The organism is Mycobacterium sp. IDUB_1, from assembly GCF_055419625.1.
In genome coordinates, this window is sequence record NZ_JBVAYA010000004.1 from 241,458 (window position 1) to 354,033 (window position 112,576).

Consider the following 112,576-nt stretch of genomic DNA (forward strand, 5'->3'; position numbering starts at 1 on the left):
CGCGCGTTACGTCACCGGCGTCGCGCTGCCCGTCGACGCCGGGTTCGTCAACAAGCGATGACCGGCGGCAATCCCGCCGCGCAGACGGCGTTCGGCCCGATGGTGCTCTCGGCGATCGAGCAGAACGAGCCGCCGCAGCGGCGGCTCGTCGACGACGATCTGGCAGAGGCGTTCCTGCCCGCTCGGCTGCGCGCGGTGGCGGCGGCAACTCGCGTGGCGCCGGTGCGCCATGCCGCGATGGCGGCCGTGCAGCGCAGTGGACCGGGCCTGTGGTCGAGCATCGCGTGCCGTAAGCGGCTCATCGACGAGCGACTCTCCGATCCCCTCAACGAAACCGATGCCGTCGTCGTCCTCGGCGCCGGCCTCGACACCCGCGGATGCCGCATCGCCCGGCACAGCGACCTGCCGGTGTACGAGGTCGACCAGGCGGTGAACATCGAGCGCAAAGCCGCCGTCCTGCAGCGAGTGCTGGGCGGCACGCCCGCCTCGGTGCACCTGGTGGCCGCCGATCTCGAAAGCGACGACCTTCTCGCTGCACTGCGCTCGGCCGGATACGACGCGTCGCGGCGCACGTTCTTCATCGTCGAAGGGGTGACCCAGTACCTCTCCCCCGATGCCGTGCGCACCACGTTCGCCGCGCTCGGGACGGCGGGTCCGGGCAGTCGGCTCGTGTTCAGCTACATACGGCAGGACTTCCTCGACGGGACCAACCTCTACGGCGCAGCGTCTCTGCATCGGCGGTTCTGCGGGCGACGTCCGGTGTGGCGCACCGGGTTGGTCCCCGAACAGGTCGGCGAATGGTTGGCCGAGCTGGGGTGGCAGCTGGTCGAGCAGGCGGGCCCCAGCTACTACCGCGACCTCTACATCCGCCCCACCGGCCGCGCGCTGGCGGCGTCCCCGATCGAGTGGACAGCGGTCGCCCAGCGCTGACCGGCCGTCCACTCCGACTGCGGGGCCGGTGTTTCCGGGTACCTTCGTGCGGTGAGCCTTGTGGCAGTTGAGCAGATGAGCTGCGGAGTCGGCGATGGCTGAGCCTGTCGCGCGGGTGGAATCGACGGGCGATGCGATCGCTCACGCGTTGCGCGAGGAGATTCTGGCCGGGCGTCTCGTCGGGGGCGAGCGTCTGGTCGAAGAGGCAATCGCGAAGCGCTACGGCGTGTCTCGTGTTCCGGTGCGCGAGGCACTGAGCCGCTTGCAGTCCGAGGGCTTCGTCACCATCGTGCGCTATCGCGGCGCGGCGGTGTCCGAGACACTGATCCAAGACAGCCGCGAGCTGCTGCAGATTCGCCGCGGACTCGAAGTGCTGTCGGCACAGTTGGCCGCGGGGAACCAGGGAGGCGAGGTTGCCGACCAGTTGGCCGCCATTGCCGAGGAGCGCTCCCAGGAACCACAGACCGATGGACCGCCGTTCCACCAGTTGGTGGCGGCAGCGTCGGGAAACCGGCAGCTCGAGGAGATGCTGGCCAACATCAACCGTCGCGTCCAGTGGGGTCTGGGCCACAACCCTCATACATCGGTCAGCGACCACCGAGTGCTGGCCGTGGCGATCCTGGACGGCTCCATCGTGCAGGCGGGCTACCTGATGGACGAGCATCTCCGCCGCGACGAGCAGTATTTCGCGGAGAAGTTCAGCCACGAGTAGCCAGGCGCAGGCGCTGCGCACAGGTCGGATTGTATTACGATTCGAGCGGAGTTTTCTTCGCTGTAATCGATATGGCCTGTTCAGAAATGGTGACGTAACATCTGTCGTATACAAACTGATCAGCACGGCTTCAGTCAGGGACGACGCGGAGTCGGCTCACCCGCACGATCAGTGCCGGTGCCGACGAACCCTTCCGGAGCCCGCCATGTCCCTTGCCCGTACCGACGCCACCACTGGCGTCACCACGTCCGACCCCGCAGCATCGCCGGGGTTGACCGCTGCGCTGGATCGCATCGGCTTCGGCCGCGTCCAAGCTGCGCTGATCTTGCTGCTGATGGCAGGGCTGTTCTTCGACTCCCTGGAACAGAACTCCACCGGCGCGATGGGACCCTTGCTGAAGGAGACTTTCGGGATCGGCAACGCCGAACTCACGATGATCAACACCGCCACCGTGCTCGGCGGACTGGCCGGTCGGCTGATCGGTGGATACCTGGCCGACCGATGGGGTCGGCGCACCGCCCTGAGCCTGAACCTGCTCGTGTACACCCTCGGCGGCCTGATCAGCGCCGTTGCGGTGAACTACGAGATGCTTTTGGCGAGCCGCTTCATCGTCGGCATCGGACTGGGCGGCGAATTCACCGTCGGCCTGGCGATGCTCGCCGAGATCGTCGCCACCCGGCACCGCGGCTCCCTGCTCGCGACGCTCAACATCTCCTCGGGGGGTATCGGCAACATCGCCTCGTTCGGCTTCTTCTGGCTGGTCCTCGGCCCGCTCAACGGCGTACTCGGTGGCAACGACACATCATGGCGGTGGACGTACGTGATCCTCGCCGTCCCAGCGGTGCTCGTGGTCTTTTTCCGGCGCTACCTACCCGAGTCGCCCCGGTTCCTGCTGTCCAAGGGCCGCGTCGACGAGGCGAACCAGAGCCTCACGCGGCTGGCCAGCGGAAGCGTCGCCGCACTCCGAAAGCCGGGCCGCACACAACAATTCGTCACCGAAACCGACATCCCGGCAACGGTGAAGAGCAGCTACGCCGAGGTGTTCAAAGGGCAGAACCTGCGGCGTACCGCTGCGATCGGGGCGGCCTCGTGGATGTCGTTCGGGGCTCAGGTGACACTGTTGTTCCTGATGCCCATCCTGCTGGTGTCCCGCGGATACTCATTGGCGGATTCGCTGGCGTTCACCATGATCATGAACATCGGGTCGCTGTTCGGCGCCTGCGCTGCCTCGTATCTGGCCGGCAAGGCACCGCGACGGCTCACCGTCACCGTCGCCGCCGTTCTCGGATGCATCTCGGCCATCTGCTTCGCATCCTTCGCCCATTCGACCGCGCTGATCCTGGTGCTCGGCATGATCTTTCAGTTCTTCACGATGATGCTCAACACCATGCTCTCGGTCTGGTCGCCGGAGCTGTTCCCCACGTCGGTACGGGCCATGGGCACATCGGTCGTGAATGGTATCGGCAACGTCGCCGGGGCAGTCATGCCCTTCGCAGCGTTGTTCTTCTTCGACCGCGCCGGCGTGGCCGGGGTGTTCGCGATGATCGCCGTCATGTACGCGCTGCTGGTCGCTGCAGCGCGCTTCGGTCCGGAAACGTTCGGCCAGCCACTGGAAGCCGTCACCGAAAAGCCTGTACTCGCGCACGCTGCCTGAAAACACGAGGCTCGAGTTCTCCTTCCGTCACCACCAGAAAGAACGAAACATGCTGACACTGAACATTTCCGCGACCGCCCACGGACTGAACTATCTTCCGCAGTACTACGCAGAGCGCATCGGATTGTTCGCCGATCACGGTCTCGCCGTCACCGCGACAGCGAAGGATCCGTGGACCGGCGTACTCGACGATCTCGACAGTGGCGCTGCGGACATCGCACTCGGCGGTCTCTGGGTACCGGCGATGTACGTGGGCACCTCCCGCGAGCTGTCGGTTTTCGCCCAGGTCAACCACCAGTTCCCGAAAGCTCTGGTGACGCGAGCACCCCGGCCGGAGTTCGCCTGGTCCGACTTGATCGGGCACACCGTGCTCGCACCAGGCATCGGCGGCAGCGCGCCCTACGCGTTCACTGCCGGCCTCATTCGCGAAGCGGGCGTCGATCCCGCCTCGATCACGTTTCTGCGCGATCTGTCGACACCGATGTTCGTCGAGCTGTTCGAAGCCGGACTCGGCGAGGCCATCGTGCTGGACCACACCAATGCAGAAGCATTGCAGCACAGAGGAACCGGGTTCATCGCTGACGACTACGTCGCCAAGGGCGGATTGGGCCCCAACAGCGTGTACTACTGCCGCTCGGAGCGGATGGAGGAACTCGCCGACCGATTGGTGCTCTTCACCTCCGCTCTGAGCCAGTCGATGCAACTGCTGAAGTCCGTGACCGTCGACGATCTTGCGCCACTGCTGCGCGAGCACTGGCCGTCCGCACCGTCGGAGGTCCTGGAGCGTGCATGTGGCCGGATGCTTCACTCTGCGACCTGGGCCACCACCCGCATCGACCGGTCGGCTACTGAACGGTGGTTGCGTATCCTGTTCCAGGAGAGCATGGTTCGCTCGATACCTGCGTTCGACGACGTCGTCGACACCCGCATCGTCGACGCGGTCGACTTTCTTGCGGTCACAGCCTGATTCGCCGTGGTCCTCGTCCTGACGCACTCCGACATCGCCGACCTGCTCGACCGGAACGACATTCGCGACGCCGTGGAGAGCGCCCACGGAGCGCTGTCCCGCGGTCAGTGGGAGAACCCGGCGCCGCGATCTCTGCACCTCCCCGAGCGGGGGTCGGCGGTTCCGATGGTCACGGCCAGCACGGCTTCGGTCTCGGTCAAGGTGCTGTGCGATCTGCCGGGCAACGTGACCCGCGGACTGCCCGGTCAACGCTCCACGATCGTGATCAGCTCGGCACTCACCGGCGAGTGCATCGCCCTGCTCGACGGCCGCGCGATCACGGCCATCCGCACGGCGGCAACCAGCGCGGTGGCCACCGCGCACCTGGCGACTGACTCTGCATCTGTGCTCGGGCTCGTCGGCGCAGGCAACCTCGCCGTCGAACACGCCCACGCCATCGCCGCGATCAGGGACATCGAGAGGATCGTCGTGTGGAGCCGCAGCGGCACCACGGTAGATGCGTTCCTCGCCGCGACCGGCGACCTCGGCATCCCCGTCACCAGGACAGCGTCAGCCCAGACGGTCGTGGCCGAGGCCGACATAGTCTGCACCCTGACACCCTCGCGTGAGCCCATCGTCTTCGGAGAGTGGCTGCGGTCCGGGCAGCACGTCAACGCGGTCGGCGCACCGCCCCGACCGGATCATCGCGAAGTGGATTCACGCGCCATGGCGCGGTCGCGCCTCGTCGTCGACAGCCACGCCAACGTGATGTCGAAGTCCGGCGGGGTTCTCCTCGCCCTTGCCGACGGCGCCATCACCGCCGACGACGCCCGCACAGAGCTCGGTGACGTCATCACCGGGGCCGCCCTCGGCCGAACGTCACCCGAGGACATCACGCTGTTCGAGTCGGTCGGCATGGGGTTGCAGGACCTTGCCACTGCCGAACTCGTCGTCGCCCGCGCCCGCGAGCTCGGCCGCGGTACGTGCATCGACTTGGCGTCGTAGCTCGGGCTGCAGGCCCGCTAGACCTCGATGACGGTCGGCACGATCATCGGCTGGCGACGGTAGGTCTCACCCACCCACTTGCCCACGATGCGTCGCACCGCCTGGGCGATGCGCGCCGGATCGGTGACGTGCTGCCCGGCAAGGTTCTCCAGCTCCGCCTGCACGCGACGGGCGACGGGCTCGAGCGCTTTGGGATCTTCGGAGAAACCGCGCGAGGACAGGTGGGCAGGCCCCACCGCCTGACCGGTGCCGCGGCGCACCACGACCGTCACCGCGATGAAGCCGGACGACAGGATGAGCCGCTCGCCCAGGGTCGCGTCGCCGACATCGCCGGTGACGAGACCGTCGACGAACATCTTGCCGACCGCGACGGCGCCGGCGATTGCGACGCGGCCCGCCGACAGGTCGACGCTGACCCCGTTTTCGGCGATGACGATGTTCTCCTCGTCGACGCCGGTGCTCGCTGCCAGCGCGGCGTTGGCGCGCAGCATCCGCCACGTGCCGTGCACGGGCATCACGTTTCGCGGGCGCACCCCGTTGTAGAGAAACAACAGCTCGCCGGCGTAGGCGTGGCCCGAAACGTGCACGCGGGCTTGACGATTCGTGACCACGCGGGCCCCGATCTTGGCCAGCGAGTCGATCACCCCGTACACCGCCTCCTCGTTGCCGGGGATCAGCGACGAGGACAGGATCACCAGGTCGCCGGCGGTCAGCGTGATGCTGCGATGCTCGCCGCGCGACATGCGCGACAGCGCCGCCATCGGCTCCCCCTGGGTGCCGGTGGTGATCAGCACGACACGGTCGGCCGGCATCATCTCCGCGGCACCGATGTCGAGGACGTCGTCGTCGGCGACGGTGAGGTAGCCGAGGTCGCGGGCGATGCCCATGTTGCGCACCATCGACCGGCCGACGAACGAGACTTTCCGGCCGAGGGAGACCGCGGCATCGATGATCTGCTGCACGCGGTCGACGTTGGAGGCGAAGCACGCGACGATGACACGCCCGTCCGCACCGCGGATGAGGCGGTGCAGCGCCGGCCCGATCTCACTTTCGGACGGTCCCACTCCGGGGATCTCGGCGTTGGTGGAGTCGCACAGGAACAGGTCGACGCCGGCGTCGCCGAGACGGGACATGCCGGGCAGGTCTGTCGGGCGGCCGTCGAGCGGGAGCTGATCGAGCTTGATGTCACCGGTGTGCAGCACCGTGCCCGCGCCGGTGTGGATGGCCACGGCCAGACACCCGGGAACGGAGTGATTGACGGCGAAGTACTGACATTCGAAGACGCCGTGGGTGGAACGCTGCCCTTCGGCGACCTCGACCAGCTTGGGCGACAGCCGGTGCTCGCGGCACTTCTCGGCCACCAGCGCGAGGGTGAACTTCGAGCCGACGATCGGGATGTCGGCGCGCATCTTCAGCAAGTACGGAATCGCGCCGATGTGGTCCTCGTGACCGTGGGTGACGACGAGCGCCTCGACGTCGTCGAGCCGGCCGCCGACGAGCCGCAGATCCGGCAGGATGAGGTCGACACCCGGTTCGTCATGGGTGGGGAACAGCACGCCGCAGTCCACGATCAACAGCCGACCGAGATGCTCGAACGTGGTCATGTTGCGGCCGATTTCGTTGATGCCGCCCAGTGCGGTCACCCGCAGGGCACCAGCGGTCAACGGGCCCGGTGCGACGAGTTCGGATTCCACCGGCGGGCCCGCTACCGGAGCACCGCGGCGGCCCGCAGGTCCGCAGCCAGTGCCTCGAGTTGGTCGGCGGTGGCCGGCACCTGCGGCAGTCGCGGGTCACCGACGTCGAAGCCCTGCAGCTGCAGCGCCGCCTTCGACAGCGTGACGCCGCCGAGCCGGTGTTGCGCAGCCGACAGCGGCGCCAGCGACCCGTTGATCTTGCGTGCGGTCGCCACATCACCGGAAGCGAAGGCGGACAACATGTCTCGCAGCTGCCCTGCGGCGACATGGCCCCACACGCTGATGAAGCCGACGGCCCCCATCGCCAGCCAGGGCAGGTTCAGTGCATCGTCACCGGAGTAGTAGGCCAGCCCGGTCTCGGCGATGATCTGAGCGCCGCCGGGCAGGTCGCCCTTGGCGTCCTTGATCGCGACGATGTTCGGATGCTCGCCCAGGGCCCGGATGGTGTCCCACTCGATCGGCACGACCGACCGCGGCGGAATGTCGTAGAGGATGACCGGCAGGTCCGTCGCGTCGGCGACGGTGCGGAAGTGCGCGAGCAGCCCCTCCTGCGGTGGGCGCGAGTAGTACGGGGTGACGACGAGCAGTCCGTGTGCGCCTTCGGCGGCCGAAGCCTTGGCGAGCCCGACGCTGTGGGCGGTGTCGTAGGTGCCCGCTCCGGCGACGACGCGGGCGCGGTCGCCGACGGACTCGAGCACGGCCCCCAGCAACGCGATCTTCTCGGCGTCGGTGGTGGTCGGCGATTCGCCGGTGGTTCCGGAGACGACGAGGCCGTCGCAGCCGGCGTCGACGAGGTGGATGGCCAGGCGCTTCGCGGTCTCGACATCCAGCGAGCCGTCGGGCTTGAACGGAGTGACCATGGCCGTCAACAGGGTGCCCAACCGGGCGGTGACGTCGAAGGCGCTGGTGCTCACGGGCACCAAGATTACCCTCCTCGCCTCAGCCCTCCGTGGCCAACGGGCTGGTCGCGACCTCACTGCCGTCGGCGAGCACGGTGATATCGAAGTCGGCGAACACCGCGGGCGCCGTGTCGGCGAGCTGGCGCAGGCACTCCACGGCCAGGCGCCGGATCTCGACGTCGGCGTGTTCGCTGGCGCGCATCGCGATGAAATGCCGCCACGCCCGGTAGTTGCCGGTGACGACGATGCGGGTCTCGGTCGCGTTGGGCAGCACGGCACGGGCGGCCTGGCGGGCCTGCTTGCGCCGCAGCGTGGCGTTCGGCACGTCGGCGAATCTCTCCTCGAGCCGGGCGAGCAGCTCGACGTAGGCGGCCCGGCTGGCATCGGCGGCCTCGGCGACGATCCGGGTCAGCTCGGGGTCGCCGTCGACACCGGGGGGCGCCACCACCGCGACGTCGCCTTCGGGCACGTAGCGCTGGGAAAGCTGCGAGTAGGAGAAGTGCCGGTGGCGGATCAGCTCGTGGGTGCACGAGCGGGAGATCCCGGTGATGTAGAAGGACACCGAGGCGTGTTCGAGCACCGAGAAGTGTCCGACGTCGATGATGTGCTGCACGTACGCGGCGTTGGTCGCGGTCTTCGGGTTGGGCTTGGACCAGCTCTGGTAGCAGGCCCGGCCGGCGAACTCGACCAGTGCCGCACCGCCGTCGGCGTCGGTGCTCCAGTCGACGTCGGGCGGCGCGGTGAATTCCGTCTTGGCGATCAGCTGCACGCGCAGCGGCGCGATCTCGGCCACCGGCGCAGCCTATCGGCTCTCACTCGGTGGGCACGCCGGCGCGGCGCATCGCGGTCATGATGTGCCCGAAGTCGATCGTGCCGTGGGCGCGAGCCAACGCGTCGGCGTCATCGGCGCGGCCGTCGGTGATCGCGGCGACGATGAGTTCGTGCTCGTGGAGCGCCCGCTCCTCGACGGCGCGCATGGTGTCGGGTTCACCCCACAGGTGGGCGGGTGCTCCGATGCTCACCCGCGCCTTGAGGTCGTTGAGCACGCCCGCGAGCACGTCGTTGTGCGCCGCGTCCGAGATCGCCGCGTGCAGACGGCTGTCCGCCTGCTGGGCTTCCAACCCCGTCTGCGCGGTGCGGTACTCCTCGAGTCGCCTCGCCAGCACGGCGATGTCGGCGTCGGTGCGGGATTCGGCAGCAGCCCGGCACACCGCGCCCTGGAGGCGGCACACCGCGTCGCAGTGCACACGCAGGTCGTCGAGACGGCCCGCCAACGTGCGCCCGACGGCCTCGGTGGACGACTCCGGCCACTGCTGGCGGACGAACGATCCGCCGCCCCGCCCGCGGCGCGTCTCGAGCAGCCCGCGATCGACCAGCCGGGCCAGCGCCGCGCGCACGGTCATCCGACCGGCGCCCAGGTATGCCGCCAGATCGCGTTCGCCGGGCAGCCGCGCACCAGGAAGGTACTCGCCGATCGCGATCGCGGTGATCAGTCGGTCGGCAACCTCGTCGACGCGCGACGAAGAGTCCAGTTGTCGGTGCAGCACGCCGGCCGGCGCCTCACCCGCGGGTGATCCGTTGTGCCCCATCAGCGGAATCCCCTTCTCGTCACCGACATGTTAAATCGTCAGATTGGTCTTGCGGCGAGACCTTTGCAAGGTTCATGCTGATGCGATGCAGCGCGACACCCGTCTGGTCCCGTTCCGCGACTACCAGACCTGGGTGAAGATCACCACACCGGACACCGTGACACCCGGTGCCCTACCGCTTTTCGTCCTCCACGGTGGACCGGGCATGGCGCACAACTACGTGGCCAACATCGCCGGGCTCGCCGACGAGACCGGCCGGGTGGTCATCCACTACGACCAGGTGGGGTGCGGTAATTCCACGCACCTGCCGGACGCGCCCCGCGAATTCTGGACGCCGGCACTGTTCGTCGACGAATTCCACACCGTGGCAAGCGCTCTCGGGATCGAGCGCTACCATCTGCTCGGCCAGTCCTGGGGCGGCATGCTCGGCGCCGAGATCGCGGTACGCCGCCCCGCCGGCCTGGCCTCGCTGGCGATCTGCAATTCCCCTGCGTCGATGGAACTCTGGGTGCAGGGCGCGACAGAACTGCGGGCGCAGCTGCCGCCGCAGACCCAGGAAGCTCTCGACCGGCACGAAGCGGCCGGCACGGTCACCGACCCGGAGTACCTGGCCGCGACGATGGAGTTCTATCGCCGCCACGTCTGCCGGACGGAGCCATTCCCCCAGGACTTCCTCGACAGCGAGGCGCAGATGGAGGCCGAACCCACCGTCTATCACACGATGAACGGGCCCAACGAGTTTCACGTCGTCGGCACCCTGCGGGACTGGACGATCGTCGACCGCCTGCCCGACATCGAGGTGCCGACGCTGGTGGTCGCCGGGGAGTTCGACGAGGCCACACCGGCCACCTGGCAGCCCTACGTCGATCACATCCCCGATGCGCGCGGTCACGTCTTCGCCGAATGCAGCCATTGCAGCCATCTGGAAAAACCCGAGGAGTTCCGCGCCGTGGTCGCGGCCTTCCTCGCCGAGCACGAGGACACCCCATGACCGAGACCGAACCCGCCGCACAGCGCACGCTGGAATCCTTCGGCTACAAGCAGGAACTGCACCGTTCGGTGTCGACGTTCGACCTGCTGGTCTACGGGCTGGTGTTCATGGTGCCGATCGCGCCGTGGGCGATCTTCGGCACCGTCTACAACAGCTCCTCGGGCATGGTGCCGCTGGTGTACGTCATCGGACTGGTCGCGATGATCTTCACCGCGATCGCCTACGCGCAGATGGCCAAGTCGTTCCCGCTGGCCGGGTCGGTGTTCTCCTACGTCGGCCGCGGAATCCATCCCGGCGCAGGGTTTTTCGCAGGCTGGGCGATGCTGCTCGACTACCTGCTGGTGCCGACGCTGCTGTACGTGTTCGCCGCGGAGTCGATGATCGGGTTGTTCCCCGACACCCCGCGGTGGATGTGGGCGATCCTGTTCGTGCTCGTCAACACCGCGATCAACCTGCTGGGTGTCGACTCTTTGAAGATGGCCAACCGGGTGTTCCTCGCCATCGAGCTCGTGTTCGTGGTGGTGTTCGTCGTGATCGCGGTACGCGCGATCAGCGGCGGAAGCCTGCCCGACGTCGGCTGGAGCACCAGCCCCATCTGGAACCCGGAGACCGTCAGCGCGCCGCTACTGGCCGCGGCGCTGTCCATCGCGGTGCTCAGTTTCCTCGGCTTCGACGGGATCTCGACCCTGGCCGAGGAGTCCACGGGCACCCGCAATCCGGCCGGTAAGGCAATGGTCGGCGCGCTGTTCATCGTGGCGTTCCTGTTCATCGTGCAGACGTGGCTGGCCAGCCTGCTCGCCGGCGGCCGCGAGGCGTTCCCCGATGACGAGGTCGGAAACGCCTTCTTCAACCTGGTGCAGGCGGCGTCGTCGACCGGCTGGATGAACGCGTTCTTCGTCGTCAACGTGCTCGCCGTCGGCTTCGCCAACGCGATGGCGGCCCAAGCCGCCACCAGCCGGCTGCTGTTCTCGATGAGCCGCGACCGGCAACTCCCCCACTTCCTGTCGAAGATCAGCTCGCGGCAGGTGCCGATCGCGGCCATCCTGACGGTCAGCGCGCTGTCGATCGTGCTGGTGCTGTTCTTCGTCGGCCAGATCGCGCTGATCTCGTCTCTGGTCAACTTCGGCGCGCTGTTCGCGTTCTGTCTGCTGCACATCTCGGTGGCGTGGTACTACCTGGGCCGCAAGAAGTCGAAGAACTACCTGCTGCACCTCGTCGTGCCGGCGCTGGGTTTCGTGATCATCGCCTACGTGCTGTTCAACGCCGACTCGCTGGCCAAGATCGGCGGCGTCGTGTGGTTGGCGATCGGCGCGGTGGTCTACGTGGTGAACAGGATGCGCGGCGTCAGCACAGGGCCGTCCGAGGATCACGCGGCCGAGGCGCCCGCGGCGACGCGTTGACCTGGGCCAGGCCGGCCAGCATCGCCAGGGTGTCCGCCGATGCCGATCCCGGTGCCGCTGTGACGATGCACACCGACTGTCCCTCCGACCGTGCGAGCACCAGGTTGTGCTGCGTCACGGTCAACGAGCCCAGCAGGGGATGCCGGAGCTCGTAGGAGTCTGCTTCGCAGGGCTTCACGCGGTGATCGCGCCACAGGGTCACGAAATCGGGACTCTTCATCGACAGCTCACCGATCAGCGCGGCCAGGGCGGGATCGTCGGGATGACGGCCGGCGGCAAGCCGGAGGGCGCCCACCACGGCGCGCGCCTTGCGGGGCCAGTCGACGTAGAGCTCGCGGGTGTGGCCGTCGAGGAACAGCAGCCTGGCCAGGTTCGGCCGGTCCGCGGGACGGTCGACGGATGCGCGGTCGATGTGGCCGGCGAGCAGCGCGTGCGCCAGCGGGTTCCACGCCAGCACGTCCAGGCGCGTCCCCACCACCAGCGCGGGCACGGCGTCGAGGGAGCGCAGCAGGTCGAGCGTCAGCGGGTCCACGCGCTCACTGGCGGGTCGGCTCGCGCGGCGCGGACGCACCTTCGCCAGGGTGTGCAGGTGGCGGGATTCGTGCTCGTCGAGCCGAAGGGCCCTGGCGATCGCGTCGAGCACCGCGTCCGAGGCGTTGACGGACTGGCCCTGTTCGAGCCGGGTGTAGTACGACACGCTGACCCCCGCCAGCTGCGCCAGTTCCTCACGGCGTAGCCCCGCGACGCGGCGACGTCCGCCCACCATCGTCACGCCGGCCTCGCGTGGATCCAGTTGCGCGCGTTTGGCCCGCAGGAACTCACCGAGGGTCGAGCTACTCATGTCTCCATCTTGCGCTTTGTTCCGGCGACGTCGCCTGACCCTGCCAGTGGTAGGCATGATCCGGTCTGGCGGCCCGGGTGACGGCCGGCCGACGCTGCAAGGGTGAACGAAATTAGCTTGGGTGACGTCACGGTCACCCGTGTCATGGAGTACTTCGGATCGGTCGAACTGTCTCCGGACGTCTTCTTCCCGGACAGCCGGCCACAGGACTGGGTCGACCATCGGGAGTTGCTGACGCCCGACTTCTACGATCCCGGTTCGAACATGTGCGTCAACGCATTGCAGACCTGGGTGCTGCGCAGCGACGGCAAGACGGTGCTGATCGACACCGGAGCGGGCAACGGGAGAGAACGCCCCGGGTCGGTCTGGCACCACAGGCACACCCAGTACCTGACCAATCTCGAGCGGGCCGGCGTACGGCCCGAGGATGTCGACGTGGTCGTCAACACCCACCTGCACAACGATCACGTGGGCTGGAACACCCGGCTGGACAACGACGAATGGGTACCGACCTTCCCCAACGCCACCTACCTGATGTCGCGTGCCGACTTCGACTTCTGGAATCCGGTCAACGGCAACACGTCTCGCCTCAGTGATGTCGCGCGCCTCGTGTTCGAGGACAGTGTGGCGCCGGTCGACCGCGCCGGCCTCGTCGAGCTCTGGGACGGTCACCTCGACATCGACGCCAATCTCCGCCTGGACCTGGCTCCGGGCCACACCCCGGGCTCATCACTGCTGACGCTGAGTTCCGGTTCTGACAGGGCGGTATTCGTCGGCGATCTGCTGCACAACCCGCTGCAGTTCCTCCATCCCGACGTCAACAGCTGCTTCTGCGAGGACCCGCAGCAGGCCAGGGCCACCCGTCGCAGGGTGCTCGGTCACGCGGCCGATACGGCGACGCTGGTGTTCCCCGCCCATCTCGGAGGTCATGGCGCGGCCGAGATACGCCATCGGGGAACCGGATTCGAGATCGTAGAGTGGGCGGCATTCCCGCGAGTCACCGATGTGTGAGACCCTCGTCGACACCGCGTCCGGCATCGTCCGGGGCCGACGCGGGCCGAGCGGCTCGGTGTTCCTCGGTGTCCCCTTCGCCGCAGCGCCCGTCGGGCCCGCACGGTTCGCCGCGCCTGCGCCACATGCCGGCTGGACCGGGGTGCGTGACGCGCTCGACCACGGACCGGCGGCACCGCAGAAGCCGCGCGACGGCTTCGGTTCCCTCGACATGTCGCCGTTTTTCGGTGAGGTCCGAACAGGTGACCCCGAGTACCTGACGGTGAACATCTGGGCGCCGCCGGATGCCGACGGGTGCCCGGTGATGGTGTTCGTGCACGGCGGCGGGTTCGTGTCCGGCTGCACGCGTTCGCCGCTGTACGACGGCGCCGCCTTCGCGCGCGACGGCGTGGTGCTGGTGACCGTCACGTATCGGCTCGGCGTCATCGGATTCCTCGACATTCCGGGGGCACCCCGCAACCGCGGACTTCTGGACGTGCTGGCGGCCCTGCAGTGGGTGAGAGTCAACATCGCGGCGTTCGGCGGGGATGCGGAGAACGTGACCCTGTTCGGCCAGTCGGCGGGTGCCACGCTCGTCGGCGCGCTACTCACCATCGGCGACACCGCGACGCTGATTCGGCGGGCGATCATGCAGAGCGGCAACGGAACTGGAGCTTTCACCTCGGACCAGGCCGCCCGCGTCACCCATCGCGCCGGCCCATGTCTGGGTGCGCCTGCGAGTCTGGGCACTCTCGCCGCACTGTCCGATCGCGACCTCGCAGATCTCACGGTCGCGCTGACCGGAGTCGACCTGCGCACTCCCGAACACCTCGACCCGCTGCTGGGGCTCAGCCCGTGCAGCGTCGTCCTCGACCGCCAACCCGCGGACTCGCTGGCCGACGGACACGGCTCCGCGATCCCGCTTCTCATCGGCACCAACGCCGAGGAAGGCAACCTGTATCTGGCGCCGGAGGGAGCACTCGACGACTCGACCGAGCAGGACCTCATAGCGCTGGCCGCGCGCTGCCAGGCGGACCCCGGCGGTGCGGTCGCGCGCTACCGGAGCCATCACCCTGACGCGGGGTGGGGCACACTCCGAGCGATCATGATGGGTGACGCGCTCTTCGTCGACGGAAGCGCCCGACTGGCCGAGGCACACGAGAGCCGGAGAGAGGCGTCCCTGCATCGGTATCGATTCGCCTGGCGCTCCGGGGCGCTCGACGGTCGCCTCGGTGCCGCTCACACGGTCGAGCTGCCTTTCGTGTTCGACCACACCGACGAGCCGGTGCTGCACGGGGTCGCCGGCCTCCTCGGGCCCGCCGCTGCGCCGTCGGCTCTCGCCGCCGAGATGCACGGCGCCTGGGTTCGGTACGCGTCCTCTGGCACACCGGGGTGGACATCGTGGGCGACCCATGAGTTCACCGGGTGATCCCGCCCGCGTCGGGCCACCGTCCTCAGCTTCGCGGGTCCTGTCCGCGCCCCGGCGCGGTGAGCTCCCGGTGCTCGACGCGATCACCCCCGGCCCGTTTGGCCTGATACATGGCGGCATCGGCGGTGGCGATCATCCGGTCGAGGAACTCTGGGTCGGTGGCGCCGTGATCGTCGACGTGGTCGTCGAGCAGCGCCGTGCAGGTGCCGAGGCTCGCGGTGATGTCGAACGGCAGCGCTGCGATGCTCCTGCGGACCGCGTTCGTGGTCTCCGCGTGCCCCGACGGCGCGGCCGTGTCGGCGACGACGAATTCCTCCCCGCCGAGACGGCAGAGGACGGCCTCCTCACCGCAGATTCGCCTGAGCACGTCGCCCACCTCGGCGAGTGCTCGATCTCCCGCCGCGTGGCCGCGGGAGTCGTTGAGGCCTTTGAAGTCGTCGAGGTCGATCATCGTGACGTTCACCGCCGTGCCGCTCTGTATGCCGCCGCGATCCCCCGCGATCAGCTCTCGGAGAGCCTGGTAGAACGAGCGCCGGTTCAGCAGACCTGTGAGCGAGTCGCGGCCGGACTCCGCCAGGTCGGCGTGCAGGGAGTGGACCAGCGAATAGATGCCGAACGGCACGCCGACGTTGAGTGCCACCACGGTGACCGTCGCGGCGATGGTCACCGCGACGTCGCCGCTGTCGAGCACGAGCCGGGTCGCGGTGATCACGACGCAGACGGCCGCGACGGCGCTGTTGCCCAGCACATCGGCCAGCCGGTGGAAGTACGCGAGGAATCCGCCGAGCACGGCGAACATCACACATCCCATGAGACCCGCGTATGCGTACGACATCGACACCGAACCCACGGCGATGCAGGCACAACACACCATGTTGTAGATCAAGGACCGCGTGCGGCTGGGCCAGCCGGGCAGCCACACCGTGGAGACGACGATCGCGCTGACGCCGGCGGCGATCGACGCGGCCCTCGCGACCGGCGTCGACGGGCCGACGGGGCTGGTGAGAAGAATCAGCGGCAACACGCCCAGCATGCAAGTGAATGCGAAAACAGCTATCCGCCAGCGCTTTTCAAGGCCATGACCGCGCAAGTACGCGCTGAACGCGTCGAATCGGCCAACTTGGTGCCACCACCCAGGCATGCATGGGTCCCGTCAGGTTCGCTAGTCGTGCTACAGATGTATTCTGCCTGCTCCCAGCCGGGTCGTGCGCATCAAATGCTGACCGGTGCACCGAGGCGCTCGCCGCGGCGAGCGAACCCGCCGCAGCGACGTTAGGGTTTTCCATGTCTTTCACGCCCGAGGGCACGGCCACCACCATCGCCTCACGCCTGCTCGACGTCATCGACACCGACATCCTCCCGTTGACCGAACGCGGAGTTTCCGGCGGCAACAAGGTCTTCGGCGCTGCGCTCCTGCGGAAATCGGACCTGTCCGTGGTGATCGCGGGCACCAACGACGAGACGGCCAACCCGTTGTGGCACGGCGAGATCAACACCCTGCGCCAGTTCTACGAGCGCACCGACCGGCCGTCGACGAAAGACCTGATCTTCCTCACCACGCACGAACCGTGCACGCTGTGCATGTCGGCGATCACGTGGGCGGGCTTCGACAACTACTACTACTTCTACAGCCACGAGGATTCCCGCGACAGTTTCGCGATCCCCCACGATCTGACGATCCTCAAAGAGGTGTTCGGCCTGGACCCGGGCGGGTACCGCCGCACCAATGCGTTCTGGACGGCGTACGCGATCGTCGACCTGATCGAGGCCGAAGCCGAGCCGCTTCGCTCGACGCTGCTGGCCCGGCGGGACAGTATCCGCGCCCGCTACGACTCACTGTCGACGCAATATCAGGACACCAAGAGCGGCAACGACATTCCGCTGAACTAGCCGGGGCCGGTCCGACGCCGTCGACTACAGCAAGGCGGTGCGCAGGTGCGGGACCAAATCGCCGCGCTCGCCGACTGCGACATCGGAGAGGCCGAGCCAACCCGCCATCTGCTGCAGCTCTACGGCGAGCTCGCCGGCCACATGCGCCTGGTCGTGGCCCTCCTCGGTGAAGGCGCCGACGACCTGCAGGGCGCCGGCGGCCCGATCGGCCTTGAGGTCGACACGTCCGACCAGCCGTCCGTCGAGCAGGAACGGCCACACGTAGTAGCCGAACTGGCGTTTGGGAGCCGGGGTGTAGATCTCGATGCGGTAGTGGAAGCCGAACAGCCGCTCGACGCGGGGGCGGAAAAAGATCAGCGGGTCGAACGGGCAGAGCAACGCCGTGCCGCGGTCGCGTCGCGGCACGATCTGACCGGCGCGCAGATACGTCGGCGCCGCCCACCCCTCGACCTCGACGGGCTCCAGTTCCCCGTCGGCCACCAGCGCCGCGATGGCCGGTTTGACCTGCCGGGCGCTGAGCCGGAAGTAGTCACGGATATCGGCCTCGGTCGCGATGCCCAGCGCGGTGGCTGCGCGCAGCGCGAGCTCGCGCACCGCTTCCGGCTCACTCACCTGCCGGGCCACGACGTCGGGCGGAAGGACCCGCTCGGTCAGGTCGTAGTGCCGGGCGAATCCGATCCGCGTTGCGGTGGTCAGCACACCGGAGGCCCACAGCGCTTCGGCGACCCACTTCGTGTCGCTGCGGTCCCACCACGGGCCTTTGCGTCCCCGCGGCTCGGATTCCAGATGGGCCTCGATCTGCCCGGCGGTGGCCGGCCCGAGCTCGGTGATCGCGGCGACGACGTCCTCGGCGAGCCTGGCGTTGCGCTTGACGATCTCCACACCCCAGCGGCCGTGCTCGTACTCGGCCATCCGCCAGCGCATCAACGGCCAGTCGTCGACGGCCATCAGTGCGGCCTCGTGAGCCCAGTACTCGACGAGCAACCGCGGCAAGCGGGCCGAATGACTCCACGCCGCGCGGTCCACCAGGTCACGGTCGTAGGGGCCGAGGCGGCTGAACACCGGCGCGTAATGGGCCCGCACCGCCACCGAGACCGAGTCCAGCTGCAGCACCTGGATCCGGGCGATCAGCCGCTTGAGGTGGGCGCGGGTGACCGGACCGGCCGGCCTGGCCTCGCCGAACCCCTGCGCCGCGACGGCCACCCTGCGCGCCTGCGCAGCGGTGATCATGCCCGCAGGTAGGTGGCGAACCGGTAGCGCAGGCCCGACGAACTGTCCTGCCAGCTGCCCACCGTGCCCACCCAGCGTTCGTCGAGCACCGGCGCGAGCGCGTCCTCGTCCTCCCGCCGCAGATCGATGTCGATCTCGGTGACCTCACACCGCGTCGCCCGCGGAAGCGTCAACCCGTAGACCTCCGACCCGCCGATCACCCATGCGTCCTCGAGCGCAATCCCGTCGAGCTCCGTCACCGTCTCTGCCCCGTCAGCCACGTAGTCAGCATGCCGGGTGAGTACGACATTTCTGCGCCCCGGCAACGGCCGGAACCTCTCCGGCAGGGATTCCCACGTCCGGCGGCCCATGATCACGGTGTGGCCCATGGTGAGGTCTTTGAAGCGGGCCATGTCTTCGGGTAGCTGCCAAGGGATGCCGTTGTCCCGGCCGATCACCCCGGAGCTCGATTGCGCCCAGATCAGGCTCAGGCCCACTAGACAGCCACCGGCGCCTTGATCGCCGGATGCGGATCGTAGTTCTTGACGACCACATCCTCATAGGTGTAGTCGAAGATCGAATCACGATGCGCCAGAATGAGTTCGGGGTACGGACGCGGCTCGCGAGACAGCTGCTCGGTGACCTGGTCGACGTGGTTGTCGTAGATGTGGCAGTCGCCGCCGGTCCAGATGAAGTCGCCGACGTCCAAGCCTGCCTGAGCGGCCATCATGTGGGTCAGAAGCGCATAGCTGGCGATGTTGAACGGCACGCCGAGGAACAGGTCCGCGCTGCGCTGATACAGCTGGCAGCTGAGCCTGCCGTCGGCGACGTAGAACTGGAAGAACGCGTGGCACGGCGGCAGCGCCATCTGCGGGATCTCCCCGACGTTCCATGCCGAGACGATGTTGCGACGGCTGTCCGGATCTGTGCGAAGCAGGTCCAGCGCCGCGCTGATCTGGTCGATGTGATCACCGGACGGAGTGGGCCACGATCGCCACTGAACGCCGTAGACGGGACCGAGATCCCCTGTCGGCGAGGCCCATTCGTCCCAGATGGTGACACCGTGGTCCTGCAGCCAGCGCACGTTGGAATCGCCGCGCAGGAACCACAGCAACTCGTAGACGATCGACTTGGTGTGCACCTTCTTGGTGGTGATCAAAGGGAAGCCGGCGCCCAGGTCGTACCGCAGCTGATGACCGAACACGCTGCGGGTGCCGGTGCCGGTGCGATCGGATTTCGCGGTTCCCTGCTCGAGCACCAGACGCAGGAGGTCCTCGTACGGCGTCGGGATCGGCACGGCCCATAGCTTACGGGCCGCGGTCGGGAGTACAACGGAACCCATGCCGAGGATCACCGACACTGTCACCACCGCTGATGGCTCCTGCCCGGTCAGCCTGCACACGCCCGACGGGGACGGGCCGTGGCCGGGCATCATCATGTACCCCGATGCCGGCGGCACCCGGGCGACGTTCCGGGCGATGGCGGACAAGCTGGCCGGGCACGGCTACGCGGTCCTGGTGCCCGACGTGTACTACCGCGACGGCGAGTGGGCGCCGTTCTCGATGGCCACCGTGTTCGACGACGAGGCGGAACGCACCCGACTCTTCGCGATGATGGGCAAGGTCACGCCGGAGGTCATGGCGTCTGACGCCACCGCGTTCTTCGATTACCTGGCCGCCCGTCCAGAGGTGCGCGGCGATGCATTCGGGACGACGGGTTACTGCATGGGTGGGCGGACCTCGCTGACCGTGGCAGGCCTGGTGCCCGAGCGGGTGGCTGCGGCGATGTCCTTCCACGGTGGCGGCCTGGTCACCGACGAGCCGAACAGCCCGCACCGGCTCGCCGAACGGATGCGGGCCGCGATCTATGTCGGCGCCGCCAAGAACGACCGGTCGTTCACGGTCGACGACGGTGAAGCCCTGGACAAGGCGCTCACCGCCGCTGGGATCGAGCACACCGTCGAGTTCTACGACGCCTTTCACGGCTTCGCCGTCCCCGACAACGGCCCCTACGACGAGCCGGCCGCACGCCGGCACTGGGAGGCGATGCGGTCGTTTTACGGCGCTCACCTAGGGTGATCGGCGTGTATGACCAGACCTTCAGTGAATCGGTGTTCGGCGAACACGGCACCCGGATAGATCCGGTGCTCGCGCGCAGCTGGCTGCTCGTCAACGGCGCGCAGTACGAGCGGTTCGCACCCGCCGAGGAATCGCGGGCCGACATCGTGGTGCTCGACATCGAAGACGCCGTCGCTCCGAAGGACAAGGTCAGGGCTCGCGACAACGTGACGCGCTGGCTGGCCGACGGACATTCCGACTGGGTGCGGGTGAACGGCTTCGGCACCGAATGGTGGGCCGGTGACCTCGACATGCTCGCAGGCACCTCGGTCGGCGGCGTGATGCTGGCAATGGTCGAGTCGGTCGATCACGTCACCGAGACCGCCAAGCGACTGCCGAACGTGCCGGTCGTTGCGCTCGTCGAAACGGCTCGGGGACTGGAACGCATCACCGAGATCGCTTCGGCCAAGGGCACTTTCCGGTTGGCGTTCGGTATCGGAGACTTCCGGCGCGACACTGGTTTCGGCGACAACCCGACCACGTTGGCCTACGCCCGGTCGCGCTTCACGATCGCTGCCAAGGCCGCCCACCTTCCGGGCGCCATCGACGGGCCCACAGTCGGTTCTTCTGCCCTCCGACTCAGCGAGGCGACAGCAGTGTCGGCGGAGTTCGGCATGACCGGCAAGATCTGCCTGACCCCGGACCAGTGCCCCACGGTCAACGAGGGGTTGTCCCCGTCACTCGAGGAGATCAGCTGGGCCAAGGAATTCCTCCTCGAGTTCGAACGCGACGGCGGTGAGATCCGCAACGGCTCAGACCTTCCGAGGATCGCGCGGGCGAACAAGATCCTCGATCTGGCGCGCGCCTACGGAATCGAGCCCTCGGATTTCGACGACGTCGACGATCCCGTGCACATCCCGGCTCCGTCGGACACCTACCACTACTGACGGCGTCCTACTACTGAGATCTGCGGCGCTTGTTGAGGAATGTCGCCAGCCCGCGCAGGATGCCGCGGGCGGCGTAGACGCCTGCGAGGATCGACAGCACGATCATCACCACGAACATGAGCACCCAGTTCGTCCGTGAGTGGTCGACGTTCCACCACACGATCGTGAAGAGCACCGCGCAGATGAAGACGACGATGTCGCGCCAGTTGCCTTCGTAGGACGCGGCGAGCTGACGGAGTTCGCGGTTCTTGTCGACGGCGGCGATCAGATCATCGATACGTATGTCGATGACACGCTGGAGTTCCGCTCGCCGCTCCACCTGCTCGGCGGGGATCCGATCGAGAAGGTCCATGTCCTTGGCGATCAACGCGCGCACGTCCGGCGGGCGCAGGTTGCCGGCGGCGACACCGAGCAGAGCACCACCGGCGATCGGGGCGCCGGCGAGCGCGATTTCGGCGAGACCAGGCATAGGTGCTCCTCTCCATCGGGCGCAGCATACCGACGGTCAATCCATCAGCGAAGCAGCAAGTGTCGCGCCGAGATTCCAGCACGCCTCGAGGTCGTCCTTGGTGGGTTTGCCTGAGACGACGACGAATTCCGCGGCCTTGACCCATCCCAATCCAGCGGTGATCGCATCCACCGCTCGCTCGGCCCCCTCGGTGCCTTCGTTGCCGTGCAGCCAGAACCCGAACGGCCGCCCCCGACCTGAGTCCAGTAGGGGGTAGTAGCTCTGGTCGAAGGCGTGCTTGAGCGCACCGGAGATGTAGCCGAGATTCGCGGGGCTGCCGAGGAGATACCCGTCGGCCTCGAGCATCTCGGCCGGCGACACTGTCAGTGCCGGCCGTCGGATGACGTCGACGCCCTCGATGGCCGGGTCGGTCGCGCCGGCCAGCACCGCCTCGAACATCTCCTGGCAGTGCGGCGACGGCACGTGATGCACGATGAGCAGCGTCTTGCTCACCGCTTGCTCACCGTGCCGCCTCTTCCATCTGCATCGCCTTCTTCATCGTTTCGCGGGCGCGACTGCGGTCCCCGGCGTAGTCGTAGGCGCGGGCCAACCGGTACCAGCGGCGCCAGTCGTCGGGCTGCGCTTCGACTTCGTCTCGGACAGTGGCGAACAACGCGTCGGCGGCGTCGCGTTGGATGCGACCCGACTGCCTACGGGGCAGGTCGCTGATGTCGAGTTCCATGCCCTGTTCGCGGGCGAGCCGAGCCAACCGTTGATGCGCGAGACCCGCGCGCAGAGTGGCGATAAGCGCCCAGGCGCCGACGACGGGCAGGATCAGGATGGCGACGCCCAGTCCGATGGGGGCTGCTTCACCGGACCTGATCAGGATGATCGCGGCCCGGCCGAGCAGCACGAAGTACACCACGAGCGCCACGCTCATGAAGCCGATGAGCAGCTGGGTGCGCAGCGCGCGCTTGCCGGCGTTCATGCCAGGTCGAGCAGCGGTTCCAGGCCGACGGTCAGGCCGGGATGGTCGCGGATCTTCCGAACGGCGAGCAGGACGCCGGGGACGAACGAGGTGCGGTCGATGCTGTCGTGCCGGATGGTGAGGGTCTCCCCCTGGGTGCCGAAGAGGACTTCCTGGTGGGCGACCAGTCCGGCGAGCCGGATGGAGTGCACCGGGATGCCGTCGACGTCGGCACCGCGGGCGCCGTCGAGGCCGGTGCTGGTGGCATCGGGGTTGGGCGGCATGCCTTTTCGCGCTTCGGCGATGAGCTTGGCGGTGCGGGCCGCCGTGCCTGACGGCGCGTCGGCCTTGTGAGGATGGTGCAGTTCGATCACCTCGACGGACTCGAAGTACTTCGCAGCCTGCTGGGCGAAGTGCATCGACAACACGGCGCCGATCGCGAAGTTCGGGGCGATCAGGACTGACGCGCCGGGCTTCTCGTCGAGCCAGGCGCGCACCTGGTCCAGGCGCTCGTCGGTGAACCCGGTGGTGCCGACAACGGCGTGAATCCCGTTGTCGATGAGGAACTTCAGGTTGTCCATGACGACGCTGGGGTGGGTGAAGTCGATGACGACCTCGGTGTCGGTGTCGGTGAGCGACGAGAGTGAGTCTCCCGCGTCGACACCGACGGTGAACGTGAGATCGTCAGCGGCCTCGACGCCTGCCACCATCGCGGCGCCGACCTTGCCCTTTGCGCCCAGCACTCCGACTCGCATGCGCCGAGCCTAACGTGTCGGCGGGCGACCCAGTTTTTGTCGGTGAGTCGAACTAGTGTTCGAATTATGGATGTGGTTGCCGACGCGATAGGGGTGGTGCGGGGTCAGTTGGCGATCCTGCAGGACGCCTGCGACGCGTTGTCGCATCGCGAGCTGGTGGCCTTGATGGCCGAGGTGACGACGTTCGTGCGATCGATGCCGGCGTTGGAGCATCAGATCCTGGCCCGGTTGGTGGCCGAGACGGAGCCGCGGCGGTTGGGTGAGGCGTCGTGGAAGAAGGTGCTGACCACCGCGCTGCGGGTCTCCGAACGCGACGCCAAACGCCGCCTCGCCGAGGCCGCAGCGTTGGGTCCGCGGCAGGCGTTGACTGGGGAGGCGTTGGCGCCGGTGTGGGAGGCCACCGCGGCCGCGCAGGCCGCGGGCGCCCTGGATGCCGATCATGTCGCAGTCATCAGCAAGTTCCATGATGGGTTGCCGGTGTGGGTCGATGTGGACACCCGCACGGCCGCCGACCGGCAGTTGGCGTCGCTCGCCGCGGATCGGTTGGCGGCGATGATCGACGCCGACGGTCCCGAACCCGCCGACGCCGACCGCGCCCGCCGGCGCGGCATCCAGTTGGGTGCCCAGCAGCCTGACGGGATGAGCCGGCTCACCGGCTGGATCACCCCGGAGTTCCGGGCGCACTACGAGGCGATCCAGGTCAAACTCGCCGCACCGGGCATGTGCAACCCCGACGACGAAACCCCCTGCGTCGACGGCGAACCCGATGAGGAGCAAGCCCGCACTGACTCCAGGAGCGCGGCGCAGCGCAAACACGATGCGTGGCTCGCGGTCGGACGGATGGCACTGTCGTCCGGAGACCTCGGTTCGCACAACGGGTTACCGGTCACCGTCATCGTCTCGACCACGCTGCAAGAACTGGAGAAGGGTGCGGGGGTGGCGGTCACCGGCGGCGGGTCGCTGCTCCCGATGGCCGATCTGATCCGCCTGGCCTCCCACGCGCACCACTACCTATCAGTGTTCGATCAGCACACCAACCAGCCGCTGTATCTGGGGCGTACCAAGAGATTGGCGAGCCCGGCGCAGCGGATCATGCTGCACTCCTCGGCCCGCGGCTGCACGAGACCCGGTTGTACGGTGCCCGGCTACTGGTCCCAGGTCCACCACATCGACGACTGGAAGGCCGGCGGGCCGACTGACATCACCAACCTCACCCTCGCGTGCGGGCCCGACAACCGGATGGTCGAGCAGACCGGCTGGACCACCCGCATCAACCAGCGAGGCCAAGTCGAATGGCTCCCCCCACCCGACCTCGACACCGGCGGGCGCCGCAGTGCGCGGCCAGTCAATGGCTACCACCACCCCCAACGCCACCTCCTGCCCGAAGACGACCACGGACCGTAGCGGCGGGGTTACTGTCGACCGCATGAAGGTCGCCATCACCGCCGGCATCGTCGCCGCGGGGTTCGTTCTGGCCGCGCCCGCGGGCGCCGTTCCGAGCTACGGCAGCAACGGTGTCTTCGGCGTGACCACCCAACCGCGCGACGGCTGGTCGACGGCATTCATCCCGCCGGGCCGCTACCGGGTCGACCAATCGCCCAGCATGCAGCCCTACCAGAGTCCGCCGGGGTTCTGGTTCCGCTGTCGCGACTTCCCGTGCATCGGCGGCAACATCATCGGAACCGGAGACGCGCTCCGCGACGCCCCGACGTTCGTCGACATCCTGCCGACCGACGTGGCGATTTCTCTGCACAACGTAACCCTCACTCCCGCTTGACATCACAGCGGCGAGGCGCCGCGCAGGTGCTCGAAGATCAGCGACGTCTGCGTGCCCGCCACGTCCGCGTCGGCATTGAGGTTCTCCACCACGAACTTTCGCAAGTCGTCGGTGTCGCGGGCAGCGACGTGCAGGAGGAAGTCGTCGGCGCCGGCGAGGAAGTACACATCCATCACCTGGGGCTTGCGCCGGATCTGACCAATGAAATTGCGGATCTTGCCGCGCGCATTCGCTTGCAGACTCACCGAGATCATCGCCTGCAGCGTCAACCCGATCGCGGCGGGGTCGATGTCGGCGTAGAAGCCGCGGATGACGCCGAGTTCGGACAACCGGCGCACCCGCCCGTGACACGTGGACGGCGCGATGCCGACGAGGTCGGCCAGTGCGCTGTTGGGCAGCCGGGCGTCGGAGTGCAGGGCGGTCAGGATGCGTCGGTCGACGTCGTCGATGATCGGCCGAACATCCTTCGATGAGGCCTGCGGTGAAGCAGGCGTGCCCGATGATTCTTCATCCATAGCGGAACCATACCGAATCTTCATCATAAATCTTGTGCTGATACCGAGCTTTCTTCACACTTGAGAGAACTTTCCCCGAGTTCAGGAGTCGAAAATGCGTGTCGGTGTGCCGACCGAGATCAAGAACAACGAGTACCGGGTCGCGATCACGCCCGCCGGCGTGGCAGAGCTGACCCAGCGCGGGCACGACGTGCTCGTGCAGGCGGGAGCCGGGGAGGGATCGGCGATCACCGACGGCGACTTCAAGGCCGCCGGCGCGCAGATCGTCGCCGACGCCGACACGGTGTGGGGCGAAGCGGACCTGCTCCTCAAGGTGAAGGAACCCATCGAACCGGAGTACGCGAAGATGCGGGCCGGCCAGACACTGTTCACCTACCTGCACCTGGCCGCCTCCAAGCCGTGCACCGACGCGCTCATCGCATCCGGCACCACCTCCATCGCGTACGAGACCGTGCAGACCGCCGACGGGGCGCTGCCGCTTTTGGCTCCGATGAGCGAGGTCGCGGGCCGGCTCTCGGCACAGGTCGGCGCCTACCACTTGATGCGCACCCAGGGCGGGCGCGGCGTTCTGATGGGCGGCGTTCCCGGTGTGGCTCCGGCCAAGGTCGTCGTGATCGGTGGCGGCATGGCCGGTGACAACGCCGCAGCCGTGGCCTGGGGCATGGGCGCCCACGTGACGGTGTTCGACCTGAACATCAACACCCTGCGCAAGATCGACGCCGAATACGGCGGCGCCATCGAGACCCGCTACTCGTCCAGCCTGGATCTCGAGGCCGCGGTCACCGAGGCCGATCTGGTGATCGGCGCGGTGCTGATCCCGGGCGCGAAGGCCCCCAAACTCGTCACGAATGCGACTGTCGCAGCGATGAAGTCGGGCGCGGTGCTGGTCGATATCGCGATCGATCAGGGCGGCTGCTTCGAGGACTCGCGACCCACCACGCACGACGATCCCACCTTCGCCGTGCACGACACGGTGTTCTACTGCGTGGCCAACATGCCCGGCGCGGTGCCGCGCACCTCGACCTATGCCCTGACCAACGCGACCATGCCGTACGTCCTCAAGCTCGCGGGTAAGGGCTGGCGCGACGCGTGCCGGGCCGATGCCGCCCTAGCCAAGGGTCTCTCGACGCACGACGGGGCGCTGCTCTCCGAGCAGGTCGCCAACGACCTCGGTCTGCCGTTCACCGATCCGGCCGGCCTGCTGGCCTGACGCCGCTTCAGAACATCTGTCCGTCGACGTAGAACCAGCGACGGGCTCTCACAGCGAACCGGGACCGCTCATGCAGCGTCCCGGTTCGTTGGCTTTCCGGGTCGGTGAACGTCGCCCGGAACTCGACGGTGCTCTCGTCGACGTGGAGGACGTCGAGCCCGGTCCACCGCACCTCGGGGTCGATCGACACCTGCTCGGGACGGGTCCGCGGGTGCCACGTACGCCACAGGTAGTCGGTATCGCCGACGGCGAACGCGGTGTAGCGCGAGCGCATCAACTCCTCGGCTGTCCGCGCCTGCTGCTCCCCTCGCAGCAGAGGCAGGCAGCACTGCTCTGCAGCCACACCGCGGCCACACCGGCACAGAGAATCCGACATGCCTGCAGTCTGCCCCATTTGACAGGTGTCAAGTAGGCTATGGGCATGTCTGTGCCTACCCAGCTGCCCACCGACTTGCTGACCGATGTTCTCCCGGGCGCCCCGACCACCACGGCCGACGCGTTAGCGCTGTTCGACTCCCTGCCCGCCGTCGAGACCGAGGTCATGCTCGGCACCTGGCACGGCGCCGAGGTCCCCACCGGCCACCCTCTCGACGGCATGCTCGAGGCCAGCGGCTGGTGGGGCAAGCAATACACCGACAGCGAGACAGTGCACCCGCTGCTGTTCCCCACCCGCGACAGCTCAGGGCTGTGGCCGCTGAACCCGCTGCCCGCGTTCGCCGGCCTCGGCATCGCCACCAAGATTCCGGCGCTCAAGCAGCGCAACCTCTCCGGTGTCATCGCCGCGCTGCGGCCCGTCCTCGCGGCCCGCGGGCCCAAGGCCCGGCTACGCACGACCCGCTACCGCGGCGTGGACACCGCGACGATGATCTACGACCAGCTGCCCATCAACGACGTGTTCCGTCGCCTCGGCGAGCAGACCGTGCTCGGTGCGATGGATCTTCGGGGTATTCGGAAGCCGTACTTCTTCGTGCTGCACCGCGACAATTCACGACGGCTGGGATAGTTCAGGCGCCACCGCGGCAGCGATCTCACCGATCAGCGGCCGCATGCTGTCAGCGTCGGGATCATCGGTCGTCGAGCAGGTCAGGATCGACACCAGCCATCGCTGGCCCTGCGGGCCGTAGGCAATACCGACGTCGTTCGTGGTGCCGTATCCCCCGCTGCCGGTCTTGTCCGCAGTCGCCCATCCACCCGGCAATCCCGAGCGCATGCTCGACGTCTGGTTGGCGCGCATCCAGTCCTCGAGCATCTGGCGGTGCACCGTGTCGAGAACTTCACCGGTCAGCACCGTCCGGAAACCCACACCCAACGCCCTCGGCGTACTCGTATCGCGCGGATCGCCTGGCACTGCGGTGTTGAGCTCGGTCTCCCACCGGTCCAACCGCGTGCGATCGTCGCCGACGCTGCGGGCGAATTCGGTGATCGCCGGCGGCCCACCCAGGGTGCGCAGCAGCAGATTGCCTGCGGCGTTGTCACTCTGCTGCAGCGCCGCCTGACACAGTTCCGCCAGCGTCATCGTCGACCCCACCCGCGGCTCGGTCACCGGCGAATGGGGACGAAGGTCGCCGCGCTGCACAGCGATCGCATCGGTCAGCGCCAACCGGCCATGCTGGGCGCGCTGCAGCACCGCCGCCGACGCGTAGGCCTTGAACGTCGAGCACATCGCGAACGTGTCGTCGGCGCCGACCGCCACACTGCGATCCGACGCGAGGTCGGCGGCGTACACCCCGATACGGGCGTTGTGCCGAATTGCCAGCGCGGCGAGCCGATCTCCGATCGGTGGCAGTGGCTCGGCGGGGTCCGCGGACACCGTCGAGCGCGAGCACGCAGCCAGACCGGCCAGCGACAACCCGCCGATCAGCAGTCCGCGCCGCGAGAAGCTCATCCGGCGATCGTCTGCAACGGCCGCGGCAACGACCGGCGCCCCCGCACCGGACCCAACACGGCCGCCCCGAACGGACGGGTGAGGAGTTCTCGCGCAACAGCATTCACGTCGTCCAGGGTGACCTCGTCGATGCGGGCCAGGGTCTCGGCGATGGTGCGGTGCTGACCGTAGTTCAGCTCGCTGCGACCCAGCCGATTCATCCGAGAACCCGAATCTTCCAGTCCCAGAACCAGACCGCCTCGCAGCGAACCCTTCGCGATCCGGCACTCGTCGGCGGTGAGACCGTCGCGTGCGACCTCGGCCAGCACGTCGGTGGTCACGCGCACCACTTCGTCGAACCGCTCGGGCAGACAGCCCGCGTAGATCGACAGCGCACCACTGTCGGCGAACGTGTCCACCGTCGAATACACCGAGTACGCCAAGCCGCGAGTCTCCCGGATCTGTTGGAACAGACGGGAACTGAGCCCGCCGCCGAGCGCGGTGTTGAGCACCGACAACGCCCAGCGCTGATCCCAGTGCCGACCCGGCGTGCGCACCCCCAGGGACAGGTGGGTCTGTTCGGCGTCGCGCTTGACCACCTGCAGCGTCGGCCTGCCGCTGACCCGTCCCGCGCCCTTGCGGGGCGCAACCGGGGTGCGGCCGCGCACCAGCCGGTCACCGAAATGCTCACGCACCAGCGCGACGACCTCGCGGTGGTCGATGTTGCCGGCCACCGCCACCACCATGCGATCAGGGGTGTAGCGGCGTTGATGGAAGGAGTGCAGCTGCGCGCGCGTCATCGTCGAGATCGATTCCACGCTGCCGATCACGGGTCGTCCCACCGGATGATCACCGAACATGGCCGACAGGAACACATCCCCGAGGGTGTCCTCGGGGTCGTCGTCACGCATCGCGATCTCTTCGAGCACGACATCGCGTTCGACCTCCACGTCGGCGGCGAAGCACTGCCCCCGCAGCACGACGTCGGCTACCAGATCGACGGCCAGGGCGAGGTCGGTGTCGAGCACGTGGGCGTAGTAGCAGGTGTGCTCGCGCGAGGTGAACGCGTTGAGTTCACCGCCGACGGCGTCGACGGCCTGCGCGATCTGCACGGCGGTGCGGGTCGGGGTCGCCTTGAACAGGAGGTGTTCGAGGAAGTGCGCAGCACCGGCCACAGTGCGGCCCTCGTCGCGCGATCCGACGTTGACCCACACCCCGACCGACGCCGAGTGCACGTGCGGAATGTGCTCGGTGACCACACGCAGGCCACCGGGCAGATCCGTGCGGCGGATCGCGGTCGACTTCTCGGCCGCGTCGCCGCCCCCGCGCACTCGGCGCAGTGCTGCCGCGCTAGCTGCTGGCGGTCGCGGCATCAGCGGGTGCGGGCGCTTCCGTACCGGCGGCTTCGGCGGTCTGCTCGGCGGCTGCGGGGGTCTCCTCGGCCACCAGGACCAGCGAGATCTTGCCGCGGTTGTCGATGTCGGCGATCTCCACGCGCAGCTTGTCGCCGACCTTGACGACGTCCTCGACCTTGTTGATCCGCTTGCCGCGGCCCAGCTTGCTGATGTGGACCAGCCCGTCACGACCCGGCAGCAGCGACACGAAGGCGCCGAAGTCGGTGGTCTTGACGACGGTTCCGAGGAACCGCTCGCCGATCTTGGGCAGCTGCGGGTTGGCGATGGCGTTGATCAAGTCGATCGCCGCTTGAGCCGCCTCGCCGTTGGACGCGCCGACGAACACGGTGCCGTCGTCCTCGATCGAGATCGAGGCTCCGGTCTGCTCGGTGATCGAATTGATCATCTTGCCCTTGGGCCCGATGACCTCGCCGATCTTGTCGACGGGCACCTTGATCGTCGTGATGCGCGGCGCGTACGGGCTCATCTCGTCGGGGGCGTCGATGGCCTCGGCCATCACCTCGAGGATCGTGATGCGGGCGTCCTTGGCCTGCGCGAGCGCACCGGCCAGCACCTGCGACGGGATGCCGTCGAGCTTGGTGTCCAGCTGCAGCGCGGTGACGAAGTCCTTGGTGCCTGCACACTTGAAGTCCATGTCGCCGAAGGCATCCTCGGCGCCCAGGATGTCGGTCAGCGTGACGAAGCGACGCTCGGTCTTGCCGTCCACCTCGACGTCGTCGGACACCAGGCCCATCGCGATGCCCGCGACCGGAGCTTTCAGCGGCACACCAGCGTTGAGCAGCGACAGGGTCGAGGCACACACCGAGCCCATCGAGGTGGATCCGTTGGAGCCCAACGCCTCCGACACCTGGCGGATCGCATACGGGAACTCCTCGACGCTCGGCAGCACCGGGACCAGGGCGCGCTCGGCCAGCGCGCCGTGGCCGATCTCGCGCCGCTTGGGCGAGCCGACCCGGCCGGTCTCACCGGTCGAGAACGGCGGGAAGTTGTAGTGGTGCATGTAGCGCTTGGAGGTCTCCGGTCCCAGCGAGTCGATCTGCTGGGCCATCTTGACCATGTCCAGGGTGGTGACACCCATGATCTGGGTCTCGCCACGCTCGAACAGGGCGCTGCCGTGGGCGCGCGGGATCACCGCGACCTCGGCCGAGAGCGCGCGAATGTCGGTGACACCGCGGCCGTCGATGCGGAAGTGATCGGTCAGGATGCGCTGGCGCACAAGCTTTTTGGTCAGCGAGCGGAACGCGGCGCCGATTTCTTTCTCACGCCCGGCGTACTGTTCGGCCAGCCGCTGCAGGACCTCGACCTTGATCTCGTCGGTGCGGTCGTTGCGCTCGTTCTTGCCCGCGATGGTCAGCGCCTCGGAGAGCGCGTCGGTGGCCACCGAGGCGACCGAGTAGTACACGTCGTCGCCGTACTCGGGGAACAGCGGGTACTCGGCGGTCTCCTTGCCGGCCGACGAGGCCAGTTCGGCCTGGGCGTCGCACAGCGCCGCGATGAACGGCTTGGCCGCCTCGAGGCCCTCGGCCACGACCGTCTCGGTCGGTGCGCCCGCGCCACCGGCGACGAGGTCGATGACGTTCTCGGTCGCTTCGGCCTCGACCATCATGATCGCGACATCGCCTTCGACCTTGCGGCCGGCGACCACCATGTCGAACACGGCACGCTCGAGCTGCTCCACGGTCGGGAACGCCACCCACTGGCCGTCGATCAGAGCGACGCGCACGCCGCCGACCGGGCCGGAGAACGGCAGGCCGGAGATCTGCGTCGACGCCGAGGCGGCGTTGATCGCGAGGACGTCGTACAGGTCCTTGGGATCGAGGCTCAGCACGGTGACGACGACCTGGATCTCGTTGCGCAGACCGCTGACGAACGACGGGCGCAGCGGCCGGTCGATCAGGCGGCAGGTCAGGATCGCATCGGTCGAGGGACGGCCCTCGCGGCGGAAGAACGAGCCGGGGATGCGGCCCGCGGCGTACATCCGCTCCTCGACATCGATGGTGAGCGGGAAGAAGTCGAAGTGCTCCTTGGGCGCCTTGCTGGCGGTGGTGGCACTCAGCAGCATGGTCTCGTCGTCGAGGTAGGCGACGACGGCGCCGGCGGCCTGCTGAGCCAACCGGCCGGTCTCGAAACGGATGGTGCGGGTGCCGAAGCTCCCGTTGTCGATCACGGCGGTGGATTCGAACACGCCGTCTTCAATTTCAACTACAGACATGGACGTCCGTAAGGCCTCTCTGGGTCAATTCACTGTTTCGCGTCGTCACAGCGCGTCAACCACCGCTTTCGATGCGGCTACGGCCATCGATCGAAGCTGCCGGCATTCGTATCCGGCAGCCACTACCGAAGACCGCGCGATCGAGCGGGTCGGCGAAGCGACGTGCGGGAACGGCACTCGCGGGTCTGCGACGACCGCACCCATCGCCCGACTCGATGAAACCTGGAGCCGAACCAGGCCATCGTACTCTGCGGCACGGGTCCGGAGAAAAAGGGCGGTCAGGCGCGTCGGCCCCAACCCCCGACGATCGTCGGCATGGTCCAGACCGCGCCACGGTCCGCGATCGCCGTAGCGAGACGCTCGTCCAGCGTCGCGACATCCAACTCTTCGGCTGTCACGACGCCGGAGGCGACGATCGCGTCTTCGAGGGCCCGCACCACGCCGACGACATAACCGGCCGCCTCACGGGCCTGCGGCGGGAAATACACCTGCAGGCCCAGCGTGCCGACATCGGCATATCCGGCCTGGTCGAACAGGACGGGAAACCGCATGCCGACGGTGGCGTCGGCCCTGGCATGAACGAATCCCGCCTGTATCCAGGCACCCACACGGGTGAAGAGGTCGACCTCGGGCAGCGCGCGGGAGCCGGCCATGTCGTAGTCGACGGCGACGAACACCCCACCGGGCCGCAGGTTCCGCTGATGGTGGGCCAGCACGTCGACGGCGTCGGGCAGGTGCATCAGCAGCAACCGGCAGACCACCGCATCGAACGGCGCGTCGCTGACGAAGGTGCGGGCGTCGCCCTGGGCGAACGCCACGTTGCCCAGGCCGAGCCGATCACGGCGTGCCTCGGCGACAGCGAGCTGCGCGGGATCCTGTTCTAGACCGAGCACCGATCCGCCGTCGCCGACGATGCCGGCGACGAGAAACGAGACATCCCCTGGACCGCTGCCCAGATCGAGCACACGCATGCCGGCCTCGAGCCCGCCGCGCCGGAACAGCACGTCGGTCGGTTCGGCGATGATCGCTGCCTGACCCTGCAGGCGTTCTATCTCGGCGTCGTCGCTGCCGAGGACGTAATCGGGTGTCGCCACCCGTGTGACGTTAGCGCGTCAGCGGCGCAGGCCGAGACGCTCGATCAGCGAGCGGTAGCGCGCGACGTCGACCTGGGCGACGTACTTGAGCAGCCGGCGGCGCCGGCCGACCAGCAGCAGCAGGCCGCGGCGCGAGTGGTGATCGTGCTTGTGCTGCTTGAGGTGTTCGGTGAGATCCGAGATCCGCTTGGTCAGCAGAGCAACCTGGGCTTCCGGCGACCCCGTGTCGGTGTCGTGCAGGCCGTACTGGCCCAGGATTTCTTTCTTCTGTTCGGCAGTGAGCGCCACGAAACAACTCCATCGATTCGGTCCGCGAGTGAGAATTCAAAACGGCGCGGCCACCGCGAACTGCAGCGCGCGCCAGGTCGGCGAGGAGTCTAGCAGCGCGGGTGAGCCGGCCGCGAATCCGCTCAGCGGGCGGACAGGATCGTGCGGGCGCGGTCGGTGTCGGCGTTCATCGCGGTGATCAGATCGTCCACCGAATCGAATTTCTCCTGCCCCCGCAGCCGCGCGACGAAATCGACAGCGACGTGCTGGCCGTAGAGATCCGCGCTGGTGTCGAGCACATAGGCCTCGACGGTGCGGGTGCGCCCGGAGAACGTCGGGTTGGTGCCCACCGACACCGCCGCCTGGTAGCGCTCCCCCGGTGCCACCGAGCCCACAACCGGTCCGTGGCCCAGAACCGTGAACCAGGCGGCGTAGACGCCGTCGGCGGGGATGGCCGAATACATCGGCGGGGCGACGTTGGCGGTCGGGAAGCCGAGTCCCCGGCCCCGCCCGTCGCCGCGAACCACCACGCCTTCGACGCGGTGCGGGCGGCCCAGCGCTTCAGCGGCGGCCACCATGTCGCCGGCGTCCACGCAGGACCGGATGTAGGTGGAGGAGAAGGTGACGGTCTCGTCGCGGTGATGTTCGGCGACCAGGCTCAGCGAGTCCACCGCGAACCCGAAACGCTCACCGGCTTTGCGCAGCAGATCGACGTTGCCTGCAGCCTTCTTGCCGAACGTGAAGTTCTCCCCCACCACGACCTCGACCACGTGCAGCCGCTCGACCAGCAGTTCGTGGATGTAGCGCTCGGGCGTGAGCTTCATGAAATCGGCGGTGAACGGCACGACGAGGAACACGTCGATACCCATCTCCTCGACGAGCTCGGCACGCCGGGTCAGCGTGGTGAGCTGGGCGGGATGGCTACCCGGGAACACGACCTCCATCGGGTGCGGGTCGAAGGTCATCAGCACCGTGGGCACTCCGCGGGCGCGGCCGGCTTTCACCGCGCCGTTGATCAACTCCTGATGACCACGGTGGACGCCGTCGAACACCCCGATGGTGACGACGCATCGGCCCCAATCGGTGGGGATGTCGTCTTGACCCCGCCAGCGCTGCACGCCGCAAGCCTACGACGTACCGGCAACGCGAGCTCGAACAGTGGCGAAGCGACGTCACCGGATCACGTGTCGTTTGCCTAAACTCTTGGACTTATGAGTCCTGACGCCAAACCACCGGAGCTGACCACGGTGGCCCAGGACTATCTGAAGACCATCTGGACAGCCCAGGAGTGGTCCGAGGACAAAGTCAGCACCAAGCTGCTCGCCGAACGCATCGGCGTCTCGGCGAGCACCGCCTCGGAATCGATCCGCAAGCTCGCCGATCAGGGCCTGGTCGATCACGAAAAGTACGGCGCGGTGACCCTCACCGATGCGGGGCGGCGCGCGGCCCTGGCCATGGTGCGCCGCCACCGGTTGATGGAGACGTTCCTGGTGCGAGAACTGGGCTACGGCTGGGACGAGGTGCACGACGAGGCCGAGGTGCTCGAACACGCGGTGTCCGACCGGATGCTCGACCGCATCGACGCCAAACTCGGCTACCCGACCCGCGACCCGCACGGCGACCCGATACCCGCCGCGGACGGCCGGGTGCCGACCCCGCCGGCCCGTCAGCTCTCGGCGTGCCAAAACGGGGAGGCCGGCACGGTCGCGCGGATTTCCGACGCCGACCCAGAGATGCTGCGCTACTTCGACTCCGTGGGTATCAGCCTGGATTCGCGCGTCCGGGTGGTGGCGCGTCGCGATTTCGCCGGAATGATCTCGGTCGCCGTGCACAATGCTGACGATGGCGACGGACCCGAAGAGACGACCGTCGACCTGGGAAGCCCGGCCGCGGACGCGATCTGGGTCGTCGCATAGTCGTTGCAAGTACATAGTCGTTGCTGAGGAGCGCACACCAGATGGCCAAACTCGAACTGTCCCGGTCCTTGCCGATGTCGGCCGAGGACGCGTGGGAGCACGTGTCCGATCTGTCCACACTCGGGGACTGGATGGTCCTGCATCAGGGCTGGCGCTCGGATCTGCCCGACGAGCTGGCCGTCGGCACGACGATCGTGGGGGTCGCAGGCGCGAAGGGCATGCGTAACCGGGTGACGTGGACGATCCGCGAGTTCGATCCGCCGAAGACGCTGTCGATCAGCGGCGAGGGCGTGGGCGGGACCCGGTACAAGCTGTCGATGAACGTCGCCGACACCAAGGACGGGTGCGCGTTCACCGTCCGGATGGATCTCGGGGGTGCGCCCCTGTTCGGACCGATCGGCGCCGCGGCTTCTCGTGCGGTCAAAGGCGACCTGGACGCATCGATCAAGAAGTTCGAGAAGCTCTACGCGTGAGAAGGCCCTTCAACCTGGGACGAGTTCACACCATGCCGCGCAGCACGCGAACCACGTTGGCGACCAACGGGTCCGGACCGGGATTGCGGTAGGCGACGACCAGGTCGATGAACGCCGGGTCGACCAGCGGGCGGTAGCACACCCCAGCCACGTCGAGCCCCGACGTCGGCTCCGGCACGATCGCCACCCCCAGGCCCGCGGCCACCAGCGTCACCAACGTCGAGGTCTCCTCCGCCTCGTGGCGAACGGTCGGGACGAACCCCGCTGCGGCGCACAGTGCCGTCAGCTCGGTCTGCATGCGCGAGCGACCCCGCCCGGCGTGGCTGATGAAATCCTCGTCTGCGAGATCGGCGACATCGATCGACTCGCGGCCGGCGAACCGGTGGTCGGTCGGCAGCGCCACCAGCAGCCGCTCGCGGCGGAGGGTCTCGACCGCGATGTCGGGATGGCGCACCGGCGGCCGCAGCAAGCCGAGATCGATCTCCCCGGCGCGCAGTGCGTCGACCTGCGCCGGAGCGAGCATCTCGCCCTGGACATTGACGTCGACCTCCGGCAGGGTGCGCCGGAGCTCACGAACCAGCTCCGGCAACAGGGAGTAGGTGGCCGACCCCACGCACCCGATCATCAGCCTGCCCTCCACACCCTGTTCCGTACGGCGGGCCTGGTCGGCGGCCGCGTCGACGGCGTCGAGTATCTCGACGGCCCGGCTGAGGTAGATCCGTCCCGCCGCGGTCAGCTCGACACTGCGAGTGGAGCGAGTCAGCAGGGTCACCTGAAGTTCACGTTCGAGCTGGCGGATCTGCTGGGACAGCGGCGGCTGGGCGATGTGCAGACGCTCCGCCGCGCGGCCGAAGTGCAGTTCCTCGGCGACCGCCCGGAAGTAACGCAGATGCCGCAGTTCCACGCCTACCTCCTTTTGATATGCAGAACATATCAATAGCCGTCATTTGTGTATTTCAGAATATCGTTGCCGAGACCTACCGTGGCAGACATGGACGTCGTCATCTGCTCCCCGCTCCGCACACCGGTCGGCCGGATGGGCGGCGCGCTGTCGACGAGAACCGCCGCCGACCTGGCCACCGCCACCCTGCGCGCACTCGTGGATCGCACGGGCCTCGGCGAGGGCGACGTCGACGACGTGGTCCTCGGGCACGGCTACCCCAGCGGAGAGGCACCGGCGATCGGACGCATCGCCGCGCTCGACGCAGGCCTGGGCACCGGGGTGCCCGGCGTGCAGATCGACCGCCGCTGCGGCTCCGGTCTGCAGGCGGTGCTGTACGCCGCGGGCCAGATCGCCACGGGTGCTGCGAATCTCGTCATCGCCGGCGGCGCCGAATCCATGTCGAACGTCGAGCACTACGCGCTCGGCCTGCGGACCGGCGTCCGCCCGGGCGGCGTCACCCTGGTCGACCGGCTCGACCGGGCCCGCGAAACAGCCGGCGGTGCAACGCATCCGATCAGCGGCGGCATGATCGAGACAGCGGAAAACCTACGCCGCCTCTACGGCCTGACCCGCCGCGAGCAGGACGACATGGCCGCCCGGTCACACCAGCGGGCGGTCGCCGCCCACGAGGCCGGTCACTTCGCCGACGAGATCGTGCCCGTGACGATTCCCGGCACCCGAGGCCGACCCGACGTCGTCGTCGACCGCGACGAGCATCCGCGCGCCGACGTCGACGCCGACTCGCTCGCCGAATTGCGCACTGTCCGTGGACGACTCGATCCCGAGTCGACAGTCACCGCTGGCAACGCGTCCGGACAGAACGACGGCGCCGCGATGTGCGTGGTCACCACGCGCGCCGAGGCGGAGCGGCGCGGGCTCGACCAGCTCCTGCTCCTGCGGTCATGGGCGGTGACCGGCTGCGCACCCGAGACGATGGGACTCGGCCCCGTCGCGGCCAGCGCGGCCGCGCTGGACCGGGCCGGTCTCACACTCGACGACGTCGATCTGATCGAGCTCAACGAAGCATTCGCCGCTCAGGTGCTCGCCGTCCTCGCCGAATGGAAGGTCGATCCACTCGACGACCGGCTGAACCCGAACGGGTCCGGCATCTCACTCGGCCACCCGGTCGGCGCCACCGGGGCGCGTATCCTCGCCACCGCGGCGTACGAGGCCCGCCGGCGCCGGGCCCGCACCGTGCTGGAGACCATGTGCATCGGCGGCGGCCAGGGTCTCGCAGCAGTGTTCGAGGCGATCTCGTGACCGCCGTCCAGGTACACGCGGTCGTCACGGGTCCGCAGACCGCGCCGACGGTCGTGCTGTCGAACTCTCTCGGCTCCACCCACCGGATGTGGGACGCCCAGATCTCGGTGCTGGAAGAGCACTTTCGGGTGGTTCGCTACGACACCCGCGGCCACGGAGATTCGCCGGTACCGACCGGCCCGTACTGCGTGGACGATCTGGCCGACGATCTCGTCGCGCTGTTGGACCGTCTCGGCATCGAGCGCGCCCACCTGGTCGGCTTGTCACTCGGCGGCATGACGGTGATGCGCGTCGCCCAGCGCACCCCCGAGCGCGTCGACCGGCTCGCACTGCTGTGCACAGGCGCTGCGCTGCCCCCGGCAGCGGCATGGACCGAGCGTGCCGCGCTGGTGCGTGCGCACGGCACTCGAGCGGTGGCCGCCCCCGTGGTCGAGCGGTGGTTCACCGCCGACTACCTGCACGGCAACCCCGATGCGCGCCGCGGCTACGAAGACATGGTCGCTGCCACCCCGGCCGAAGGGTACGCCGCGTGCTGCGACGCGATCGCCGAATGTGATCTGCACGAACAGCTTTCGGCCATCACTGCGCCGACGCTGACGATCGCAGGCGCCGACGACCCGGCGACTCCGCCGCAGAAGCTCGCCGACATCGCGGCCGCCATCGCCGGCGCGCGGTCTCTGGTCGTCGACCACGCCGCCCACCTCGCCAACGCCGAACAGCCCGCGGTCGTCACGGCCGCCCTCATCGAACACCTGGAGCAGCAATGACATCGAGCAGGAGACTCGACAAGGTGGTGGCCACACCACACGACGCCGTCGCCGACATCCCCGACGGGGCAAGCCTGGCGGTCGGCGGATTCGGACTGGCCGGCATCCCGTGGTTCCTCATCGAGGCGCTGCTCGCCCAGGGCGCAGCCGATCTGACGATCGTGAGCAACAACTGCGGTGTCGACGGCGGTGGCCTCGGCCTGCTGCTGGAAGCCCGGCGCATCTCCCGCGTGATCGCGTCCTACGTCGGCGAGAACAAGGAGTTCGCCCGCCAGTACCTGGCCGGTGAGCTCACCGTCGAACTCACTCCGCAGGGCACGCTGGCCGAACGCCTGCGGGCCGGGGGCAGCGGCATCGGGGCGTTCTTCACCCCCACCGGCGTGGGGACCCTGGTGGCCGATGGCGGCCTGCCGTGGCGCTATCACCCCGACGGGAGTGTGGCTCTGGCGTCGCCGCCGAAGGAGGTGCGCACGTTCGGCGGGCGGCAGATGCTGCTCGAGGAGTCGATCGTCACCGACTACGCGCTGGTGCGCGCCGCAGTCGCCGACAGGGCAGGCAACTGCGTGTTCCACGCCGCCGCCCGCAACTTCAACCCGCCGGCCGCGATGGCCGGACGTATCACCGTCGTCGAAGCCGAAACCGTCGTCGAGGTCGGCGAGCTGCACCCCGACGAGGTCCACCTGCCCGGCATCTTCGTCCAGCGGGTGGTCGCACTGACCCCGGATCAGGCCGCCCGCAAGGGAATCGAGAAACGCACCACCCGCCCCCGACCCGACCAGCAGGAGGTCACGGCATGAGCTGGACACGTGAGCAGATGGCGGCCCGCGCCGCGCGGGAGTTGCGCGACGGCGACTACGTGAACCTCGGCATCGGGTTGCCGACCCTGATCCCCGATCACCTCCCGGAAGGGTCGGCGGTGACCCTGCACGCCGAGAACGGGATTCTCGGCGTCGGGCCGTTCCCCTATGACGACGAGGTCGATCCCGACCTGGTCAACGCCGGCAAGCAGACCGTGTCGGTGGTCGACGGCGCGTCGTTCTTCGACTCTGCCACCAGTTTCGCGATGATCCGCGGCGGTCACGTCGACGTCGCCGTGCTGGGCGGCATGCAGGTGGCCGCCAACGGCGACCTCGCCAACTGGATGGTGCCCGGCTCGATGGTCAAGGGCATGGGCGGTGCGATGGATCTCGTCAGCGGCGCCGAACGGGTGATCGTACTGATGGACCACGTGTCGAAATCTGGTGCCGCCAAGCTGGTCCTGACGTGCGACCTTCCCCTCACCGGTAAGGCCGTGGTGAGTCGGGTCATCACCGACCTCGGCGTCTTCGATGTGACCGGGACCGGCTTCGCGGTCGTCGAGCTGGCACCGGAAGTGTGCTTCGACCAGGTGGTCGCGGCCACCGGCGCACCGGTCACCGACGCCCGACAGCGCCGCAGCGCCGCCAGCTCCGACCGGGAGCGGACGCCGAGCTTGGCGTAGACGCGGGTCAGGTGGATTACCCCGGCTTCGCGAATGCTCGTCACAGTTCTCTCTACAGCGTCGCCGGGCGGATCACGACGACCGAGGTGGTTTTCGACCCGGCGTCGCGTAGCAGCGCCATCACCCGGCCGTCGGGCGCCGTCGCCGCATAGATGCCGTCGACGCCGGCAGCCGCCAGCGCGCGCCCGTGGCCGGTGTCGATCGTCTCGGCGTCGGTCAGGTCGCGGCGCGGAAACGCCTGCAGACAGGCGTCGTCGAGGCTGTAACTGAGCGTCGGCGCCTCCGCGAGTTCCTCGAGCGTGCGCGCATGGTCGAGGCCGAACCGGCCCACCCGGGTGCGCCGCAGCGCGGTGAGATGACCCCCCACCCCGAGCGCGGACCCCACGTCGCGCGCCAGTGCCCGGATGTAGGTTCCGCTCGAACAGTCCACCGTCACATCGACATCGATGACATCGACGACATCGGAAACATCGCCCCCGCGGCGCACGGCTAAGACGTCGAAGCGGTCGATGCGCACCGGGCGGGCCGCCAATTCGACCGACTCCCCGTCGCGCACCATCTGGTAGGCCCGCTTGCCAGCCACCTTGATCGCGCTGACCGCCGACGGGATCTGCTCGATGGCCCCTCGCAACGGGGCGATCGCCGCCTCGATCTGGTCGTCGGTCACCTCCGCCGCCGACACGGTCTGCAAGACCTCGCCCTCGGCATCCTCGGTGGTGGTCGTCTGCCCCAGCCGGATCGTCGCGTCGTAGGACTTGTCGGTCGCGGTGAGCAGGCCCAGGATCTTGGTGGCTCGATCGATTCCGACCACGAGCACGCCGGTCGCCATCGGATCGAGCGTCCCGGCATGGCCCACCTTGCGGGTGCCGAACAGCCTGCGACACCGGCCCACCACGTCGTGGCTGGTCATCCCTGCCGGCTTGTCGACGATGACCAGACCCGGCGCACTCACAGCACGATCGCGGTCAGCGTGATGCCGCCCCGCACCGCCCACCGACCGGTCAGCGATGTCAGCGGCGGACCGGACAGCGCCTCGGGATCGATCAGGATCTCGGAGGTGAACGTGCCCGCCTGACCGGATCCGTCGACGTCGAAGGTGATGTGGGCGTCCTCGAAACCCAGCCACCGCCGCGTCAGCGGGAACCAGGCCTTGTACGTTGCCTCCTTGGCGCAGAACAAGACTCGGTCCCAATGCACGCCTGGCGGCAGCGCGGTCAGTTCCGAACGCTCGGCCGGGATGCTGATCGCATCGAAGACACCATCGGGCAGCACGCCGTTGGGCTCGGCATCGATGCCCACCGAGCGGACGTGCTCGCGGCGACCGACCGCCGCGCCGCGGAACCCCTCGCAATGGGTCAGGCTGCCGACGAACCCGTCCGGCCAGCACGGTTCGCCCTTGTCTCCCTTGAGGATCGGGGCGGGTTCTGAGCCGAGCTCGACGAGTGCCTGCCGCGCGCAGTAGCGCGCGCTGATGAACTCGTTGCGGCGCTTGGGCACCGACTTGGCGATCAGCGGCTCCTCCTCGGGCAGCGGCGCCAATTCCTTGGGATCGGAATACAGTTCGGCCGCGGCGAGACCGTCGAGGTCACCGGGCAGCACACCGGCCAGCAGGGTCGCAGCGATCATGCCCGATCCCTGATGCGCTGCTGCATCTTCTCCGCGTGCTCCCGCATCTCCTGGGTGATCTGGAAGTGGCCGCCGAACTCGTTGAGGTAGCCGGGGCTGTACTGCGGGTCGGGCAGGATCTGGCGCAACCACCGGTAGGGCCGCCGGCGCCGCCACTCGCGCGGGTATCCGACCGAGACCTCTTCGAACCGCACCCCGTCGTACCAGGTGGTGCGCGGGATGTGCAGGTGGCCGTAGACCGAGCACACCGCGTTGTAGCGGGTGTGCCAGTCGGCGGTCGCGGTGGTTCCGCACCACATCGCGAACTCGGGGTAGAACAGCGCGTCGCAGGGCTCGCGCACCATCGGGAAGTGGTTGACCTGAACCGTCTGGTCCATCCAGTCCAGTTCTTCGAGGCGCTTGCGGGTGTAGGCGACCCGCTCCCGGCACCAGGCGTCGCGCGTCGAGTACGGCTCGGCCGACAGCAGGTACTCGTCGGTGGCCACGACGTTGCGATCCTTGGCGATCGCCAGCCCCTCGGCCTTGGTGCCCGCGCCCTGCGGCAGGAAGGAGTAGTCGTAGAGCAGGAACATCGGCACGATCGTCGCCGGACCGCCCTCGTCGGTCCACACCGGGAAAGGATGCTCGGGGGTGATCACGCCCATCTCGTCGCACATGTTGACGAGGTAGTCGTAGCGGGCGCGGCCGAAAATCTGCATCGGATCGCGGGAGGTGGTCCACAGCTCGTGGTTGCCCGGCACCCAGATCACCTTCGCGAACCGCTTGCGCAGCAGATCCAGCGCCCACCTGATCTCGTCGGTGCGCTCGGCCACGTCGCCGGCGACGATCAGCCAGTCATCCGGGCTGGCGGGGTGCAGGGACTCGGTGACCGGCTTGTTCCCGGTGTGCCCGGTGTGAAGATCGCTGACCGCCCACAGCGTCGGGCGGCGATCCTCGGAGTTCACAACCTGGGAGCCTACTGGTGCGCCGCCCACCCCCGCTTCCGGGCAACTAGAACAGGTTCTAAGGTCTTGCCGTGAAGCCGGTCGTCGGCCGTTACACTCCGGGCAGGGACGGGGCCGGATCGGGATTTGAGGGGTGCGATGCTCGCGAAGGCGCGATTGCTGTCGGCACTGGGTGCTCTCGTCGCCGCCGTCGTGGTGGTGTGCCAGGCGCAGCCGGCTCCGGTGGCCGGCCCGGACGCAGTTCAGCTGCGGTCCACCGACATCCCGATGACCACGATCAAATGGCCTGTGATCGAGACCGTCAATCCTGATCCGTTCGATCCGTGCCGGGACATCCCCCTCGACGTCGTCGCGCGTATCGGGCTGGCGTACACGCCGCCGGCGCCGGAAGACGGGCTGCGCTGCCACTACGACGCAGGCAACTATCAGATGGCGGTCGAGGCGTTCGTCTGGCGCACCTACGAGCAGACGCTGCCGCCCGACGCGGTCGAGCTCGACATCGACGGCCACCGGGCCGCGCAGTACTGGATCATGAAGCCCACCGACTGGAACAACCGGTGGTGGATCACCTGCATGATCGCGTTCAAGACCAGCTACGGCGTGCTGCAGCAATCGCTGTTCTACTCGCCGATCTACTCCGAGCCCGACCCGGACTGCATGCAGACCAACCTGCAGCGCGCCCACGAACTGGCCCCGTTCTACAAGTTCTGAGCGGTCCTCCTAGCCTGGCGCAGGTGAGCGTCAAGCATGCCGTGACGAGCCGGCTGAGCAGTCTTCTCCACCTTCCACCGCCGAGCACCGAGGTCGACGTCGACCGCGGGCTGCGGGTGCCGATGCGCGATGGGGTCGATCTCGTCGCCGACCACTACGCCCCGCGCAGCGGCACGCCCGCGGGCACCCTGCTGGTGCGCGGTCCGTACGGGCGTGCGTGGCCGTTCGCCGCGCTGTACGGCCAGGTCTACGCTGCGCGCGGTTACCACGTGCTGCTGCAGAGTGTGCGCGGGACCTTCGGCTCCGGCGGCGAGTTCGACCCGTTCGTCCGCGAGGTCGACGACGGCGCCGACACGGTCGCGTGGCTGCGCGAACAACCCTGGTTCACCGGCACGTTCGGCACCATCGGGCTGTCCTATCTGGGCTGGACCCAGTGGGCGCTGCTGGCCGACCCGCCGCCCGAATTCAAAGCCGCCGTGATCACCGTCGGCCCGCACGACGTCACCGGGCCGCGCTGGGGCACCGGGTCGTTCGCGCTGAACGACTTCCTGGGCTGGAGCGATCTGGTCGGCCGCCAAGAGGACGGGCACCGGCTGCGCCAGCTGCTCCGGCAGGCCCGCGCGCAGCAGCTGGTCACCGCCGCGTCGCTGGGCGTTCCGCTCGGCGAGTCCAGCAGGGCGCTGCTCGGTGACGGGGCGAGCTGGTTCGAGTCCTGGCTCGACCACCCCGAGAGCACGGACCCGTTCTGGACGGGCTTGCACCTCGGCGACGCGCTGGAGCGCACCGACGTCCCGGTGCTGCTGCTCAGCGGGTGGCAGGACCTCTTTCTCGAGCAGACGCTCGAGCAATACCGGCGTCTGAGCTCCCGCGGCGTGCCGACGGGTCTGACGGTGGGCCCCTGGACGCACTCGCACATGATGACCAGCGCCGCGCCGACCGCACTGCGTGAATCACTGGACTGGCTTGGTGCGCACCTGTCCGGCATCCCCCTACGCCGGGCCTCACCGGTGCGCGTCCACGTCGCCGGGGCGGGCTGGCGCGACCTGCCGGACTGGCCGCCGGCGTCGACCGACCGGGTGCTGCATCTGCATCCGGCCCGCCACCTGGCCGAGCGCAAGCCCGAGTCGACCGGCACGGCCTCGTTCGTCTACAACCCGGCCGACCCCACCCCGACGATCGGCGGGCGGCTGCTCTCCCCCGCCTCCGGTTACCGCGACGACACCGCATTGGCCCGCCGTGCCGACGTCCTCACCTTCACCAGCACGCCACTGGCCGCGGACCTCTGCGTCATCGGCGAGCCGTTCGTCGAACTCGCGCACACGTGCGAGAACCCCTTCAACGACCTCTTCGTCCGCATCAGCGAGGTGGACGCGCAGGGCAACTCCCGCAACGTCAGCGACGGCTACCTCGCATCGGTGCCCGACGCGGACAGCGTCCGGATCGACCTCGACGCGACGGCCCATGTGTTCCCGGCCGGGTCACGTATCCGGGTGCTGATCGCCGGCGGATCGCATCCCCGGTTCGTCCGGAACCTGGGCACCGGTGAAACCCTCTCCACCGCAACGTCATTGGCGACGGCCAAGCACACGGTGGCACTGGACGGCAGGTCGCGGCTGGTGTTGCCGTCAGCCGACTGAGCCGCGCACGCGCGCCGCGATCTGGCGCAGGGCCGCGTCGTCGTGCACCGGCGCACCCCACTGCGGCGTGACCGGCAGGCTCACCCAGCTGGTGCAGCCGCGGTAGTCGGGAGTGCGGGGCAGCGTCGCGGGCTCGATCAGGGCTGCGGCCGAGACCACGAGCACCGTCAAGCGGTGCCGGGGACGGAAGTCCAGCCGATCCTCCTGAATCGAGTCAGCTGTCCAAATGTGTTCGGAGGCAATGTCATCGATCCTCTCCGGGCGGGCGACCTCGATCGCGTCGATCACACGGGCACCGGCACGCACCACGATCTGATCCTCAGTGCTGTCGGCTGCAGCGGGCTCGAGAAGGTCCCGATGCTCGGGCCGCACCCGGTCGAGGTGGCTGTGCGCGACGGTCGGGAACAGCAGGAAGCGCGGGGCGGCCACCTCGAAGCGCTTCTCGTGGATTCCGCCCTTGCGCAGCAGCACGGTCTGCCTGCCGTCCAGCAGGGCGTGCACCGCCGCGCTCCACTCCTTGAGCCCGGGGCTGGTCAGCGTCGCTGTCATCGTTGCGCGAGCCGGGCCCGCACCTCGGGACGGCGAAGGGGCGGAATGGTTTTCGGTGGTTGGCGGCGCGGCGCCAGACCATCCAGCAGACGCCGGGTGGTCGCGGTCACCTCGGCCACCGCGGTCTCGAAAGCCTCGACGTTGGGGCCGGACGGGCGGGTGATCCCGCTGACCTTGCGGACGTACTGGCGTGCGGCGGCTTCGACCTCCTCGTCGGTCGCCGCTGGCTCCAGGCCGCGCAATTCGGTGATGTTTCGGCACATGACCTCCACGATAGGCGCGGGTCGCCAGGTCGATACGGTGAGCGGATGACCAACGCCTCCGACGTCCTGCTCATCGACACGCGCGACCGGATCCGCACGCTGACGCTCAACCGCCCCGATGCGCGAAACGCGCTCTCGGCGGCGCTGCGCAGCCAGTTCTACGCGGCGCTGCGGGCGGCGGAGGACGACGACAGCGTCGACGTCGTCATCGTCACCGGCGCCGACCCGGTGTTCTGCGCCGGCCTCGATCTCAAGGAGCTGGGCAACACCACGGAGTTGCCCGACATCTCACCCAAGTGGCCGCCGATGTCCAAGCCCGTGATCGGCGCGATCAACGGCGCGGCGGTCACCGGTGGCCTCGAGATCGCGCTGTACTGCGACATCCTGATCGCGTCGGAGAACGCGCGCTTCGCCGACACCCATGCGCGGGTCGGTCTGCTTCCGACGTGGGGGCTGTCGGTCCGGCTGCCGCAGAAGGTGGGTGTCGGGATGGCGCGCCGGATGAGCATGACCGGGGATTACCTGTCGGCCGACGAGGCGTTGCGCACCGGCCTGGTCACGCAGGTCGTGCCGCACGATCAGCTTCTCGACACCGCGCGCCAGGTCGCGACGTCGATCGTCGGCAACAACCAGAAGGCCGTGCGCGCCCTGATGCGCTCGTACCACCTGATCGACGACACGCAGACCAGCGGTCCGCTGTGGCTCGAGGCGGCGTCGGCGCGGGAGTGGATGAAGAGCGCCTCCGGCGACGACATCGCGGCGAGCCGCGCGACGGTCATCGAGCGCGGCCGCAGCCAAGTGCGCTGACCGGTTGTTCGGCGAGCGCGCGGGTCTGCACGCCGACACGCCGGCCTGGGCGGCAGTCCGCGTGCGCTCGGCGGCGACGAGCGCACGCAGATGTACAGGACCGGCGGCGCGCCGCTGTACAAACCCGCGCGCTCGCCGAAGGGCTGGTCAACCCGGGACCAGCCAGCGACCCGACAGCGTGCGCCAGCCGACGAACACCAGCCGCAGCACCATGAACGTGCTCAGCCCCGACCAGATGCCGAGCAGACCCCACCCGAACACCAGCGACAGCCAGATCAGCGGCAGGAACCCCAGCAGCGCGCTGACCAGCGTCGCCGTCCGCATGAACCGGGCATCGCCGGCGCCGAGCAGCACGCCGTCGAGCGCGAACACCACTCCGGCGACCGGCAGCTGCGCGACCAGGAACCACCACGGCACGCTGATCTGGTCGAGCACCGTGCGATCGTCGGTGAACACGGCCGGCACCACCGAGGCGCCGAGCGCGAACAGCGCCGCCAGCACGCTCGCCGCCACCGCAGAGAACACCGTCACCCGCCAGGCCACCGACTGGGCGTGCCGCAGCTTGCCCGCACCCAGCGCGGCGCCCACCAGCGACTGTGCCGCGATCGCCAACGAATCCAGCACCAGCGCAAGGAAACTCCACAGCTGCAGCACCACCTGGTGGGCGGCCACAGCCGCTGCCCCGAACCGCGCCGCCACCGCACCCGCCGAGATGAAGCACGCTTGGAACGCCATCGTCCGGATCACCAGGTCGCGGCCCATCACCATCTGCGCGCGCAACACTGCCGGGCGCGGGCGAATCGGCACCCGCTCGACACGCAGCGCGTGCAGGAACAGGACCGCCGCGATCCACTGACCGATGACGTTCGCGACCGCCGACCCGGCGAGGCCCAGGGCCGGCGCTCCGAACCAGCCGTACACGAGCGTCGGGCACAGGACCGCCGCGATGGCGAAGCCGATCACCACGTAGCGCAGGGGCCGGGCGGTGTCCTGCACGCCACGCATCCACCCGTTGCCCGCGGCGGCCACCAGAATCGCCGGGACCGCCAGACTGGCGATGCGCACCCACGGCAGCGCCGCGGCGGCGATGTCTCCGCCCGCGGCCAGCGCCGTGACGAGCGGGACCGCGAAGATCTGCACGGCGACCACGACCACCGTGCCGATCGCCGCGGCCAACCACGTCGCCTGAACGCCCTCGGCAACCGCTGCCGCGCGGTCATCGCGGCCGTAGAAGCGCGCCGCACGCGCCGTCGTGCCGTAGGACAGGAACGTCAACTGCGAGCTCAGCACGCCCATGATCAGCGCGCCGATCGCCAGCCCCGCCAGACTCAGCGCACCGAGGCGCCCCACCACGGCGAGGTCGAACAGGAGGTAGAGAGGTTCGGCGGCGAGCACACCGAGCGCTGGGAACGCCAGTGCGGCGATGCGCCGGCTGGTGGCGGGCGCCAGGGCCCCGTCGGCGTCAGCCAAGAACCCTGCACAGAGCTGAAACGACGTCCTCGGCGCTGCCCGTCGCGGAGAATCCCGAGGCCAACCGGTGACCGCCCCCGCCGAACGTGGCGGCGACCGCAGCGACGTCGAGTGCCTTGGACCGCATCGACACCGACCACTGCGCCGGCCGGATCTCTTTGAACACCGCGGCCACCTCGGCCTCCTGGGTGGTGCGCACGATGTCGACGATGCTCTCCACCTCTTCGGGCCGGGCATCGAGCCATTCCTGGTGTGAGACCACGGCGTAGACGAAGCCTCGCCCGTCACACGCCCCGCGAATCAGCTGCGCTGTGCCCAGCACCCGCGACAGCATCGGCAGCCACGCGAACGGGTGCGTGTCCATCAGCGTGCGGCTCACGACGGCATTGTGGACGCCGAGCTCGATCAGGCGCGCAGCCAGCCGCAGCCCCCGCGCACTAGCCCAGCGGAACGATCCGGTGTCGGTGGTCAGGCCCGCGTAGACGCAGTGCGCGACGGCCTCGTCGATCGGCTCGCCCCACGCGTCGAGGAGGTCCGCGATCATCATCGTCGTCGAATCGGCCGTCGCGTCGACGAAGTTGGCGGTGCCGAACATCTGGTTGCTGTGGTGATGGTCGATGACGAGGACCGGCCGGTCGGCGGTCACCAGGTCCGACAGCCCGCCGAGTCGATTGATGCTGGGTACGTCGACCGTGACGACCAGGTCGACATCTCGGCGCAGATCATCGGGGGCCACCAGCAGCCGACCGCCCGGCAGCGACTGCAGGGAATCGGGCAGCTCAGCCGGCTCTGCGTACGTGACCTGCACGCTGGTGCCGATCCGGTCGAGAACCAGGGCCAGAGCCAGACCCGCACCCACGGTGTCGGCGTCAGGGTGGACGTGGCAGAGCACGCTGACCGACCCCGCTGAGGCCAGCAACTCGGCGGCGCCCCTGGCGTCGACCCGGGCACCCGTCAAGGCGTCAGCGGTCGTGTCGGTCATGGAGCGTGTCGGAGTCACCGGTGTCCTCAGCGTTCGCCTCGTCTGGCCCGTGGTCTTCGTCCTCCGCCCCGATTACACGGTACGGGTCCGGCTCGCCAGCGTGCTTGGCACCTTCGCGAACTCTCGCCAAATCCTCATCGGCCGCGCGCGCCCTGGCCAGCAGCTCCTCCATCCGGTGGGCCGCGTCGGGGACGGTGTCGCGTTCGAAGGCCAGCGTCGGGGTGAAGCGCACCCCGAGCGAGGCCCCGACCTTGGTGCGGAGGACGCCTGTGGCTTTCTCCAGCCCGACGGCGGCGCCTTCGTAGTCCGGTTCCTCGTCGAGGGACCGGCCCAGCACCGTGTAGAACAGCGTCGCGTCGTGCAGGTCGTTGGTGACCTTGGCATCCGTGATCGTCACGCCGGCGAGCCGAGGATCTTTGATCTCGTACTCGATTGCCGACGCGACAATCGTGGATATCCGCTTGGCCATCCGCTTCGCGCGTGCAGGATCAGCCATGAGCGTGTCCGATCATGAACGTCCGGTCATCAGGTGCGCGCCTTCTCGACCAGCTCGTACGCCTCGATGACGTCACCCTCCTTGATGTCGGAATAGGTGAGCGTCAAACCGCACTCGTACCCGTCCCGCACCTCGGTGGCGTCATCCTTTTCGCGCTTGAGCGACGAAATGGTGACCGACTCCGCAACGACGACGTTGTCACGGAGCAGACGTGCCTTGGCGTTACGACGCATGATGCCCGAGGTGACGAGGCAACCGGCGATGTTGCCGACCTTGGACGACCGGAAGATCGCCCGGATCTCGGCACGGCCGAGCTCCTTCTCCTCGTAGATCGGCTTGAGCATGCCCTTGAGCGCGCTCTGGATCTCGTCGATCGCCTGGTAGATCACCGAGTAGTACCGGATGTCGACGCCCTCGCGGTTCGCGAGCTCGGTGGCCTTGCCCTCGGCACGCACGTTGAACCCGATGATGATCGCGTCCGATGCCGATGCCAGGTTGACGTTGGTCTCGGTGACACCACCGACACCGCGGTCGATGACCCGCAGCTCCACCTCGTCGTCGATCTCGATCCCCAGCAGGGCCTCCTCCAGCGCCTCGACGGTGCCGGAGTTGTCGCCCTTGAGGATCAGGTTCAGCTGCGAAGTCTCCTTCAACGCTGCATCGAGATCGTCGAGGCTGATGCGCTTGCGCGTCCGTGCGGCCAGCGCGTTGCGCTTACGTGCACTTCGGCGATCAGCGATCTGCCGGGCGATCCGGTCCTCGTCGACGACGAGCAGGTTGTCACCTGCACCGGGCACCGAGGTGAAGCCGATGACCTGGACCGGTCGCGACGGCAGCGCCTCCGCGACGTCCTCGCCGTGCTCGTCGACCATGCGGCGCACGCGGCCGTAGGCATCGCCGGCCACGATCGAGTCTCCGACGCGCAGCGTGCCGCGCTGGATGAGCACGGTGGCCACCGGGCCGCGACCACGGTCCAGATGGGCCTCGATCGCGACGCCCTGGGCCTCCATGTCCGGGTTGGCCCGCAGGTCCAGCGCGGCGTCAGCTGTCAGGATGACCGCTTCGAGCAGGGCGTCGATATTGGTGCCCTGCTTGGCCGAGATGTCGACGAACATGGTGTCGCCACCGAAGTCCTCGGCGACCAGCCCGTATTCGGTGAGCTGGCCACGGATCTTGGCCGGGTCCGCGCCCTCCTTGTCGATCTTGTTGACCGCCACGACGATCGGCACGTCGGCCGCCTGCGCGTGGTTGATGGCCTCCACCGTCTGTGGCATGACGCCGTCGTCAGCCGCGACCACGAGGATCGCGATGTCGGTGGCCTTCGCGCCGCGGGCACGCATGGCGGTGAACGCTTCGTGGCCCGGCGTGTCGATGAAGGTGACCAGTCGCTCGTTGCCGTCCAGTTCGGTAAGGACCTGGTAAGCGCCGATGTGCTGGGTGATGCCGCCGGCCTCGCCCTCGCGGACGGTGGCGTTACGGATCGTGTCGAGCAGTCGGGTCTTGCCGTGGTCGACGTGACCCATGACGGTGACCACAGGGGGACGGAACTCGAGATCGTCCTCGTCGCCCTCGTCCTCGCCGTAGGTGAGGTCGAACGACGACAGCAGCTCGCGGTCTTCGTCCTCCGGGGACACGACCTGCACGACGTAATTCATCTCGCTGCCGAGCAGCTCGAGCGTCGAATCGTCTACCGACTGGGTCGCAGTGACCATCTCACCGAGGTTGAACAGCGCCTGGACCAGCGAGGCCGGGTTGGCGTTGATCTTGTCGGCGAAGTCGACCAGCGACGCGCCGCGTGGCAGCCGGATGGTCTCGCCGTTGCCGTGCGGCAACCGCACGCCACCGACCACCGGGGCCTGCATGTTCTCGTACTCGGCGCGTTTCGCCCGCTTCGACTTGCGACCTCGGCGGACTGCGCCGCCGGGACGACCGAACGCACCTGCCGCGCCTCCGCGCTGGCCGGGGCGTCCACCGCCACCGCCGCCGGGACGACCGCGGAAACCGCCGCCTGCGGGCGCACCGCCGCCGCCGCCGGCACCGCCGCCGCGGTAGTTACCGCCGCCACCGCCGCCGCCACCGGGACGACCGGCGCCACCGGGAGCCGGCCGAGGACCGCCGCCGGGACGCGGACCGCCACCGGGGCGAGGACCGCCACCGGGACGGGCTCCCTGCGGACGGGGAGGCATGTTGCCGGGCGAGGCGCCGGGCCGCGGGCCGCCGCCGGGGCGGGGTCCGCCTGCGCCGGGAGCTGGGCGGGGACCGCCGGGCCCGGCCTGGGGCCGGGGTGCGGGCCGTTCCACCGGCTGTTGCGACGAGAACGGATTGTTGCCGACGCGCGGGGTTCGCCCGGCGGGCTTGGGGGCCCCGGGGCGGGGGCCGCCGGGACCGGGCCGAGGGCCCGGTGTGGGGCCGGGTGCCGGACCCGGGCGCGGCGCCGCGGACGGCGCGGACGGCGCTGACGGCGCGGAAGCGGCCGCGGGCGGAGCCTGAGCCGGTTGCGGCGCGGCGGGCGGTGCGCTCGGGGTGGGGGCCGCAGGTGCCGCGGGGGCGGCGGGGGCCGGCGCGGCAGGCTGCTGAGCCGCCGGCGCGGACGGTCGGGGGCCGGGCCGCGGGCCGGGCTTGACCGGTGCTGCCTGGGCGGAGCCGTTGCTGCTGCTCGCAGAACCAGAGGGCTTGGAGCCGCCGAACGACTCCCTCAATCGGCGGGCGACGGGCGCCTCCACCGTGGACGACGCCGACTTGACGAACTCACCTTGTTCGCTCAGTCGCGCCAGAACTTGCTTACTTGTGACACCGAGTTCCTTAGCCAACTCGTGCACGCGGGCCTTACCTGCCACTACATCTCCTGTCTGAGAGGCGACAGCGGTGGTAGGCGCCGCGCCTCGGGTTAGCTATGACGCATGGTCATCGGGACTTCACGGTGTGCTCATGTTCTTTTCGCTACCTGTTCTCTTGCCCGGGTGCCTCAAGCGTTTCGTATTCCGCGAAACGCTCGACCACCGCGGTGATGTCCGGTGAACCGGTGATCCGGAGCGCTCGGCCGAAGGCTCGCCGGCGAACCGCCTCGTTTAGACACCCTGGATCGGGATGCAGCCATGCACCCCGCCCCGGAAGCCTCTTCGCCTCGTCAACGGTCACGACCCTGGTGTCATTCCCAGGACCCTGCCCGCCGTCGACGGCGACGACCCGAAGCAGATCGGCGGCCAGCTCTCGTCGTCGACATCCGATGCAGGTCCGCACCGGGCCCCCGGAGGGGTTGTCGCTGCTTTTCTGCGTCCGAGCCGATCTCTCGCGCTGGATCACAGCTGAGTCTACCGTCACGATGTCGTCCAAAAGGAAATCGGTCCGCGGCATGGGTCTACGGCAGAACCGGGGCGCGACTCGTTACTGCTCGCCCGCCGCGCCGCGGGCCGCGTCGGACCGCCGCCCGCCGCGACCGGTGTCCGACGCCGCGTCATCGCTGCGGATGTCGATGCGCCAGCCGGTGAGCCGCGCCGCCAGCCGCGCGTTCTGCCCTTCCTTGCCGATGGCCAGCGAGAGCTGGAAGTCCGGGACGATGACACGCGCCGCCTTGGCCACCTCATCGATCACCGTCACGGACACGACCTTGGCCGGGGACAACGCGTTGGCGACGAACTTCGCCGGGTCCTCGTCGAAGTCGATGATGTCGATCTTCTCCCCGGACAGCTCGCTCATCACGTTGCGCACCCGCTGGCCCATCGGCCCGATGCACGCCCCTTTGGCGTTGAGTCCCGGCGCGCGCGAGGCCACCGCGATCTTGCTGCGGTGCCCGGCCTCGCGGGCGACGGCGACGATGTCCACCGAGCCGTCGGCGATCTCGGGGACCTCCAGGGAGAAGAGTTTGCGGACCAGATTCGGGTGCGTGCGGGACAACGTGATCAGGGGTTCGCGCGCCCCACGGGACACACCGACGACGTAGCACCGCAGCCGATCGCCGTGTTCGTAGCTCTCCCCCGGTACCTGCTCGGCCGCCGGGATCACCCCCTCGGAGCCCTTCGTCTCGCTGCCCATGCGGACGACGACGAGGCCGCGGGCATTGGCGCGGGCGTCACGCTGGATCACGCCGGCCACGATGTCGCCCTCACGGGCGGAGAACTCTCCGTAGTTCTTCTCGTTCTCCGCGTCCCGCAGCCGTTGCAAGATCACCTGACGGGCTGTGGTCGCCGCGATCCGGCCGAACCCTTCCGGGGTGTCGTCCCACTCGTGCAACACGTTGCCGTCGACGTCGGTCTGCCGCGCCATCACCTTCACGACACCGGTCTTGCGGTCGACGTCGATGCGGGCGTCGGCCTCATGCCCTTCGGTGTGCTTGTAGGCCGTCAGCAGGGCCGACTTGATGGTCTCGACGACCACATCGACCGAGATTCCCTTGTCGGCCTCGATCGCGTGCAGCGCGGCCATGTCGATGTTCATGATCCACCGTGCCTTCCGGTTTGGCCCGCGAGCTCCAGCTCTTGCGGACTCGGTGGTGAGAATTCCACCTGGACAACAGCTTTGGCGATTTCCTCCCGCGCGACCGCACGCACGGACAGAGCGCGTCGTGGCCTGTCGCGCACCACGACGTCCACGGTGGAGTCGTGCAGTTCACCCAGCCGGCCGGTCAGCGTGGAGCCGTCGGCCAACGTGAGTTCCACCAGCCGCCCCTGGGCGCGGCGGAAATGCGTGTCGGTGCTCAGTGGTCGGTCCACCCCGGGCGAGGTGACCTCCAGCGTGTAGGCCTGCGAGTCGAGATCGTCGAGGAGGGCCGAGGCGGTCCGGGACAGTTCGGCGATCGTGTCGAGGTCGAGACCCTTGTCACCGTCGGCGATCACCGTCACCCGGGGCGGGCGCGCCGCCGCGTCGATCACGACGTCTTCGATGTCGTACCCGGCGCGCGCGAACTCCTCGGCGAGCAAATCGATCACCTGTCGCTGCGACGGCAATCCCGCATACCGCTCCGCCACGGTGAACTCCTCGTCTTGAGTTGTCTCTCGAACTGGTCGAACGGGACCCTACGATACGCCAGGCAGACGGTCCGAAGAACGAAAGTGCCACCTCCGCGGGCCTGTGCGGGAGACGTCGGGCTCGTCGCCACAGGGCGCAATGGCAGGATGTGGCACGTGCCGAGCCGCCCGCCGACCCTGCGCCGCCGTCAGGTGCTGGCCGGGCTCGCCCTCCTGCCCGCCGTCGCGGCCGCCGCATGTGGCGCTCCGCCACCCCCGCCGGATCTCGACGACCTCACCACCGCACTCGACCGGGCCCGCGCCGACAGTCGGCTCGCCGGCCAGGCGGCCGCCGCGCTGCGCGGCCGCGCCGCGGCAACCCTGACCGAGATCGCGCACTTGCGCACCGCTCACGAACAGGCCCTCTCCGACGAGATCGTCCGGCTGACCGGCGCGGCCGCGCCGAGTACCGGCGTGACGGTGACGACGTCGGCGAGCCCGGCGGCGGGCACCCCCGAGCCACCGCCGCCGAACGCCGACGACATCGTCGGGTCGTTGCGCGCGTCGGCCGACAGCGCATCGCACTCCGCGGCGACGCTGTCGGGCTACCGCGCCGGATTGCTCGCCTCGATCGCCGCGGCCTGCACGGCCGCCTACACCGTGGCACTGGCCTCCCCCGGCGGTGCCGGGTGACATCTCCGACGCCGAGTCCTACTCAGGGCCCGACCACACGTCCCGCCGACCCCGCTCTGGGCGCGCTGTTCGACGCGGTCGCCGTCGAACACGCGACGATCTACGGATACGGGTTGGTGTCGGCGCACTCCACCCCGGAGGACAACAGTCTGGTCGCCGGCGCGATGGCCGAACACCGGGCTCGGCGCGAGGCCGCGATCAAGTTGCTCGAGGACACCGGGGGCGCCGTGCCGCTGCCAGCGGCGGGCTACTCGATGCCCTCGGAAGTCGACACCCCCACCCAGGCAGCCTCGCTCGCAGTACGCATGGAAGACGACGCCGCGACCGCGTGGCGGGCGGTCGTCGAGCAGGCGACCGACGAGAAAGTGCGCGCGTTCGGTGTGGCCGCGATGCTCGAAACCGCGGTCACCGCCGCGCGATGGCGCGGTGTCGTCGGGACGACACCTGTCACGGTGCCGTTCCCCGGCGGTACCGAGTAGCAGCTAGCGGATCGCTGCGAGGATCTCCTCGGACGCCGAGCCCGCGGGGACATCGCGCTTGTCACCGCTGAACCGGTCCCGCAGTTCCACGACGCCGTCGGCCCAGCCGCGACCGACCACGACGATCCACGGCACACCGAGCAGTTCGGCGTCCTTGAACTTGACCCCCGGTGACGCGGTCCGGTCGTCGAGCAGTACGTCGACGCCGCGGAGGTCCAGATCGGCGGCCAATTCCGTTGCCCCGGCGCGCGCCTCGGCGTCTTTGTTCGCGATCACCACGTGCACGTCGAACGGCGACACCGACGACGGCCACCGCAACCCCAGTTCGTCGTGTTGCTGCTCGGCGATCACCGCCACCAGCCGGGACACCCCGATCCCGTAGCTGCCCATCGTCAGGCGCACCGGTTTGCCGTCCTCGCCGAGCACGTCGGCAGTGAATGCGTCGGCGTACTTGCGGCCGAGCTGGAACACGTGGCCGATCTCGATCCCGCGGGCGGCCACCAGCGGGCCCGCCCCGTCCGGCGACGGATCCCCCTCCCTCACCTCGGCGGCCTCGATCGTGCCGTCGGCGACGAAATCGCGCCCCGCGACCAGGTCGACGACGTGCTTGCCGACCTCGTCGGCGCCGGTGATCCACGCGGTGCCGTCCACCACACGGGGATCGACCAGATAGCGAACCCCGTTGGCCAGCAACCCTTTCGGACCGATGTACCCCTTCTTCAGGAACGGGTACTTCGCGAAGTCCGCGTCGTCGAGCATCGCGAACTCGGCCGGCTCCAGTGCCGCGCCGAGGCGCTTCTCGTCGACCTCGCGGTCCCCGGGCACGCCGACGGCCAGCAACTCCCAGTCACCGCCGGGCACACGGATTTTCATCAGGACGTTCTTCAGGGTGTCGGCCGCCGTGACGGTGCGCCCCAGGTCGGCGGAGTTGGCCCAGTCGACCAGTGTCGCGATCGTCGGGGTGTTTCCGGTCTCGTACACCGTCGCCTCGGGAAGCCCGTCGAAGGGGATCGACTCGGGAACCGCCGTGACGACGGCCTCGACGTTGGCCGCGTAGCCGGACTCGACACACCGCACGTAGGTGTCCTCACCGACCTCGCTCTCGGCGAGGAATTCCTCAGAGGCGCTGCCGCCCATCGCCCCGGACACCGCGGACACGATCACGTAGCGGACCGCGAGGCGGGCGAAGATCCGCTGATATGCCTCTCGGTGCGCGTGGTAGGCCTTTTTCAGACCGTCTTCGTCGATGTCGAACGAGTACGAGTCCTTCATCAGGAACTCGCGGCCCCGCAGGATGCCGGCGCGGGGACGCGCCTCGTCGCGGTACTTGTTCTGGATCTGGTAGAGCCGCAGCGGAAAGTCCTTGTACGACGAGTACTCACCCTTGACGGTCAGGGTGAACATCTCCTCGTGGGTGGGGCCCAGCAGGTAGTCGTTGTCGCGCCGGTCCTGCAATCGGAACAACGTGTCGCCGTACTCGGTCCAGCGGTTGGTGGTCTCGTAGGGCGCGCGCGGCAGCAGCGCCGGGAACAGGATCTCCTGTCCGCCAATGGCGTTCATCTCGTCGCGGACGATCGCCTCGATCCTGCGAAGCACCTTGAGCCCGAGGGGCAGCCAGCTGTAGAGCCCGGGACCGACCGGCCGGACGTAGCCGGCCCTGATCAGCAGCTTGTGGCTCGGCACTTCGGCGTCGGCCGGGTCGTCGCGCAGTGTGCGCAGGAACAGCTCGGACATGCGGGTGATCACAGCCGACCACCTTAGGCCACTTTTGCGACGGCCTGCCTAGAGCTCCCCCGCCTCCACGGCTTCCCTGGTCTCTCGGGCCCGGGCGATGTCGCGCGCCGGGTAGCCGATGAACAGCGCCGCGACGCCGACGAGGATCGCGATCGCAGCCACCCACAGCAGCGCGTAGGTGTACCCGTGACCAAGGGCGTCGAGCTGCGCGGGTGTCATGGCCGTGACCGAGCCGGTGGTGCCTCCCAGGTACAGCGTGCGGGAGACCTGCACGGCCTGGACCACCACGAGGACCAGCGGACCGCCGAGGTTGAACACCATCAACGTGACCGACGACAGCGAGCCGATCCGACGGGCGGGAACGTTGGCCAGCAGACACAGCGGCAGGATCACCGAGATCACGCCGATGCCGAGCCCGCCCACCACGACGGGCACGAACAGGTCGGGGAAGTAGGGCACGAATCGGTCCAGCGTCGAGCCGTAGAGCATGGCCAGCAGCACCAGCACGCCTCCGCCGAGGATCACCCAGCGCGGCGCGATCCGGGGTGCGACATAGGTCGCGATCACGTTGCCGACGACGAAAGCGGCCGCGAACGGCAGGAAGCTGATGCCGGCCCGCAGCGGCGAGTACCCGAGGACATCCTGGACGAGCAGGCCGATCATCACCGACAACGTGAGCATGACGCCGCCGGCCAGGAAGTACGCCACGAACGACGCGATGCGGTGCCGGCTGTCGAAGATCGACAGCGGCACGAGCGGATTGTCCGCACCGCGCTCGTCGAGCACGAACGCGACGAGAAAGACGACGGCGGCCACCGCGGCGCCGATCACCCACGGATCGCCCCAACCCAGCGCCGGGCCCTGGGTGAAGACCAGCACCGCCGATGTACAGGCCAGCGTGGCCAGCAGCGCACCGGTGATGTCGAGCTTGATGCGCTCGAGGTGGGTCTCGGTCAGCCGGAACACCGCGATCGCAATGATCGCCACCCCGATCGGCACGTTGACCAGGAACGCCAGCCGCCACGAGATGCCCGTGACGGCGCCCCCGAGCACCAGCCCCAGGACAGAGCCGAGGCCCTGCATGGCCGCGGAGACGGCGAGCGCGCGGTTGCGTGGCTCTCCGACGGCGTAGGTCGTCGCGATGAGCGCCAGACCCGTCGGGGCGGCCACCGCCGCGCCGATGCCCTGCACCGCGCGGGCGATGACGAGCGTGGCCTCGTCGTTGGCCAGCCCGCAGATCAGCGATGCGATCGTGAACACGCCGACTCCGGACAGGAACGCCCGCTTGTGGCCGATGGCGTCACCGATGCGCCCGCCGAGCAGCAGCAGACCACCGAAGGCCAGCACGTAAGCGGTGATCACCCAGCTCTTGCCCGCATCGGAGAGGCCGAGGTCGGCCTGCATGCGCGGCAGAGCGACGATCACGATGGTCCCGTCGAGGGTGGCCATCAGCTGCATGCCGGTGATCGCGACGATCGCGATGCCCAACGAGGACGCCAGCGGGGCCCGGGAGGACATGGTTCGCCACCCTACCGGTGCGACTTCGGCGTGTTGGTCGTCGCTGTGCGACGGTCAGCACGCCGTAATCGCGCTGGAGCTAAAGCTCTCCGGCGTCGATCGCGTCCTTGACTTCCTGCGCGTGCGCCACCTGCTCGGCGGTGTACCCGATGAACAGCGCCACCGCGCCGACGATCACCGCGACTGCGGCCACCCACAGCAGACCGTAGGTGTAGCCCTGGTCGAGAGCGTGCAGCTGCACGGCGTTCATGTCCTTGACCGGGCCGTTGGTGCCGCCCAGGTACAGCGTGCGGGACGTGATGACCGCCTGGATGATCGCGAGCACGACCGGCCCGCCGAGGCTCTGCAGCATCAGTGCGATCGCCGATACCGGACCGATCTGATCGAACCCGACGCCGGCGATCGCCGACACCGTCAGCGGCACCACGATCATGCCGATCCCGAAGCCGCCGATCGTGATGGGCAGCACCAGGTTCGGGAAGTAGGGAATGTTGGCGTCCAGCGTCGAGCCGTAGAGCATCGCCGCCAGCACCAGGATGCCGCCGCCGATGACCAGCACGCGGGGCGGGAACTTCGACACCAGCGCCGACGACACGCCGAGTCCGATGCCCAGGGCGATGACGAACGGGATGAACCCGACGCCCGCCTTCAGCGCGCTGTAGCCCATGATGTCCTGCACGTAGAGCCCGATCAGCACGGTCAGCGTGAACATCACGCCGCCGGCGAGGAAGATCGCCGCGAAGGTCGACAGCCGGTTGCGGTCGCGGAACAGCTCGAACGGCACGACGGGGTTCTCGGCGGTGCGCTCCACCCACAGGAAGGTCAGGCCGCAGGCCATCGCCACGACACCGGAGCCGATGGTGATCGGCGAGACCCAGCCGGCCTCCGGACCCATCGAGAACGCGAACACCGCGGCGGTGCAGCCCATCGTGGCCAGAAGTGCCCCGGTGGCGTCGAGCTTGAGCCGTTCACGGTGGGTCTCGCGCAGTGTGGTGCGGGCCAGGTGGATCATGACCAGGCCGATCGGGACGTTGATCAGGAACGCCCAGCGCCACGACACCTCGGTCAGCGCGCCACCGACGATCAGCCCCATCACAGAGCCGACGCCGGTCATCGCCGCGAAGATCGCCGTGGCGGCGTTGCGCGCCGGACCCTTCGGGAACGTGGTCGCGATCAATGCCAGTGCCGTCGGGGAGGCGATCGCCGCCCCGACGCCCTGCAGCAGCCGGGCGATCACCAGGGTCGCTTCGTTCCAAGCCAGCCCGCACAGGATGGAGGCGATGGTGAACAGAGCGACGCCGACGACGAAGGTCCGCTTGCGCCCGATCACGTCACCGAGGCGGCCACCGAGGAGCATCAGGCCGCCGAAGGTCAACACGTAGGCGGTGATCACCCAGCTGCGTCCTGCGTCGGAGAGGCTCAGCTCGTCCTGGATCTTGGGAAGCGCGACGATCGCGACCGTGCTGTCCATCGTCGCGAGAAGCTGCATGCCGCCGATGGCGATGACCGCGGCGATGAAGCGCCGCGACGGCAGCCAGGCCGGCGTCTTGGGGGATCGTGAGCCACCGGCTCCGTCCGCAGCCGCGCTGATGCGGGCCGGTACGGCCTTGTTGGCGCCCCGCCCCTTGCCTTCAGCATCTCGAGAGATGGCGGCACGCTCTGCGTCATTGAGAGCCGTCATAACGAGTTACCTTACAGTACTCTTAATATCTCTTTAGGCCGCGAAGGCCGCCACGGCACCGATCACGATGATCGCGGGGGGCCGAATTCCTTCGGATCGGATGCGTTCCGGTGCGTCCGCGAGGGTCGCCCGCAAACTTCTCTGTGCCGACGTCGTTCCATGCTGCACCACGAGCACCGGCGTATCCGCAGGTCGTCCGCCGTCGAGCAGGACTTTGGCGAAAAGCTCGATCCGTTCGACGGCCATCAGCAAAACAATCGTGCCGTGGAGAGCGGCGAGCGCATCCCAATTGACTAACGATTCGGGGTGGTCGGGCGCAACGTGGCCGCTGACCACCACGAACTCGTGCGTCATCGCCCGGTGAGTCACCGGGACACCAGCCAACGCGGGCACCGCTATGGCACTGGTCACACCCGGCACGATCGTCACCGGAATGCCGGCATCGGCGCACGCGATCACCTCTTCGTAACCGCGTGCGAACACGAACGGATCGCCGCCCTTGAGGCGGACCACGAACTTGCCCTGTTTGGCGCGATCGATGAGGACCTCGTTGATGGCCTCCTGCGCCATCGCGCGGCCGTAGGGGATCTTGGCGGCGTCGATGACCTCGACGTCCGGGGACAGCTCGGCGAGCAGATCCTGCGGCGCGAGCCGGTCGGCCACGACGACGTCGGCGTGGGCGAGCAACCGGCGGCCGCGCACGGTGATCAGCTCCGGGTCACCGGGACCTCCCCCGACCAGTGCGACTCCGCCGGCGACCACGCCGGGCGCGTCGGCCGCGATCACGCCCTGCTGCAGCGCCTCGTGGATCGCCGAGCGGATGGCCGCCGAGCGGCGGTGCTCTCCACCGGCCAGCACGCCCACCGACAGGCCTTCGTACTCGAACGTGGCCGGGGTGACGGCGGTACCTTCCACGGCGATGTCGGCCCGGACGCAGAACACGCGGCGGCTCTCCGCCTCGGCGACGATGGCGGCATTGACATCGGGATCGTCGGTGGCCGCGATCACATACCAGGCGTCTTCCAGATCTCCGTCACGAAAAGGCCGCAGCGTCAGCGTGATTCCCTCGATCGCCTCGACCGCGGGGGTGGCAGCGACGGTGATGACGTGCACGTCGGCCTCGGAGGCCACCAGCAGGGGCAGGCGTCGCTGGGCGACCGTGCCGCCTCCCACCACGACGACCTTCTTGCCGGCCAGGCGCAGGCCCACCAGATAGGCGTTGTCGGTCACCCGGCGAGCTTAGAGCGTGCCGCCGCACGGACGAAGCGGGCGATGGCTTCTGGATGGGCAGCCGGATGGATGTGCAGATACCCCGCGTGCACACCCGCCCGGACCGCACCGTCGTCGACCATCGCGCCCGTCCGGCCCCGGTAGCGCCAGGCGGGCTGCCGGCCTGGCGCGTAATGCATTGCGGTGCGGTGGAATTCGTGCCCGACGGCGCGATCGCCGATGCGGTGCAGCGACGAGTCGGTGACAGCCACGGCGTCTCGGTATCCCAGGGTCAGCGATGGCGTGAACGACGCCGAGCCGTTGATCACACCGCACATGGGATGCCCGTCGAGATCGTCGGCCAGGTAGGTCAGGCCGGCGCACTCGGCGTGGATCGGGGCGCCCGAATCGGCCAGCGCGGCGATCTGTTCACGCGCCGCATGATTCGCGGAGAGCTCCGGGCCGAACTCCTCCGGGAAGCCGCCGGGGATGACGAGTGCCGCCGTGTTCGGAGGCAGCGGCTCGGTGAGGGGGTCGAAGGCGACGACGTCTGCGCCTGCCGCGCTGAGCAGTTCGGTGTGCTCTGCGTAGGTGAACGTGAACGCGCGACCTGCGGCCAGCGCAACGGTGACCGGTGGTCCCGCGGGTTCGCAGACGTGCGGGGTCCACGGGTCATCGGGGACATCGCTGCGGGCAGCCGCGACGACGGCGGCGAGATCGACGTGCCGGGCGATCAGCTCCGCCATCGCGTCGACCGCGGCCCCCGCCTGCCGGCCGTGCTCGATCGCGGTCACCAACCCGAGGTGGCGCGACGGGACCGCGAGCTCGTCGGTCCGCGGGACGGCGCCCAACACGGCGATGCCGGCCTGCTCGCATCCCTGGCGTAGCACCGCCTCGTGGCGGTCAGAGCCCACGCGGTTGAGGATCACGCCGACGAGGCGCACCGAATTGTCGAAGGTGGCGAAGCCGTGCACCAGCGCGCCCACGCTGTGGCTCTGTCCGCGGGCGTCGACGACGAGGATCACGGGGGTGCCGAGCAGTCCCGCCACATGGGCGGTGGAGCCGCGCGCAGCCCCGGCCGCCGGCGCGTCGCTGATGCGCCCGTCGAAGAGGCCCATCACGCCTTCGACGACGGCGATGTCGGAGTCGGCACTGCCGTGTCGGTAGAGCGGCCCGATGAGGTGGTCACCGACGAGCACGGGATCGAGGTTGCGGCCGGGCCGACCTGCGGCCAGCCCGTGATAGCCCGGGTCGATGAAATCGGGGCCGACCTTGAACGGGGCGACGCGATGCCCGGCCCGCCTCAGTGCGCCGATGAGCCCGGTCGCGATCGTGGTCTTGCCGCTGCCGGACGCCGGCGCGGCGATGACGATCCCCGGGGTACTCACCACTCGGAACCCCGTCTGTCGTGGTTCGCTGCGCTCACCACTCGGAACCCCGTCTGTGGTGGTTCGCTGCGCTCACCACTCGGAACCCCCGTCTGTCGTGGTTCGCTGCGCTCACCACTCGATTCCTCGCTGGCCCTTGCGGCCCGCGTCCATCGGATGCTTGACCTTGGCCATCTCGGTGACCAGATCGGCGGCATCGAGCAGTGCGGCCGGGGCGTCGCGCCCGGTGATCACCACATGCTGCGTGCCGGGCCGCGACGCCAGCACGTCGACGACCTCGGCCACGTCGACCCACCCCCACTTCAGCGGATAGGTAAACTCGTCGAGCACATAGAAGTCGTGGCGCTCCTCGGCGAGCCGCCGTACGATCTCGGCCCAGCCCTCGGCAGCCGCGGCGGCGTGGTCCTCCTCGGAGCCGGCCTTACGCGACCACGACCAGCCCGCACCCATCTTGTGCCACTCGACGGGTCCGCCGACTCCACGTTCTGCATGCACCCGCCCGAGCTCGCACAGCGCCGTTTCCTCCCCCACCTTCCACTTGGCGCTCTTGACGAACTGGAACACCGCCACGTCGAAGCCCTGGTTCCAGGCCCGAAGCGCCATCCCGAACGCCGCGGTGGACTTGCCCTTGCCCGCACCGGTGTGCACTGCGAGCAGCGGCGCGTGGCGGCGGGCCCGCGTGGTCAATCCGTCGCGGGGTACAGCCACGGGCTGACCCTGAGGCATCGCATTCCCTTCTCAGGCCGCGGCCTGTGTCTTGACCACAGCGGTCAATGCGTCGGCGCGCAACTGATCCAGCCGCACCGCCGGCGCCAGCAGCCGCCGCGCCAGATCTTCGGCCAAACCCAAACGAACGTAGGAGGTTTCGCAGTCCACCACGACGGCAGACGCGCCCTCGGCCACCAATCGTGCTGCTGCTGTGGCCGTACGGCCCAGCGGATCGGGACCGCCGGTCGCCCGCCCGTCGGTGAGTACCACCACCAGGCTGCGGCGCGCCCGGTCCCGCGTCCGTTCCCGGACCACCATGTCGCGCGCGGCGAGCAACCCCTGCGCCAGCGGCGTCCGCCCCCCGGTGTCGAATCGCGCGAGCCGCGTGCTGGCCACGTAGACCGACGACGTCGGCGGCAGCAGCACCCGGGCATCCTGGCCGCGGAACGTGATGACGGCGACCTTGTCACGACGCTGGTAGGCGTCACGCAGCAGCGACAGCGTGGCGCCGCTGACCGCCGACATCCTGTCGCGCGCGGCCATCGAGCCCGACGCGTCGACGACGAAGATCACCAGGTTGCCCTCGCGGCCCTCACGCACCGCGCGCCGCAGATCGTCGGGGCCGGGTCGCAGCCGGCCCTGCCCGCGGTGGCGACCGGCGGCCGCGAGCAGCGTGCCGAACACGTGCATACCGTGGCCGGCTTGCGGGTCGGTGGTCGCGGCGACGACCGTTCCGGTGCGGTTGCGGGCCCGCGAACGACGCCCGGGCGCACCGTCACCGACACCGGGAACCACCAGTGCCTTGGTCCGGAACGCTGCCGAGGGCGCCGCGCTGGGCCGGGTCGGTGGCGGTGAACCCGCTTGCGGCGCAGCGTCTTCGGCGCCGTCGGACGACGAGTTCTGCCCGCCGCCGGGCGGGTCGGGATCCGGCTCGGGTCGGGACTCCGCGGCGGCCTCGCCGGCCTGAGCCATCGCGTCGTCGAGCCGACCCTCGTCGAGCCCGGGGTCGTCGAACGGATCGCGACGGCGGCGATGCGGCAGCGCCAGTTCCGCCGCCACGCGCACGTCCTGCTCGGCGACCTCGGCCGCGCCGCGCCACGCGGCGTGGGCCACCGCGGTGCGCGCCACCACCAGGTCGGCGCGCATCCCGTCGACGTCGAATGCCGCGCAGAGTGCGGCGATGCGCCGTAGTTCGCTGTCGGGCAACACCACATCGCCCACTCGGGTCCGCGCGTCGGCGATGTGGCGGGCCAGCTCGGTGTCGGCGTCGGCGTAGCGCGCGGCGAAGGAGGCGGGGTCGGCTTCGTAGGCCAGCCGCTGACGGATCACCTCTGCGCGGACGTCGACGTCGCGGGAGGCCATGACGTCGACGGTCAGCCCGAACCGGTCGAGCAGCTGCGGGCGCAGTTCTCCCTCTTCGGGATTCATCGTGCCGATCAACACGAAGCGCGCCTCGTGGCTGTGGGAGACCCCGTCGCGTTCGACATGCACCCGGCCCATCGCGGCCGCGTCGAGCAGGACGTCGACGAGGTGATCGTGCAGCAGGTTGACCTCGTCGACGTAGAGCACACCACGGTGCGCCCGGGCCAGCAGTCCCGGCGAGAAGGCGTGCTCACCGTCGCGCAGCACCTTCTGCAGGTCCAGCGACCCCACCACCCGGTCTTCGGTCGCCCCGATCGGCAGCTCGACGAGATGTCCACCCGGATGGGCACTGTCGCCGCCCGCGGCGCGGAATGACTGCGTCAGCACCTGCGCCAGACCCCGCACCGCAGTCGATTTCGCGGTGCCCTTCTCGCCGCGGATCAGCACGCCGCCGATGTCGGGGCGTACCGCGCACAACACCAGCGCCAGCTTCAGGCGATCGTGGCCGACCAGTGCGCTGAACGGGTAGAGCTGTTCTGTCACGGCTTGACCATCGGAACGTGGGGAATCCCGTCGTCGAGGAATTCGTCTCCGTCGCGGACGAATCCGTGCCTGCCGTACATCTCCTCCAGATACGTCTGGGCGTTGATGTGACAGGGATAGTCGCCGACCTCGGCCAGCGCTGCGGTCAGCAACCGCGCAGTGTGCCCGTGTCCGCGATCGGAGCGTTTGGTGCACACCCGCCCGATGCGGAAGGCCTTGTGCCCGGCCGGATGTTCCTCCATCAGGCGCAACGTCGAAATCACTTGCCCCTCGGTGTTTTCCAACCAAAAATGGCGCGTCTCGCTGAGCAAGTCACGGCCGTCGAGCTCGGGATAGGGCGTCGCCTGCTCCACGACGAACACCTCCACCCGCAGCTTGAGGAGCTCGTAGAGCGTGGCGGCGTCGAGATCCTTGGCCCAGCTCCGTCGCAACGCCGCGGTCATCGGCACCGGACCGTCACACGGTCGCCGCGGTCGGGGAATGCTCGGTACCCGCCGACGACACATCGGGTGCGGTCTCGGGCAGTGCACCCGCGGGCTTGTCGAGCTTGAGCACCTTGGTGCCGCGCGCCCAGATCTCTTCGAACAGCTTGGGTTCGGTGGACAGTTGGGTGCCCAGCGACGGGACCATGGCCTTGATCGTGGGCAGCCATGCCTGGTAGCGGTCGCCGAAGCACCGCGACATCACCTCGAGCATCGCGGGCACCGCAGTGGACGCCCCCGGCGACGCGCCGAGCAAGCCGGCGATGCTGCCGTCGGCCGCCGAGAGCACGGTGGTGCCGAACTCGAGCACCCCGCCCTTGCCCTTGGCCTTGCGGATCACCTGCACCCGCTGTCCCGCGATGTCGAGTTCCCAGTCCGAATTCTTGGCGCTCGGCGCGAACTCCCGCAGTGCGTCGACACGTGCCGATTCGCTGAGCAGCAGCTGACCGATCAGGTAGCGCAGCAAGCCCATCTCGGTGAGCCCGACCCCGAGCATCGAGACCAGGTTGTCCGGTTTGACCGACAGCGGCAGATCTGTGATCTTGCCCTGCTTGAGGAACTTCGGGGACCAGCCGGCGAACGGCCCGAACAGCAGCCATGAGCGGCCGTTGATCACCCGGGTGTCCAAGTGCGGCACCGACATCGGCGGTGCACCCAGAGGCGGCAGTCCGTACACCTTGGCCTGGTGGCGCGCGGTGAGGTCGGCGTTGCCGCTGCGCAGCCACTGACCGCCGACCGGGAATCCGCCGAAGCCCTTGGCCTCCTTGATGCCCGCCTTCTGCAGCAGCGGCAACGCGCCACCGCCGGCGCCGACGAACACGAAGCCCGCGTTGAACTTCCGCTTCTGGCCGGTGCGGCGGTTGACGACCTTGACCGTCCACCGCCCGTCCGAGCCCTGGTCGAGGTCGGTGACGCTGTGGCCGAACAGCGTCGACATGCCCTTCTTGGCGCCGAAGCCGATCAGCTGCCGAGACAGCGAGCCGAAGTCGACGTCGGTACCGTCCTGGGTCCAGTTCAGGCCGACGGGCTCGGAGAAGTCGCGCCGCTCGGCCATCAACGGCAGCCTGCGCACGAACTCGTCGCGGTCGTCGATGAACTCCATCGTCGAGAACAGCGGGTTGCTCACCAGTGCGTCGTGCCGGGCCTTCAGGTACTTCACGTTGTCCTCGCCCTGCACGAAGCTGACGTGCGGGATGGGATTGAGGAAGCTGCGCACGTCGGGGATCACGCCGTTCTCGACGGCGTAGGTCCAGAACTGGCGCGACACCTGGAACTGCTCGTTGACGTTGACGGCCTTGCTGATGTCGATGCTGCCGTCCGGACGCGCCGGGGTGTAGTTCAACTCACACAGCGCAGAGTGGCCGGTACCGGCGTTGTTCCACGGGTCGCTGCTCTCGGCCGCCGCGCCGTCGAGGCGCTCGACGAGCGTGATCGACCAATTCGGTTCCACCAACCGCAGCAGCGCCGACAGGGTCGCGCTCATGATCCCTGCTCCAACCAGCAGGACGTCGGTCTTCTCCGCTTCAGACACCAACTCGATCGGCCCTTCGTGGTCGCGTCCCCGTTGCTCACGGCTTACCTGCGTTCAGGTTATCCCGCCGCGCGCAGCCGCAACCCTCCGACCACCTCGCCCACTATGGTGGCTGTCGTGTCCGGATGGCAGCCCGACGTTCTGTCCGGGTACTGGCAGACCACCTTCGCGCTGGGTCCCGACCCCGACGGAGAGGGCGATCTGGAAGCCACCCTGGTACGCCGAGGTGCCGCCGATCCGGCGGCACGCCAGGCCGTGCTGATGGTGCACGGTTTCACCGACTACTTCTTCAACACCGAGTTCGCCGACCACCTGGCCGCCCGCAGCATCGCGTTCTATGCCATCGACCTGCACAAATGTGGCCGCTCGCACCGGCAGGGCCAGACCCCGCACTTCACCACCGACCTCGCCCGCTACGACACCGAGCTCGAGCGTGCACTGACCACGATCGTCGACGAGACCTCGGCCACCGTTCTGATCTCCGGCCATTCGGCCGGTGGGCTGGTGGTCTCGCTGTGGCTCGACCGGCGCCGCCGCCGTGGCGCGCCGCCGGTCGTCTCGGGGCTGCTGCTCAACAGCCCCTGGTTCGACCTTCAGGGACCCGCGATCCTGCGCTCTCCTCCGACCACGGCAGCACTTCGCACGTTGGGACGATGGCGCACGCGAACCGTGGTCCGGCGCCCCACCGAGGGCGGCTACGGGACCACGCTGCACCGCGACTATGCCGGCGACTTCGACTACGACCTGACGTGGAAACCCGTCGGCGGATTCCCGGTGACTCTCGGCTGGATTCGAGCGATCCGCCGCGGACAGGCACAGCTGCACCGCGGACTCGACGTCGGCGTGCCCAACCTGATCCTGCGGTCGGACCGCAGCGTGCGCGAGGTTCCCGACACCGAGCTCATCCAACGCGGCGACGCGGTGCTCGACGTCGCCCAGATCGCCCGCTGGGCCGGCTGTGTCGGCAACCGCAGCACGGTGGTGCCGATCGCCGACGCCAAGCACGACGTGTTCCTGTCGCTGCCCGAACCCCGGCGCGTGGCCTATCGCGAGTTGGATCGCTGGCTCGACTGGCACTCAGAAGAGGGAGAAACCCATGGCTGACTTCGACATCGCGATCATCGGCACCGGCTCGGGCAACAGCATCATCGACGACCGCTACGTCGACAAGAAGGTTGCGATCTGCGAGCAGAACATGTTCGGCGGAACCTGCCTCAATGTCGGCTGCATTCCCACCAAGATGTTCGTCTACGCCGCCGAGGTGGCCGAACAGATCAAGCAGGCATCGACATTCGGCATCGACGCACACGTGGAGGGGGTGCGCTGGCCCGACATCGTCTCCCGTGTGTTCGGCCGCATCGATCCGTTGTCGGCCGGCGGCGAGCAGTACCGGCGGTCGTCCCCGAACGTCGAGGTGTTCAGCAGCCACACCCGATTCGCCGAATCCACAGGCGGCCGCACCGATCCCGATGGCTATCGGCTGCGCACCGACGACGGTGACGAGTTCACCGCCGAGCAGGTGGTGATCGCCGCGGGCGCCCGGGCCACCGTGCCACCGGCGATCACCGAGTGCGGGGTGGCCTACCACACCAGCGACACCATCATGCGGATCTCCGAGCTGCCCGAACACATCGTGATCGTCGGAGGCGGTTATGTCGCAGCCGAATTCGCGCACATCTTCTCATCGCTGGGGTCGCGGGTGACGATCGTGCTGCGCGGCACGACGATGCTGACGCACTGCGACGACACGATCTGTGAGCGGTTCACCGATCTCGCGGGAAAGAAGTGGGAGATCCGCAGCCGCCGCAACATCGCGCACGGATCCTCGGACGACTCCGGGGTGACGCTGACGCTCGACGACGGCGCCACGGTGCACGCGGACACCCTGCTGATCGCGACGGGCCGGGTGCCCAACGGCGACCTCCTCGACGCGCATCACGCCGGTGTGGACGTGGTCGACGGGCGCGTCACCGTCGATGAGTACCAGCGCACCACCGCCCGCAACATCTTCGCCCTCGGCGACGTGAGCTCGCCGTTCCAGCTCAAGCACGTCGCCAACCACGAGGCCAGGGTGGTGAAGCACAACCTGCTGCAGGACTGGGACGACACCGAGAACCTGATGCCGGTCAATCACCGCAACGTGCCGTCTGCGGTGTTCACCGATCCCCAGATCGCCAGCGTCGGATTGACCGAAAACGAGGCGCGCGCAGCGGGTTACCGCATCCGATCCAAGGTGCAGGACTACGGTGACGTCGCCTACGGCTGGGCGATGGAGGACTCCACCGGCTTCGCGAAGCTCATCGTCGACGACGACAGCGGACTGTTGCTCGGTGCACACATCATGGGACACCAGGCGTCCTCGATCATCCAGCCGATCATCGGCGCGATGGCCTTCGACCTGCCGGCCCAGGACGTGGCTCGCAGCCAGTACTGGATTCACCCGGGGTTGCCCGAGGTGATCGAGAACGCGCTGCTAGCCCTGTGCGGTGAGCCGCCGTGGCCGCCGTCGAGGAGACACTAGCCAGCTCACGCGGCTGCACGCAGGTATCCGCGATCGGCTGCGACGTCGACGAGCAGCCGGCGCAGTGTGTTGCGCCCCCGGTACACCCGCGACATCACCGTGCCCACCGGGATGTCGAGGATCTCGGCGATCTCCCGGTGCGGCAGCCCCTCCACGTCGGCGTAATACACGGCCAACCGCTGGTCTTCGCGGAGCTGACCGAGTGCGTGGCGTACCTCGTCGTCGCCGAGCGCCGTCAGGGCCGCGAGTTCGGCTGACGGCAACCCCGTCGACGAGTGGGCCGCCTGCGCTGCGACCTGCGCGTCGGTGACGCTCTCGGAGAGCAGCTCCGCCGGCCGGCTCTGCGCCCTGCGATAGGACGAGATCCAGGTGTTGGTGAGGATGCGCAGCAACCAGGCGCGGATGTTGGTGCCGTCCTGATAGTGGTGAAACGCCGCGTAGGCCTTCAGCATCGTCTCCTGAACCAGGTCTTCGGCGTCGGCGGTGGTGGCGGTGTGACGGCGAGCCGCCCGGTAGAGGGTGTCGAGCAGGGGCAGAGCGTCGCGCTCGAAGCGCTCAAGGTGCGGGTCTGTCGTCATCACCGTGGTCCTCCACATCGATTGCCGGCCAGATGATTCCGGCCTCCTGATGTCCAATCTAGGAGCCGCCCGCCGTACCGCCAGGTGTTCATAGCGAACACACAACATGTGTATCGGGTATGAAAGACGCTCTGACAGATCAGCTTTCGGACGACACGCGACGCTGCTGCACCGTCAGCGCGCCGGGTCCGGTGGCGACGAAGAGCAGGAAGATGAAGCAGTACAGCACCGCCGTCTCTCCGCCGTTGACCAACGGCCAGAAGGCGTCGGGGAAGTGCATCCAGAAGTACGCGACCGCCATCATCCCCGAAGCGACGAATGCCGCAGCGCGGGTGAACAACCCGAGTGCGATGAGGCTGCCGAGCACCACTTCCAGAACGCCGGCCCACCACGCCGGCCAGGTACCCAGCGGAACGGGTTGGCCTTGTGGCCATCCGAACAGCTTCGCCACGCCGTGCATGGCGAACAGGAGCGCGACGACGATTCGAAAGGCCCCGAAGGCCACCGCGGACTGGTTGGTGATCCGGGTTTCGAGCGTGTTGGTGCTCATGGTGATGAAGTCCTCCCCTGTGATTGGGCGCGATTGCATGACTCGGCCGGCGACCATTGGCGGCCACTGTCATCGTCAACGCCCCGGCGGACCGCGGCACCGGACTCATAGGCGATTCATAGGTGGCGAGGAAGTTATGAGGACTCTATGAACCGTGATGCCTTCCGTCGGATTCCCGCGACAATGGACCGATGACGTCTGCACCGCTCGAGGGCAGCGGGCCGCGCCGCGCGATCCTGGGCAAGCTGCCGCGCTTGTCGCGCCCCGACGGGTCCCCGATCCGCGTGCTGCTCGTCGACGATGAGCGCGCCCTGACCAATCTGGTCCGTATGGCTCTGAAGTACGAAGGCTGGGACATCGAGGTGGCTCACGACGCCGCGGAGGCGGTGGAGAAGTTCCGCACCCAGTCCCCCGACCTCCTGGTGCTCGACATCATGCTGCCCGACATGGACGGGGTCAGCGTGCTCGGCGAGCTGCGCAGCAGCGGGCCCTACATCCCCACACTGTTTTTGACCGCCCGCGACTCGGTGCACGATCGGGTCACCGGTCTGACCGCCGGCGGCGACGACTACATGACCAAGCCGTTCTCGCTCGAGGAGCTCGTCGCGCGCCTGCGCGGCCTGCTGCGCCGCTCGGCCCACCTCGCGCCACCGGACGACGAGATCCTGACGGTCGGCGATCTGACCCTCGACGCCGCCAGCCGCGAGGTGACCCGCGCCGGCGAGCCGGTGAGCTTGACCTCCACCGAGTTCGAACTGCTGCGGCTGCTGATGCGCAACCAACGCAAAGCTTTGTCCCGCAGCGACATTCTGCGACAGGTGTGGAACTACGACTTCGGCGGCCGCTCGAGCATCGTCGACCTCTACGTCTCCTATCTGCGCAAGAAGATCGATGCAGACCACGAACCCATGATCCACACCGTGCGCGGCGTCGGCTATCTGCTGCGGCCCGCCTCGTGAGGAATGCCTGGCGACGTTGGAGTCTGCTGCGACAGCTCACGGTCGGGGTGTCCGTCGTGGTGATGGCCGTGCTGGTCGCGGTGGGCACGGCATCGGTGGTGAGCCTGCGGGGGTCGGTGCTGGGCATCATCGACGCGCAGCTGGCCGGGGCCGCCAACGCCTCTGTGCAATCGGTCGAGAAGTACCGCAGCACCGTGGGGCCCGACGGTGAACTCCCGCCCCCCGGGTCGATGAAGCCGCTGACCCGCCTGATCGGCCAGGCCCCCGGCAACGTCGTCGCGCTGCTTCGGGGCGGCGCCGTCGTCGACTCGGCGTTGTTCGGTGACGGTGACGCGCAGCCCGCACCACCTGAGGCCACCGCAGCAATTGCCAACCTCTCGTGGAGCGATCCAGCGCCCCGCACCGTCGAGCTGCCCGGACTGGGCTGGTACCGGATGACCGGTCAACCGGGTGGGGCCGGCGAAATCCTGGTGACCGGCGTCTCGCGCGCGCCGGCCTGGGACGCGATGATCCAGGAGTCGGCGGTGGTGTCCGGGATGGTCGCCCTCGCCGTGCTGGTCACCGCGCTGTGCACGATCGCCATCGTGCGCTTCGCGCTGCGCCCGCTGCGCCGGGTCGCGGCAACCGCGGCCGCGGTGGCCGAATTGCCCCTCGACGGTGACAACCACACGATCACGCCGCGCGTCGAGGTCGGCGACACCGATCCGCGAACCGAGGTCGGGATGGTCGGGGTGACCCTGAACCGTCTCCTCGACCACGTCGAGCGCTCCCTCGGCGACGTCGCCGCGTCCAATCGGCGGATGCGCCAGTTCATCACCGATGCCAGCCACGAGCTCCGCACCCCGCTCGCGGCGATCCACGGCTACGCCGAGCTGACCCGCCAAGACAGTGAGGTCCTGCCGGAGACCACGGAGTACTCGCTGGCCCGCATCGAATCCGAGGCGGGGCGAATGAGCGATCTGGTGAGCGATCTGCTGCTGCTGGCTCGCCTGGACGAAGGGCAGGATCTCCAGATCACCGATATCGACCTGACCGAGCTCGTGGTCGACGCGGTCAACGATGCCGCGGTGTCAGCTCCGGCGCACCACTGGCTGACCAGGGTGCCCGACGATCCGGTCTGGGTGCGGGCCGACCGCGCCCAGCTGCACCAGGCGCTGGCCAACCTGCTGTCCAACGCCCGAGTTCACACGCCGGCAGGCACCACCGTGACCACGTCGATCGGACCCGGGATCGGCGACGCGGGTGAACCCTTCGTCGAGTTGACGGTCGTCGACGACGGGCCCGGCATCGACGCCGCCCTGCTGCCGCATCTGTTCGGCCGGTTCGTCCGCGCCGACACGTCCCGGTCTCGGGAGACCGGCAGCTTCGGGTTGGGTTTGTCGATCGCCGCATCCATCGTCGAATCCCACGGCGGCAGCATCAAAGCCGAATCCGGTTCTGAGACAACGACCTTTTCGGTTCGTCTGCCGACAGCCGTGCCGCTCAGTTCGCCAGACCCTGCGCCTGCGTCGTCGCGGCGGTGAACCGCCGCTGCACGTCGGCCCAGTTGACCACGTTCCAGAAGGCCTTCACGTAGTCGGCTTTGACGTTGCGGTACTGCAGATAGTAGGCGTGCTCCCACATGTCGACCTGCAGCAGTGGGACCACACCCAGCGGCACATTGCCCTGCTGGTCGAACAGCTGAAACGTCAGCAGCCTGCTACCCAGCGTGTCGTAGCCCAGCACAGCCCATCCCGAGCCCTGTAACCCGTTGGCCGCCGCGGTGAACTGGGCGCGGAACGCGTCGAAGGAGCCGAACTGGTCGTCGAGTGCCGCGGCCAACTCTCCGACCGGCTTGTCTCCGCCGTCCGGCGACAGGTTCTTCCACCAGATCGTGTGGTTGACATGCCCTCCGAGGTGGAACGCGAGGTTCTTCTCGTGGAGAAAGATCGCACTGTGGTCGCCGGCGCCACGCGCCTCCTCGAGTGCCGCGATCGCGTCGTTGACGCCCTTGACATAGGTCGCGTGGTGCTTGCTGTGGTGAATCTCGTTGATCTGCCCGGAGATATGGGGTTCGAGCGCGCCGTAGTCGTAGCCCAGGTCGGGCAGCGTGTAGTCAGCCATGCACATCCTCTCGTCGGTTACGGACCTCGACTATATCTGTCCACCTGTTCAGATGAGCACTTTTGTGTTATCGTTGCAGTGCGGGCCCGGCCGCGGCAGTCGTCGATGCAGCACATCACCGCATTGCCGCGGCAGGCCCGCGCCATACATGGCGAAAACTGTTGATCGAGAACAGGTTCAAAGAGTCTGAACGGTTCACGGAGTGTGAACGGCTCACGGAGTGTGAACGGCGAAGCCCCAGGGCAGTTCGAGTCGATGCGCCGCGAGCAGTGCAGTGTCGGAGAGCACCTCGCCGATCGGTCCGTCGGCCACCACCGAGCCGTGGTCCATGATCACCGCGCGGGTGCACAACTGCGCGGCATAGGGCAGATCGTGGGTGACGATCATCATCGTGGCCTCGAGCCCGGCCAGTGTCTCGGCCAACTCACGTCGAGCCACCGGGTCGAGATTCGCAGAGGGCTCGTCGAGGACCAAAACTTCTGGCTCGCAAGCCAATACGGTCGCCAATGCGGCCCGTCGGCGCTGCCCACCGGACATGTGGGCCGGGCTGCGGGCGGCCAGTTCGGACATCGAGACGGCCTCCAGTGCGCTGGCCACCCGTGCCTCGAGCTCGGCGCCGCGCAGGCCGAAGTTCGCCGGACCGAACGCGACGTCCTGGGCAAGCGTCGGCATGAACAGCTGGTCGTCGGGGTCCTGGAACACCAACCCCACGCGACGTCTGATCTCGCGCAACGTGCTGCGCACCACCGGTGTTCCACCGATATCGACGCGGCCCTGCGATGCGCTGAGCACCCCGTTGAGGTGCAGCATCAGCGTGGTCTTGCCCGCCCCGTTGGGTCCGAGGAGGGCGATCCTCTCCCCCGGCGCGACATCGAGGTCGACACCGGCCAGCGCGGCGTGTCCATCGGGATAGGTGTAGTGCAGGTCCTCGACGTGGACCGCAGCGGTGCTCATCGAATTCGAGCTCACCGGATCACCCACGCTGACATGGCGACCAGCACCGCGACCGAGGCGGGCAGCAGCGCGAGCACCCACTGCCGAGACGACGCGGCGGCGGGACAGCCTGCGCCGAGAGCCAGCGGCGGTACCCGCCCGTCGAAGCCACGCGACAGCATGGCCAGATACACCCGCTCACCACGCTCATAGGACCGCAGGAACAACGCTCCGACGCCGGCAGCGGTCGCGCCGATCTGGTGCAGCATGCGCGGCGAGTCCCCCCGCGACACCCGGGCCAGCCGCATCCGCCGGATCTCGGCGGCGAGCACGTCGATGTAGCGAATCATCAGCGTCAGCATCGAGACGATCACCGCGGGCACCCGCAGCCGGCTCAACGCGACCGGCAACTCGCGCGCCGTCGTGGTGGCGGCCACGGTCAACGAGGCGGCCACCCCCAGCGTGCCTTTGATCACGATGCCCCACGCCGCGTACAGACCCGGCACCGACAGAGACAGTCCGCCAATGGTGACCTGCTCACCGCCCTCGGCGAACGGAAGCAACACTGCCAGCACGACGAACGGCGCCTCGATGAGCATCCGCGGCAACACCCACCGCAGCGGGATCCTGGCGACCGACCAGACCACGAGCACGATCAGCGCGTAGATACCGAAGGGCCAGAACATCTCTCGCGGGGTGGCGACGACCGCGAGCACGAACGCCATCAGCGCGACGATCTTCACTTCGGCGGGAAGCCGATGCAGCGGCGAGTCACCGTCGCGATACAGCGGATGCGCGTGGCCGGCCCCCATGGTGTCAGTCTCGCTGTCAGTCTTCGGAGGCGGGCGCTGAGACCCGGCGCGAGCGCGCGATCATCCAGAAGGCGCCGGAGGCGACGAGCACCGTCACGGCCACACCGGCCACGCCGGCCAGCCCGCCCGTCCCGTCGCGTCCGCCGATGGAATAGTCCGCCAGCGGGGAGTGCGCGAGCCCGTGCTCGCCGGCGTGCTGGGCGATGCAGTCACCCTGCAGCTGTTCACCATCGGGGGTCTGGACGAGTTGGCAGCCCTGCATGGTGACCGAGTCGAGCCCGTCGGGGCTCGAGCTCGCCAGGTAGGAGAGCCCGCCGGCGATCAGCAGTGTCGCCACAGCGAAGGCGGCCCAGAAGCGCCAGCGGCGCGCGCCGCTCATGCCGCCACCGCGGCAGGTGTGCGGGTGGAGCGCAGGAGGTAGACCAGGTCCGGCCGGGCGCGCACCACGGCGACCACCGTCAGGGCGGTGATGATGCCCTCCCCGATGCCGATCAGGACGTGGGTGCCGAACATGTAGCTCGCCACCGTGGTCAGTGAGGACGATCCCGCGCCGCCCAGTGCGTACTCCAGCACGAAGCCCATCGCGGCGCACACGGTGCCCACGACCGCCGAGACGAACGCGACTCCACCCACGACCGGCACCGACACCTCGCCGCGCATCCGCCGCACGAGGCGGTAGGTCAGCACGGCGGTGCCGTAGCCCGCGGCAACCCCGATCAGCGCCATGTTGGTGATGTTCGTGCCCAATGCCGTGACGCCACCGTCGGCGAACAGCAGACTCTGCACGACGAGCACGATCGCCACACACAGCGCGCCGGTGAACGGTCCCACCAGGATGGCCGCCAGCGCGCCACCGAGCAGGTGTCCGCTCACGCCGGGCAGGATCGGGAAGTTGACCATCTGGACGGCGAAGATGAACGCGGCGACCAGGCCGGCCAGCGGCACGGTGCGCTCGTCGAGCTCCTCCCGGGCCCGCCACGCGCAGATGCCGAGGGCCACCAGGGCGAGGACCCCGAACAGTACGGAGACCGGGGCGTTGACGATGCCGTCGCTCATGTGCATCGCCTCGTAGTGGACAGTCACATCGGCGAGCGTATGACCCATCTGATCATCTGTCTAGCTGATCAGATGAGCAGGCTTTCGGGCTCGTCGACCTACCCGTCCGGGTAGGTGTTTCAGCCTCGGATCCGTTCGCCGGCGGGGTCGTAGAGCGGTCGCAACGACACCGAGATCGGATACCGGCGGGCCCCGACGCTGATCTCGTAGTCCCCGGAGCGCACCCAGTCGGCGTCGATCACGGAGCCGCCCCCGGCGCGCAGGTACGCCAGCCCCACGCAGGCGCCGGTCGTCTCACCCCACGCCGCCGAGGTGGCCTGCCCGGCGACCACACCGTTGCGCAGGATCAGCTCACCACCCCACAGCATCGGTTCGGCCGAGTCGACGCGGAATCCGGCGAGTTTGCGCGCCGGCCCCCGTCGGCGCGCGTTCTCCACTGCCGCACGGCCCAGGAAGTTGATGTCGGTGCCGAGCTTGCAGGCGAACAGCAGGCCGGCCTCCACGGGGTTCTCGCTGGGCGAGAGCTCCCGGCCGAAGGCCCGGTACCCCTTCTCCAGGCGGAGTGACTCGAGGGCGTAGTAGCCACCGCGCGCGACCCCGGGGTCGGCGCGCATCAGGTCCTCATAGACACCGACGGCGAACTCGGCAGGCACGTACAGCTCCCAGCCGAGCTCGCCGACGTAGGTGATGCGGGTCGCGCGCACGGTCGCATACCCCAGCGACAGCAGGCGGCTCGTCCCGAATCCGAAGGCGGCGTCGGACAGGTCGGCGTCGGTGAGCTGTGCCAACAGCTCGCGTGAGCGCGGACCCATGACGCCGAACACCGCGTAGGCCGAGGTGACGTCGACGATGTGAGCGTCCATCCGCGCGTCCGGCAGATTCCTGCGCACGTGGTCTTTGTCCCGCTCGGTGCTCGCGGCGCCGCTGACGACGAGGAATTCCTCGGCGCCGGTGCGGGTGACCGTGACGTCGGCCTCGTAGGTGCCGCGCGCGTTGAGCATGCCGGTGTAGACCGACCTGCCGACCGGCACTCCCACATCGGCGGTACACAGCCACTGCAGGGCGGCTTCTGCGTCTCGGCCGACGACGAGGTACTTGGAGAACGACGTCTGGTCGAACACCGTCACCGCGCTTCGGGTGCTGCGCTGTTCGGCCGCCGACCAGGCCAGCCAGTTCGGCTTGCCCCAGGTGTACTCGATCTCCGGGGCCTGCCCCTCCGGGGCGAAGAAGTTGGCGCGCTCCCACCCCATCTTGCTGCCGAAGTTCGCGCCCGCCGCGTCGAGCAGATGATGCACCGGGGACCGCCGGAAGGGTCGGGCTGTCGTCATTTCCCTATTGGGCCAGGGGATTTCGTAGTGAATGCCCAGCACCTCGGCGACCCTGTCGTGCAACCATCGGTTGTTGCCGTTGAACGGGGCGAACCGGCGGATGTCCACGCCGGTGAGATCGGTGGTCGGGGCGCCCTCGACGATCCATTCCGCGAGTGCACGCCCGGCGCCGCCCGCCGTCGCGATGCCGACGGAGTTGAAGCCGGCGCCGACGAAGAAGTTTCGACACTGCGGCGCTTCGCCGAGGATGAACTGATTGTCCGGGGTGAAGCTCTCCGGCCCGTTGTAGAACTTCTTGATGCCGGTGGTCTCGAGCGCCGGGATGCGCAGCAGCGCGCTGTTCATCAGGATCTCGAAGTGCTCCCAATCCTCGTCCAGCAGCTGGAATTCGAATGGATACGGGATCGCATCGGGGGACACCCACGGTTTTGCCTCGGGCTCGAACCCACCGATGACCAGTCCACCGACCTCTTCCTTGAAATAGGTGTAGCCGTCCGGGTCGCGCAGGATCGGCAGGTCCGGATGCACCCCGGCGATCGGTTCTGACACGACATAGAAATGCTCGGCCGAATGCAGCGGCACGTTGGCGCCCACCATCGCGGCGACCTGTTTGGCCCACTGGCCGGCGCAGTTGATGACGATCTCGGCCTCGACGTCGCCGGCGTCGGTGCGCACCCCCGTCACCGCGCCGTCTGCGGTCGTCACACCGATCACCCGGGTCTTCTCGACGATCCGGGCGCCGCGCATCCGCGCCCCCTTGGCTAGCGCGAACGTCAGGTCGGTCGGGTTAGCCTTCCCGTCGGCGGGCAGCCAGATCGCACCGACCAGATCGTCGGTACGCATGACCGGGTAGTACTCCGCGGCTTCTGCGGGAGTGAGGAGCCGGCAGTCGAGGTCGAAGGCCGCGGCGTTGGCGGCGGTACGGCGCAGCTGCTCCATCCGGTCCTCGGTGCGCGCGACCGTGACGCCACCGCATTGCTTGTAGCCCGCCGACAGACCCGTCTCGGCCTCGAGCTCGCCGTAGAGCGCCGTCGAGTACTGCACGAGCCGCGTCATCCCCTCCGAGGCGCGCAGCTGACCCACCAAACCTGCTGCGTGCCAGGTAGTTCCACTGGAGAGCTGACCCTGTTCGATCAGCACGACGTCAGTCATGCCCAGCTTCGTCAGGTGGTAGGCCACGCTCGTACCGATCACTCCCCCACCGATGATCACGGCGTGGGCGCGCGCGGGCAAGGACTTCGCGGAGGTCATGTCATCCTCGTCGGTCGTCGGCTGCTACCTGGTCGAGCAGCTCGTGGTAGCCGGGATTACGGAACTCGGCGACGGCCGCCTCATAGCGCTCCATCGCCCACTCCCAGAAGTCGAATTCGAGTGAACTGGAACCATTTTGGATGCACCCCCACAGCGTCCAGCCGTACTTGGCCACGATCCCCTGCAGGTGGGCCCGCGCCGTCTTCTCGGGTCGCGGACACCCGTAGTACGCGGTGACGAGCTCGTCGAGCTGGTCGAGGGACAGACCGCACTCGCTCCAGATGTTGCCCAATTCGAAGCACGGGTCGTTGTTGCCCGAGTACTCGTAGTCGATCAGGTGAATCCGGTCGCCGTCCTCGATGAAGTTGCCGGCCAGCAGATCGTTGTTGCACGGCACCAGCGTGGTGTCCGCGGTAAGCACCTTCCGTGCTGCGGCGAGTGCGCCGGCGTGGTCGTGGTAGTCGGCGGGGATGGCGAACCCGAGCCGATGGGTGGTCGCCAGATACGCCGGCTGGCGTTCGAACATGTCGAACCGGTTGACGAAGCGGGGCCCCTCGTGCAGTGTGCGCACCGCCCGCGCCGCCTTCACGATCACTCCGGGGCGTTGGAAGTCGTTGTTGGACAGCGTCTTACCCTCGACATAACCGAGGAGGAGCACACCGAGGTCCGGCCGGTAGTCCAGCACCGGCGCCCCCACCCCGGCGCGGTGCGCGGCCACGCTGTTGGCGTGCTCGCAGTCCCGGTCGATCTCGAGCAGGTTGCGCGTGGTGTCCACGCAGCGCGCGACGTAGATCCCGTCGGCGGTGGTGATCTTCACGTTGCGGTTGGTCAGGCCGCCGGAGAGGTCTTCGGTTGTCCGCTCCCGGCCCGCGAGCACCGGAAGCTGCTCGAGCAGCCCGTCCAGGTGATCGTCGGACAAGGGTGACGACATCGCTTCACTGTACGGGGTCGCCCTTCAAAGGTCTAGACTTAAACCGTCTCAGGTGGTGTCGGCGCGCGACCGGACGCGGATGGTGGTGCGGTCCGAGCGGTGGTAGTCACGCGAATACTCGACCGCAACACCGTTGTCGGAGAACGACGTTCGCACGATGAGCAGCAGCGGGCTGGTCGGCTCGACCCCGAGGATCGCGGCCTGCTCCGGAGTAGCCGACGTCGCCTCGATCCGCTCGTCGGCCGACGACGGACCATGGCCGTACCGGCGCATCAGCGCATACAGCGAGCCGTCCAGGTCGTCCGCAGGCAGGTCCGGAAACACCCCGGCAGGCAGATACGCCTCCTCGTAGACGATCGGTTCGCCGTTGGCCGTTCGGGCCCGCAGGATCTGGTGCACCTGATCGGTTCGGCGCAGTCCCAGTGCCCGGCTCACGTCGGGCTGCGGAGGGCCTGTGCGCACGCCGAGCACCTGCGCGCCGGGTTCGACCTCGATGCGGCGCATCTGCTCGGTGAAACCGGGCAGGCTCGCGTGGTCGAACTCGATACGGGGCGACGTCACGAAGTTGCCGCCGAATCGGCCGCGCCGGCGGTCGATCAGACCCTTGCTCTCCACGGCACCCAGCGCCTGACGCAACGTCATCCGGCTACATCCCAGCGCGGTGGCGATCTCCACCTCCGGCGGCAGCTTGTCCCCCGGCACCAGCCGCCCGGACGCGATGAGCCCTTGAAGCCAGGCCGCGATGCGGGCGTGCACCGGCCCGTCGCTCTTGCCACCGAGCACCGGCCCCGGCGCCAGCGGCGGCTCGTCGATGCTCAGGACCCGTGTCACCCGTGTCTGGCCCCGATCCAGTGCAGCAGATCGTGGACGGTCTCGTCGTCGAGTCGGTACCGCACCGACCTCCCGACCCGCTCGTTGCTCACCCACCCCTGCTGACGGAGCACCCGAAGCGCCTGGGACACCGCGTTCTCCGAACGTCCGAGGGCTGCGGCAAGATCGCTGACGACGATTCCCGGCGAGCGATGCAGGCACAGCAGGATCTCGAGGCGGTGCGGGTCGGACACCAGGTCGAAGCGCTGCGCCCAGCCCGCGGTGTCGACCTCGGCCAGCGCCGACGACGCACGTTCGACGAGTTCGGCATCCTCCACACGTGCAATCTAGCCTCCGAGCCACCCCGGTGGCCCACATCCGCGCCGTCAGCGCTTCGTCGCGGTGACGAGCAGGTACTCCGCGTCGTAGGCGGTGCTGTCCTCGTCCTCGCTGCGATTCCACGCGGTCAGGAACTCCAGGAAGTCACGGTCGAGGGCCTCGACGCGCTCGGGATGCTCGCGGGTGTTGCGGTACGCAGCGATGGTCGGCCCGTAGTTTCGCTTCCAGTACTCCCTGAACTCCAGTGGTGTGGCGCAGTGGTCCATGCGCACGCTGCGCCGCCGCATCGACAGGTCGCTGACGCGGTCACCGAACAACGCGCGGACGTGCTCTTCGCTGCCCCACAGCGGGGGCGGGTCGGCTCCGGGCGGGGGTGGCGGCGCGTACGGCTTCATCGTCGCGAACAGGTGACCGATGAACCCTTCGGGCGTCCAGCTGATCAGACCGATCCTGCCGCCGGGGCGGGCCACGCGGACCAGTTCGTCGGCGGTCGCCTGGTGGTGGGGTGCGAACATCGCACCGACACAGGACATCACGATGTCGAAGCTGTCGTCGGCGAACGGCAGCGACTCGGCGTCGGCTTCCACCCACTCGAGCGTCACTCCGCGCTCGTCGGCGATGCGCCGCCCCTGATCGAAGAGCTCGGGGGTGAGGTCGCTCGCGGTGACGACCGCACCTGTCGCCGCGGCGGGGATCGCGGCGTTGCCGGAGCCGGCCGCGACGTCGAGGACCCGGTCACCGGCGGCGACGCCGCAGGCCGCGACGAGCTCCGGGCCGAGGCTCGGGATGATTTCTGCGGCGACCGCGGGATAGTCGCCGGAGGCCCACAGCGCGCGGTGTCTGGCTTTGAGCTCTCGGTCCTGCGCTGCCCTGTCATGGGTGGTGTCGGCCATCGCGTGTTACCTCCGTGCAGCGATGGTCCCACTTTCCGCCCTGGCCGACGGCGGTTCGAAGCTCCTGGAATCAGTCCAGGAAGCCGTGCAGCAGGGCCGCCGAACCCCAGACGTGCGCGGCCATCGTCTGGGCGGCGGTGCCGACGTCGCCGGCCAGGATCGCCGCGACGATCGCCTCGTGCTGCTCATCGGAGTGCGCGATGTTGCGCGCCAACAGCGGGATGCAGTCGAGCAGTTCGTTGAGCCGCATCCGGTTCTGCGCCACCAGCGGCACCAGTGACGGCACCCCTGCCGCCTCGGCGATCGCGAGATGCAGGCGGGAGTCCAGCCGTCGGTAATCGGCTGGATCGGCACCGCGCACGTCGATCAGCCTGCCGCGCAACGCTTCCCGCTCACTCACACCAAGGGTGCGCTCGGCGGCCATGCGCGCCGCCCCCACCTCGAGGATCTCGCGCAGCCGTAGCGCGTCGTCGATGTCGGCGCGGCGCAATTCGACGTCGTCGGTGCGCGGTGTCGGCAGCTCCTCGGCCAGGAAGGTGCCGCCGTAGCGGCCGCGGCGCGAGACCAGATACCCGGCGTCCGAGAGGGATTTGATCGCCTCCCGCACGGTGTCGCGGCTGACACCGAGCCGGGCGGCGAGCTCCCGCTCCGGCGGCAGTGACTGACCCGGTGCCAGCACTCCCAACCGGATCGTCTGCAGGAGTCGCTCGACCGTGTTCTCGAATGCGTTCAGCGGCCGCACCGGACGCAGCAGGGCTGCGCTCGGGTCGGAGTCGTCCGCATCGGCCGTCATCGGGTGGCTACCGAGGCATCACAGCGGGGTGACGTAGTGGCCGCTGATCCCGCCGTCGACGAGGAACGACGACGCGGTGATGAACGAGGCGTCGTCGCTGGCGAGGAACGCGACCGCAGCGGCCAGTTCCTCGGGCTCGGCGAAGCGGCCGACGGGCACGTGCACCAGACGGCGCGCCGCCCGCTCGGGGTCCTTGGCGAAGAGTTCCTGCAGCAGCGGGGTGTTGACGGGGCCGGGGCACAGCGCATTGACCCGAATGCCCTGGCGGGCGTACTGCACACCGAGCTCGCGCGACATCGCCAGCACGCCGCCTTTCGACGCGGTGTAGGAGATCTGCGACGTCGCCGAGCCCATCACCGCGACGAACGACGCCGTGTTGATGATCGAGCCCTTCTGCGCCGGAACCATGTGTCGCAGAGCGGCTTTGCAGCAGAAGAACACCGACTTGAGGTTGATGTCCTGCACGCGCTGCCAGGCGTCGATGCCCGTGTTCTCGATGAGGTCGTCCTCGGGCGGGCTGATGCCGGCGTTGTTGAACGCGATGTCCACCCCGCCGTGGACCTCGACGGCCGTGTCGAAGAGCTTGTCCACCGCGACCTGATCGGACACGTCGACCTGCACGAAGGTCACGTTCATGTCGTTGGCGACGCTCTGCCCGGTGGCCTCGTCGAGGTCGCCGATGACGACGATGGCACCCTCGGCCTGCATGCGCTTGGCCGTCGCCAGACCGATGCCGCTGGCGCCGCCGGTGATCACGGCGACCTTGCCGGCCAGCCGCTGGGTCAGATCCATCAGTGCTCAACCTCCTGAAGTGTGTCAACAGCTATGAAGACGTTCTTGGTCTCGGTGAACGACAGTGGGGCGTCCGGGCCGAGCTCACGACCCAGCCCGGATTGTTTGAAGCCGCCGAACGGGGTGCTGTAGCGCACCGACGAATGCGAGTTGACCGACAGGTTGCCCGATTCCACGGCGCGGGACACCCGCAGCGCACGCGACAGGTTGTCGGTCCAGATCGACCCGGACAGCCCGTAGGGGGTGTCGTTGGCGAGCGCGATCGCATCGGCCTCGTCCTCGAACGGCAGCACCGTCACGACCGGACCGAAGATCTCCTCGGTGACCGTGCGGTCGTCGCGCGCAGGTGTGAGAACCGTGGGCGGGAACCAGTATCCCGGACCCGATGGCGCGTCCCCGCGGAAGGCCACCGGGGCGTCGTCGGGAACGTAGCCGGCCACCGATTCCCAATGCGGCTTGGACACCAGCGGGCCCATCTCGGTGCCTTCGGCGCGCGGATCCCCCACCACCACACCCTTGACGGCCGGCTCGAACAGTTCCATGAAGCGATCGAAGACGCTGCGCTGCACCAGGATTCGGCTGCGGGAGCAGCAGTCCTGGCCGGAGTTGTCGAACACACCGTAGGGCGCCGTCGCCGCGGCTTTCTCGAGATCGCAGTCGTCGAAGACGATGTTGGCGCTCTTGCCTCCGAGTTCCAGCGTGACGCGCTTGACCTGCTGCGCCGCGCCGGCCATCACCCGCATGCCGACTTCGGTCGAGCCGGTGAACACGATCTTGCGGACATCGGGATGGGTGACGAAGCGTTCGCCCACCACGGAGCCGCGGCCGGGCAACACCTGGAACAGGTCAGCCGGCAACCCCGCCTCGAGGGCGAGTTCGCCGAGCCGCATCGTGGTCAGCGGCGTCCACTCGGCGGGCTTGACCAGCACGGCGTTGCCAGCGGCCAGCGCTGGGGCGAACCCCCACGACGCGATCGTCATCGGGAAGTTCCACGGCGTGATCACACCGACCACGCCGAGCGGTTCGTTGAACGTGACGTCGAGCCCGCCGGCGACCGGGATCTGCTTGCCGGACAACCGCTCCGGGCTGGCCGAGTAGTACTGCAGCACGTCGCGGACGTGGCCGGCCTCCCAGCGGGCGTTGCCGACGGGGTGGCCGGAGTTGGCGACCTCCAGCTGCGCCAACTCCTCGACATGGGCGTCGACGACGGCGGCAAAGGCACGCAACGCGCCCGCCCGCTCCGCCGGCGCCAGCCTGGCCCACGCCTTCTGCGCCACGGCGGCCCGCGCGACCGCGTCGTCGACGCCGGCCTCGTCGGTGTGGGTGACGGTGCGCAGCACCTCCTCGGTGGCCGGGTTGATCACGTCACTGGTCTTGCTCATGCGCTCACTTTCCTCGCTGCGTTCTGCGCCGCGGCGCCGACCAGGCCCGCGAACAGACGCAGGTCGTCGAGCCGCTCTTCGGGATGCCACTGCACCGCGATCACCCATTGGCCGGGGTGGCGGCGCGGATCCACCTCGATTGCTTCGATCACGCCGTCGCTGTCCGACGCGCTGACGATCAGACCGTCGCCCAGTCGATCGATGGCCTGGTGGTGGTAGCACTGCGCGTCGGTGCCCGAGCCGACCAGCGCGGCCACCCGCGTACCGGGGACGGTGGTGATCGTCGACGTCGAGAACATCGCGTTGCCCTGCTGGTGGCGGGGATGGCCGAGCACGTCGGGCAGGTGCTGGTGCAGCGACCCGCCGAGCGCGACGTTGAGGACTTGGGCGCCGCGGCAGATACCCAGCACGGGCAGGCCGCGGCGCAGGGCGGCGTGCAGCAGCGCCAGCTCGAACGCGTCGCGGGTGCGGCTGTCCGCGGTCGGTTCGTCGGTGGCCGGATGCCGGGTGCTGCCGTAGGCCGCGGGGTCGACATCTCGCCCGCCGGTGACGATCAACCCGTCCAGCCCGTCGAGGATGCGATCGGCGATGGCGCCGTCGACCGGCTGCGGCGGGAGCAGCGTCGCGATGCCGCCGGCCAGCCCGACGCCCTCGAAGTAGATCGCGGGCAAGAAGCTGGCCCGCACATCCCACACCCCGGTCTGGGCCTGCTGCAGATAGGTCGTCAGCCCGATGACTGGCCGTACAGGATCAGAGGCGTTCAAAACCGCGCACCCTTTCCCAATCTGTCACCGCGGCGTTGAAGGCCTTGAGCTCCACGCGCGCGTAGTTCAGGTAGTGGTCGACCACGTCGTCGCCGAACGCCTCACGGGCGATCGTCGAGTTGTCGAACAACTCCACGGCCTCGGCCAGCGTCGTGGGCAGCCGCTCGGCGTCGCTCTTGTAGGCATTGCCCTCCAACGCATCCGGCAGCTCGAGCTCGTTCTCGATGCCGTACAGACCGCCGGCGATCAATGCCGAGACCGCGAGGTACTGGTTGACGTCGCCGCCGGGCGCACGGTTCTCCATCCGCATGCCTGCTCCGTGGCCGACCACGCGCAGCGCGCAGGTGCGGTTGTCGAAACCCCACGCGATCGCCGTCGGCGCGAAGCTTCCTTCGGCAAAACGCTTGTAGGAGTTGATGTTCGGCGCATAGCACAGGCTGAATTCCCGCATGGTGGCCAGTTGACCTGCGATGAAGCTGCGGAACAACGGTGTCATCCCGTCCGCGGCGTCGGCGTCGGCGAACACCGCACTGCCATCCTCACCGCGCAGCGAAATATGGATGTGGCAGCTGTTGCCCTCGCGCTCATCGAATTTCGCCATGAACGTCAGGCTCTTGCCGTGCTGGTCGGCGATCTCCTTGGCGCCGTTGCGGTAGATGGTGTGGTTGTCACAGGTGGTGCGCGCATGGTCGTACCGGAACCCGACCTCCTGCTGGCCCAGGTTGCACTCCCCCTTGACGCCCTCGCAGTACATACCCGCGCCGTCCATGCCGAGCCGGATGTCACGCAGCAGGGGCTCCATGCGCGTCGACGCGAGCATCGCGTAGTCGATGTTGTAATCGGTTGCCGGGGTGAGGTTCTTGTATCCGGCGGCCCAGGCGTCGCGGTAGGTGTCGTCGAACACGATGAATTCGAGTTCGGTGGCGGCATAAGGCACCAGACCGCGCTCGGCGAGGCGGTCGATCTGGCGGTTGAGGATGCTGCGCGGCGCCTGGGTCACCGGTCGACCGTCCGTCCATGACAGATCGGCCATCACCAGCGCGGTGCCTGGCTGCCACGGGATACGGCGCAGCGTGGCGAAATCCGGCGTCATCACCATGTCGCCGTAACCGGTCTCCCAGCTCGAGATCGCGTACCCGTCGACGGTGTTGTTGTCCACGTCGACAGCCAGCAGGTAGTTGCAACATTCGGCGCCGTGCTCGGCGACGTCGTCGGCGAACAGCCGCGCCGAGATCCGCTTACCGGTCAACCGGCCCTGCATGTCGCAGAACGCGACGATCACCGTGTCGATGTCCCCGGAGTCGACCAACCCGTCCAGCTCGGATCGCGACAACATGCCTCGTGTCCCCATCGGTGTCCTCATCCTCGTCACCCTGCATCGGCCCGTGTGCCCGCCGCGCGCTTTCGCGCCCGAACACACTCGCACAAATCTGCCTCCAAAGGTAGGACACCAGACCAATAGCGGTTTATTGTCATGCTCGGCGCCTGCGCCGCCGCCGACGCGCACCTGTCCCCCCACACAGGAGGTCCCCCGTGCCCGAAGGTCACGAACTGCTCGACGACGACGAAAAGCACCTCGCCTCGCTGGGATACACCCAGGAACTGCACCGATCGTGGTCGGGGTTCTCCAACTTCGCGATCTCGTTCTCGATCATCTCGATCCTGGCGGGCTGCTTCACCTCGTTCGGCCTGGGCTGGAACAACGGCGGCCCGGCGGCCATCGCCTGGGGCTGGCCCATCATCGCGGTCTTCATCCTGATCATCGGGCTGTGCATGTCCGAGCTGGTCTCGGCGTTTCCCACCTCGGGTGGGATCTACTGGTGGGCAGCCAAACTCGGCGGCCCCAAGGCCGGCTATTACACCGGTTGGCTCAACCTCGTCGGGCTCATCGCCATCCTGGCTTCCGTCGCCTACGGCAGCGCGACCTTCCTGGACCTGACGTTGGGCACCTTCAGCGAGAGCTGGCTCGCCGGCTACAGCCTCACCCGGACCTTCGTGATCTTCATCGTGATCCTCGTCGTCGTCGCGCTGATCAACATCTTCTCGTCGCATCTGCTGGCCGTCATCAACAACATCTCGGTGTGGTGGCACGTCATCGGCGCCCTCGCCGTCGTCGCCATCCTGTGGCTGATCCCCGAGCAGCACGCCAGCTTCTCCACCGTGTTCACCACCACCGTCAACAACACAGGCTGGTTCGGCGGCTCGACCTCCGGCTTCGGCTTCCTTCTCTTCGTGCTGCCGATGTCGGCGATCCTGACGCAATACACGATCACCGGGTACGACGCGTCCGCGCACCTGTCCGAGGAGACCAAGAGCGCGGCCGACGGAGCGGCCAAGGGCATCTGGCGATCGATCTTCTACTCCGCGATCGGCGGCTGGATCCTGCTGCTGACGTTCCTGTTCGCCGTCCAGGACGTCGACGGCGTGACCGCCGGCGGCGGCGCCGTGGCCACGATCTTCACCCAGGCCATGGACTCCAAGTGGGTGGCGATCGTGCTGCTGATCTCGACGGCCGGGCAGCTGTTCTGCACCACCGCCTGCCAGACCAGCGCGTCCCGCATGCTCTTCGCCTTCAGCCGCGACCGGGCCGTGCCGGGACACCAGTTGTGGTCCAAGGTCAACGGCAATCGGGTGCCCGCCAACGCGGTGATGCTGACGGCGGCCATCGCGGCGATCATCACCCTGCCTGCACTGGTCGAGGTCGACATCAACGGCGCCCCGGTTCCCGTCGCGTTCTTCGCCGTCGTCTCGATCGGCGTCGTCGGCCTGTACCTGTGCTTCGCCGTGCCGATCTACTACCGCTGGAAGGCCGGCGATTCGTTCCCGCTGGGCAAGTGGAACCTGCGCGGACACCACCGGTGGATGGCTCCGGTGGCGATCCTCGAGATCGTCATCACCTCGATCATCGCGATGTTCCCCACCTCGATCAGCGGTGCGCCGTGGGACCCGAGTTTCGAGTGGAAGTTCGTCAACTACACCCCGCTGCTCGTCGGCACCGTGCTCATCCTGCTCTACATCTACTGGCACGCCTCGGTGAAAAAGTGGTTCACCGGGCCCATCAAGCAGGTCGACGAGTCCGGCGGAGAGCTGGAGAACGTCGGCTGACCCTGTGACGCGGATCTCGATCTTGATGCCGAATCGGCGTTTGGCGGGCTGACGGGCGGGTAAACCGTTCCATCGCCGCGCGGTGCTGCGCGGAGTCAACGTCTGATCGAGGAACGCCGACACTACAGTAGGGTCGAACACGTGTGTGGAGCCACCGGCGAGGTACGCCTCGACGGAACCAACCCAGATGTCCGCGCCGTCACCGCGATGGCCGAAGTCATGGTCCCCCGCGGCCCCGACGCCGCCGGCGTCTGGTCGCAGGGCCGTGTCGCTCTCGGCCACCGGCGGCTGAAGATCATCGATCTCACCGAAGCCGGTGCGCAGCCGATGGTCGACGCCGAGCTCGGATTGTCGATCGCCTGGAACGGCTGCATCTACAACTACGAGAGCCTTCGGGACGAACTGTCCGGCCACGGGTACCGGTTCTTCTCCCACAGCGACACCGAGGTGCTGATCAAGGCCTACCACCACTGGGGTGACCGGTTCGTCGACCGCCTCAAGGGCATGTTCGCGTTCGCGATCGTCGAACGCGACAGCGGACGGGTGCTGCTGGGCCGCGACCGGCTGGGGATCAAACCCCTCTACCTGTCGGAGACGGACCGCCGGATCCGGTTCGCCTCCTCACTGCCTGCCCTTCTGGCCGGCGGTGACATCGACACCCGCATCGACCCGATCGCGCTGAACCACTACATGACGTTCCACTCGGTGGTGCCCTCGCCCCGCACCATCCTGCGCGGGGTGACCAAGCTCCCGCCGGCCTCGCTGATGGCCATCGAACCCGATGGCACCCGCACGGTCACGACGTACTGGGAGCCGGACTTCACCCGCCACGCCGATCGCGCCGACTGGTCCGAAAAGGACTGGGAGGACGCCGTACTCGAGTCCCTGCGGGTCGCGGTCAAACGTCGGCTGGTCGCCGACGTTCCCGTCGGGTGCCTGCTGTCCGGCGGCGTCGACTCCAGCCTGATCGTCGGATTGTTGGCCGAAGCCGGCCAGCACGGCCTCGCCACGTTCTCGATCGGCTTCGAGTCGGTCAACGGGGTGGCCGGCGACGAGTTCAAGTACAGCGACATCATCGCGAAGCGCTTCGGCACCGACCACCACCAGATCCGCATCGACACCGCGCGCATGCTGCCCGCTCTCGACGGCGCGATCGGAGCGATGAGCGAACCGATGGTCAGCCACGACTGCGTGGCGTTCTACCTGCTGAGCCAAGAGGTGGCCAAGCACGTCAAAGTCGTGCAGTCCGGGCAGGGCGCCGACGAGGTGTTCGCCGGCTATCACTGGTATCCCCCGATGGGAGAGCCCTCGGCCGCGTCCCTGGAGGGCTCCGTCGCCAGCTACCGCGGCGCGTTCTTCGACCGGGACCGCACCGGTTACAGCGATCTGGTGTCGGCCGCCTACCTCGCTGAGGACGACCCGAGCGAACTGTTCGTCACGGAGCACTTCGCCCGCGGCGGCGCCGAGACCGGGGTGGATCGGGCGCTGCGCCTGGACACCACCGTGATGCTGGTCGACGATCCGGTCAAGCGCGTGGACAACATGACGATGGCCTGGGGGTTGGAGGGTCGCGTCCCGTTCCTCGACCACGACCTCGTCGAGCTCGCCGCGACCTGCCCGCCGCAGCTCAAGACCGCCCACGAGGGCAAGGGCGTGCTCAAACAGGCTGCGCGGCAAGTCGTTCCGTCTGAAGTGATCGACCGCCCCAAGGGCTACTTCCCGGTGCCCGCACTGACCCACCTCGAAGGCCCCTACCTGAATCTGGTGCGTGATGCGCTCTACGCGCCGGCGGCCAAGGAGCGCGGCCTGTTCCGGCCCGAGGCGGTCGAGCGCCTGCTGGCCGACCCCAACGGCAAACTCACGCCGCTGCGCGGCAACGAGCTGTGGCAGATCGCGCTGCTCGAACTGTGGCTGCAGAAGCACGGCATCAGCGGGCCGGCGGCGTGACCAGCGTGGACAGGACCGATCCGGCGTCAGAGCGGTCCGAGGCCATCACCCTTGCGCTGCACGAGGCGTCTCCACCCGACATGGTCGACGCGATGGCCGACGATGTGGTGCTCGAATTGGGCTGGGGCCGACTGATCTTCGGACAGACGTTCAGCGATCCGGCCCGGTTGGCCGACGTGCTGCGCGCGGAGGCGCAGGGGCGCCGCGACATCTGTATCTACGCACGCGAGCCGCATGTGCTGGTGTCCAAGGCCCCGGCTGAGCTGTTCATCGATCCCAGCCACACCTACCGGTTGCGCTTCACCGAGGCCGACGACGACGTCCGGCCACCCAGTGGGTTCACGGTGCGTTCGCTGGAGCAGCGGGAGGACGCCGACGCGATGAACCGCGTCTACGTCCGGTGCGGCATGGTGCCCGCACCGACCGACGTGCTGTGGGACAACCACCGCAACCAGCCCTCGGTCGACTATCTGGTCGCGGTCGCCGATGACGACGGCAGTGTGATCGGCACGGTCACCGGCGTCGACCACACCACCTTGTTCGCCGATCCGGAGAACGGAACCAGTCTGTGGACGCTGGCCGTCGACCCGGGGGCGACACTGCCCGGCGTCGGCGCAGCCCTGACCCGTGCGTTGGCAACGCTGTACCGCGACCGCGGGCGGTCCTACATGGACCTGTCGGTCACCCACGACAACAACGCCGCGATCGGGCTGTACGAGAAGCTCGGCTTCAGCCGCGTCCCGGTGATGGCGGTCAAGCGCAAGAACGCCATCAACGAGCCGCTGTTCACCCATCCGCCCGAGACGGTCGACGACCTCAACCCGTACGCGCGCATCATCGCCGATGAGGCGATGCGGCGTGGCATCTGGGTCGAGGTGCTCGACGCCGAGGCCGGTGAGATGCGCCTGTCCCACGGCGGACGCAGTGTGGTCACCCGAGAGTCGTTGTCGGAGTACACATCTGCCGTGGCGATGAGCCGGTGCGACGACAAGCGGCTGACCCGCCGCATCGTCTCCGAGGCCGGGATCGCCGTACCGAAGGGGCGGCTCGCGACGTTCGACGACGCCGACCACGAATTCCTGGCCGAGGTCGGCGACGTGGTGGTGAAGCCGACGCGAGGCGAGCAGGGCAAGGGCATCACCGTCGGAGTCGACAGTGACGACGAACTGGACTCCGCATTGGCTCGGGCCCGCGAACAGCACCCCGAAGTGCTGATCGAACAGCGCGCCGAGGGCGACGACCTGCGCCTGGTGGTCATCGACAAGAAGGTCGTCGCCGCGGCCCTGCGACTGCCTGCCGAGGTGACGGGCACCGGCCGTCACACCATCGGTGAGCTGATCGAGGCGCAGAGCAGACGGCGCGCCGCGGCCACCGGCGGTGAGTCCCGTATCCCCATGGACGTCGTCACCGACAACACCGTTCGCGAGGCCGGCTACTCGTTCGACGACGTGCTCCCCGAAGGGGAGAGGCTGCGTGTGCGGCGCACCGCGAACCTGCACCAGGGCGGCACCATTCACGATGTCACCTCGACCGTCCACCCGGAGTTGTGCCGGGTCGCCGTGGCCTCGGCCGAGGCGATCGGTATCCCGGTGACGGGCATCGATCTGCTGGTGCCCGACGTCACCCGGCCGGATTATGTGTTCATCGAGGCCAACGAGCGACCCGGGCTCGCCAATCACGAACCCCAGCCCACCGCAGCCGCATTCGTCGACTTCCTGTTCCCCGGTCAGCCAGGCATCCCGCAGGCGTGGACCCCTGACGAAGCACCGAGCAGCGCCGACACCGAGGCCTGATTCACCGCGGCCTGAGTCGCCACGGCCTGATTCACCAGGTGCTGGTGCGCATCACGATTTCGGCGGCGAGCTGCGCCGTCGAATCGGCGGCCTGCCGCCGGCCCAGCAGATCGACGATCCGGTACTCGCCGTAGACAAAGCGCTGGCTCGCCTTGGCCACCGCCCGCGCTGCGGGGGTGCTCACCAGCGCGGTGGTGTTCAGTTCGACCGGCGGGCAACCCTCGTCGCGCACCGCCCCAGCCAGGTCAGGCACCCGCGGGTGACCGCGATCGATGACGACCAGGCCGATGAAGCGGTCCAGCCTCGTCGCCGCCAGCTCCCAGGCCAGCTCACCCCCGAGCCTGTCCCCCACCAGCAACGCCCACCGCACGTCGAGCCTGTCCAGGATGTCGATCACCGACTTCGCCGTGAGCCGGGGATCCGGGCCGATGACCACCGTCCGCAACGAGGCGGTGTGCAATCGCTGACACACGGCTTCGTACGCGGCGGGCGCCTTCTGGGCGGCGCCGAGCAACACCACGACCGAACCGTTCTCGGGACCGGCGACCTCGACGGGCACCCCTACGCCGTCGACGGTGATCATGGGAGCGGGCATTGCGCCACGCTACCGTCCACAGCTGAGTCAGCGGGCGGATTTGCCTGCGGTTGACGCATGCGTCATGCCGACGCGACGCGCTGGGCCTGCCGGGAAATCGTGTCGAGAAACGTCTGCGGCAATGTGCCCTGCACGGGAATCGAGGGGTCCCGAGTCGGGAAGGCGATGCCGAAAACCGCTGCCGCGCCGATATTCTCGAACGAGAAATAGACCGTGCTGTCGGCGCCGGAGAGATGCATCGTCTGCTCGTAGACAAGGGCGTCGGCGCGGTCGGTCTGCAGGCGCGTGGTCGTCATCGGAATACCGGGATCGCTAGGAGCGAAAAAAGTCTCGAACGTCGCGCAGCGCTCGGCAGTCGCGGCCAACCGGCCGAGATCGAGCGGCCACGTCAGCACGGTGATCACCATGCGCGCGCCGTCGTAGGCCGCCACGTACTCCGCACCGCTACCGGGTCCGCGCTCGGCGGTGGCGGCGATGTCCCGGGTCAGACCGTCGGTGCAGCCCTCGGGTTTCGACAGCATCGGCGGCGGGCCACCCGCCCCGTCCGCGGCGCCGGGCGCCTTGTCGACCCGCTCGTAGTGCACGCCGGGCGGGAAGTCGGCCGCGGTGAGCAGCGCCCTGTCCAGCCGCGCACCCGGCCAGGTCGCCGTCCCGGTCACCGTCGGCGCGCAGGCGCCGACCGTGAGCGCGACAACGGTCGCGAGGACGGCGCGCCAGTGCATGGCATCAGGCTACCGACGGCTCAGAGCTGCGTGAGGATCTCCGCGCCGGATTCAGTGACCACCAGCGTGTGCTCGAACTGTGCGGTCCACTTCTTGTCGGTGGTCGCGACGGTCCAATCGTCGTCCCAGATCTCGTAGTCGAGGCTGCCCAGGTTGATCATCGGCTCGATGGTGAACGTCATGCCCGGTTCGATCACGGTCTGCACCGAGGGCTGGTCGTAGTGCAACACCACCAGGCCGTTGTGGAACGTGGTGCCGATGCCGTGGCCGGTGAAATCGCGAACGACGTTGTAGCCGAACCGATTCGCGTAGGCCTCGATGACCCGTCCGACCACCGAGAGGGCGCGGCCGGGCTTGACGGCCTTGATCGCGCGCATGGTCGCCTCGTGAGTGCGTTCGACCAGCAGGCGGTGCTCCTCGGAGACGTTGCCGGCCAGGAACGTCGCATTGGTGTCGCCGTGCACCCCGTCGATGTAGGCGGTGACGTCGATGTTGACGATGTCGCCGTCGGAGATCACGGTCGAATCCGGGATGCCGTGGCAGATGATCTCGTTCAGCGACGTGCAGCACGACTTGGGATAGCCCTTGTAGCCCAGCGTCGAGGGATAGGCGCCGTGGTCGATCATGTACTCGTGGGCGATCCGGTCCAGCGCATCGGTGGTCACCCCCGGTGCGACGGCCTCACCCGCGGCAGCCAGCGCGCCGGCGGCGATCCGGCCGGCCACCCGCATCTTCTCGATCACCTCGGGCGTCTGCACCCACGGTTCGCTGCCCTCCTGCGCGGTCGGCTTCCACACGTACTCGGGTCGGGGAATCGAGGCGGGCACCGGCAGTGTCGGCGACACGGTGCCGGGTCGCAGGGCGGTCCGAACAGACATGGTCTCGATGCTAGTCGCCGCGCCGGCCTTGGTGGTCAGCCGATCAGTGGCCACGCCGCGGTAGGCCGACCCGCCAGGACTTCTGGGGGCCTCGGATGTCGACCGAACCGCATACCACCTTGCCGGTCAGCACCACATGCGGATTTCCTTCTGCGGGAGCTTCTTTGCGGTGGTCGGTGGCGCTGCCGACGTTGACTTCGACGTCGTCGATGGACGCGCTGGCGCCATCGGGAAGCCTCAGATCCAAGCCGCCGAACTTCATGTCGAGCTCGATGATGACGATGGGGCCGGCGAACCGAGCTCTTGTGAGGTCGAGCTCCACCGAGCCCATCCGTCGGTAGAGCGCCAGTCGGGTCGGCACCACCCACTCACCCTGGCGCCTCAGCGAACCGAAGACGCCACGCAGTTCCACGCGGTCGGCGGCCGAGGCCACGATCGCCCCTGGGCCGGGCAGGTCACCGACGAGGGCGTCGAGGTCGGATGGCAGCCGCGCCCGCGACACCATCGCCGAGCGCTCCTCGAACTCCGCGATGTCGATCAGGCCGAGCGCGACGGCGTTGTGCAGGCGGCGCAGGGTGCCGTTGCGGTCGGCGTCGGAGATCCGCAGCTCGATATCGGTCATGGCGGTTCCACCGTACCGCCGGGCGGTGCGCTCAGGCCTGGTAGTCGGGCGGCAGTGAATCGAGCATGCCCTTGAGCATGCGCACCGCGTACTCCGAACTCCCGCCGCCGACGATCAGGGCTGAAAAGGCCATGTCACCTCGATAGCCGGTGAACCAGGAGTGCGAGCCGCCGGCGAACTCGGCCTCGCCGGTCTTGCCGCGTACGTCGCCCGCTCCCTGTAGGTCCTTCGCGGTGCCGTTGGTGACGACCAGGCGCATCATCGGCCGCAGGTTGTCGACCACGCTGGCCGGGATGGGCTGCCGGTCGCCGCTGACCTCGGTTTCTCGGCCGGCGATCAGCCGCGGCACCGGGGTCTGACCGGCCGCGACGGTGGCGGCAGCCAGCGCCATGCCGAACGGGCTGACGAGCACCTTGCCCTGACCGAAGCCGTCCTCGGTGCGCTCGGTGAGATTGACCGTCGGCGGCACCGAGCCGCTCACGGTCGACAGCCCCGCGATCTTGTAGTCAGGCCCGATGCCGTACTGCGAGGCGGCCTGGGTGAGCCCGCGCGGAGGCATGCGGCTGGCCAGTTCGGCGAAGGTGGTGTTGCAGGAACTGGCGAATGCACGCGACATCGGTACCGTGCCCAGGTCGAAGCCGCCGTAGTTGGGCACCGTGCGATGCCCGATGTCGAGGTGGCCGGGGCACCCGAGCAGCGTGTTGGGGGTGGCCATGTCCCGCTCGATCGCCGCACCCGCGGTGACGATCTTGAACGTCGACCCCGGCGGGTAGAGCCCCATCGTGGCCAGCGGGCCCTCCTGGTCGGCGGAGGTGTTCTGGGCCACCGCCAGGATCTCGCCGGTCGACGGCTTGATCACCACGATCATGGCCTGCTTGCCAGTGACGTCGACGGCGTTCTGCGCCGCGTTCTGCACGGCCCGGTCCAGGCTGATGTTGATCGACGGGGCGGGGGTTCCCGGCACCTCGTTGAGCACGTCGACGTCCACGCCGTTCTGGTTGACCGTGACCACGCGCCAGCCCGGTGATCCGTCGAGTTCGTCGGAGACGGTCTTCTTCACCTCGTCGATCAGGGCCGGCGCGAAATGCTCGTCGGTGGGCACCATCTCGGGCTGCGGGGTGATGACGACCCCGGGCAGCGCCCCGATCGCGCCGGCGACGGCGTCGCGGTCGGCCTGGCGCAGGGTGACCAGGTTGAGCGGTCCGGCCGACGAGCTGGCCTGCTCGGCGAGACGCTGCGGATCCAGGGTGTTGTCGAAGCGGCGCAACGCGTCGGCGACCGCCCGCGCGGTCGGCATCAACTGCTCGCCCGCGGCCTTCGCGTCGAGGGCGAAGCCGTACCGGAAGCCCGGAACCAGCACGGTGGTGCCACTGCGCTCGTTGACCGATGCCCGCGGCGGCGGATCGGCACGCAGCGCCAGCGTCTGGTTCTCGCCGAGGCGGGGATGCAGGCCGGTCGCGGTCCAGCGCACCTGCCAGCGGCCCTCCTCGCGGATCATGTTGAGCTGGCCGTCGTAGGTCCAGCTCCGGTCTTTGGGCAGATGCCAGGTGTAGCGGTAGGTGATGCTGCCGGTGTCCTCGGCGTACTTGGCGCTCAGTATCTGGGCGTCCAGCGCCTTGGCCTGCAGGCCGGCCCACGCCTCGTTGAGTGCGTCGCGGGCGGCGTCGGGTCGGTCGGACAGTGCGGCTGCGGCGCCGGTGTCACCGGTGGCCAGTGCGGTGAAGAACGCCTCGGCGGTCGGCTCGGGCCCGTCGGGCCGCGGCGTGCACGCACCCAACGTCAGGGCGAGAACCACGATGCTGACGACGGCCGTCAGTCGCGCGGTCGCTGATGCGGAAGAGACTCTTGTGACCATTGGGACTGATGTTAAGAAGTAACGATCCGATATCGCCGAAGGCGCACCGCGCAACAACCGCCCAAACCGACGTTTGGGCGCAGAAGTACGAGAGAGATCCACCATTTCGTCGATCTCGGCGCGGGAAATTACGCCCCGGCGGCCGGGGCCCGGACCACGAGCGGCGCGGCCGGAAAATAGGCGGCCATCTCCGAGCGCGACGTCCGCAGCGCAGCGGTGCCGTAACCCTGCTTTCGATGGTCAGGGTGAATCCAGATCCGCACGTCGACCTCGCCGCCGCACAACTCACCGAACACCATGCCCACCTTGGCGGTGCCGACCTCGGCCACCAGCCACGCCGCCTCCTCGGCCGCGACCCGGGTCACGGCGTCGCGGATCTCGTCGGCCAGCTCGCGCGGAGGCGCGTCAGTGCCGTCGCCGGCGGCGCGGACGTCGTCGGTGCGCGCGGCGAAGATGTCGTGGTCGACGTCCGCGCGGAAAGGCCTCAGCCGCAGGCGACGCGCTGACCCCGGTGCCTGCTCGACCGGGGCATTCATCGACTGCTGACTGGTCAGGCTGTTCAACTCCGCGGCGATCCGCCGCCGCGACACCCGGGTCAGCCGGTCGAACGACAACCGCAGAACTGCCTCGGCCGCCTCGGCGGTGGTGTCGAGCAGATCGGCGAGCGCTTCGATCGCGGCGTCGTAGTCCTCGGAGGCCACCACCGCGTCCAGCACGTCATGGCGGCACTCCAGCGCACGCATCATCGCGTCGGCGACGATCGTGCGCTGCGTCGCATCCTGGTCGGCCATCAGTCCAGCAGCACCGTGGCGAAGGAGGCGACCTCGGTGAACCCGATCCGCGCATAGGTTGCGCGCGCAACGGTGTTGAAGCTGTTGACGTACAGGCTGGCGATGCGTCCACTCGCGACGACGGCCGCGGCGACGGTCGCGGTTCCGCCGGTACCCATCCCCCGGCCGCGCAGGTCCGGATGTACCCACACGCCCTGGATCTGGCCGACGGCCGGTGATTGCGATCCCACCTCGGCTTTGTACACCACCTGTCCGCGGTCGAAGCGCGCCCACGCCCGGCCGGCGGCGATCAGCCCGGCGACCCGGCGCCGGTAGCCGCGGCCTCCGTCACCCGTGCGCGGATCGATGCCCACCTCGCCGATGAACATGTCGACCGCCGCGACCAGATAGGCGTCCAGCTCGTCCATGCGCACCTGCCGCACCGCGGGATCCGTCGCACAGGACGGAGCGCCACCCAGGGCCATCAACGGCTGGTGGGCGCGCACGTCGCGAGCGGGGCCCCAGACCGGCTCGAGGCGCTGCCACATCGGCAGCACGAGTTCCGCGCGCCCGACCAGCGACGAACACCGGCGCGACGTGCTCATCGCCTTGTCCGCGAACGCATTCAGGTCACTGGCCGCACCCCGCAGCGGGATCAGGTTGGCCCCGGCGTAGCAGAGGGATTCGCTGGCCCGCCGACGCGTCCACAGCTCTCCGCCGATGGCCGCCGGCTCGATGCCGTGTTCGGCAACCCGGGACGCCACCATGCAGGAGGCCACCGGATCGTCGTCGAGAACCTGCCGGACGGCGGTCATGTCACGGATGTCGCGCACCACCGACACCCTTCGCTCGTCAACGAGGCGAAAAAGCGGAGGAGCCGACATCTGGACTCTTTCTGCGACGACCCTTGTGCAGCCCTAATGAGGCCGTGCGCTCAGCTTACGGTCACAATCGGCGAACCGCTGGCATCCCCGGAACCTTGCGCCGTGTCCATGTCGGCCGCCAACCTCATGGCCTCCTCGATGAGCGTCTCGACGATCTGCGCCTCGGGCACCGTCTTGATCACCTCGCCCTTGACGAAGATCTGACCCTTGCCGTTGCCGGACGCCACACCCAGGTCGGCCTCGCGCGCTTCGCCCGGTCCGTTGACCACGCATCCCATCACCGCGACCCGCAGCGGCACGTCCATGCCCTCCAGGCCCGCGGTGACCTCGTTGGCGAGCGTGTAGACGTCCACCTGCGCGCGTCCGCACGACGGGCACGACACGATCTCCAGACCGCGGGGCCGCAGATTCAGCGACTCCAGGATCTGTGTGCCGACCTTGACCTCTTCGGCCGGCGGCGCGGACAGCGACACCCGGATGGTGTCGCCGATGCCGCGCGACAGCAGGGCGCCGAATGCGACGGCGGACTTGATGGTGCCCTGGAAGGCGGGACCTGCCTCGGTGACGCCGAGGTGCAGCGGATAGTCACACTTCGCCGCCAGCTGCTCGTACGCCTCGACCATGATGACCGGATCGTTGTGCTTGACGCTGATCTTGATGTCGCCGAAGCCGTGCTCCTCGAACAACGACGCTTCCCACAGCGCGGATTCGACCAGCGCCTCCGGAGTGGCCTTGCCGTACTTCTCGAGCATCCGCTTGTCCAGCGAGCCGGCGTTGACGCCGATCCGGATCGGGATGCCCGCGGCGCCGGCCGCCTTGGCGACCTCCTTGACCCGGCCGTCGAACTCCTTGATGTTGCCGGGGTTCACCCGGACGGCGGCGCATCCGGCATCGATCGCGGCGAAGATGTACTTGGGCTGGAAGTGAATGTCGGCGATCACCGGGATGTTGGCTTTCTTGGCGATGATCGGCAGCGCGTCGGCGTCCTCCTGGCGTGGGCAGGCGACGCGGACGATGTCACATCCGGATGCGGTCAGCTCGGCGATCTGCTGCAGCGTGGCGTTTATGTCGTGTGTCTTGGTGGTGCACATCGATTGCACCGAGATCGGCGAATCGCTGCCCACGCCGACGTCGCCGACCTTGAGCTGACGGGTCTTGCGGCGCGGAGCCAGAACCGGCGCCGGCGCGGCCGGCATTCCCAAACCGATGGAGGTCATCACAGCTTTCCTATTGGAACAACCTGATCGGGTTGACCAGGTCGGCGGTCACGGTCAGCAGCATGTAGCCGACCACCAACACCAGCACCACGTAGGTGGCCGGCATCAGCTTGAGATAGTTGACCGGCGCGGCGGCCACTTTGCCGCGCGCCGTGCGTGCCATGTTGCGCAGCTTCTCGTACAGCGCGATCGCGATGTGGCCGCCGTCGAACGGCAGCAGCGGGACGAGGTTGACCGCGCCGAGCACGAAGTTCAGCTGGGCGAGGAAGAACCAGAACGCCACCCACAGCCCCGCCTCGACGGTGTCACCGCCGATGATGCTGGCGCCCACCACGCTGATCGGGGTCTCCGGGTCCCGTTCCCCGCCACCGATGGACTGCACCAGCGCCCCGACCTTGGTGGGGATCTTGGCCAGCGACTTGCCGATCTCGACGGCCAGATCGCCGGTGAAGGCGAAGGTCGCGGGGACCGCGGACAGCGGGTTGTACTGGGTGGGCCCGAAACTGGCCGCGGCCACGCCGATGGTGCCGACTTGCGTTGGCGTCGGTTCAGCACCGTCGGTTGCGCCGTCCTTGGCGACGAACCGCTGGCTCGGCGTGACGTTGACCGTGGTGACGAACTCGCGGGTCTGCCCGTTCTCCTCGCGCTGCACGGTGAGTTCGGTGGGGCCGTTGAGTTTGCGCACGGCGGTGGACATCTCGTCGAAGTTGGCGACCGGGGTGCCCCCGACCGCGACGATGACGTCGCCGGCCTGGATGCCTGCCGCCGCGGCGGGGCTGGCCGCCACGCACTCCCCTAGATTGCCTTGCGTCACTTCGTCTTTGACGCACGAGGTCTGCCCGACCATCGCGTTGGTGGGCTGGTGCAGATTGGGCAGACCCCAGATGATGGCGATCGCGTAGATCAGCACGAGGCCGATGACGAAGTTCATCCCCGGGCCTGCGGCGAGCACCGCGACGCGCTTCCACGTCTTCTGCCGGTACATCGCATACGGGCGATCTTCGGGATCGAGTTCCTCGACAGACGTCATGCCCGCGATGTCGCAGAAGCCGCCCAGCGGGACCGCCTTGACGCCGTATTCGGTGGAGCCCAGCCGGTTGGGCCGGCGGGTCGACCACAGCGTCGGCCCGAAGCCGACGAAGTAGCGACGCACCTTCATGCCCGTCGCGCGGGCCACCCACATGTGGCCGCACTCGTGCAGAGCCACCGACAGCAGGATGGCCAGTGCGAACAGCACGATGCCGATCGTGAACATCATCGTCTGAACATCCCTGTCTGCGCCTACTCCTAGCCAGTACCTGCGAGTTCGTGCTCGACGGCCCGGCGGGCACGGTCTCGGGCCCAGTCCTGGGCGTCGAGCACATCGTCCACGGTAGCTGGTTCGGCGGCCCACTGGTCGGCAGCGCGCAGCACGGCCTCGATGGTGCGCACGATCGCGGGGAATCCGATCCTGCCGTCGAGGAACGCCGCGGCTGCCTCTTCGTTGGCCGCGTTGTAGACCGCGGTCAGGCAGCCACCCCGTTTGCCTGCCTCCCGAGCCAGGCGCACGGCAGGGAACACGTCGTCGTCGAGTGGCTCGAACTCCCAGGTCGAGGCGGTGGTGAAGTCGCACGCGGCTGCGGCCCCGGCGATGCGGGACGGCCATCCCAGCGCGAGGGCGATAGGCAGCTTCATGTCCGGCGGGCTCGCCTGAGCCAGCGTCGAGCCATCGGTGAACGTGACCATCGAATGCACGATCGACTGCGGGTGGACCACCACCTGTATTCGGTCGTAGTCGATGCCGAAGAGCAGATGTGTCTCGATGAGTTCGAGCCCTTTGTTGACCAGCGAGGCAGAGTTCAGCGTGTTCATCGGACCCATGGACCAGGTGGGATGCGCCCCCGCCTGCTCGGGGGTGACTGCCTCGAGCTGCTCGGCCGACCAGCCGCGGAACGGCCCACCCGAGGCGGTGAGCACCAACGCCGCCACTTCATCGGGGGTGCCCCCGCGCAGGCACTGCGCCAGCGCCGAATGCTCGGAGTCCACCGGCACGATCTGATCCGGCGCGGCGGCCTTGACCACCAACGGACCCCCCGCCACGAGAGACTCCTTGTTGGCCAACGCCAACCGTGCACCCGATTCCAGCGCCGCCAGCGTCGGCTGCAGCCCGAGCGCGCCGACGAGCGCGTTGAGCACGACGTCGGCCTCGGTGTCGCGCACGAGACGGGTGACCGCATCCGGTCCGCTGTAGGTGACGTCACCGAGTTTCTCGGCGGCCGCCGGATCGGCGACGGCGACTGCGGTGACGCCGGTGCGCGCCCGCTGCTCGGCGAGCAGATCGACATTGCCGCCACCTGCGGCCAGCCCGACGACCTCGAATTCATCCGGGTTGGCGGCGATCACGTCGAGGGCCTGGGTGCCGATCGATCCAGTGCTGCCGAGGATCAGAACGCGTCGCGTCACCGCTTCATTGTGCCGTGCCAGGAGAAGGATCGGAAAAAGCCGCCGACACATCGACGCTCGCCTCGATCGCGCAGATCAGGCCGTCGCGCACGGTGAGGTGGATCATCGCGAACGCGCGGCGCCGCCGCGACGCGATGAGCACCGGAGGACTGGTCGCGGCGGCGACGAGGGTCGTGCCCGGATCGAGGTAGCGCAGCAGGTTGACCGAGACCTGTGCAGGACCGTGATTGATCTGCGGCGGCGGCGCGTCGGGTCCGATGATCCTGCCGACTCCCCACACCGAGGGGTCGAGGAGCGCGGACAGCGCGTCGAGGTCGCCGTGCGCGCAGGCATCGATGAACGCCTCGGTCAGCCTGTGGTGCTCGCACGAGTCGACCGCGGCGAGCCGGGCCGGGGCATCCGCGAACTTCAGCCGGGCCCGGCGGGCGAGTTGGCGGCAGGTGCCGGCGGGCCGGCCGACCGTCGCCGCGATCTGGTCGAAGGGCAGGCCGAAGACGTCATGCAGAACGAACACCACCCGCTCGCCGGGCGTCAGCCGTCGCAGCACTTCCCACAGTGCTCCGCTGACCTGGTCGTCGAGGGTGATCCTGTCGGCGGGGTCGGGCTCGCGGGAGAGCTGTTCTGCGACCCCGTCAGCGACCACCTGCTCGCGCCGCGCCCGCGCCGACCGCAGCATGTCGAGGCAGAGTCGGCCCGCGACGACGGTCAGCCAGCCCCGGGTGTCCTCGACGTCGCTCGCACGTGACAACCGCACGAAGGACTCCTGGACGACGTCCTCGGCGTCCCCGAGATCACCCAGCATCTGATAGCAGACGTTGACGAGGTAGGCGCGATGCGCGCGCCACTGGGTCGTGAAGTCGGCGGTCATACCTCTAGGACGGGACGCCTGCGCGGAAAGTTACCGGAGTCCCCGATCGCAGGGCGTCACATTCTCGGGCGTCACATTCTCGGGCACAGCCCCGTCGTGATGGCATGCCAACAACCATTCTCGTCACCGGCGCCACCGGCAACGTCGGGCGTCCCCTCGTCGATCAGCTGTCCACCCGAGGCGTTCGGGTTCGTGCGGTGACCCGCACCCCGGCCCCGCCGTTCCCTCCCGGCGTCGAGGTCGTGTCCGACGCCTACGCCGGCCTCGCCGGAGCCGACGCCGTGTTCCTGAACTCCCGCGCGCTGGGCGCCGGACTGGAGCGGGTCGTGGCTGCTGCGCAGGCCGCCGGCGTGCGTCGCCTGGTCGCTCTATCGGCGATCAACGTCGACGACGACGTCACGCATCAACCGTCGAGATTCCGCGGTGACCGCAACCGCGAGACTGAACAGCTGGCCGTCGACTCCGGACTGGAGTGGGTGAGCCTGCGGCCGAGCGTCTTCGTCACCAACTTCTTCGCGATGTGGGCACCTCAGCTCGCCTCCGGGGCCGTCGCCGGCCCGTTCGCCGACGCGTCGATGGCGCCGATCGTCGAGGTCGACATCGCCGCCGTCGCCGTGCGCGCGCTGCTCGATGACGATCTGGTGGGCCGCAGAATTCCCCTGACCGGTCCGCAGGCGCTCACCAACGCCGAGATGGTGTCGATCATCGCCGCCGTCACCGGCTGCCGACTGCGCTACCACGAAATCGCGGCACCCGCGGTACGACAACGGTTCGTCGACCAGGGATTCGCCGCCGAATTCGCCGACGCCTACCTCGCGATGCTCGCCGACGCGGTCAGTACGACCGCGACCGTCACCGACGAGGTCGAGCGCATCACCGGCCGCGCCGCGACGACGTTCGCCGCAGCAGTACGCGCCGCAGGGTTGGGGGCGCGGTGAGTGCCGACCCGCGGCCGCCCCGCTGGCTCAAACCCATGAACCGGATTCTCACTGCAGCAGTAAGGGCTGGACTTCGCCCGGGACCCGCGATGATCCTCACCGTGCCCGGTCGCCGGACGGGTCGGCCCCGCAGCACACCGATGACGCCGTTCCGCCACGAGGGCCACCTCTACGTCGTCGCCGGCTACCCCGGCAGTGACTGGGCGGCCAACGCGCGAGCAGCAGGCACCGGCACCCTCCGGCACGGCCGCCGCTCACAGCAGGTGCGCATCGTGGAACTCGACGTCGAGCAGTCGCGGCCCATCCTGCGCGCCTTTGCGGTGAAAGTCCCTGTCGGAGTGGCATTCTCACGACGCGCCGGCCTGGTGGTCGAGGGCTCGCCCCAGGAATTCGCCGCGCTCGCCGGCCGGCTCGCGGTCTTCCGCTTCGACCCAGCGGGTCGGTGAATCTGGGAACCGACTGTGTGACGCAAGTGTGACAGGAGGCGTCTCGGCCCATCCGAAATGCGAACAGCGATGAATAACCCCCGACAGCCAAGGACGGGCACCGACGCCCGCCCCACCGAAGGGATGAAGTGATGATCACCGTTCACCGCAAGACCGTCACCGCCGCGAGCCTGGCCGCCGTGGCCATCTTCGGAGCAGCAGCCTGCTCCAGCGAGCAAGCCGCCAGCACTGCCTCGTCGGCGACCAGCGCCGCCTCTTCTGCGGTCGAGTCGGCGACCGGCAGCTCGAGCTCCCCGACCAGCGCCGCCGCGGATCCGGCCGCCAACCTCATCGGGTCCGGCTGCGCCGCCTACGCCGAGCAGGTCCCGTCGGGCCCGGGCTCGGTGGCCGGCATGTCGGCCGACCCGGTCACCGTCGCCGCGTCGAACAACCCGATGCTCAAGACGCTGACCCAGGCCCTGTCGGGTCAGCTCAATCCGAACGTCAACCTCGTCGACACCCTCAACGGTGGTGAGTTCACCGTGTTCGCACCGACCGACGACGCGTTCGCCAAGATCGACCCCGCGACCCTCGAGACGCTCAAGACCGACTCGAACCTGCTGACGAGCATCCTGACCTACCACGTGGTGCCCGGCCAGGCCGGCCCAGACGCCGTCGCCGGCGAGCACAAGACCGTGCAGGGCGCGAATCTGACCGTCACCGGAGCCGGAAACGACCTGAAGGTCAACGACGCCGGACTGGTCTGCGGCGGGGTCAAGACCGCCAACGCCACGGTGTACATGATCGACACCGTCCTGATGCCCCCGGCTGCCTGACGCAGCTGAAAACCCTTCGACAACAGGAGAACACCGTCATGACAACAGCACGACACATAGCAACCCTCGGCTTCACCGCCGCCGCCGCTGCCGGCCTGATCCTCGGCACCGCCCCGTCGGCGGCCGCCCAGCCGGCCGGTCCGGGCTGCGCCGCCTATGCCGCCCAGGTGCCTGCCGGACCCGGATCGGTCCAGGGCATGTCGATGAGCCCGGTCGCCGAGGCGGCCGCCAACAACCCCATGCTCACGACGCTGACCGCGGCCGTCTCGGGCAAGCTCAACCCCGCGGTGAACCTCGTCGACACCCTCAACGGTGGTGAGTTCACCGTGTTCGCCCCGACCGACGAGGCATTCGCCAAGGTGGACCCGGCGACGATCGAGAAGCTCAAGACCGATGCACCGCTGCTGACCAGCATCCTCACCTATCACGTGGTGCCGGGCCAGGCCGATCCCGCGCAGGTCGTGGGCACCCACAAGACGGTGCAGGGCGCCGACCTGACCGTGACGGGTACGCCTGACCATCTGATGGTCAACAACGCCTCGGTGGTGTGCGGCGGCGTGAAGACCGCCAACGCGACCGTGTACCTGATCGACACGGTTCTGATGCCGCCGGCTGCCTGACCGTTTCGCGGCCCGGGCCCCTCGCCACTACGGCGGGGGGCCTGTGTCGTCTGTAGCAGGGGCCGGCGCCCTCGTCATCGATCCGTCAACGTCTTTTCCGTTTCCCCCGCCGCCGCACGGGGCAGCATCAAGGCATGCCCGCCGTTCTCTGGTTCCGCCGCGACCTGCGGCTCGCCGACTCCCCCGCCCTCCTCGCCGCTGCGGGCGACGACGGCGACGTGCTGGCCTGCTACGTGCTGGACCCGCGACTGGAGAGGTCCGCCGGCCCGCGCCGGCTGCGCTACCTCTACGACGCCCTGCGGGATCTGCAGGAAAGCCTCGACGGCCGGCTGCTGGTCACCCGTGGCGCGCCACATTCACGAATTCCCCAGTTGGCCAAGACCGTCGGCGCGAGTGCGGTACACGTCTCCGACGACTTCACCCCGTTCGGCCAGGCCCGAGACGAGAAGGTGCGCGACGCCCTCGGCGACATCGAGCTCGTCGCCACCGGTTCGCCCTACCTGGTGTCGCCCGGTCGCGTCGCCAAAGCCGACGGCAGCCCCTACAAGGTGTTCACCCCGTTCTTCACGGCGTGGCAGAAGCACGGTTGGCGCAAGCCGGCCGACTCCGGCGCGAAGAGCGCCCAATGGATCGACCCCAGCGACGTCAAGGGCGCGAAGACCGTCTCGATCCCGAAGGGTGACGCCGAGATCGACATCCCCGCCGGGGAACGCGCCGCGCTCAGCCAGTGGAAGGACTTCCTCGCCGACGGGCTGTCCGGCTACGCCGACGACCGCAACCGGCCGGATCTGGCGGCCACCAGCAGGATGTCGGCGCACCTCAAATTCGGCGCGATCCATCCCCGCACGATGGCCGCCGACCTCGGCCGAGGCAAGGGGGCCGCGGCGTATCTGCGGGAGCTCGCCTTCCGCGACTTCTACGCGTCGGTGGTGCGGGAGTGGCCGCGCAGCACCTGGTGGAACTTCAACCCCTCCTTCGACGCGATCGAGGTCGACGAGGGCAAGGACGCACAGGCGGCATTCGAGGCGTGGAAGGCGGGCAAGACCGGCTTCCCGATCGTCGACGCCGGCATGCGGCAGCTCGCCGAGAGCGGGTTCATGCACAACAGGGTCCGGATGATCGTGGCGTCGTTCCTGGTCAAGGATCTGCACCTGCCCTGGCAGTGGGGAGCCCGGTGGTTCCTCGAGCAGCTGGTCGACGGCGACATGGCCAACAACCAGCACGGCTGGCAGTGGGCGGCAGGGTGCGGAACCGATGCGGCGCCGTACTTCCGCGTGTTCAATCCGACCACGCAGGGCGCGAAGTTCGACCCCGATGGCGACTACGTCCGGCGCTGGGTTCCCGAACTGGCCGACGTCGACAACGTCCACAAGCTCGAGGGCGACCGGCCGGACGACTATCCGGAGCCGATCGTCGACCACGGCCAGGAGCGCGAGGAAGCGCTGCGCCGCTACAAGAGCCTGGGGTGACTCCTGCCTAGCGCAGCTGCAGACCCGCGTCGACGGGCAGCGCAACGCCGGTGATGTAGCGCCCGGACGGGCCGCACAGGAACATGATGGCGTCGGTCACGCTGCCGGACTCCATCATCGGCAGCGTCATCAACGGCATCTGCGACTCGCCGAAGGCCGGGTTCTCGGTGATGAACCCGGCCATCGCCTCGTTGAGGACCATCGGCGTCGCCACCCCGCCGGGGTGCACCGAGTTGACCCGGATGTTGCGGGCGGCGAGCGACGCGGCGAAGTGCCGCATCAACCCGACCACGCCGTGCTTGGCCGCCGTGTAGCCGGCCGCGCCGTGGGTCATGGTGCCGAGGTCGGTGCTGACCGACTTCAGCCCCGCCGCCGAGCTGGTGATCACGATCGCACCGCCTTCGCTGTTGGCCAGCAGCGCCGGCAGTGCGGCGTCGACGGTGTAGTAGACACCGTTGAGCATGATGTCGATGGCGTCGACGTAGGCGCCGATGTCGCGGCCCTGCGGCCCTGTCGCGGGCATGATTCCGGCGTTGGCGAGCACGAAATCCAGTCGCCCCAGCTCCTCGACGCCGCGGGCGACGACGGCCGTCAGCCGGTCCCGGTCTCGGACGTCACAGCGTTCCGCGACGATGCGGCGACCCGTCTTCTCGACCAGCGCCACGGTCTCGGCGAGGTCCTCCGGCGTGGCCATCGGATACGCCACGCTGTCGAGTTGCTCGCAGACATCGACCGCGATGACGTCGGCGCCCGCCTCAGCGAAGCGAACCGCGTGTTCGCGGCCCTGCCCGCGGGCGGCGCCGGTGACGAACACCACCGTGTCGACGAAGGTGTCGGCGAACGGCCGGTCGGACTGCTGGCTTGCCATGGACGGGCAGCCTACGGGCTGTGTCAGAATGGCCCCAATACCGATAGACCGGAGGAGCAGCCGTGGCAAGCACCGAGGTGGAACGACACACAGGTGTCGACGTCGAGGACGTGCCGTCCGCCGCGTGGGGCTGGTCCAAGGAGAATCCGCGTCTGCAGCAGATCGGCGGGATCGTCGCGGGACTGTTCCTGCTGGTGATGATGCACGGCAACCACCAGGGCCATGTCGAGGACTACTTCCTCATCGCCGGCGCCGCCCTGCTGTTCGGTTACGTCGCGCGCAGCTTCTACCTGCACCGCAACCGCAACACGCGCTGACAGTCAGACGGCCAGCGGCAACGCATTGGCCACCGGCGTCAACGCCTCTGGCATCCCCGCCGCCGCTCGGATCTCTGCGAATGCAGCCAGCAGCGCATCGGTGGCTTCATGCGGGTCCTCGAGTGTGCGGTCGTCGGTGAGCACCGAGATGGACAACTGGTCGACGTAGCTCCACACCGTGATGTTCATGCCGCTGCCCGCGACGATGGGACCCACCGAATAGATCTCGCTGACCGTCGCACCGTGTATCACGCCGCGCTCGCGGGGACCCGGCACGTTGGAGATCGTCAGGTTCATCACCAGCGACGACTCGAGGCGCCGGGCCTGCTGTCGGAAGATGCGCGGCGTGGTCGCCGGGGGCAGGTACGACAGCCAGGACGGCAGCAGGGTGGGCCCGAGCAACCGATGGTTGTCCTTGGCGATTGCGGTCGCGGTGGCCGTCAGCCGCACCCGTTCCAGCGGATCTGCGACATGAACCGGCAAAGACGGTGTGATGTAGGTGAATTCGTTGCCCATCACCCGCGTGGGCGACGTGTCGACACTGACCGGCACGCCTGCGATGAGCGGCGCCTCGGCGGCCCCGTCGTAGCGCAGCTGCAGCCGACGCAGCGCACCCGCTGCTGTCGCGAGCACGATGTCGTTGAGTGTCACACCGAGGTGACGTGCCGTGTCTTTGACGTCGGCCAGGGCTAGTGGGGCGGTGGCGAACCGCCGCACCGGGGAGACGACGTGGTTCATGAACGTCGGCGGCGGGGCGAAGTTCCGCGCCAGATCGGGGTGGGGTCCGCGCTCGCGGGCGCTGCGCCGCACACGCACGACGCCCGCCGCGGTGTCACGCAGCAGCCCCGGCATTCTGCGCAGCCCACGCGCATGGTCACGGGCCGCGCCGCGCAACAGGTTGAGCGGGGCCGTCGAATCGGGTCGCGCCTGCGCCAACGCGCCGCGCACGTCAGGTTCTTCGGCCCCGAGCACCATCGCCATCTGGTTCGCTGAGGCCATCCCGTCGGCGAGCACGTGATGCACTTTGTGGATCACCGCGATCTTGTTGTCCGGCAACCCTTCTGCGACATACATCTCCCACAGCGGCCGAGTGCGATCCAGTGGGGTGCTGGCGATCTCACCGATCAACTCGTCGAGCTCGCGTCGCCCTCCCGGCGCACGGACGCGGGCCTGCCGAATGTGATAGTCCACATCGATCTCTGCGTTCTGCACCCACATCGGATGGTGCAGCTTGAACGGGATGTCGACGAGCTGGCACCGCAGCGGCGCGAGCGCGTGCAGCCGGGGCAGCGCCAGCCGTCGGAAGAGCTCGAAATCGTAGCCCGGCACCTGCGACACATCGAGCACGCCGATCTTGAGCGTGTGCATGTGGATCTCCGGCGTCTCGCTGTACAGCATCATGGCGTCCACACCGTTGAGCCGCTTCACTGCCCACCTCATCTCCGAACCGCGAAGACCGGCCCTCACCCGTGATCGCGTCGCCCGACCTGGTACCCATTCCACTCGATTTCGGCACCTCACGCTAACGTCACCGTCGATGACACGTGTCGAGAAAAGTTGGATTGCCGAGCTCTTGACCTTCGAGCGCCGCGACGGCGATGTGTTCGAGCTGATCGCGCCTGCTGCAGGCCCCGGAGTGAATCTCTTCGGCGGCATGATCGCCGCGCAGGCACTGGCCGCCGCGGGTGCCACGGTCGATTCGCGCAAGCTACCCCAGTCACTGCACCTCTACTTCGTCAGGGGCGGCAAGTACGGCCGGGCGGTCGAGTTCCGCGTCGAGCGCACCCGCGACGGTCGGTCCTTCGACACCCGTCGCGTCACCGCGGTGCAGCAGGGTGCGGTGATTCTGGAGATGATCGCCTCGTTCCACCTCCCCGAGCCGGGGGCCGACGAGCAACCCGCAACCGCGCCGGCGGTGGAACTCGGCGATGCCCACCGCAAAGTGGTGGGCATCGAGTTCGCCGACCGGTTCGACATCAGGACCGCCGCCGCCGACGACTCGCCGTTCCCGGTGCCTCCCTTCTGGATTCGCACGCACGCACAAATCGACGACGATCCCCTGCTACGTGCGTGCACGCTGGCGTTCCTGTCCGACTTCGGCCCGGTGCCTGCGGCGCGGCCGTCGGGAGTGACGCTCGTTGGGGGCACCAGCTTCGCGGCGAGCCTCGATCATTCGGTGTGGTTCCATCGGCCCTTCGTCCCGCATGACTGGCATCTCTACGACGTGATCCAGCGCAACCACAGCGACTCCCGCGGGCTCGTGATGGGATCGCTGTACGACCGCAACGGGGCACTGGTCGCGTCGACC

At 68.5% G+C, this 112,576-nt stretch carries 115 protein-coding genes (2 of these 115 only partly in view); 42 read left to right on the forward strand and 73 right to left on the reverse strand.

From position 1 onward, the window contains the following. The 6 genes from ACZYYX_RS22090 to ACZYYX_RS22115 form a co-directional block, all read left to right on the forward strand. Positions 1-61, forward strand: the 3' end of a protein-coding gene (locus ACZYYX_RS22090) for a mycofactocin-coupled SDR family oxidoreductase (protein ID WP_463816764.1). It extends 752 nt beyond the left edge of the window; only the last 61 of its 813 coding nucleotides appear in the window; the start codon falls outside the window, past its left edge; its stop codon occupies positions 59-61. Beyond that, positions 58-930, forward strand: a complete 873-nt coding sequence (locus tag ACZYYX_RS22095; protein ID WP_463816765.1) for an SAM-dependent methyltransferase — start codon at positions 58-60, stop codon at positions 928-930. The genes ACZYYX_RS22090 and ACZYYX_RS22095 overlap by 4 nt, the downstream gene beginning before the upstream one ends. 94 nt (positions 931-1,024) lie before the next feature. Further along, positions 1,025-1,642: a GntR family transcriptional regulator gene (locus tag ACZYYX_RS22100; RefSeq protein WP_463816766.1), complete on the forward strand. Its 618-nt coding sequence runs from the start codon at positions 1,025-1,027 to the stop codon at positions 1,640-1,642. Positions 1,643-1,847: 205 nt separating this feature from the next. Continuing rightward, positions 1,848-3,296, forward strand: a complete 1,449-nt coding sequence (locus tag ACZYYX_RS22105) for an MFS transporter (RefSeq protein ID WP_463816767.1) — start codon at positions 1,848-1,850, stop codon at positions 3,294-3,296. Between the two features lie 49 nt (positions 3,297-3,345). After that, positions 3,346-4,263 (forward strand): ABC transporter substrate-binding protein, encoded by a 918-nt coding sequence (locus tag ACZYYX_RS22110; protein WP_463816768.1) that lies wholly within the window; start codon positions 3,346-3,348, stop codon positions 4,261-4,263. A 6-nt stretch (positions 4,264-4,269) separates the two neighbouring features. After that, the gene (locus tag ACZYYX_RS22115) at positions 4,270-5,247 is read left to right on the forward strand and encodes an ornithine cyclodeaminase family protein (protein ID WP_463816769.1); all 978 of its coding nucleotides are present in this window, start codon (positions 4,270-4,272) and stop codon (positions 5,245-5,247) included. Between the two features lie 17 nt (positions 5,248-5,264). On the opposite strand, the gene ACZYYX_RS22120 is transcribed toward ACZYYX_RS22115, so the two are convergent. From ACZYYX_RS22120 to ACZYYX_RS22135, 4 genes are read right to left on the reverse strand one after another with little or no spacing between them, the layout of a single operon-like run. Continuing rightward, the gene (locus tag ACZYYX_RS22120) at positions 5,265-6,941 is read right to left on the reverse strand and encodes a ribonuclease J (protein ID WP_463816770.1); all 1,677 of its coding nucleotides are present in this window, start codon (positions 6,939-6,941) and stop codon (positions 5,265-5,267) included. 11 nt (positions 6,942-6,952) lie between these two features. Then, on the reverse strand, positions 6,953-7,855 hold the full coding sequence (gene dapA / locus ACZYYX_RS22125; RefSeq protein ID WP_463816771.1) for a 4-hydroxy-tetrahydrodipicolinate synthase: 903 nt from the start codon (positions 7,853-7,855) through the stop codon (positions 6,953-6,955). 25 nt (positions 7,856-7,880) lie between these two features. Then, positions 7,881-8,633, reverse strand: coding sequence for an FAD-dependent thymidylate synthase (gene thyX, locus ACZYYX_RS22130; RefSeq protein ID WP_463816772.1), 753 nt, complete (start codon positions 8,631-8,633; stop codon positions 7,881-7,883). A 19-nt stretch (positions 8,634-8,652) separates the two neighbouring features. Further along, on the reverse strand, positions 8,653-9,429 hold the full coding sequence (locus ACZYYX_RS22135; RefSeq protein WP_463816773.1) for a FadR/GntR family transcriptional regulator: 777 nt from the start codon (positions 9,427-9,429) through the stop codon (positions 8,653-8,655). Between the two features lie 85 nt (positions 9,430-9,514). Between ACZYYX_RS22135 and ACZYYX_RS22140 the strand changes: the two genes are divergently transcribed. Continuing rightward, positions 9,515-10,420, forward strand: a complete 906-nt coding sequence (locus ACZYYX_RS22140; protein WP_463816774.1) for a proline iminopeptidase-family hydrolase — start codon at positions 9,515-9,517, stop codon at positions 10,418-10,420. Continuing rightward, on the forward strand, positions 10,417-11,820 hold the full coding sequence (locus tag ACZYYX_RS22145; RefSeq protein ID WP_463816775.1) for an APC family permease: 1,404 nt from the start codon (positions 10,417-10,419) through the stop codon (positions 11,818-11,820). The genes ACZYYX_RS22140 and ACZYYX_RS22145 overlap by 4 nt, the downstream gene beginning before the upstream one ends. Here ACZYYX_RS22145 and ACZYYX_RS22150 read toward each other — a convergent pair. Continuing rightward, positions 11,765-12,661, reverse strand: a complete 897-nt coding sequence (locus ACZYYX_RS22150; protein WP_463816776.1) for a helix-turn-helix domain-containing protein — start codon at positions 12,659-12,661, stop codon at positions 11,765-11,767. The two genes, ACZYYX_RS22145 and ACZYYX_RS22150, sit on opposite strands and share 56 nt — an antisense overlap. A gap of 102 nt (positions 12,662-12,763) precedes the next feature. Here ACZYYX_RS22150 and ACZYYX_RS22155 point away from each other — a divergent pair, with 102 nt between their 5' ends. Further along, positions 12,764-13,672 carry an MBL fold metallo-hydrolase gene (locus ACZYYX_RS22155; protein ID WP_463816777.1) on the forward strand — a complete coding sequence of 303 codons (909 nt, stop codon included), beginning with the start codon at positions 12,764-12,766 and terminating at the stop codon, positions 13,670-13,672. Continuing rightward, the gene (locus ACZYYX_RS22160) at positions 13,665-15,080 is read left to right on the forward strand and encodes a carboxylesterase/lipase family protein (RefSeq protein ID WP_463816778.1); all 1,416 of its coding nucleotides are present in this window, start codon (positions 13,665-13,667) and stop codon (positions 15,078-15,080) included. The genes ACZYYX_RS22155 and ACZYYX_RS22160 overlap by 8 nt, the downstream gene beginning before the upstream one ends. 25 nt (positions 15,081-15,105) lie before the next feature. On the opposite strand, the gene ACZYYX_RS22165 is transcribed toward ACZYYX_RS22160, so the two are convergent. Beyond that, positions 15,106-16,113 (reverse strand): GGDEF domain-containing protein, encoded by a 1,008-nt coding sequence (locus tag ACZYYX_RS22165; protein ID WP_463816779.1) that lies wholly within the window; start codon positions 16,111-16,113, stop codon positions 15,106-15,108. Between the two features lie 251 nt (positions 16,114-16,364). Between ACZYYX_RS22165 and ACZYYX_RS22170 the strand changes: the two genes are divergently transcribed. Continuing rightward, the gene (locus ACZYYX_RS22170; RefSeq protein WP_463816780.1) at positions 16,365-16,970 is read left to right on the forward strand and encodes a deaminase; all 606 of its coding nucleotides are present in this window, start codon (positions 16,365-16,367) and stop codon (positions 16,968-16,970) included. A 24-nt stretch (positions 16,971-16,994) separates the two neighbouring features. On the opposite strand, the gene ACZYYX_RS22175 is transcribed toward ACZYYX_RS22170, so the two are convergent. Genes ACZYYX_RS22175 through ACZYYX_RS22185 form a run of 3 tightly spaced genes read right to left on the reverse strand, consistent with a single transcriptional unit; the run spans position 16,995 to position 19,476 of the window. Continuing rightward, complete coding sequence (locus ACZYYX_RS22175; RefSeq protein ID WP_463816781.1) at positions 16,995-18,200, reverse strand: winged helix-turn-helix domain-containing protein; 1,206 nt, start codon at positions 18,198-18,200, stop codon at positions 16,995-16,997. Beyond that, a complete protein-coding gene (locus ACZYYX_RS22180; RefSeq protein WP_463816782.1) occupies positions 18,197-18,676 on the reverse strand; it encodes a dihydrofolate reductase in 480 nt (159 codons plus the stop codon). Before ACZYYX_RS22180 ends, ACZYYX_RS22175 begins: the two co-directional genes overlap by 4 nt. Then, positions 18,676-19,476, reverse strand: a complete 801-nt coding sequence (locus ACZYYX_RS22185; protein WP_463816783.1) for a thymidylate synthase — start codon at positions 19,474-19,476, stop codon at positions 18,676-18,678. The genes ACZYYX_RS22180 and ACZYYX_RS22185 overlap by 1 nt, the downstream gene beginning before the upstream one ends. A 43-nt stretch (positions 19,477-19,519) precedes the next feature. Between ACZYYX_RS22185 and ACZYYX_RS22190 the strand changes: the two genes are divergently transcribed. Both ACZYYX_RS22190 and ACZYYX_RS22195 read left to right on the forward strand, forming a co-directional pair. Continuing rightward, a complete protein-coding gene (locus ACZYYX_RS22190) occupies positions 19,520-20,257 on the forward strand; it encodes a dienelactone hydrolase family protein (protein ID WP_463816784.1) in 738 nt (245 codons plus the stop codon). Positions 20,258-20,262: 5 nt separating this feature from the next. Beyond that, positions 20,263-21,183 (forward strand): HpcH/HpaI aldolase/citrate lyase family protein, encoded by a 921-nt coding sequence (locus ACZYYX_RS22195; RefSeq protein ID WP_463816785.1) that lies wholly within the window; start codon positions 20,263-20,265, stop codon positions 21,181-21,183. Between the two features lie 10 nt (positions 21,184-21,193). Here ACZYYX_RS22195 and ACZYYX_RS22200 read toward each other — a convergent pair whose 3' ends face one another. From ACZYYX_RS22200 to dapB, 4 genes are all read right to left on the reverse strand, one after another. Then, positions 21,194-21,652, reverse strand: coding sequence for a hypothetical protein (locus ACZYYX_RS22200; RefSeq protein ID WP_463816786.1), 459 nt, complete (start codon positions 21,650-21,652; stop codon positions 21,194-21,196). Positions 21,653-21,688: 36 nt separating this feature from the next. Beyond that, the gene (locus ACZYYX_RS22205) at positions 21,689-22,090 is read right to left on the reverse strand and encodes a flavodoxin family protein (RefSeq protein ID WP_463817179.1); all 402 of its coding nucleotides are present in this window, start codon (positions 22,088-22,090) and stop codon (positions 21,689-21,691) included. A 61-nt stretch (positions 22,091-22,151) separates the two neighbouring features. Then, entirely contained in the window at positions 22,152-22,619 is a 468-nt protein-coding gene (locus ACZYYX_RS22210) for a hypothetical protein (RefSeq protein WP_463816787.1), read from the reverse strand. Further along, positions 22,616-23,353, reverse strand: a complete 738-nt coding sequence (gene dapB, locus ACZYYX_RS22215; protein WP_463816788.1) for a 4-hydroxy-tetrahydrodipicolinate reductase — start codon at positions 23,351-23,353, stop codon at positions 22,616-22,618. The genes ACZYYX_RS22210 and dapB overlap by 4 nt, the downstream gene beginning before the upstream one ends. A gap of 66 nt (positions 23,354-23,419) precedes the next feature. Between dapB and ACZYYX_RS22220 the strand changes: the two genes are divergently transcribed. Further along, positions 23,420-24,757, forward strand: coding sequence for an HNH endonuclease signature motif containing protein (locus tag ACZYYX_RS22220; RefSeq protein ID WP_463816789.1), 1,338 nt, complete (start codon positions 23,420-23,422; stop codon positions 24,755-24,757). Positions 24,758-24,779: 22 nt separating this feature from the next. After that, positions 24,780-25,130 (forward strand): hypothetical protein, encoded by a 351-nt coding sequence (locus tag ACZYYX_RS22225; protein WP_463816790.1) that lies wholly within the window; start codon positions 24,780-24,782, stop codon positions 25,128-25,130. A 2-nt stretch (positions 25,131-25,132) separates the two neighbouring features. Here the strand turns inward: ACZYYX_RS22225 and aldR are convergent, their stop codons facing one another. Beyond that, positions 25,133-25,645 carry an HTH-type transcriptional regulator AldR gene (gene aldR, locus ACZYYX_RS22230; protein ID WP_463816791.1) on the reverse strand — a complete coding sequence of 171 codons (513 nt, stop codon included), beginning with the start codon at positions 25,643-25,645 and terminating at the stop codon, positions 25,133-25,135. Between the two features lie 94 nt (positions 25,646-25,739). On the opposite strand from aldR, the gene ald reads away from it, so the two are divergent. Further along, a complete protein-coding gene (gene ald, locus ACZYYX_RS22235; protein ID WP_463816792.1) occupies positions 25,740-26,855 on the forward strand; it encodes an alanine dehydrogenase in 1,116 nt (371 codons plus the stop codon). 7 nt (positions 26,856-26,862) lie between these two features. Here the strand turns inward: ald and ACZYYX_RS22240 are convergent, their stop codons facing one another. Next, positions 26,863-27,231, reverse strand: a complete 369-nt coding sequence (locus tag ACZYYX_RS22240; RefSeq protein WP_463816793.1) for a YchJ family protein — start codon at positions 27,229-27,231, stop codon at positions 26,863-26,865. A gap of 45 nt (positions 27,232-27,276) precedes the next feature. On the opposite strand from ACZYYX_RS22240, the gene ACZYYX_RS22245 reads away from it, so the two are divergent. After that, on the forward strand, positions 27,277-27,858 hold the full coding sequence (locus ACZYYX_RS22245) for a DUF4334 domain-containing protein (RefSeq protein ID WP_463816794.1): 582 nt from the start codon (positions 27,277-27,279) through the stop codon (positions 27,856-27,858). Here ACZYYX_RS22245 and bla read toward each other — a convergent pair. From bla to ACZYYX_RS22275, 6 genes are all read right to left on the reverse strand, one after another. Further along, positions 27,841-28,740 (reverse strand): class A beta-lactamase, encoded by a 900-nt coding sequence (bla, locus tag ACZYYX_RS22250; protein ID WP_463816795.1) that lies wholly within the window; start codon positions 28,738-28,740, stop codon positions 27,841-27,843. The genes ACZYYX_RS22245 and bla overlap by 18 nt on opposite strands. After that, positions 28,737-30,092 (reverse strand): M16 family metallopeptidase, encoded by a 1,356-nt coding sequence (locus ACZYYX_RS22255; RefSeq protein WP_463816796.1) that lies wholly within the window; start codon positions 30,090-30,092, stop codon positions 28,737-28,739. Before ACZYYX_RS22255 ends, bla begins: the two co-directional genes overlap by 4 nt. Next, positions 30,070-32,346, reverse strand: a complete 2,277-nt coding sequence (locus ACZYYX_RS22260; RefSeq protein ID WP_463816797.1) for a polyribonucleotide nucleotidyltransferase — start codon at positions 32,344-32,346, stop codon at positions 30,070-30,072. Before ACZYYX_RS22260 ends, ACZYYX_RS22255 begins: the two co-directional genes overlap by 23 nt. 278 nt (positions 32,347-32,624) lie before the next feature. Continuing rightward, the gene (locus tag ACZYYX_RS22265) at positions 32,625-33,440 is read right to left on the reverse strand and encodes a class I SAM-dependent methyltransferase (protein WP_463816798.1); all 816 of its coding nucleotides are present in this window, start codon (positions 33,438-33,440) and stop codon (positions 32,625-32,627) included. Between the two features lie 18 nt (positions 33,441-33,458). Continuing rightward, positions 33,459-33,728, reverse strand: a complete 270-nt coding sequence (gene rpsO / locus ACZYYX_RS22270; RefSeq protein ID WP_060999682.1) for a 30S ribosomal protein S15 — start codon at positions 33,726-33,728, stop codon at positions 33,459-33,461. A 122-nt stretch (positions 33,729-33,850) separates the two neighbouring features. Then, positions 33,851-34,825, reverse strand: a complete 975-nt coding sequence (locus ACZYYX_RS22275) for a bifunctional riboflavin kinase/FAD synthetase (RefSeq protein ID WP_463816799.1) — start codon at positions 34,823-34,825, stop codon at positions 33,851-33,853. Positions 34,826-34,918: 93 nt separating this feature from the next. Between ACZYYX_RS22275 and mntR the strand changes: the two genes are divergently transcribed. Both mntR and ACZYYX_RS22285 read left to right on the forward strand, forming a co-directional pair. Continuing rightward, entirely contained in the window at positions 34,919-35,623 is a 705-nt protein-coding gene (mntR, locus tag ACZYYX_RS22280; RefSeq protein WP_463816800.1) for a manganese-binding transcriptional regulator MntR, read from the forward strand. 41 nt (positions 35,624-35,664) lie between these two features. Next, positions 35,665-36,096 carry a type II toxin-antitoxin system Rv0910 family toxin gene (locus tag ACZYYX_RS22285; protein WP_463816801.1) on the forward strand — a complete coding sequence of 144 codons (432 nt, stop codon included), beginning with the start codon at positions 35,665-35,667 and terminating at the stop codon, positions 36,094-36,096. A 25-nt stretch (positions 36,097-36,121) separates the two neighbouring features. Here the strand turns inward: ACZYYX_RS22285 and ACZYYX_RS22290 are convergent, their stop codons facing one another. Further along, positions 36,122-37,000 carry a LysR family transcriptional regulator gene (locus ACZYYX_RS22290; RefSeq protein WP_463816802.1) on the reverse strand — a complete coding sequence of 293 codons (879 nt, stop codon included), beginning with the start codon at positions 36,998-37,000 and terminating at the stop codon, positions 36,122-36,124. An 87-nt stretch (positions 37,001-37,087) separates the two neighbouring features. Here ACZYYX_RS22290 and ACZYYX_RS22295 point away from each other — a divergent pair, with 87 nt between their 5' ends. The 4 genes from ACZYYX_RS22295 to ACZYYX_RS22310 are packed head-to-tail and all read left to right on the forward strand — an operon-like array spanning position 37,088 to position 40,546. Then, positions 37,088-38,299: an acetyl-CoA C-acetyltransferase gene (locus ACZYYX_RS22295; protein WP_463816803.1), complete on the forward strand. Its 1,212-nt coding sequence runs from the start codon at positions 37,088-37,090 to the stop codon at positions 38,297-38,299. Then, entirely contained in the window at positions 38,296-39,066 is a 771-nt protein-coding gene (gene pcaD / locus ACZYYX_RS22300) for a 3-oxoadipate enol-lactonase (RefSeq protein ID WP_463816804.1), read from the forward strand. The genes ACZYYX_RS22295 and pcaD overlap by 4 nt, the downstream gene beginning before the upstream one ends. After that, entirely contained in the window at positions 39,063-39,863 is an 801-nt protein-coding gene (locus tag ACZYYX_RS22305) for a CoA transferase subunit A (RefSeq protein WP_463816805.1), read from the forward strand. Before pcaD ends, ACZYYX_RS22305 begins: the two co-directional genes overlap by 4 nt. Next, positions 39,860-40,546 carry a 3-oxoacid CoA-transferase subunit B gene (locus tag ACZYYX_RS22310; RefSeq protein WP_463816806.1) on the forward strand — a complete coding sequence of 229 codons (687 nt, stop codon included), beginning with the start codon at positions 39,860-39,862 and terminating at the stop codon, positions 40,544-40,546. The genes ACZYYX_RS22305 and ACZYYX_RS22310 overlap by 4 nt, the downstream gene beginning before the upstream one ends. Positions 40,547-40,598: 52 nt before the next feature. Here ACZYYX_RS22310 and truB read toward each other — a convergent pair whose 3' ends face one another. Genes truB through ACZYYX_RS22325 form a run of 3 tightly spaced genes read right to left on the reverse strand, consistent with a single transcriptional unit; the run spans position 40,599 to position 43,116 of the window. Then, complete coding sequence (truB, locus tag ACZYYX_RS22315; RefSeq protein ID WP_463816807.1) at positions 40,599-41,498, reverse strand: tRNA pseudouridine(55) synthase TruB; 900 nt, start codon at positions 41,496-41,498, stop codon at positions 40,599-40,601. After that, on the reverse strand, positions 41,495-42,172 hold the full coding sequence (gene pptT / locus ACZYYX_RS22320; protein ID WP_463816808.1) for a 4'-phosphopantetheinyl transferase PptT: 678 nt from the start codon (positions 42,170-42,172) through the stop codon (positions 41,495-41,497). Before pptT ends, truB begins: the two co-directional genes overlap by 4 nt. Continuing rightward, a complete protein-coding gene (locus tag ACZYYX_RS22325) occupies positions 42,169-43,116 on the reverse strand; it encodes a metallophosphoesterase family protein (RefSeq protein ID WP_463816809.1) in 948 nt (315 codons plus the stop codon). The genes pptT and ACZYYX_RS22325 overlap by 4 nt, the downstream gene beginning before the upstream one ends. A 138-nt stretch (positions 43,117-43,254) precedes the next feature. Here ACZYYX_RS22325 and ACZYYX_RS22330 point away from each other — a divergent pair, with 138 nt between their 5' ends. Continuing rightward, positions 43,255-43,827: a DUF3558 domain-containing protein gene (locus ACZYYX_RS22330; RefSeq protein ID WP_463816810.1), complete on the forward strand. Its 573-nt coding sequence runs from the start codon at positions 43,255-43,257 to the stop codon at positions 43,825-43,827. Between the two features lie 23 nt (positions 43,828-43,850). Continuing rightward, entirely contained in the window at positions 43,851-45,464 is a 1,614-nt protein-coding gene (locus ACZYYX_RS22335) for a CocE/NonD family hydrolase (RefSeq protein WP_463816811.1), read from the forward strand. Here ACZYYX_RS22335 and ACZYYX_RS22340 read toward each other — a convergent pair. Both ACZYYX_RS22340 and ACZYYX_RS22345 read right to left on the reverse strand, forming a co-directional pair. Next, complete coding sequence (locus ACZYYX_RS22340) at positions 45,453-46,013, reverse strand: DUF1802 family protein (RefSeq protein WP_463816812.1); 561 nt, start codon at positions 46,011-46,013, stop codon at positions 45,453-45,455. The genes ACZYYX_RS22335 and ACZYYX_RS22340 overlap by 12 nt on opposite strands. Continuing rightward, entirely contained in the window at positions 46,010-46,276 is a 267-nt protein-coding gene (locus ACZYYX_RS22345) for a DUF2277 domain-containing protein (RefSeq protein WP_463816813.1), read from the reverse strand. The genes ACZYYX_RS22340 and ACZYYX_RS22345 overlap by 4 nt, the downstream gene beginning before the upstream one ends. Positions 46,277-46,321: 45 nt before the next feature. On the opposite strand from ACZYYX_RS22345, the gene ACZYYX_RS22350 reads away from it, so the two are divergent. Further along, positions 46,322-47,083 carry an enoyl-CoA hydratase gene (locus tag ACZYYX_RS22350; protein WP_463816814.1) on the forward strand — a complete coding sequence of 254 codons (762 nt, stop codon included), beginning with the start codon at positions 46,322-46,324 and terminating at the stop codon, positions 47,081-47,083. 147 nt (positions 47,084-47,230) lie between these two features. On the opposite strand, the gene ACZYYX_RS22355 is transcribed toward ACZYYX_RS22350, so the two are convergent. The 7 genes from ACZYYX_RS22355 to rimP all read right to left on the reverse strand — a co-directional run bounded on the left by ACZYYX_RS22355 (position 47,231) and on the right by rimP (position 54,995). After that, positions 47,231-48,553 (reverse strand): MATE family efflux transporter, encoded by a 1,323-nt coding sequence (locus tag ACZYYX_RS22355; protein ID WP_463816815.1) that lies wholly within the window; start codon positions 48,551-48,553, stop codon positions 47,231-47,233. Then, complete coding sequence (locus ACZYYX_RS22360) at positions 48,546-49,535, reverse strand: DHH family phosphoesterase (RefSeq protein ID WP_463816816.1); 990 nt, start codon at positions 49,533-49,535, stop codon at positions 48,546-48,548. The genes ACZYYX_RS22355 and ACZYYX_RS22360 overlap by 8 nt, the downstream gene beginning before the upstream one ends. Then, complete coding sequence (rbfA, locus tag ACZYYX_RS22365; protein ID WP_463816817.1) at positions 49,516-50,031, reverse strand: 30S ribosome-binding factor RbfA; 516 nt, start codon at positions 50,029-50,031, stop codon at positions 49,516-49,518. Before rbfA ends, ACZYYX_RS22360 begins: the two co-directional genes overlap by 20 nt. Positions 50,032-50,060: 29 nt before the next feature. Beyond that, on the reverse strand, positions 50,061-52,868 hold the full coding sequence (infB, locus tag ACZYYX_RS22370; protein WP_463816818.1) for a translation initiation factor IF-2: 2,808 nt from the start codon (positions 52,866-52,868) through the stop codon (positions 50,061-50,063). 103 nt (positions 52,869-52,971) lie between these two features. Next, positions 52,972-53,385 (reverse strand): YlxR family protein, encoded by a 414-nt coding sequence (locus ACZYYX_RS22375; RefSeq protein WP_463816819.1) that lies wholly within the window; start codon positions 53,383-53,385, stop codon positions 52,972-52,974. 30 nt (positions 53,386-53,415) lie between these two features. Further along, positions 53,416-54,465, reverse strand: a complete 1,050-nt coding sequence (gene nusA, locus ACZYYX_RS22380) for a transcription termination factor NusA (RefSeq protein ID WP_463816820.1) — start codon at positions 54,463-54,465, stop codon at positions 53,416-53,418. Continuing rightward, a complete protein-coding gene (gene rimP, locus ACZYYX_RS22385) occupies positions 54,462-54,995 on the reverse strand; it encodes a ribosome maturation factor RimP (protein WP_463816821.1) in 534 nt (177 codons plus the stop codon). The genes nusA and rimP overlap by 4 nt, the downstream gene beginning before the upstream one ends. A 147-nt stretch (positions 54,996-55,142) precedes the next feature. Here rimP and ACZYYX_RS22390 point away from each other — a divergent pair, with 147 nt between their 5' ends. Together ACZYYX_RS22390 and ACZYYX_RS22395 are read left to right on the forward strand one after the other, a co-directional pair. Continuing rightward, positions 55,143-55,667, forward strand: a complete 525-nt coding sequence (locus ACZYYX_RS22390; RefSeq protein WP_463816823.1) for a hypothetical protein — start codon at positions 55,143-55,145, stop codon at positions 55,665-55,667. After that, positions 55,664-56,146: a ferritin-like domain-containing protein gene (locus ACZYYX_RS22395; RefSeq protein WP_463816824.1), complete on the forward strand. Its 483-nt coding sequence runs from the start codon at positions 55,664-55,666 to the stop codon at positions 56,144-56,146. Before ACZYYX_RS22390 ends, ACZYYX_RS22395 begins: the two co-directional genes overlap by 4 nt. A gap of 3 nt (positions 56,147-56,149) precedes the next feature. Here ACZYYX_RS22395 and ACZYYX_RS22400 read toward each other — a convergent pair whose 3' ends face one another. The 9 genes from ACZYYX_RS22400 to mqo all read right to left on the reverse strand — a co-directional run bounded on the left by ACZYYX_RS22400 (position 56,150) and on the right by mqo (position 68,302). After that, positions 56,150-57,892 (reverse strand): proline--tRNA ligase, encoded by a 1,743-nt coding sequence (locus ACZYYX_RS22400; RefSeq protein WP_463816825.1) that lies wholly within the window; start codon positions 57,890-57,892, stop codon positions 56,150-56,152. A gap of 36 nt (positions 57,893-57,928) precedes the next feature. Beyond that, on the reverse strand, positions 57,929-59,398 hold the full coding sequence (locus ACZYYX_RS22405; protein ID WP_463816826.1) for an MFS transporter: 1,470 nt from the start codon (positions 59,396-59,398) through the stop codon (positions 57,929-57,931). 79 nt (positions 59,399-59,477) lie between these two features. Next, positions 59,478-61,079 (reverse strand): MFS transporter, encoded by a 1,602-nt coding sequence (locus ACZYYX_RS22410; protein ID WP_463816827.1) that lies wholly within the window; start codon positions 61,077-61,079, stop codon positions 59,478-59,480. 33 nt (positions 61,080-61,112) lie between these two features. Next, the gene (gene cobA / locus ACZYYX_RS22415) at positions 61,113-62,309 is read right to left on the reverse strand and encodes a uroporphyrinogen-III C-methyltransferase (RefSeq protein ID WP_463816828.1); all 1,197 of its coding nucleotides are present in this window, start codon (positions 62,307-62,309) and stop codon (positions 61,113-61,115) included. After that, positions 62,306-63,676, reverse strand: coding sequence for a cobyrinate a,c-diamide synthase (locus tag ACZYYX_RS22420; protein WP_463816829.1), 1,371 nt, complete (start codon positions 63,674-63,676; stop codon positions 62,306-62,308). Before ACZYYX_RS22420 ends, cobA begins: the two co-directional genes overlap by 4 nt. Positions 63,677-63,787: 111 nt before the next feature. Then, entirely contained in the window at positions 63,788-64,402 is a 615-nt protein-coding gene (gene cobO / locus ACZYYX_RS22425) for a cob(I)yrinic acid a,c-diamide adenosyltransferase (protein WP_463816830.1), read from the reverse strand. 12 nt (positions 64,403-64,414) lie between these two features. Then, positions 64,415-66,289 (reverse strand): magnesium chelatase subunit D family protein, encoded by a 1,875-nt coding sequence (locus ACZYYX_RS22430; RefSeq protein ID WP_463816831.1) that lies wholly within the window; start codon positions 66,287-66,289, stop codon positions 64,415-64,417. Beyond that, the gene (locus tag ACZYYX_RS22435) at positions 66,286-66,732 is read right to left on the reverse strand and encodes a GNAT family N-acetyltransferase (RefSeq protein ID WP_463816832.1); all 447 of its coding nucleotides are present in this window, start codon (positions 66,730-66,732) and stop codon (positions 66,286-66,288) included. Before ACZYYX_RS22435 ends, ACZYYX_RS22430 begins: the two co-directional genes overlap by 4 nt. 13 nt (positions 66,733-66,745) lie before the next feature. Then, positions 66,746-68,302, reverse strand: a complete 1,557-nt coding sequence (gene mqo, locus ACZYYX_RS22440; protein ID WP_463816833.1) for a malate dehydrogenase (quinone) — start codon at positions 68,300-68,302, stop codon at positions 66,746-66,748. Positions 68,303-68,419: 117 nt separating this feature from the next. Between mqo and ACZYYX_RS22445 the strand changes: the two genes are divergently transcribed. Further along, positions 68,420-69,406 carry an alpha/beta hydrolase gene (locus ACZYYX_RS22445; protein ID WP_463816834.1) on the forward strand — a complete coding sequence of 329 codons (987 nt, stop codon included), beginning with the start codon at positions 68,420-68,422 and terminating at the stop codon, positions 69,404-69,406. Then, positions 69,399-70,823: a mycothione reductase gene (mtr, locus tag ACZYYX_RS22450; RefSeq protein ID WP_463816835.1), complete on the forward strand. Its 1,425-nt coding sequence runs from the start codon at positions 69,399-69,401 to the stop codon at positions 70,821-70,823. Before ACZYYX_RS22445 ends, mtr begins: the two co-directional genes overlap by 8 nt. Positions 70,824-70,828: 5 nt before the next feature. Here the strand turns inward: mtr and ACZYYX_RS22455 are convergent, their stop codons facing one another. Both ACZYYX_RS22455 and ACZYYX_RS22460 read right to left on the reverse strand, forming a co-directional pair. Further along, on the reverse strand, positions 70,829-71,509 hold the full coding sequence (locus ACZYYX_RS22455; protein WP_463816836.1) for a sigma-70 family RNA polymerase sigma factor: 681 nt from the start codon (positions 71,507-71,509) through the stop codon (positions 70,829-70,831). A gap of 31 nt (positions 71,510-71,540) precedes the next feature. Then, positions 71,541-71,951, reverse strand: a complete 411-nt coding sequence (locus ACZYYX_RS22460) for a DoxX family protein (RefSeq protein ID WP_463816838.1) — start codon at positions 71,949-71,951, stop codon at positions 71,541-71,543. Between the two features lie 191 nt (positions 71,952-72,142). On the opposite strand from ACZYYX_RS22460, the gene ACZYYX_RS22465 reads away from it, so the two are divergent. Both ACZYYX_RS22465 and ACZYYX_RS22470 read left to right on the forward strand, forming a co-directional pair. After that, positions 72,143-72,910 (forward strand): response regulator transcription factor, encoded by a 768-nt coding sequence (locus ACZYYX_RS22465; protein ID WP_463816839.1) that lies wholly within the window; start codon positions 72,143-72,145, stop codon positions 72,908-72,910. A gap of 62 nt (positions 72,911-72,972) precedes the next feature. Next, on the forward strand, positions 72,973-74,433 hold the full coding sequence (locus tag ACZYYX_RS22470) for a sensor histidine kinase (protein ID WP_463817180.1): 1,461 nt from the start codon (positions 72,973-72,975) through the stop codon (positions 74,431-74,433). Here ACZYYX_RS22470 and ACZYYX_RS22475 read toward each other — a convergent pair. The 15 genes from ACZYYX_RS22475 to ACZYYX_RS22545 form a co-directional block, all read right to left on the reverse strand. After that, entirely contained in the window at positions 74,393-75,013 is a 621-nt protein-coding gene (locus tag ACZYYX_RS22475; protein ID WP_463816840.1) for a superoxide dismutase, read from the reverse strand. The genes ACZYYX_RS22470 and ACZYYX_RS22475 overlap by 41 nt on opposite strands. A gap of 213 nt (positions 75,014-75,226) precedes the next feature. Beyond that, a complete protein-coding gene (locus tag ACZYYX_RS22480) occupies positions 75,227-75,967 on the reverse strand; it encodes an energy-coupling factor ABC transporter ATP-binding protein (RefSeq protein WP_463817181.1) in 741 nt (246 codons plus the stop codon). An 11-nt stretch (positions 75,968-75,978) separates the two neighbouring features. Further along, positions 75,979-76,758 carry a cobalt ECF transporter T component CbiQ gene (cbiQ, locus tag ACZYYX_RS22485; protein ID WP_463816841.1) on the reverse strand — a complete coding sequence of 260 codons (780 nt, stop codon included), beginning with the start codon at positions 76,756-76,758 and terminating at the stop codon, positions 75,979-75,981. 16 nt (positions 76,759-76,774) lie between these two features. Then, complete coding sequence (locus tag ACZYYX_RS22490; protein WP_463816842.1) at positions 76,775-77,137, reverse strand: PDGLE domain-containing protein; 363 nt, start codon at positions 77,135-77,137, stop codon at positions 76,775-76,777. Further along, positions 77,134-77,820: an energy-coupling factor ABC transporter permease gene (locus ACZYYX_RS22495; RefSeq protein WP_463817182.1), complete on the reverse strand. Its 687-nt coding sequence runs from the start codon at positions 77,818-77,820 to the stop codon at positions 77,134-77,136. Before ACZYYX_RS22495 ends, ACZYYX_RS22490 begins: the two co-directional genes overlap by 4 nt. Positions 77,821-77,933: 113 nt before the next feature. After that, positions 77,934-80,393 (reverse strand): GcvT family protein, encoded by a 2,460-nt coding sequence (locus ACZYYX_RS22500; protein WP_463816843.1) that lies wholly within the window; start codon positions 80,391-80,393, stop codon positions 77,934-77,936. Position 80,394: 1 nt separating this feature from the next. Continuing rightward, positions 80,395-81,324 (reverse strand): phosphotransferase, encoded by a 930-nt coding sequence (locus ACZYYX_RS22505; RefSeq protein WP_463816844.1) that lies wholly within the window; start codon positions 81,322-81,324, stop codon positions 80,395-80,397. Positions 81,325-81,372: 48 nt separating this feature from the next. Beyond that, positions 81,373-82,155, reverse strand: a complete 783-nt coding sequence (locus ACZYYX_RS22510; RefSeq protein WP_463816845.1) for a GntR family transcriptional regulator — start codon at positions 82,153-82,155, stop codon at positions 81,373-81,375. After that, positions 82,152-82,472 carry an ArsR/SmtB family transcription factor gene (locus ACZYYX_RS22515; RefSeq protein ID WP_335333292.1) on the reverse strand — a complete coding sequence of 107 codons (321 nt, stop codon included), beginning with the start codon at positions 82,470-82,472 and terminating at the stop codon, positions 82,152-82,154. The genes ACZYYX_RS22510 and ACZYYX_RS22515 overlap by 4 nt, the downstream gene beginning before the upstream one ends. A gap of 48 nt (positions 82,473-82,520) precedes the next feature. Continuing rightward, positions 82,521-83,366 (reverse strand): class I SAM-dependent methyltransferase, encoded by an 846-nt coding sequence (locus ACZYYX_RS22520; RefSeq protein ID WP_463816846.1) that lies wholly within the window; start codon positions 83,364-83,366, stop codon positions 82,521-82,523. Between the two features lie 70 nt (positions 83,367-83,436). Then, positions 83,437-84,159 (reverse strand): FadR/GntR family transcriptional regulator, encoded by a 723-nt coding sequence (locus tag ACZYYX_RS22525; protein ID WP_463816847.1) that lies wholly within the window; start codon positions 84,157-84,159, stop codon positions 83,437-83,439. Positions 84,160-84,177: 18 nt separating this feature from the next. Beyond that, on the reverse strand, positions 84,178-84,954 hold the full coding sequence (locus tag ACZYYX_RS22530) for a 3-oxoacyl-ACP reductase (RefSeq protein WP_463817184.1): 777 nt from the start codon (positions 84,952-84,954) through the stop codon (positions 84,178-84,180). After that, the gene (locus ACZYYX_RS22535) at positions 84,951-86,333 is read right to left on the reverse strand and encodes an aldehyde dehydrogenase family protein (protein ID WP_463816848.1); all 1,383 of its coding nucleotides are present in this window, start codon (positions 86,331-86,333) and stop codon (positions 84,951-84,953) included. The genes ACZYYX_RS22530 and ACZYYX_RS22535 overlap by 4 nt, the downstream gene beginning before the upstream one ends. Beyond that, positions 86,330-87,097 carry a gamma-glutamyl-gamma-aminobutyrate hydrolase family protein gene (locus tag ACZYYX_RS22540; protein ID WP_463816850.1) on the reverse strand — a complete coding sequence of 256 codons (768 nt, stop codon included), beginning with the start codon at positions 87,095-87,097 and terminating at the stop codon, positions 86,330-86,332. Before ACZYYX_RS22540 ends, ACZYYX_RS22535 begins: the two co-directional genes overlap by 4 nt. Next, a complete protein-coding gene (locus ACZYYX_RS22545; protein WP_463817185.1) occupies positions 87,084-88,448 on the reverse strand; it encodes a glutamine synthetase family protein in 1,365 nt (454 codons plus the stop codon). Before ACZYYX_RS22545 ends, ACZYYX_RS22540 begins: the two co-directional genes overlap by 14 nt. 182 nt (positions 88,449-88,630) lie before the next feature. Here ACZYYX_RS22545 and ACZYYX_RS22550 point away from each other — a divergent pair, with 182 nt between their 5' ends. The 3 genes from ACZYYX_RS22550 (at position 88,631) to ngg (ending at position 93,942) form a co-directional block, all read left to right on the forward strand. Next, the gene (locus tag ACZYYX_RS22550; RefSeq protein ID WP_463816851.1) at positions 88,631-90,202 is read left to right on the forward strand and encodes an amino acid permease; all 1,572 of its coding nucleotides are present in this window, start codon (positions 88,631-88,633) and stop codon (positions 90,200-90,202) included. A gap of 141 nt (positions 90,203-90,343) precedes the next feature. Next, positions 90,344-92,149 (forward strand): N-acetylglutaminylglutamine amidotransferase, encoded by a 1,806-nt coding sequence (locus ACZYYX_RS22555; protein ID WP_463816852.1) that lies wholly within the window; start codon positions 90,344-90,346, stop codon positions 92,147-92,149. 80 nt (positions 92,150-92,229) lie between these two features. Continuing rightward, on the forward strand, positions 92,230-93,942 hold the full coding sequence (gene ngg / locus ACZYYX_RS22560; protein WP_463817186.1) for an N-acetylglutaminylglutamine synthetase: 1,713 nt from the start codon (positions 92,230-92,232) through the stop codon (positions 93,940-93,942). Between the two features lie 31 nt (positions 93,943-93,973). Here the strand turns inward: ngg and ACZYYX_RS22565 are convergent, their stop codons facing one another. From ACZYYX_RS22565 to sigI, 11 genes are all read right to left on the reverse strand, one after another. After that, the gene (locus ACZYYX_RS22565) at positions 93,974-94,537 is read right to left on the reverse strand and encodes an alpha/beta fold hydrolase (protein WP_463816853.1); all 564 of its coding nucleotides are present in this window, start codon (positions 94,535-94,537) and stop codon (positions 93,974-93,976) included. Between the two features lie 62 nt (positions 94,538-94,599). Next, a complete protein-coding gene (locus ACZYYX_RS22570; protein ID WP_463816854.1) occupies positions 94,600-95,259 on the reverse strand; it encodes a hypothetical protein in 660 nt (219 codons plus the stop codon). A 20-nt stretch (positions 95,260-95,279) separates the two neighbouring features. Next, the gene (gene map, locus ACZYYX_RS22575) at positions 95,280-96,137 is read right to left on the reverse strand and encodes a type I methionyl aminopeptidase (RefSeq protein ID WP_463816855.1); all 858 of its coding nucleotides are present in this window, start codon (positions 96,135-96,137) and stop codon (positions 95,280-95,282) included. 43 nt (positions 96,138-96,180) lie between these two features. Then, positions 96,181-96,759, reverse strand: coding sequence for a DUF1707 SHOCT-like domain-containing protein (locus ACZYYX_RS22580; RefSeq protein ID WP_221362673.1), 579 nt, complete (start codon positions 96,757-96,759; stop codon positions 96,181-96,183). Between the two features lie 31 nt (positions 96,760-96,790). Further along, positions 96,791-98,614 carry a penicillin-binding transpeptidase domain-containing protein gene (locus tag ACZYYX_RS22585; RefSeq protein ID WP_463816856.1) on the reverse strand — a complete coding sequence of 608 codons (1,824 nt, stop codon included), beginning with the start codon at positions 98,612-98,614 and terminating at the stop codon, positions 96,791-96,793. Between the two features lie 128 nt (positions 98,615-98,742). Continuing rightward, the gene (locus ACZYYX_RS22590) at positions 98,743-99,405 is read right to left on the reverse strand and encodes a GNAT family N-acetyltransferase (RefSeq protein WP_463816857.1); all 663 of its coding nucleotides are present in this window, start codon (positions 99,403-99,405) and stop codon (positions 98,743-98,745) included. Continuing rightward, positions 99,405-100,268 (reverse strand): GNAT family N-acetyltransferase, encoded by an 864-nt coding sequence (locus ACZYYX_RS22595; RefSeq protein WP_463816858.1) that lies wholly within the window; start codon positions 100,266-100,268, stop codon positions 99,405-99,407. Before ACZYYX_RS22595 ends, ACZYYX_RS22590 begins: the two co-directional genes overlap by 1 nt. A gap of 50 nt (positions 100,269-100,318) precedes the next feature. Next, a complete protein-coding gene (gene ispG / locus ACZYYX_RS22600; RefSeq protein ID WP_463816859.1) occupies positions 100,319-101,485 on the reverse strand; it encodes a flavodoxin-dependent (E)-4-hydroxy-3-methylbut-2-enyl-diphosphate synthase in 1,167 nt (388 codons plus the stop codon). Between the two features lie 10 nt (positions 101,486-101,495). Then, entirely contained in the window at positions 101,496-102,743 is a 1,248-nt protein-coding gene (locus ACZYYX_RS22605) for a M50 family metallopeptidase (RefSeq protein ID WP_463816860.1), read from the reverse strand. A 29-nt stretch (positions 102,744-102,772) separates the two neighbouring features. Then, positions 102,773-103,927: a 1-deoxy-D-xylulose-5-phosphate reductoisomerase gene (dxr, locus tag ACZYYX_RS22610; protein WP_463816861.1), complete on the reverse strand. Its 1,155-nt coding sequence runs from the start codon at positions 103,925-103,927 to the stop codon at positions 102,773-102,775. Positions 103,928-103,931: 4 nt separating this feature from the next. Further along, positions 103,932-104,795 (reverse strand): RNA polymerase sigma factor SigI, encoded by an 864-nt coding sequence (sigI, locus tag ACZYYX_RS22615; protein ID WP_463816862.1) that lies wholly within the window; start codon positions 104,793-104,795, stop codon positions 103,932-103,934. Between the two features lie 104 nt (positions 104,796-104,899). Here sigI and ACZYYX_RS22620 point away from each other — a divergent pair, with 104 nt between their 5' ends. From ACZYYX_RS22620 to ACZYYX_RS22640, 5 genes are all read left to right on the forward strand, one after another. Further along, on the forward strand, positions 104,900-105,733 hold the full coding sequence (locus ACZYYX_RS22620; protein ID WP_463816863.1) for an NAD(P)H-binding protein: 834 nt from the start codon (positions 104,900-104,902) through the stop codon (positions 105,731-105,733). Positions 105,734-105,768: 35 nt separating this feature from the next. Further along, positions 105,769-106,179 (forward strand): nitroreductase family deazaflavin-dependent oxidoreductase, encoded by a 411-nt coding sequence (locus tag ACZYYX_RS22625; protein ID WP_463817188.1) that lies wholly within the window; start codon positions 105,769-105,771, stop codon positions 106,177-106,179. A 131-nt stretch (positions 106,180-106,310) separates the two neighbouring features. After that, positions 106,311-106,994 (forward strand): fasciclin domain-containing protein, encoded by a 684-nt coding sequence (locus ACZYYX_RS22630; protein WP_463816864.1) that lies wholly within the window; start codon positions 106,311-106,313, stop codon positions 106,992-106,994. A gap of 38 nt (positions 106,995-107,032) precedes the next feature. Next, positions 107,033-107,614 carry a fasciclin domain-containing protein gene (locus ACZYYX_RS22635; protein WP_463816865.1) on the forward strand — a complete coding sequence of 194 codons (582 nt, stop codon included), beginning with the start codon at positions 107,033-107,035 and terminating at the stop codon, positions 107,612-107,614. Between the two features lie 134 nt (positions 107,615-107,748). After that, positions 107,749-109,083 carry a cryptochrome/photolyase family protein gene (locus ACZYYX_RS22640; protein WP_463816866.1) on the forward strand — a complete coding sequence of 445 codons (1,335 nt, stop codon included), beginning with the start codon at positions 107,749-107,751 and terminating at the stop codon, positions 109,081-109,083. A 7-nt stretch (positions 109,084-109,090) separates the two neighbouring features. Here the strand turns inward: ACZYYX_RS22640 and ACZYYX_RS22645 are convergent, their stop codons facing one another. Then, positions 109,091-109,951, reverse strand: coding sequence for a mycofactocin-coupled SDR family oxidoreductase (locus tag ACZYYX_RS22645; protein WP_463816867.1), 861 nt, complete (start codon positions 109,949-109,951; stop codon positions 109,091-109,093). 62 nt (positions 109,952-110,013) lie between these two features. Between ACZYYX_RS22645 and ACZYYX_RS22650 the strand changes: the two genes are divergently transcribed. Further along, on the forward strand, positions 110,014-110,268 hold the full coding sequence (locus ACZYYX_RS22650) for a DUF2631 domain-containing protein (protein ID WP_463816868.1): 255 nt from the start codon (positions 110,014-110,016) through the stop codon (positions 110,266-110,268). A 3-nt stretch (positions 110,269-110,271) separates the two neighbouring features. Here ACZYYX_RS22650 and ACZYYX_RS22655 read toward each other — a convergent pair whose 3' ends face one another. Beyond that, the gene (locus ACZYYX_RS22655; protein ID WP_463817189.1) at positions 110,272-111,696 is read right to left on the reverse strand and encodes a WS/DGAT/MGAT family O-acyltransferase; all 1,425 of its coding nucleotides are present in this window, start codon (positions 111,694-111,696) and stop codon (positions 110,272-110,274) included. Between the two features lie 109 nt (positions 111,697-111,805). Between ACZYYX_RS22655 and ACZYYX_RS22660 the strand changes: the two genes are divergently transcribed. Continuing rightward, a protein-coding gene (locus tag ACZYYX_RS22660; protein WP_463816869.1) for an acyl-CoA thioesterase crosses the window boundary here: on the forward strand, positions 111,806-112,576 show its 5' portion. Its footprint extends 27 nt past the window's final position; only the first 771 of its 798 coding nucleotides appear in the window; its start codon is at positions 111,806-111,808; its stop codon lies off the right edge, out of view.

Excerpts from the sequence above, each read along its gene's own strand:
- ACZYYX_RS22460 (WP_463816838.1), bottom strand. The coding sequence starts at position 71,951 with ATGAGCACCAACACGCTCGAAACCCGGATCACCAACCAGTCCGCGGTG.
- ACZYYX_RS22645 (WP_463816867.1), bottom strand. The coding sequence starts at position 109,951 with ATGGCAAGCCAGCAGTCCGACCGGCCGTTCGCCGACACCTTCGTCGAC.
- ACZYYX_RS22105 (WP_463816767.1), top strand. The coding sequence starts at position 1,848 with ATGTCCCTTGCCCGTACCGACGCCACCACTGGCGTCACCACGTCCGAC.
- ACZYYX_RS22175 (WP_463816781.1), bottom strand. The coding sequence starts at position 18,200 with ATGATCACCGCTGCGCAGGCGCGCAGGGTGGCCGTCGCGGCGCAGGGG.
- ACZYYX_RS22340 (WP_463816812.1), bottom strand. The coding sequence starts at position 46,013 with ATGACAGCGACGCTGACCAGCCCCGGGCTCAAGGAGTGGAGCGCGGCG.
- ACZYYX_RS22630 (WP_463816864.1), top strand. The coding sequence starts at position 106,311 with ATGATCACCGTTCACCGCAAGACCGTCACCGCCGCGAGCCTGGCCGCC.
- ACZYYX_RS22545 (WP_463817185.1), bottom strand. The coding sequence starts at position 88,448 with ATGGGGACACGAGGCATGTTGTCGCGATCCGAGCTGGACGGGTTGGTC.
- mntR (WP_463816800.1), top strand. The coding sequence starts at position 34,919 with ATGAGTCCTGACGCCAAACCACCGGAGCTGACCACGGTGGCCCAGGAC.
- ACZYYX_RS22110 (WP_463816768.1), top strand. The coding sequence starts at position 3,346 with ATGCTGACACTGAACATTTCCGCGACCGCCCACGGACTGAACTATCTT.
- ACZYYX_RS22135 (WP_463816773.1), bottom strand. The coding sequence starts at position 9,429 with ATGGGGCACAACGGATCACCCGCGGGTGAGGCGCCGGCCGGCGTGCTG.
- ACZYYX_RS22170 (WP_463816780.1), top strand. The coding sequence starts at position 16,365 with ATGTCTTTCACGCCCGAGGGCACGGCCACCACCATCGCCTCACGCCTG.
- ACZYYX_RS22350 (WP_463816814.1), top strand. The coding sequence starts at position 46,322 with ATGACCAACGCCTCCGACGTCCTGCTCATCGACACGCGCGACCGGATC.
- ACZYYX_RS22465 (WP_463816839.1), top strand. The coding sequence starts at position 72,143 with ATGACGTCTGCACCGCTCGAGGGCAGCGGGCCGCGCCGCGCGATCCTG.
- ACZYYX_RS22310 (WP_463816806.1), top strand. The coding sequence starts at position 39,860 with ATGAGCTGGACACGTGAGCAGATGGCGGCCCGCGCCGCGCGGGAGTTG.
- ACZYYX_RS22205 (WP_463817179.1), bottom strand. The coding sequence starts at position 22,090 with ATGTTCGAGGCGGTGCTGGCCGGCGCGACCGACCCGGCCATCGAGGGC.
- ACZYYX_RS22605 (WP_463816860.1), bottom strand. The coding sequence starts at position 102,743 with ATGATGTTCACGATCGGCATCGTGCTGTTCGCACTGGCCATCCTGCTG.
- ACZYYX_RS22190 (WP_463816784.1), top strand. The coding sequence starts at position 19,520 with ATGCCGAGGATCACCGACACTGTCACCACCGCTGATGGCTCCTGCCCG.
- ACZYYX_RS22210 (WP_463816787.1), bottom strand. The coding sequence starts at position 22,619 with ATGAACGCCGGCAAGCGCGCGCTGCGCACCCAGCTGCTCATCGGCTTC.
- ACZYYX_RS22480 (WP_463817181.1), bottom strand. The coding sequence starts at position 75,967 with ATGAGCACCGCTGCGGTCCACGTCGAGGACCTGCACTACACCTATCCC.
- ACZYYX_RS22405 (WP_463816826.1), bottom strand. The coding sequence starts at position 59,398 with ATGTCCTCCCGGGCCCCGCTGGCGTCCTCGTTGGGCATCGCGATCGTC.
- ngg (WP_463817186.1), top strand. The coding sequence starts at position 92,230 with ATGGTCGACGCGATGGCCGACGATGTGGTGCTCGAATTGGGCTGGGGC.
- ACZYYX_RS22455 (WP_463816836.1), bottom strand. The coding sequence starts at position 71,509 with ATGTTGTGTGTTCGCTATGAACACCTGGCGGTACGGCGGGCGGCTCCT.
- dapB (WP_463816788.1), bottom strand. The coding sequence starts at position 23,353 with ATGCGAGTCGGAGTGCTGGGCGCAAAGGGCAAGGTCGGCGCCGCGATG.
- ACZYYX_RS22245 (WP_463816794.1), top strand. The coding sequence starts at position 27,277 with ATGTCTGTGCCTACCCAGCTGCCCACCGACTTGCTGACCGATGTTCTC.
- ACZYYX_RS22200 (WP_463816786.1), bottom strand. The coding sequence starts at position 21,652 with ATGCCTGGTCTCGCCGAAATCGCGCTCGCCGGCGCCCCGATCGCCGGT.
- ACZYYX_RS22305 (WP_463816805.1), top strand. The coding sequence starts at position 39,063 with ATGACATCGAGCAGGAGACTCGACAAGGTGGTGGCCACACCACACGAC.
- ACZYYX_RS22225 (WP_463816790.1), top strand. The coding sequence starts at position 24,780 with ATGAAGGTCGCCATCACCGCCGGCATCGTCGCCGCGGGGTTCGTTCTG.
- ACZYYX_RS22595 (WP_463816858.1), bottom strand. The coding sequence starts at position 100,268 with ATGTCGGCTCCTCCGCTTTTTCGCCTCGTTGACGAGCGAAGGGTGTCG.
- ACZYYX_RS22285 (WP_463816801.1), top strand. The coding sequence starts at position 35,665 with ATGGCCAAACTCGAACTGTCCCGGTCCTTGCCGATGTCGGCCGAGGAC.
- ACZYYX_RS22505 (WP_463816844.1), bottom strand. The coding sequence starts at position 81,324 with ATGTCGTCACCCTTGTCCGACGATCACCTGGACGGGCTGCTCGAGCAG.
- ACZYYX_RS22100 (WP_463816766.1), top strand. The coding sequence starts at position 1,025 with ATGGCTGAGCCTGTCGCGCGGGTGGAATCGACGGGCGATGCGATCGCT.
- ACZYYX_RS22330 (WP_463816810.1), top strand. The coding sequence starts at position 43,255 with ATGCTCGCGAAGGCGCGATTGCTGTCGGCACTGGGTGCTCTCGTCGCC.
- ACZYYX_RS22640 (WP_463816866.1), top strand. The coding sequence starts at position 107,749 with ATGCCCGCCGTTCTCTGGTTCCGCCGCGACCTGCGGCTCGCCGACTCC.
- ispG (WP_463816859.1), bottom strand. The coding sequence starts at position 101,485 with ATGACCTCCATCGGTTTGGGAATGCCGGCCGCGCCGGCGCCGGTTCTG.
- mtr (WP_463816835.1), top strand. The coding sequence starts at position 69,399 with ATGGCTGACTTCGACATCGCGATCATCGGCACCGGCTCGGGCAACAGC.
- ACZYYX_RS22635 (WP_463816865.1), top strand. The coding sequence starts at position 107,033 with ATGACAACAGCACGACACATAGCAACCCTCGGCTTCACCGCCGCCGCC.
- ACZYYX_RS22580 (WP_221362673.1), bottom strand. The coding sequence starts at position 96,759 with ATGACCGATATCGAGCTGCGGATCTCCGACGCCGACCGCAACGGCACC.
- ACZYYX_RS22145 (WP_463816775.1), top strand. The coding sequence starts at position 10,417 with ATGACCGAGACCGAACCCGCCGCACAGCGCACGCTGGAATCCTTCGGC.
- ACZYYX_RS22375 (WP_463816819.1), bottom strand. The coding sequence starts at position 53,385 with ATGCCGCGGACCGATTTCCTTTTGGACGACATCGTGACGGTAGACTCA.
- ACZYYX_RS22585 (WP_463816856.1), bottom strand. The coding sequence starts at position 98,614 with ATGGTCACAAGAGTCTCTTCCGCATCAGCGACCGCGCGACTGACGGCC.
- ACZYYX_RS22295 (WP_463816803.1), top strand. The coding sequence starts at position 37,088 with ATGGACGTCGTCATCTGCTCCCCGCTCCGCACACCGGTCGGCCGGATG.
- ACZYYX_RS22570 (WP_463816854.1), bottom strand. The coding sequence starts at position 95,259 with ATGCACTGGCGCGCCGTCCTCGCGACCGTTGTCGCGCTCACGGTCGGC.
- rbfA (WP_463816817.1), bottom strand. The coding sequence starts at position 50,031 with ATGGCTGATCCTGCACGCGCGAAGCGGATGGCCAAGCGGATATCCACG.
- cobO (WP_463816830.1), bottom strand. The coding sequence starts at position 64,402 with ATGCCTCAGGGTCAGCCCGTGGCTGTACCCCGCGACGGATTGACCACG.
- ACZYYX_RS22095 (WP_463816765.1), top strand. The coding sequence starts at position 58 with ATGACCGGCGGCAATCCCGCCGCGCAGACGGCGTTCGGCCCGATGGTG.
- ACZYYX_RS22160 (WP_463816778.1), top strand. The coding sequence starts at position 13,665 with ATGTGTGAGACCCTCGTCGACACCGCGTCCGGCATCGTCCGGGGCCGA.
- ACZYYX_RS22625 (WP_463817188.1), top strand. The coding sequence starts at position 105,769 with ATGAACCGGATTCTCACTGCAGCAGTAAGGGCTGGACTTCGCCCGGGA.
- ACZYYX_RS22345 (WP_463816813.1), bottom strand. The coding sequence starts at position 46,276 with ATGTGCCGAAACATCACCGAATTGCGCGGCCTGGAGCCAGCGGCGACC.
- ACZYYX_RS22495 (WP_463817182.1), bottom strand. The coding sequence starts at position 77,820 with ATGCACATGAGCGACGGCATCGTCAACGCCCCGGTCTCCGTACTGTTC.
- ACZYYX_RS22255 (WP_463816796.1), bottom strand. The coding sequence starts at position 30,092 with ATGCCGCGACCGCCAGCAGCTAGCGCGGCAGCACTGCGCCGAGTGCGC.
- ACZYYX_RS22435 (WP_463816832.1), bottom strand. The coding sequence starts at position 66,732 with ATGACCGCGGCGTTGCGACGGAGCTGGGCCAAGGATCTCGACGCCGCC.
- ACZYYX_RS22590 (WP_463816857.1), bottom strand. The coding sequence starts at position 99,405 with ATGGCCGACCAGGATGCGACGCAGCGCACGATCGTCGCCGACGCGATG.
- ACZYYX_RS22150 (WP_463816776.1), bottom strand. The coding sequence starts at position 12,661 with ATGAGTAGCTCGACCCTCGGTGAGTTCCTGCGGGCCAAACGCGCGCAA.
- nusA (WP_463816820.1), bottom strand. The coding sequence starts at position 54,465 with ATGAACATCGACATGGCCGCGCTGCACGCGATCGAGGCCGACAAGGGA.
- ACZYYX_RS22470 (WP_463817180.1), top strand. The coding sequence starts at position 72,973 with ATGGCCGTGCTGGTCGCGGTGGGCACGGCATCGGTGGTGAGCCTGCGG.
- ACZYYX_RS22525 (WP_463816847.1), bottom strand. The coding sequence starts at position 84,159 with ATGACGGCCGATGCGGACGACTCCGACCCGAGCGCAGCCCTGCTGCGT.
- ACZYYX_RS22390 (WP_463816823.1), top strand. The coding sequence starts at position 55,143 with ATGTGGCACGTGCCGAGCCGCCCGCCGACCCTGCGCCGCCGTCAGGTG.
- ACZYYX_RS22490 (WP_463816842.1), bottom strand. The coding sequence starts at position 77,137 with ATGAGCGGCGCGCGCCGCTGGCGCTTCTGGGCCGCCTTCGCTGTGGCG.
- ACZYYX_RS22520 (WP_463816846.1), bottom strand. The coding sequence starts at position 83,366 with ATGGCCGACACCACCCATGACAGGGCAGCGCAGGACCGAGAGCTCAAA.
- sigI (WP_463816862.1), bottom strand. The coding sequence starts at position 104,795 with ATGACCGCCGACTTCACGACCCAGTGGCGCGCGCATCGCGCCTACCTC.
- ACZYYX_RS22565 (WP_463816853.1), bottom strand. The coding sequence starts at position 94,537 with ATGCCCGCTCCCATGATCACCGTCGACGGCGTAGGGGTGCCCGTCGAG.
- ACZYYX_RS22475 (WP_463816840.1), bottom strand. The coding sequence starts at position 75,013 with ATGGCTGACTACACGCTGCCCGACCTGGGCTACGACTACGGCGCGCTC.
- bla (WP_463816795.1), bottom strand. The coding sequence starts at position 28,740 with ATGAGCTTCTCGCGGCGCGGACTGCTGATCGGCGGGTTGTCGCTGGCC.
- cbiQ (WP_463816841.1), bottom strand. The coding sequence starts at position 76,758 with ATGGGGGCCGGCCACGCGCATCCGCTGTATCGCGACGGTGACTCGCCG.
- ACZYYX_RS22620 (WP_463816863.1), top strand. The coding sequence starts at position 104,900 with ATGCCAACAACCATTCTCGTCACCGGCGCCACCGGCAACGTCGGGCGT.
- ACZYYX_RS22220 (WP_463816789.1), top strand. The coding sequence starts at position 23,420 with ATGGATGTGGTTGCCGACGCGATAGGGGTGGTGCGGGGTCAGTTGGCG.
- ACZYYX_RS22410 (WP_463816827.1), bottom strand. The coding sequence starts at position 61,079 with ATGACGGCTCTCAATGACGCAGAGCGTGCCGCCATCTCTCGAGATGCT.
- ACZYYX_RS22535 (WP_463816848.1), bottom strand. The coding sequence starts at position 86,333 with ATGAGCAAGACCAGTGACGTGATCAACCCGGCCACCGAGGAGGTGCTG.
- ACZYYX_RS22240 (WP_463816793.1), bottom strand. The coding sequence starts at position 27,231 with ATGTCGGATTCTCTGTGCCGGTGTGGCCGCGGTGTGGCTGCAGAGCAG.
- ald (WP_463816792.1), top strand. The coding sequence starts at position 25,740 with ATGCGTGTCGGTGTGCCGACCGAGATCAAGAACAACGAGTACCGGGTC.
- aldR (WP_463816791.1), bottom strand. The coding sequence starts at position 25,645 with ATGGATGAAGAATCATCGGGCACGCCTGCTTCACCGCAGGCCTCATCG.
- ACZYYX_RS22500 (WP_463816843.1), bottom strand. The coding sequence starts at position 80,393 with ATGACCTCCGCGAAGTCCTTGCCCGCGCGCGCCCACGCCGTGATCATC.
- ACZYYX_RS22140 (WP_463816774.1), top strand. The coding sequence starts at position 9,515 with ATGCAGCGCGACACCCGTCTGGTCCCGTTCCGCGACTACCAGACCTGG.
- ACZYYX_RS22165 (WP_463816779.1), bottom strand. The coding sequence starts at position 16,113 with ATGCTGGGCGTGTTGCCGCTGATTCTTCTCACCAGCCCCGTCGGCCCG.
- ACZYYX_RS22360 (WP_463816816.1), bottom strand. The coding sequence starts at position 49,535 with ATGACCGACACGACCGCTGACGCCTTGACGGGTGCCCGGGTCGACGCC.
- ACZYYX_RS22260 (WP_463816797.1), bottom strand. The coding sequence starts at position 32,346 with ATGTCTGTAGTTGAAATTGAAGACGGCGTGTTCGAATCCACCGCCGTG.
- pptT (WP_463816808.1), bottom strand. The coding sequence starts at position 42,172 with ATGATCGCTGCGACCCTGCTGGCCGGTGTGCTGCCCGGTGACCTCGAC.
- map (WP_463816855.1), bottom strand. The coding sequence starts at position 96,137 with ATGTCTGTTCGGACCGCCCTGCGACCCGGCACCGTGTCGCCGACACTG.